At 54.2% G+C, this 113058-nt stretch carries 114 protein-coding genes, 4 tRNA genes, 2 pseudogenes and 1 riboswitch (2 of these 121 cut by a window edge); of the genes and pseudogenes, 54 read left to right on the plus strand and 66 right to left on the minus strand.

The window, feature by feature from the left end; translation table 11 throughout:
• Positions 1-2494: the 3' portion of an aminopeptidase N gene (gene pepN / locus O1724_RS08340; protein ID WP_022650731.1), read on the plus strand. Its footprint begins 119 nt before the window's first position; 2494 of the gene's 2613 nt are visible here — the last part of the coding sequence; the start codon falls outside the window, past its left edge; the stop codon is at positions 2492-2494.
• A gap of 103 nt (positions 2495-2597) precedes the next feature.
• Here the strand turns inward: pepN and ssuB are convergent, their stop codons facing one another.
• From ssuB to ssuE, 5 genes are read right to left on the minus strand one after another with little or no spacing between them, the layout of a single operon-like run.
• Positions 2598-3368, minus strand: coding sequence for an aliphatic sulfonates ABC transporter ATP-binding protein (ssuB, locus tag O1724_RS08345; RefSeq protein ID WP_003858186.1), 771 nt, complete (start codon positions 3366-3368; stop codon positions 2598-2600).
• Positions 3365-4156, minus strand: a complete 792-nt coding sequence (gene ssuC, locus O1724_RS08350) for an aliphatic sulfonate ABC transporter permease SsuC (RefSeq protein ID WP_003858185.1) — start codon at positions 4154-4156, stop codon at positions 3365-3367. Before ssuC ends, ssuB begins: the two co-directional genes overlap by 4 nt.
• Positions 4157-4165: 9 nt before the next feature.
• A complete protein-coding gene (ssuD, locus tag O1724_RS08355; protein ID WP_017384817.1) occupies positions 4166-5311 on the minus strand; it encodes an FMNH2-dependent alkanesulfonate monooxygenase in 1146 nt (381 codons plus the stop codon).
• Positions 5308-6270 (minus strand): sulfonate ABC transporter substrate-binding protein, encoded by a 963-nt coding sequence (locus O1724_RS08360; RefSeq protein ID WP_023315761.1) that lies wholly within the window; start codon positions 6268-6270, stop codon positions 5308-5310. Before O1724_RS08360 ends, ssuD begins: the two co-directional genes overlap by 4 nt.
• On the minus strand, positions 6263-6838 hold the full coding sequence (gene ssuE, locus O1724_RS08365; protein WP_003858180.1) for an NADPH-dependent FMN reductase: 576 nt from the start codon (positions 6836-6838) through the stop codon (positions 6263-6265). Before ssuE ends, O1724_RS08360 begins: the two co-directional genes overlap by 8 nt.
• A 248-nt stretch (positions 6839-7086) precedes the next feature.
• Between ssuE and pyrD the strand changes: the two genes are divergently transcribed.
• Both pyrD and zapC read left to right on the plus strand, forming a co-directional pair.
• The gene (pyrD, locus tag O1724_RS08370) at positions 7087-8097 is read left to right on the plus strand and encodes a quinone-dependent dihydroorotate dehydrogenase (protein WP_015570907.1); all 1011 of its coding nucleotides are present in this window, start codon (positions 7087-7089) and stop codon (positions 8095-8097) included.
• 166 nt (positions 8098-8263) lie between these two features.
• Positions 8264-8806 carry a cell division protein ZapC gene (zapC, locus tag O1724_RS08375; RefSeq protein WP_022650736.1) on the plus strand — a complete coding sequence of 181 codons (543 nt, stop codon included), beginning with the start codon at positions 8264-8266 and terminating at the stop codon, positions 8804-8806.
• On the opposite strand, the gene O1724_RS08380 is transcribed toward zapC, so the two are convergent.
• Positions 8803-9912: a YcbX family protein gene (locus tag O1724_RS08380; protein ID WP_126296708.1), complete on the minus strand. Its 1110-nt coding sequence runs from the start codon at positions 9910-9912 to the stop codon at positions 8803-8805. The two genes, zapC and O1724_RS08380, sit on opposite strands and share 4 nt — an antisense overlap.
• A 98-nt stretch (positions 9913-10010) precedes the next feature.
• Here O1724_RS08380 and rlmKL point away from each other — a divergent pair, with 98 nt between their 5' ends.
• The 6 genes from rlmKL to rmf all read left to right on the plus strand — a co-directional run bounded on the left by rlmKL (position 10011) and on the right by rmf (position 17936).
• Entirely contained in the window at positions 10011-12119 is a 2109-nt protein-coding gene (gene rlmKL / locus O1724_RS08385; RefSeq protein WP_003858171.1) for a bifunctional 23S rRNA (guanine(2069)-N(7))-methyltransferase RlmK/23S rRNA (guanine(2445)-N(2))-methyltransferase RlmL, read from the plus strand.
• Between the two features lie 12 nt (positions 12120-12131).
• The gene (locus O1724_RS08390) at positions 12132-14039 is read left to right on the plus strand and encodes an ABC transporter ATP-binding protein (protein ID WP_214595492.1); all 1908 of its coding nucleotides are present in this window, start codon (positions 12132-12134) and stop codon (positions 14037-14039) included.
• 13 nt (positions 14040-14052) lie between these two features.
• Positions 14053-15306 carry a membrane integrity-associated transporter subunit PqiA gene (pqiA, locus tag O1724_RS08395; RefSeq protein ID WP_017693685.1) on the plus strand — a complete coding sequence of 418 codons (1254 nt, stop codon included), beginning with the start codon at positions 14053-14055 and terminating at the stop codon, positions 15304-15306.
• Positions 15307-15310: 4 nt separating this feature from the next.
• Positions 15311-16951: an intermembrane transport protein PqiB gene (gene pqiB / locus O1724_RS08400; RefSeq protein WP_003858166.1), complete on the plus strand. Its 1641-nt coding sequence runs from the start codon at positions 15311-15313 to the stop codon at positions 16949-16951.
• Complete coding sequence (pqiC, locus tag O1724_RS08405; RefSeq protein WP_017384809.1) at positions 16948-17514, plus strand: membrane integrity-associated transporter subunit PqiC; 567 nt, start codon at positions 16948-16950, stop codon at positions 17512-17514. The genes pqiB and pqiC overlap by 4 nt, the downstream gene beginning before the upstream one ends.
• A gap of 254 nt (positions 17515-17768) precedes the next feature.
• A complete protein-coding gene (gene rmf, locus O1724_RS08410) occupies positions 17769-17936 on the plus strand; it encodes a ribosome modulation factor (protein WP_003858162.1) in 168 nt (55 codons plus the stop codon).
• Between the two features lie 71 nt (positions 17937-18007).
• On the opposite strand, the gene fabA is transcribed toward rmf, so the two are convergent.
• Together fabA and O1724_RS08420 are read right to left on the minus strand one after the other, a co-directional pair.
• On the minus strand, positions 18008-18526 hold the full coding sequence (gene fabA / locus O1724_RS08415; protein WP_000227926.1) for a bifunctional 3-hydroxydecanoyl-ACP dehydratase/trans-2-decenoyl-ACP isomerase: 519 nt from the start codon (positions 18524-18526) through the stop codon (positions 18008-18010).
• Positions 18527-18594: 68 nt separating this feature from the next.
• The gene (locus tag O1724_RS08420) at positions 18595-20355 is read right to left on the minus strand and encodes an AAA family ATPase (RefSeq protein WP_032608967.1); all 1761 of its coding nucleotides are present in this window, start codon (positions 20353-20355) and stop codon (positions 18595-18597) included.
• Positions 20356-20541: 186 nt separating this feature from the next.
• Between O1724_RS08420 and matP the strand changes: the two genes are divergently transcribed.
• Positions 20542-20994: a macrodomain Ter protein MatP gene (gene matP / locus O1724_RS08425; RefSeq protein WP_003858158.1), complete on the plus strand. Its 453-nt coding sequence runs from the start codon at positions 20542-20544 to the stop codon at positions 20992-20994.
• Positions 20995-21059: 65 nt separating this feature from the next.
• Here matP and ompA read toward each other — a convergent pair whose 3' ends face one another.
• Positions 21060-22112 (minus strand): porin OmpA, encoded by a 1053-nt coding sequence (gene ompA / locus O1724_RS08430; RefSeq protein WP_017694761.1) that lies wholly within the window; start codon positions 22110-22112, stop codon positions 21060-21062.
• Between the two features lie 356 nt (positions 22113-22468).
• Entirely contained in the window at positions 22469-22978 is a 510-nt protein-coding gene (gene sulA, locus O1724_RS08435) for an SOS-induced cell division inhibitor SulA (RefSeq protein WP_126296706.1), read from the minus strand.
• 217 nt (positions 22979-23195) lie between these two features.
• Between sulA and O1724_RS08440 the strand changes: the two genes are divergently transcribed.
• Positions 23196-23822, plus strand: a complete 627-nt coding sequence (locus O1724_RS08440; RefSeq protein WP_023315767.1) for a TfoX/Sxy family DNA transformation protein — start codon at positions 23196-23198, stop codon at positions 23820-23822.
• Here the strand turns inward: O1724_RS08440 and yccS are convergent.
• Positions 23779-25941, minus strand: coding sequence for a YccS family putative transporter (gene yccS, locus O1724_RS08445; RefSeq protein WP_003858151.1), 2163 nt, complete (start codon positions 25939-25941; stop codon positions 23779-23781). The two genes, O1724_RS08440 and yccS, sit on opposite strands and share 44 nt — an antisense overlap.
• Before the next feature lie 18 nt (positions 25942-25959).
• Positions 25960-26406, minus strand: coding sequence for a YccF domain-containing protein (locus O1724_RS08450; protein WP_003858149.1), 447 nt, complete (start codon positions 26404-26406; stop codon positions 25960-25962).
• A 122-nt stretch (positions 26407-26528) separates the two neighbouring features.
• On the opposite strand from O1724_RS08450, the gene helD reads away from it, so the two are divergent.
• On the plus strand, positions 26529-28583 hold the full coding sequence (helD, locus tag O1724_RS08455) for a DNA helicase IV (protein WP_126296705.1): 2055 nt from the start codon (positions 26529-26531) through the stop codon (positions 28581-28583).
• Positions 28584-28636: 53 nt separating this feature from the next.
• On the opposite strand, the gene mgsA is transcribed toward helD, so the two are convergent.
• Positions 28637-29095 carry a methylglyoxal synthase gene (gene mgsA / locus O1724_RS08460; RefSeq protein WP_003858146.1) on the minus strand — a complete coding sequence of 153 codons (459 nt, stop codon included), beginning with the start codon at positions 29093-29095 and terminating at the stop codon, positions 28637-28639.
• Positions 29096-29175: 80 nt separating this feature from the next.
• Positions 29176-29838, minus strand: a complete 663-nt coding sequence (gene csgI, locus O1724_RS08465; protein ID WP_126296704.1) for a curli synthesis inhibitor — start codon at positions 29836-29838, stop codon at positions 29176-29178.
• 171 nt (positions 29839-30009) lie between these two features.
• Here csgI and O1724_RS08470 point away from each other — a divergent pair, with 171 nt between their 5' ends.
• Positions 30010-30423 (plus strand): CoA-binding protein, encoded by a 414-nt coding sequence (locus tag O1724_RS08470; protein ID WP_003858138.1) that lies wholly within the window; start codon positions 30010-30012, stop codon positions 30421-30423.
• A gap of 32 nt (positions 30424-30455) precedes the next feature.
• On the opposite strand, the gene hspQ is transcribed toward O1724_RS08470, so the two are convergent.
• Complete coding sequence (gene hspQ / locus O1724_RS08475) at positions 30456-30773, minus strand: heat shock protein HspQ (protein ID WP_003858136.1); 318 nt, start codon at positions 30771-30773, stop codon at positions 30456-30458.
• A gap of 60 nt (positions 30774-30833) precedes the next feature.
• Positions 30834-32024 (minus strand): 23S rRNA (cytosine(1962)-C(5))-methyltransferase RlmI, encoded by a 1191-nt coding sequence (gene rlmI / locus O1724_RS08480; protein WP_126296703.1) that lies wholly within the window; start codon positions 32022-32024, stop codon positions 30834-30836.
• Between the two features lie 93 nt (positions 32025-32117).
• Between rlmI and yccX the strand changes: the two genes are divergently transcribed.
• Complete coding sequence (gene yccX / locus O1724_RS08485) at positions 32118-32399, plus strand: acylphosphatase (protein ID WP_017693676.1); 282 nt, start codon at positions 32118-32120, stop codon at positions 32397-32399.
• On the opposite strand, the gene tusE is transcribed toward yccX, so the two are convergent.
• Positions 32396-32725, minus strand: coding sequence for a sulfurtransferase TusE (tusE, locus tag O1724_RS08490; RefSeq protein WP_032610197.1), 330 nt, complete (start codon positions 32723-32725; stop codon positions 32396-32398). The two genes, yccX and tusE, sit on opposite strands and share 4 nt — an antisense overlap.
• 88 nt (positions 32726-32813) lie before the next feature.
• The gene (gene yccA / locus O1724_RS08495) at positions 32814-33473 is read right to left on the minus strand and encodes an FtsH protease modulator YccA (RefSeq protein ID WP_003858127.1); all 660 of its coding nucleotides are present in this window, start codon (positions 33471-33473) and stop codon (positions 32814-32816) included.
• A 270-nt stretch (positions 33474-33743) separates the two neighbouring features.
• Here yccA and O1724_RS08500 point away from each other — a divergent pair, with 270 nt between their 5' ends.
• Positions 33744-35372 carry an ABC transporter substrate-binding protein gene (locus O1724_RS08500; RefSeq protein WP_023324418.1) on the plus strand — a complete coding sequence of 543 codons (1629 nt, stop codon included), beginning with the start codon at positions 33744-33746 and terminating at the stop codon, positions 35370-35372.
• Between the two features lie 144 nt (positions 35373-35516).
• Positions 35517-35604 (plus strand) — tRNA-Ser (locus O1724_RS08505).
• A gap of 60 nt (positions 35605-35664) precedes the next feature.
• On the opposite strand, the gene O1724_RS08510 is transcribed toward O1724_RS08505, so the two are convergent.
• From O1724_RS08510 to O1724_RS08520, 3 genes are read right to left on the minus strand one after another with little or no spacing between them, the layout of a single operon-like run.
• Positions 35665-36426 carry an ABC transporter ATP-binding protein gene (locus O1724_RS08510; RefSeq protein WP_045324465.1) on the minus strand — a complete coding sequence of 254 codons (762 nt, stop codon included), beginning with the start codon at positions 36424-36426 and terminating at the stop codon, positions 35665-35667.
• Positions 36423-37454: a FecCD family ABC transporter permease gene (locus O1724_RS08515; RefSeq protein WP_032608974.1), complete on the minus strand. Its 1032-nt coding sequence runs from the start codon at positions 37452-37454 to the stop codon at positions 36423-36425. The genes O1724_RS08510 and O1724_RS08515 overlap by 4 nt, the downstream gene beginning before the upstream one ends.
• Positions 37451-38458 (minus strand): ABC transporter substrate-binding protein, encoded by a 1008-nt coding sequence (locus tag O1724_RS08520; RefSeq protein WP_022650752.1) that lies wholly within the window; start codon positions 38456-38458, stop codon positions 37451-37453. The genes O1724_RS08515 and O1724_RS08520 overlap by 4 nt, the downstream gene beginning before the upstream one ends.
• Before the next feature lie 173 nt (positions 38459-38631).
• Here O1724_RS08520 and O1724_RS08525 point away from each other — a divergent pair, with 173 nt between their 5' ends.
• On the plus strand, positions 38632-40245 hold the full coding sequence (locus O1724_RS08525; protein WP_003858118.1) for a mechanosensitive ion channel family protein: 1614 nt from the start codon (positions 38632-38634) through the stop codon (positions 40243-40245).
• A gap of 40 nt (positions 40246-40285) precedes the next feature.
• Here O1724_RS08525 and O1724_RS08530 read toward each other — a convergent pair whose 3' ends face one another.
• A complete protein-coding gene (locus O1724_RS08530; RefSeq protein WP_003858117.1) occupies positions 40286-40804 on the minus strand; it encodes a LuxR C-terminal-related transcriptional regulator in 519 nt (172 codons plus the stop codon).
• A 254-nt stretch (positions 40805-41058) separates the two neighbouring features.
• Here O1724_RS08530 and O1724_RS08535 point away from each other — a divergent pair.
• A tRNA-Ser gene (locus O1724_RS08535) sits at positions 41059-41146 on the plus strand.
• A gap of 42 nt (positions 41147-41188) precedes the next feature.
• On the opposite strand, the gene O1724_RS08540 is transcribed toward O1724_RS08535, so the two are convergent.
• Entirely contained in the window at positions 41189-42190 is a 1002-nt protein-coding gene (locus tag O1724_RS08540) for a magnesium transporter (protein ID WP_003858115.1), read from the minus strand.
• Positions 42191-42250: 60 nt separating this feature from the next.
• Positions 42251-42420, minus strand: a riboswitch (M-box (ykoK) riboswitch).
• A 158-nt stretch (positions 42421-42578) separates the two neighbouring features.
• Here O1724_RS08540 and O1724_RS08545 point away from each other — a divergent pair.
• Positions 42579-43079: a DedA family protein gene (locus O1724_RS08545; RefSeq protein ID WP_003858113.1), complete on the plus strand. Its 501-nt coding sequence runs from the start codon at positions 42579-42581 to the stop codon at positions 43077-43079.
• Positions 43080-43171: 92 nt separating this feature from the next.
• Positions 43172-44413 carry a bifunctional glucose-1-phosphatase/inositol phosphatase gene (agp, locus tag O1724_RS08550; RefSeq protein ID WP_058663368.1) on the plus strand — a complete coding sequence of 414 codons (1242 nt, stop codon included), beginning with the start codon at positions 43172-43174 and terminating at the stop codon, positions 44411-44413.
• A 32-nt stretch (positions 44414-44445) separates the two neighbouring features.
• Here agp and O1724_RS08555 read toward each other — a convergent pair whose 3' ends face one another.
• Together O1724_RS08555 and wrbA are read right to left on the minus strand one after the other, a co-directional pair.
• On the minus strand, positions 44446-44673 hold the full coding sequence (locus O1724_RS08555; RefSeq protein WP_006809324.1) for a YccJ family protein: 228 nt from the start codon (positions 44671-44673) through the stop codon (positions 44446-44448).
• An 18-nt stretch (positions 44674-44691) separates the two neighbouring features.
• On the minus strand, positions 44692-45288 hold the full coding sequence (gene wrbA, locus O1724_RS08560; protein ID WP_006809323.1) for an NAD(P)H:quinone oxidoreductase: 597 nt from the start codon (positions 45286-45288) through the stop codon (positions 44692-44694).
• 391 nt (positions 45289-45679) lie between these two features.
• Here wrbA and O1724_RS08565 point away from each other — a divergent pair, with 391 nt between their 5' ends.
• Positions 45680-45850: a con-10 family general stress protein gene (locus O1724_RS08565; protein ID WP_001273664.1), complete on the plus strand. Its 171-nt coding sequence runs from the start codon at positions 45680-45682 to the stop codon at positions 45848-45850.
• Positions 45851-45966: 116 nt separating this feature from the next.
• Positions 45967-46887 (plus strand): DMT family transporter, encoded by a 921-nt coding sequence (locus O1724_RS08570; protein WP_023315780.1) that lies wholly within the window; start codon positions 45967-45969, stop codon positions 46885-46887.
• A 110-nt stretch (positions 46888-46997) separates the two neighbouring features.
• Here O1724_RS08570 and rutG read toward each other — a convergent pair whose 3' ends face one another.
• From rutG to O1724_RS08610, 8 genes are all read right to left on the minus strand, one after another.
• Complete coding sequence (rutG, locus tag O1724_RS08575; RefSeq protein ID WP_058659644.1) at positions 46998-48320, minus strand: pyrimidine utilization transport protein G; 1323 nt, start codon at positions 48318-48320, stop codon at positions 46998-47000.
• Between the two features lie 21 nt (positions 48321-48341).
• Positions 48342-48836 (minus strand): NADH-dependent FMN reductase RutF, encoded by a 495-nt coding sequence (rutF, locus tag O1724_RS08580; RefSeq protein ID WP_063401667.1) that lies wholly within the window; start codon positions 48834-48836, stop codon positions 48342-48344.
• A 9-nt stretch (positions 48837-48845) separates the two neighbouring features.
• Positions 48846-49436, minus strand: a complete 591-nt coding sequence (locus O1724_RS08585; RefSeq protein WP_060580007.1) for a malonic semialdehyde reductase — start codon at positions 49434-49436, stop codon at positions 48846-48848.
• 9 nt (positions 49437-49445) lie between these two features.
• Positions 49446-50246, minus strand: coding sequence for a pyrimidine utilization protein D (gene rutD, locus O1724_RS08590; RefSeq protein WP_126296702.1), 801 nt, complete (start codon positions 50244-50246; stop codon positions 49446-49448).
• A 7-nt stretch (positions 50247-50253) separates the two neighbouring features.
• Positions 50254-50640, minus strand: a complete 387-nt coding sequence (gene rutC / locus O1724_RS08595; protein WP_003858097.1) for a pyrimidine utilization protein C — start codon at positions 50638-50640, stop codon at positions 50254-50256.
• An 11-nt stretch (positions 50641-50651) separates the two neighbouring features.
• Positions 50652-51341, minus strand: coding sequence for a pyrimidine utilization protein B (gene rutB / locus O1724_RS08600; RefSeq protein ID WP_003858095.1), 690 nt, complete (start codon positions 51339-51341; stop codon positions 50652-50654).
• Positions 51341-52432, minus strand: coding sequence for a pyrimidine utilization protein A (gene rutA, locus O1724_RS08605; protein WP_063401665.1), 1092 nt, complete (start codon positions 52430-52432; stop codon positions 51341-51343). The genes rutB and rutA overlap by 1 nt, the downstream gene beginning before the upstream one ends.
• Positions 52433-52871: 439 nt before the next feature.
• Complete coding sequence (locus O1724_RS08610) at positions 52872-53255, minus strand: hypothetical protein (RefSeq protein ID WP_230683309.1); 384 nt, start codon at positions 53253-53255, stop codon at positions 52872-52874.
• A gap of 620 nt (positions 53256-53875) precedes the next feature.
• Between O1724_RS08610 and O1724_RS08615 the strand changes: the two genes are divergently transcribed.
• Positions 53876-54616, plus strand: a complete 741-nt coding sequence (locus tag O1724_RS08615) for a hypothetical protein (protein WP_126296701.1) — start codon at positions 53876-53878, stop codon at positions 54614-54616.
• A gap of 951 nt (positions 54617-55567) precedes the next feature.
• Here O1724_RS08615 and O1724_RS08620 read toward each other — a convergent pair.
• Together O1724_RS08620 and O1724_RS08625 are read right to left on the minus strand one after the other, a co-directional pair.
• Entirely contained in the window at positions 55568-55741 is a 174-nt protein-coding gene (locus O1724_RS08620; protein WP_214595493.1) for a VOC family protein, read from the minus strand.
• Between the two features lie 429 nt (positions 55742-56170).
• Positions 56171-56506, minus strand: a complete 336-nt coding sequence (locus tag O1724_RS08625; protein ID WP_308464224.1) for a GNAT family N-acetyltransferase — start codon at positions 56504-56506, stop codon at positions 56171-56173.
• A gap of 352 nt (positions 56507-56858) precedes the next feature.
• Between O1724_RS08625 and rutR the strand changes: the two genes are divergently transcribed.
• The gene (rutR, locus tag O1724_RS08630) at positions 56859-57497 is read left to right on the plus strand and encodes an HTH-type transcriptional regulator RutR (protein WP_015570865.1); all 639 of its coding nucleotides are present in this window, start codon (positions 56859-56861) and stop codon (positions 57495-57497) included.
• On the opposite strand, the gene O1724_RS08635 is transcribed toward rutR, so the two are convergent.
• Positions 57494-57889 (minus strand): lysozyme inhibitor LprI family protein, encoded by a 396-nt coding sequence (locus O1724_RS08635; RefSeq protein WP_100154691.1) that lies wholly within the window; start codon positions 57887-57889, stop codon positions 57494-57496. The genes rutR and O1724_RS08635 overlap by 4 nt on opposite strands.
• 51 nt (positions 57890-57940) lie before the next feature.
• Positions 57941-61903, minus strand: coding sequence for a trifunctional transcriptional regulator/proline dehydrogenase/L-glutamate gamma-semialdehyde dehydrogenase (gene putA, locus O1724_RS08640; RefSeq protein ID WP_479983958.1), 3963 nt, complete (start codon positions 61901-61903; stop codon positions 57941-57943).
• A 422-nt stretch (positions 61904-62325) separates the two neighbouring features.
• Between putA and putP the strand changes: the two genes are divergently transcribed.
• On the plus strand, positions 62326-63834 hold the full coding sequence (gene putP / locus O1724_RS08645) for a sodium/proline symporter PutP (protein WP_003858085.1): 1509 nt from the start codon (positions 62326-62328) through the stop codon (positions 63832-63834).
• Between the two features lie 71 nt (positions 63835-63905).
• Positions 63906-64325, plus strand: coding sequence for a DUF3574 domain-containing protein (locus tag O1724_RS08650; protein ID WP_023315789.1), 420 nt, complete (start codon positions 63906-63908; stop codon positions 64323-64325).
• Between the two features lie 82 nt (positions 64326-64407).
• Here the strand turns inward: O1724_RS08650 and O1724_RS08655 are convergent, their stop codons facing one another.
• Positions 64408-65592: a NupC/NupG family nucleoside CNT transporter gene (locus O1724_RS08655; RefSeq protein WP_023315790.1), complete on the minus strand. Its 1185-nt coding sequence runs from the start codon at positions 65590-65592 to the stop codon at positions 64408-64410.
• A 251-nt stretch (positions 65593-65843) separates the two neighbouring features.
• On the opposite strand from O1724_RS08655, the gene efeU reads away from it, so the two are divergent.
• The 4 genes from efeU to phoH all read left to right on the plus strand — a co-directional run bounded on the left by efeU (position 65844) and on the right by phoH (position 70420).
• Positions 65844-66677, plus strand: coding sequence for an iron uptake transporter permease EfeU (gene efeU / locus O1724_RS08660; RefSeq protein WP_003858080.1), 834 nt, complete (start codon positions 65844-65846; stop codon positions 66675-66677).
• Between the two features lie 40 nt (positions 66678-66717).
• The gene (gene efeO, locus O1724_RS08665; protein WP_032608984.1) at positions 66718-67845 is read left to right on the plus strand and encodes an iron uptake system protein EfeO; all 1128 of its coding nucleotides are present in this window, start codon (positions 66718-66720) and stop codon (positions 67843-67845) included.
• A gap of 3 nt (positions 67846-67848) precedes the next feature.
• A complete protein-coding gene (gene efeB, locus O1724_RS08670; RefSeq protein ID WP_003858074.1) occupies positions 67849-69132 on the plus strand; it encodes an iron uptake transporter deferrochelatase/peroxidase subunit in 1284 nt (427 codons plus the stop codon).
• A gap of 499 nt (positions 69133-69631) precedes the next feature.
• On the plus strand, positions 69632-70420 hold the full coding sequence (gene phoH, locus O1724_RS08675; protein WP_045336708.1) for a phosphate starvation-inducible protein PhoH: 789 nt from the start codon (positions 69632-69634) through the stop codon (positions 70418-70420).
• Between the two features lie 294 nt (positions 70421-70714).
• On the opposite strand, the gene O1724_RS08680 is transcribed toward phoH, so the two are convergent.
• From O1724_RS08680 to O1724_RS08690, 3 genes are all read right to left on the minus strand, one after another.
• Positions 70715-70802: transfer RNA gene (locus O1724_RS08680), tRNA-Ser, on the minus strand.
• 137 nt (positions 70803-70939) lie between these two features.
• On the minus strand, positions 70940-71617 hold the full coding sequence (locus O1724_RS08685) for an isochorismatase family protein (protein WP_003858068.1): 678 nt from the start codon (positions 71615-71617) through the stop codon (positions 70940-70942).
• 20 nt (positions 71618-71637) lie between these two features.
• Positions 71638-72498: a pirin family protein gene (locus O1724_RS08690; RefSeq protein ID WP_003858066.1), complete on the minus strand. Its 861-nt coding sequence runs from the start codon at positions 72496-72498 to the stop codon at positions 71638-71640.
• 109 nt (positions 72499-72607) lie between these two features.
• On the opposite strand from O1724_RS08690, the gene O1724_RS08695 reads away from it, so the two are divergent.
• Complete coding sequence (locus tag O1724_RS08695; RefSeq protein WP_015570854.1) at positions 72608-73513, plus strand: LysR family transcriptional regulator; 906 nt, start codon at positions 72608-72610, stop codon at positions 73511-73513.
• 120 nt (positions 73514-73633) lie between these two features.
• Here the strand turns inward: O1724_RS08695 and O1724_RS08700 are convergent.
• A tRNA-Ser gene (locus O1724_RS08700) sits at positions 73634-73721 on the minus strand.
• A gap of 229 nt (positions 73722-73950) precedes the next feature.
• Between O1724_RS08700 and ghrA the strand changes: the two genes are divergently transcribed.
• Together ghrA and O1724_RS08710 are read left to right on the plus strand one after the other, a co-directional pair.
• Complete coding sequence (gene ghrA / locus O1724_RS08705) at positions 73951-74889, plus strand: glyoxylate/hydroxypyruvate reductase GhrA (protein WP_126296699.1); 939 nt, start codon at positions 73951-73953, stop codon at positions 74887-74889.
• Between the two features lie 84 nt (positions 74890-74973).
• Positions 74974-75384 (plus strand): annotated as a pseudogene (locus O1724_RS08710) (PHP domain-containing protein); the annotation flags it as partial.
• Positions 75385-75455: 71 nt separating this feature from the next.
• Here O1724_RS08710 and O1724_RS08715 read toward each other — a convergent pair.
• The 3 genes from O1724_RS08715 to O1724_RS08725 all read right to left on the minus strand — a co-directional run bounded on the left by O1724_RS08715 (position 75456) and on the right by O1724_RS08725 (position 77128).
• Positions 75456-75647, minus strand: a complete 192-nt coding sequence (locus tag O1724_RS08715) for a hypothetical protein (protein WP_105645446.1) — start codon at positions 75645-75647, stop codon at positions 75456-75458.
• 77 nt (positions 75648-75724) lie between these two features.
• Positions 75725-76744 carry a major capsid protein gene (locus O1724_RS08720; protein WP_479983959.1) on the minus strand — a complete coding sequence of 340 codons (1020 nt, stop codon included), beginning with the start codon at positions 76742-76744 and terminating at the stop codon, positions 75725-75727.
• Positions 76745-76756: 12 nt separating this feature from the next.
• Complete coding sequence (locus tag O1724_RS08725) at positions 76757-77128, minus strand: hypothetical protein (protein ID WP_105645450.1); 372 nt, start codon at positions 77126-77128, stop codon at positions 76757-76759.
• Positions 77129-79210: 2082 nt separating this feature from the next.
• On the opposite strand from O1724_RS08725, the gene O1724_RS08730 reads away from it, so the two are divergent.
• The 7 genes from O1724_RS08730 to O1724_RS08760 all read left to right on the plus strand — a co-directional run bounded on the left by O1724_RS08730 (position 79211) and on the right by O1724_RS08760 (position 84069).
• Positions 79211-79639: a hypothetical protein gene (locus tag O1724_RS08730; protein ID WP_105645503.1), complete on the plus strand. Its 429-nt coding sequence runs from the start codon at positions 79211-79213 to the stop codon at positions 79637-79639.
• Between the two features lie 29 nt (positions 79640-79668).
• Positions 79669-79920, plus strand: a complete 252-nt coding sequence (locus O1724_RS08735; protein WP_479983960.1) for a hypothetical protein — start codon at positions 79669-79671, stop codon at positions 79918-79920.
• Positions 79917-80105, plus strand: a complete 189-nt coding sequence (locus O1724_RS08740) for a hypothetical protein (protein WP_007666096.1) — start codon at positions 79917-79919, stop codon at positions 80103-80105. The genes O1724_RS08735 and O1724_RS08740 overlap by 4 nt, the downstream gene beginning before the upstream one ends.
• Positions 80083-80748: a helix-turn-helix domain-containing protein gene (locus O1724_RS08745; RefSeq protein WP_479983961.1), complete on the plus strand. Its 666-nt coding sequence runs from the start codon at positions 80083-80085 to the stop codon at positions 80746-80748. Before O1724_RS08740 ends, O1724_RS08745 begins: the two co-directional genes overlap by 23 nt.
• 76 nt (positions 80749-80824) lie before the next feature.
• Positions 80825-81391 (plus strand): hypothetical protein, encoded by a 567-nt coding sequence (locus tag O1724_RS08750; RefSeq protein ID WP_076737834.1) that lies wholly within the window; start codon positions 80825-80827, stop codon positions 81389-81391.
• A gap of 171 nt (positions 81392-81562) precedes the next feature.
• On the plus strand, positions 81563-81937 hold the full coding sequence (locus O1724_RS08755; RefSeq protein ID WP_085036095.1) for a hypothetical protein: 375 nt from the start codon (positions 81563-81565) through the stop codon (positions 81935-81937).
• Complete coding sequence (locus tag O1724_RS08760) at positions 81937-84069, plus strand: tape measure protein (protein ID WP_479983962.1); 2133 nt, start codon at positions 81937-81939, stop codon at positions 84067-84069. Before O1724_RS08755 ends, O1724_RS08760 begins: the two co-directional genes overlap by 1 nt.
• 184 nt (positions 84070-84253) lie before the next feature.
• Here O1724_RS08760 and O1724_RS08765 read toward each other — a convergent pair whose 3' ends face one another.
• Together O1724_RS08765 and O1724_RS08770 are read right to left on the minus strand one after the other, a co-directional pair.
• Entirely contained in the window at positions 84254-84532 is a 279-nt protein-coding gene (locus tag O1724_RS08765; RefSeq protein ID WP_341272288.1) for a hypothetical protein, read from the minus strand.
• Complete coding sequence (locus O1724_RS08770) at positions 84529-85095, minus strand: tyrosine-type recombinase/integrase (RefSeq protein WP_126523699.1); 567 nt, start codon at positions 85093-85095, stop codon at positions 84529-84531. Before O1724_RS08770 ends, O1724_RS08765 begins: the two co-directional genes overlap by 4 nt.
• A 935-nt stretch (positions 85096-86030) precedes the next feature.
• Here O1724_RS08770 and O1724_RS08775 point away from each other — a divergent pair.
• Positions 86031-86207, plus strand: coding sequence for a hypothetical protein (locus tag O1724_RS08775; protein ID WP_180277885.1), 177 nt, complete (start codon positions 86031-86033; stop codon positions 86205-86207).
• Between the two features lie 93 nt (positions 86208-86300).
• On the opposite strand, the gene O1724_RS08780 is transcribed toward O1724_RS08775, so the two are convergent.
• The gene (locus O1724_RS08780) at positions 86301-86825 is read right to left on the minus strand and encodes an HNH endonuclease family protein (protein ID WP_479983963.1); all 525 of its coding nucleotides are present in this window, start codon (positions 86823-86825) and stop codon (positions 86301-86303) included.
• Between the two features lie 424 nt (positions 86826-87249).
• On the minus strand, positions 87250-89001 hold the full coding sequence (locus O1724_RS08785) for a recombinase family protein (RefSeq protein ID WP_479983964.1): 1752 nt from the start codon (positions 88999-89001) through the stop codon (positions 87250-87252).
• Between the two features lie 64 nt (positions 89002-89065).
• On the opposite strand from O1724_RS08785, the pseudogene O1724_RS08790 reads away from it, so the two are divergent.
• The 3 genes and pseudogenes from O1724_RS08790 to O1724_RS08800 form a co-directional block, all read left to right on the plus strand.
• A pseudogene (locus O1724_RS08790) lies at positions 89066-89407 on the plus strand (phosphatase); the annotation flags it as partial.
• 19 nt (positions 89408-89426) lie between these two features.
• Positions 89427-89981, plus strand: a complete 555-nt coding sequence (locus O1724_RS08795; RefSeq protein ID WP_126296698.1) for a TorD/DmsD family molecular chaperone — start codon at positions 89427-89429, stop codon at positions 89979-89981.
• Positions 89982-90077: 96 nt separating this feature from the next.
• On the plus strand, positions 90078-90560 hold the full coding sequence (locus tag O1724_RS08800) for a DUF1097 domain-containing protein (protein WP_126296697.1): 483 nt from the start codon (positions 90078-90080) through the stop codon (positions 90558-90560).
• A gap of 43 nt (positions 90561-90603) precedes the next feature.
• On the opposite strand, the gene csgG is transcribed toward O1724_RS08800, so the two are convergent.
• Genes csgG through csgD form a run of 4 tightly spaced genes read right to left on the minus strand, consistent with a single transcriptional unit; the run spans position 90604 to position 92951 of the window.
• Positions 90604-91437, minus strand: coding sequence for a curli production assembly/transport protein CsgG (csgG, locus tag O1724_RS08805; RefSeq protein ID WP_003858055.1), 834 nt, complete (start codon positions 91435-91437; stop codon positions 90604-90606).
• 26 nt (positions 91438-91463) lie between these two features.
• Positions 91464-91880, minus strand: a complete 417-nt coding sequence (csgF, locus tag O1724_RS08810; RefSeq protein WP_003858054.1) for a curli production assembly/transport protein CsgF — start codon at positions 91878-91880, stop codon at positions 91464-91466.
• A gap of 26 nt (positions 91881-91906) precedes the next feature.
• A complete protein-coding gene (gene csgE / locus O1724_RS08815; RefSeq protein ID WP_126296696.1) occupies positions 91907-92296 on the minus strand; it encodes a curli production assembly/transport protein CsgE in 390 nt (129 codons plus the stop codon).
• A 4-nt stretch (positions 92297-92300) separates the two neighbouring features.
• Positions 92301-92951 (minus strand): biofilm master transcriptional regulator CsgD, encoded by a 651-nt coding sequence (gene csgD / locus O1724_RS08820; protein ID WP_003858049.1) that lies wholly within the window; start codon positions 92949-92951, stop codon positions 92301-92303.
• 743 nt (positions 92952-93694) lie between these two features.
• On the opposite strand from csgD, the gene csgB reads away from it, so the two are divergent.
• From csgB to ymdB, 5 genes are all read left to right on the plus strand, one after another.
• Positions 93695-94150 (plus strand): curli minor subunit CsgB, encoded by a 456-nt coding sequence (gene csgB / locus O1724_RS08825; RefSeq protein ID WP_023315797.1) that lies wholly within the window; start codon positions 93695-93697, stop codon positions 94148-94150.
• A gap of 39 nt (positions 94151-94189) precedes the next feature.
• Complete coding sequence (gene csgA / locus O1724_RS08830; RefSeq protein WP_003858043.1) at positions 94190-94645, plus strand: curli major subunit CsgA; 456 nt, start codon at positions 94190-94192, stop codon at positions 94643-94645.
• Between the two features lie 56 nt (positions 94646-94701).
• A complete protein-coding gene (gene csgC, locus O1724_RS08835; protein WP_463726393.1) occupies positions 94702-95034 on the plus strand; it encodes a curli assembly chaperone CsgC in 333 nt (110 codons plus the stop codon).
• A 153-nt stretch (positions 95035-95187) separates the two neighbouring features.
• A complete protein-coding gene (locus O1724_RS08840; RefSeq protein ID WP_003858038.1) occupies positions 95188-95508 on the plus strand; it encodes a type 1 fimbrial protein in 321 nt (106 codons plus the stop codon).
• Positions 95509-95588: 80 nt separating this feature from the next.
• On the plus strand, positions 95589-96125 hold the full coding sequence (ymdB, locus tag O1724_RS08845; protein WP_022650775.1) for an O-acetyl-ADP-ribose deacetylase: 537 nt from the start codon (positions 95589-95591) through the stop codon (positions 96123-96125).
• A 41-nt stretch (positions 96126-96166) separates the two neighbouring features.
• On the opposite strand, the gene mdoC is transcribed toward ymdB, so the two are convergent.
• Complete coding sequence (mdoC, locus tag O1724_RS08850) at positions 96167-97306, minus strand: glucans biosynthesis protein MdoC (protein ID WP_126296695.1); 1140 nt, start codon at positions 97304-97306, stop codon at positions 96167-96169.
• A gap of 255 nt (positions 97307-97561) precedes the next feature.
• Between mdoC and mdoG the strand changes: the two genes are divergently transcribed.
• The 3 genes from mdoG (at position 97562) to O1724_RS08865 (ending at position 101948) form a co-directional block, all read left to right on the plus strand.
• Positions 97562-99115, plus strand: a complete 1554-nt coding sequence (mdoG, locus tag O1724_RS08855) for a glucans biosynthesis protein MdoG (RefSeq protein WP_015570847.1) — start codon at positions 97562-97564, stop codon at positions 99113-99115.
• Positions 99108-101636: a glucans biosynthesis glucosyltransferase MdoH gene (gene mdoH, locus O1724_RS08860; RefSeq protein WP_015570846.1), complete on the plus strand. Its 2529-nt coding sequence runs from the start codon at positions 99108-99110 to the stop codon at positions 101634-101636. The genes mdoG and mdoH overlap by 8 nt, the downstream gene beginning before the upstream one ends.
• Positions 101637-101720: 84 nt before the next feature.
• Entirely contained in the window at positions 101721-101948 is a 228-nt protein-coding gene (locus O1724_RS08865) for a YceK/YidQ family lipoprotein (protein ID WP_003858030.1), read from the plus strand.
• Between the two features lie 7 nt (positions 101949-101955).
• On the opposite strand, the gene O1724_RS08870 is transcribed toward O1724_RS08865, so the two are convergent.
• From O1724_RS08870 to O1724_RS08880, 3 genes are all read right to left on the minus strand, one after another.
• A complete protein-coding gene (locus tag O1724_RS08870) occupies positions 101956-102330 on the minus strand; it encodes a MysB family protein (RefSeq protein WP_003858026.1) in 375 nt (124 codons plus the stop codon).
• A gap of 79 nt (positions 102331-102409) precedes the next feature.
• Entirely contained in the window at positions 102410-103645 is a 1236-nt protein-coding gene (gene mdtG, locus O1724_RS08875; protein ID WP_479983965.1) for a multidrug efflux MFS transporter MdtG, read from the minus strand.
• Between the two features lie 141 nt (positions 103646-103786).
• Positions 103787-104713 carry a Kdo(2)-lipid IV(A) acyltransferase gene (locus O1724_RS08880; protein WP_003858019.1) on the minus strand — a complete coding sequence of 309 codons (927 nt, stop codon included), beginning with the start codon at positions 104711-104713 and terminating at the stop codon, positions 103787-103789.
• 218 nt (positions 104714-104931) lie between these two features.
• Between O1724_RS08880 and trhO the strand changes: the two genes are divergently transcribed.
• Positions 104932-105981 (plus strand): oxygen-dependent tRNA uridine(34) hydroxylase TrhO, encoded by a 1050-nt coding sequence (trhO, locus tag O1724_RS08885; RefSeq protein ID WP_003858018.1) that lies wholly within the window; start codon positions 104932-104934, stop codon positions 105979-105981.
• A gap of 38 nt (positions 105982-106019) precedes the next feature.
• Here trhO and O1724_RS08890 read toward each other — a convergent pair whose 3' ends face one another.
• From O1724_RS08890 to mdtH, 9 genes are all read right to left on the minus strand, one after another.
• Positions 106020-106598 (minus strand): YceI family protein, encoded by a 579-nt coding sequence (locus tag O1724_RS08890; RefSeq protein WP_022650779.1) that lies wholly within the window; start codon positions 106596-106598, stop codon positions 106020-106022.
• A 1-nt stretch (position 106599) separates the two neighbouring features.
• Entirely contained in the window at positions 106600-107166 is a 567-nt protein-coding gene (locus tag O1724_RS08895; protein WP_479983966.1) for a cytochrome b, read from the minus strand.
• 227 nt (positions 107167-107393) lie between these two features.
• Complete coding sequence (locus O1724_RS08900; RefSeq protein WP_003858014.1) at positions 107394-107507, minus strand: YceO family protein; 114 nt, start codon at positions 107505-107507, stop codon at positions 107394-107396.
• Between the two features lie 50 nt (positions 107508-107557).
• Complete coding sequence (gene solA / locus O1724_RS08905) at positions 107558-108676, minus strand: N-methyl-L-tryptophan oxidase (protein WP_063944690.1); 1119 nt, start codon at positions 108674-108676, stop codon at positions 107558-107560.
• Between the two features lie 112 nt (positions 108677-108788).
• Positions 108789-109043 (minus strand): biofilm formation regulator BssS, encoded by a 255-nt coding sequence (bssS, locus tag O1724_RS08910; RefSeq protein WP_003858012.1) that lies wholly within the window; start codon positions 109041-109043, stop codon positions 108789-108791.
• Between the two features lie 273 nt (positions 109044-109316).
• Entirely contained in the window at positions 109317-109562 is a 246-nt protein-coding gene (dinI, locus tag O1724_RS08915; RefSeq protein ID WP_003858011.1) for a DNA damage-inducible protein I, read from the minus strand.
• Positions 109563-109636: 74 nt separating this feature from the next.
• Positions 109637-110683: a dihydroorotase gene (gene pyrC, locus O1724_RS08920; RefSeq protein WP_126296693.1), complete on the minus strand. Its 1047-nt coding sequence runs from the start codon at positions 110681-110683 to the stop codon at positions 109637-109639.
• 128 nt (positions 110684-110811) lie between these two features.
• The gene (locus O1724_RS08925; protein ID WP_003858009.1) at positions 110812-111372 is read right to left on the minus strand and encodes a lipoprotein; all 561 of its coding nucleotides are present in this window, start codon (positions 111370-111372) and stop codon (positions 110812-110814) included.
• Positions 111373-111470: 98 nt separating this feature from the next.
• On the minus strand, positions 111471-112679 hold the full coding sequence (mdtH, locus tag O1724_RS08930; RefSeq protein WP_003858008.1) for a multidrug efflux MFS transporter MdtH: 1209 nt from the start codon (positions 112677-112679) through the stop codon (positions 111471-111473).
• Positions 112680-112915: 236 nt separating this feature from the next.
• Between mdtH and rimJ the strand changes: the two genes are divergently transcribed.
• Positions 112916-113058: the 5' end (the start) of a ribosomal protein S5-alanine N-acetyltransferase gene (rimJ, locus tag O1724_RS08935; protein WP_003858007.1), read on the plus strand. 442 nt of this gene lie beyond the right edge of the window; the window shows 143 of its 585 coding nt (coding positions 1-143); the start codon lies at positions 112916-112918; the stop codon falls past the right edge of the window.

Genomic DNA, 113058 nt, shown 5'->3' on the forward strand with positions numbered 1-113058 from the left:
CCAGGTGACGCGCCAGAGCGCGACAGCCGTGCCGCTGCGTCTGGATGGTGAAGACCTTACGCTGGTTTCCCTGCATATTAACGATGAAGCCTGGTCAGACTATAAAGAAGAAGGCAACCAGCTGGTCATCGACAACCTGCCGGAACGCTTTACCCTGCGCATCGTGAATGAAATTAGCCCTGCCGCCAATACCGCGCTGGAAGGGCTTTACCAGTCAGGCGTAGCCCTGTGTACCCAGTGTGAAGCCGAAGGTTTCCGCCACATTACCTGGTATCTTGATCGCCCGGACGTCCTGGCGCGCTTTACCACCAAAATTATTGCCGACAAAACGCTGTACCCGTACCTGCTCTCCAACGGCAACCGGATTGGCGAGGGGGAAATGGAGAATGGCCGTCACTGGGTACAGTGGCAGGATCCGTTCCCGAAACCCTGCTATCTGTTTGCGCTGGTGGCGGGAGATTTCGATGTTCTCCGCGACACCTTTAAAACGCGCTCTGGCCGTGAAGTCGCGCTGGAGCTGTTCGTGGATCGTGGCAACCTTGACCGCGCACCGTGGGCAATGACCTCTCTCATCAACTCCATGAAGTGGGATGAAACGCGCTTTGGTCTCGAATATGACCTCGACATCTATATGATTGTTGCTGTCGATTTCTTCAACATGGGCGCGATGGAGAATAAAGGTCTTAACATCTTTAACTCCAAATACGTGCTGGCGCGTACCGATACCGCCACGGATAAAGATTACCTCGATATCGAACGCGTTATCGGCCACGAATATTTTCACAACTGGACCGGGAACCGCGTCACCTGTCGCGACTGGTTCCAGCTGAGCCTGAAAGAGGGCTTAACCGTCTTCCGCGATCAGGAGTTCAGCTCCGATCTGGGATCGCGGGCGGTGAACCGCATCAACAACGTGCGCACTATGCGTGGTCTGCAATTTGCAGAAGATGCCAGCCCAATGGCCCACCCGATCCGCCCGGATAAAGTCATTGAGATGAATAACTTCTACACCCTGACGGTGTATGAAAAAGGCGCTGAAATTATCCGCATGATCCACACCCTGCTGGGCGAAGAGAATTTCCAGAAAGGGATGCAGCTTTACTTCGAGCGTCACGACGGCAGTGCGGCCACCTGCGACGATTTTGTTCAGGCGATGGAAGACGCCTCTAACGTGGATCTGTCTCATTTCCGCCGCTGGTACAGCCAGGCCGGTACGCCGATTGTGACGGTCAAAGACGACTACAACCCGGAAACCGAGCAGTACACGCTGACCATCAGCCAGCGCACACCGCCAACGGCGGAGCAGGAAGAGAAACATCCGCTGCACATTCCGTTCAGCGTTGAGCTGTACGACAACGAAGGCAATGTGATCCCGTTACAGAAGGGCGGTCACCCGGTGCATAACGTGCTGAACGTGACCCAGGCAGAGCAGACCTTTATCTTCGATAACGTCTATTTCCAGCCCGTTCCTGCCCTGCTGTGCGAATTCTCTGCGCCGGTGAAACTCGAATATAAGTGGAGCGATCAGCAGCTGACGTTCCTGATGCGTCACGCGCGCAACGATTTCTCGCGCTGGGATGCGGCACAAAGCCTGCTGGCGACCTACATCAAGCTGAACGTCAACCGTTACCAGCAGGGCCAGCCGTTGACGCTGCCGGTTCATGTGGCAGACGCGTTCCGTGCCATCCTGCTGGATGAGAACATTGACCCGGCGCTGGCGGCTGAAATTTTAACGCTGCCGTCTGCGACTGAAATCGCCGAGCTGTTTGACATCATTGATCCGATTGCCATCGTCGCCGTGCGTGAAGCGCTGACCCGCACGCTGGCGACCGAACTGGCAGATGAGTTCCTCGCCATTTACAACGCCAACAAGCTGGACGCGTATCGGGTGGAACACGCGGATATCGGTAAACGTTCCCTGCGCAATACCTGCCTGCGCTATCTGGCGTTTGGTGAGGCAGAGCTGGCGAACACGCTGGTCAGCAAGCAGTACCACGAAGCCGATAACATGACGGATGCGCTGGCCGCGCTGGCTGCAAGCGTTGCCGCCGAGCTGCCGTGCCGCGATGCGCTGATGCAGGAGTACGACGACAAGTGGTATCAGGATGGTCTGGTGATGGACAAGTGGTTCATCCTTCAGGCCACCAGTCCGGCAGCCGATGTACTCAGCAAAGTACGTAGCCTGCTGAAGCACCGTTCGTTCACCATGAGCAACCCGAACCGCGTCCGCTCTCTGATTGGTGCCTTCGCCAGCAGCAACCCAGCCGCGTTCCATGCCGAAGACGGCAGCGGTTATCAGTTCATGGTTGAAATGCTGACCGAGCTGAACAGCCGTAACCCGCAGGTGGCGTCTCGTCTGATTGAGCCGCTGATCCGCCTGAAACGTTACGATGCGCAGCGTCAGGCGAAAATGCGCGCCGCGCTTGAGCAGCTGAAAGGGCTGGAAAATCTGTCTGGCGATCTGTACGAGAAGATTGCTAAGGCCTTAGCGTAATAAAAAATTGCCCGGTGGGCAGGTAAAAGCAAAACGGCAACCTCGGTTGCCGTTTTTTAGTTTTTTCTCCCTCTCCCTGTGGGAGAGGGCCGGGGTGCGGGCATCAGGCATTAGCTTTAATCAACACCCGTTCACTTACCCCACGCTTCATCACCCGATCCAGCACTTCGGCTTCCAGCTCCCCCAGTCGGGCCGATCCCACGCGGCGAGGACGCGGAATATCTACCGTCAGATCCAGACCAATTTTACCTTCTTCTATTAACAGCACCCTGTCTGCCATTGCCACGGCTTCACTGACATCATGCGTCACCAGCAGCACCGTAAAGCCGTGCGTCTGCCATAGGGTTTCAATCAGATCCTGCATTTCGATCCGCGTCAGGGCATCAAGCGCGCCGAGCGGTTCATCAAGCAGCAGCAGGCCGGGACGATGAATCAGCGCGCGTGCCAGCGCTACGCGCTGCTTTTGTCCACCCGACAGGGCCGCAGGCCACTCTCCCGCGCGATTCTCCAGCCCTACCGCAGCGAGTGCCTGCCGGGCGTCCTCCCGCCAGATGCCCTTCAGGCCCAGCCCGACGTTATCCATCACCGTTTTCCACGGCAGCAGACGCGCATCCTGAAACATCATGCGCGTATCATCCTGAATCGTGGCCAGCGGCGTAGTGCCTGCCAGAATGTCACCGCTGTTTGGCGCTTCCAGCCCGGCTAAAAGACGCAGCAGGGTACTCTTGCCGCCACCGCTGCGGCCGACAACGGCAACAAACTGTCCGGCAGGAATATGCAGATCCAGTGCATTCAGAATGGTGTTGTCGCCGTAGCGTTTGGTCACGCCGTTCAGCAGTAACGGTGTTCCCTGGTTCAGTCGTGCAGTATTCATGCTTTCGCCTCCTGAGCGGTGTAGGCCGGGTTCCAGCGCAGCCAGCTACGTTCCAGCCACTGGGCGCTGACGTCCGCAAGTTTGCCGAGCAGGGCATAAAGGATAATGGCAACCACCACCACGTCCGTTTGCAGGAACTCGCGGGCGTTCATCGCCAGATAACCAATGCCGGAGTTAGCCGAAATGGTTTCCGCCACGATCAGGGTTAGCCACATCAGGCCGAGCGCAAAACGCACCCCAACCATAATGGAGGGCAGGGCGCCCGGCAGGATCACATGGGTAAACAGGGCAAAACCTGACAGGCCATAGCTGCGGGCCATCTCAACCAGACCGCGATCGATATTGCGGATCCCATGCCAGGTATTGATATAAATCGGGAATAACGTTCCCAGCGCCACGAGGAAAATTTTGGCGCTCTCATCAATGCCAAACCACAAAATAACCAGTGGGATAAGCGCCAGATGCGGCACGTTACGCAGCATCTGAACGGAGGTATCCAGCAGCCGCTCACCCCAGCGGGACAGGCCGCTGATCAGCCCCAGCGTCAGGCCGATGCTTCCGCCAATCGAAAAGCCGATTACCGCGCGCCAGGAGCTGATGGCAAGATGTTGCCACAGCTCACCGCTGGCGCTGAGCGACCAGAACGCTTCCACAACGCCCTCCGGAGAGGGCAAAATGCGGCTCGACAGCCAGCCAGTTGAAGACGCCAGTTGCCAGACGAGGACAATGCCGACGGGCAGAAACCACGGCGCGGCGCGCAGTAGCCATTTTTGTGCGGTTGCAGACATGGTGGCTCCTTAGCTTTGCGCGACTTTTCTCGGGATAAACGCGTTCGCCACGGCTTCGCCCTGTAACTGAAGCTGGCGTGGCTGCGGAATTTCCGGGATAGCGACATCCAGGTGCGGAAACAGCAGTTCACCCACCTTGTACGCCTCCTCCAGATGCGGGTAGCCAGACAGGATAAAGCTGTCGATCCCCAGCGCCGCGTATTCATTAATGCGTGCCGCTACGGTTGGACCGTCGCCGACCAGCGCCGTGCCGGCGCCGCCGCGCACCAGACCCACCCCGGCCCACAGGTTCGGGCTGATCTCAAGATTTTCACGCTTGCCGTTGTGCAGGGAGGCCATCCGGTGCTGGCCCACGGAGTCGGTTTTGGCAAACGCCGCCTGTGCTTTGGCGATAGTGTCGTCGTCCAGATGAGCGATCAGACGGTCGGCGGCTTGCCAGGCCTCGTCGTTGGTTTCGCGGACGATCACGTGCAGGCGAATACCAAAGCGTACCGTACGGCCATGTTCTGCGGCTTTAGCGCGTACCTGAGCAATTTTCTCTTTCACCAGCTCCGGTGGTTCGCCCCAGGTCAGATAGAGATCGACCTGCTCGGCCGCCAGCTCCTGCGCCACGTCCGACGATCCGCCAAAATAGAGGGGAGGGCGCGGCTGCTGTACCGGCGGGAAGTAGAGCTGCGCATCGCGAACGTGGATATGTTTCCCTTCGAAGGTGACGGTTTCCCCTTCCAGCAGACGTCGCCAGACGCGGGTGAACTCTGCGGAGGCTTCATAGCGTTCGGTATGATCGAGGAAAACGCCATCCCCCGCCAGCTCCTGCGGATCGCTGCCCGTCACAAGGTTGAACAGCGCACGGCCGTTGGAAAGCCTGTCCAGCGTTGCCGCCTGACGCGCCGCGACGGTGGGCGACACCACGCTCGGGCGCAAGGCTACCAGGAATTTCAGGCGCTGGGTGACGGGGATCATTGACGCGGCAACCAGCCACGCATCCTCACATGAACGGCCCGTCGGGATCAGCACCCCGGTAAAACCGATGCGGTCTGCCGCCTGGGCGATCTGCTGTAGGTAGCCGTGATCGACCGGGCGGGCGCCTTCTTCTGTGCCAAGATAGTGTCCATCACCGTGGGTGGGTAAAAACCAGAAAAGATTCAGACTCATGATTTTTTTCCTTCAATGCCAGCGGGTTGCCAGATGCGTTCGCGAATATTCACCTGCTTTGGAACCAGGCGGTTTTGATAAAAGAGGTCTGCCGTTTGCTGCTGGAGAGCGGCAACGTGGGCGTCAACCGGCGCTATGGTGGTGGGAGGACGGTGGTCAAGATAGGTGGCGATCACCGGTTCAGGCAGGCCCATGGTTTTTGCCAGCAGCGTGATGCTCTGCTGACGCTGGCTTTGGGTCAGCGCATCGGCCTGAGAGAAGGTATCCAGCACCTGCTGAATAAAGGCGCCATTTTTCTCAGCGTAAGGACGTGCCGCCAGGTAGAACGAACCGGTCTGCTTCAGGGTGGTGCCGTCTTTCAGCACCCGCACACCGCCCTGCAACAGTGCGGCGGAGTAGTACGGATCCCAGATAGCCCAGGCATCAACATTTTTTTGCTGAAACGCCGCGCGCGCATCGGCAGGCGTCAGGTAAACGGGCTGGATATCGGTGAATTTTAGGCCGGCCTCCTGCAACGCGCGCAGCAGCAGGTTGTGCGAGCTTGAACCTTTCTGGAAAGCAACCTTATGGCCTTTGAGGTCGGCGACGCTTTTGATCTCGCTGTTTTCGGGCACCAAAATAACCTCTGCCTTCGGCTTGGCGGGCTCAACGCCAACGTAAACCAGATCCGCCCCGGCAGCCTGCGCAAAGATCGGCGGGATATCGCCGGTGCTGCCTAAATCAATACTCCCGACGTTCAGCGCCTCCAGCATCTGTGGTCCGGCAGGGAACTCGACCCATGAGAATTTGGTCTCCGGGAAACGCTTCTCCAGCAACGCATGGCTTTTCGCCAGCACCATGCTGACGCTGCCTTTCTGATAACCGATACGCAGGCTCTCCGGCGCTTTCACCGTCGCCTGAGCCAGCGACGCCACTGCCAGCAGACCTGCCAGCCCGATACGGGTAACTGTTTTAAACATGCGCCACTCCTTGTGATTGATGAAATGCCGCCGCGTGGCGATCCCGACGGTTCAGGGCGTGCCAGAAGGTTTCAAGCGCGCTGTCGAGGCGGGTTTGCAGATTCGGCGTGAAATGCGGTTTATGCTGGTAGTCGATTACCTGTGAGTCGTCAGCGAAGACGCCATGCAGGATCTCCTGTGCTTTCAGCGCGTTCAGAACCGGCTTGAGGGCATAATCCACCGCCAGTAAATGGGCTACCGTACCGCCTGTGGCCAGCGGCAGGACGACCTTACCGTCCAGCGCACGTTCGGGCAGCAGATCGAGGAGCGTTTTCAGTGCGCCGGAAAAAGAAGCTTTATAAATCGGTGTCGCGACGACCAGCCCGTCAGCACTCTTAAGTTGTTCGATCAGGGTTTTCAGCGCCGGGCTGTCGAAACGGGCGTAGAGCAGATCTTCAGGCGCGAAATTGTGCAAATTCCAGTGACACACTTCGACATCCAGAGCATTAAGCTTTTCGCGAGCGTATTCCAGCAGTGCGCTGGAGCGAGAGGGGAAGCGGGGGCTTCCGGCCAGGGTAATGACGCGCATGGTTGCTCCTTATAACTAATTGTTTGCTTTTATCTAACATTCATAACAATTTTCAGGAGTGTGACATTGCGTGGTTATTCCACTAAATGATTTATCCTCAGGATGAATGCAGAAAAATGCATAAGAAGCGAACCGATAAGTAAACGATTGCGTTTTACGTGGCTTTTTTGCCACAGGTCAATTCCCTTTCCGGGCGGGATCGCACATAATCCCCTCCCGGTTTGCACACCGGGAATCCAGGAGAGTTCATGTACTACCCCTTCGTTCGTAAAGCCCTTTTCCAGCTCGATCCTGAGCGCGCTCATGAATTTACATTTCAGCAGTTACGCCGTATTACAGGAACGCCTCTGGCCGCGCTGGTGCGTCAAAACGTGCCGGAAAAACCAGTTCAGTGCATGGGCCTGACTTTCAAAAATCCACTGGGCCTGGCGGCCGGTCTGGACAAAAATGGCGAATGCATTGATGCACTCGGTGCGATGGGCTTTGGCTCGATCGAAATCGGGACGGTAACGCCGCGTCCGCAGCCGGGAAATGACAAGCCACGTCTGTTTCGCCTGGTTGAAGCCGAAGGGCTGATCAACCGCATGGGCTTTAATAACCTTGGCGTCGATCATCTGGTTGAGAACGTTAAGAAAGCCCATTTTGATGGCGTGCTGGGTATAAATATTGGCAAAAATAAAGACACGCCGGTCGAGCAGGGTAAAGATGACTATCTGATTTGTATGGAAAAAGTCTATGCCTATGCCGGTTATATTGCGGTGAATATTTCCTCGCCTAACACCCCAGGGCTGCGTTCATTACAATATGGCGAAGCGCTCGACGATCTTCTTAGCGCCATTAAAAATAAACAAACGGCGCTACAGGCGATCCACCATAAATATGTTCCGGTCGCGGTTAAGATCGCCCCGGATCTTTCGGCAGAAGAATTGATCCAGGTTGCCGACAGTTTAGTTCGCCATAATATTGATGGTGTGATTGCGACCAATACGACACTCGATCGCTCTCTCGTTCAGGGAATGAAAAACTGTGACGAAGCGGGTGGATTAAGTGGCCGTCCGGTACAATTAAAAAGCACCGAAATTATTCGCGCACTCTCCGCGGAATTAAAAGGCCAGCTGCCGATTATTGGCGTGGGTGGCATTGACTCCGTCATCGCTGCACGTGAGAAGATGGCGGCAGGCGCATCGCTGGTGCAAATTTATTCCGGCTTTATTTTTAAAGGGCCGCCGCTGATTAAAGAAATCGTCACGCATATCTAATCTTTTCTCTTAATCAGACAACCAGGGCTTTATTTCCAGCCCTGGTTGTTTTATATTCCGTCATTGTTGCTTATTTAGACATTATAGTCTTTTATTACTAGTGTTATAAGCGAAGCGGCAAACAGGACATTTTTAGTACAGGACGTTTAGGGGACGGGAGAGAAACATGCGAATTAAACCTGACGATAACTGGCGCTGGTATTTTTGTGAAGAGCATGACCGTATGATGCTCGACTTAGCCAATGGCATGTTGTTTCGCTCTCGTTTTGCGCGCCGAATGTTAACCCCAGACGCGTTTGCTCCCTCAGGCTTTTGCGTTGACGATGCTGCACTCTATTTCTCTTTCGAAGAAAAATGCCGCGAGTTCGATCTCTCCAAAGAACAGCGCGCTGAACTGGTATTAAATGCACTGGTGGCGATCCGTTTCCTGAAACCGCAAATGCCGAAAAGCTGGCATTTCCTTGCGCACGGCATGAGCTGGACCCCGGCTATCGGCGATGCGGCGAGCGTCAATCTGAGCGATACCGAAGAGGAGGTGAATTTGCTGGTGGTTGAACCCGGTGAAAACGCTGCGCTCTGTTTGCTGGCCCAACCCGGCGTGACCATTGCCGGGCGAGTTATGCAGTTAGGTGATGCCATCAAAGTGATGAACGACAGGCTGAAGCCACAGCTGCGCGTTGATTCCTTCAGCCTCGAACAGGCGGTTTAAGCTTCCAGCTGTACGGATGTTTTCGGGACACAGCTACAGCACAGGATCGTGCCGTCACCGCCAATCGCAGATTTCTTCAGGGCACTCACTTCACCATCGACCAGTTTAATGCGACAGCATCCGCAAATCCCCGCGCGACAGGAATACGGTACGCGGATACCCGCCTGTTCCAGTTGTTCCAGTAGCACCTGCTGATTGTTACCACGGATAACTTTGCCTTCCCAGTGAATATCCACCGCGGAAGCGACGTTGGTTACCACGTCAACCATCTCTTCTTCCTGACCTGCGCCGTACACCCTGGCAGGCCCGCGGGTAAGGATCTCGATCTCGTCGCCCACGCGGATCACACCGCTGGAGCGGGGGATCAGGTTCTGGCCAAAGTCGACATCACCTTTATCCTGCGCGGTGCGAAATGACTGCAAGGTTTTTAGCGGTTCACCGGAAGGATGCTTCTGGCCTTTCTCCGGGCTAATGGTGGTGAGAATACAGCGGCTGCACGGTTTCACCACGTCAAAAATAACGCTGCCGATGCGGATGACTTTCCAGGTATCTTCATCCCAGGCCTCCGCTCCGGTCACCACCAGATTCGGGCGAAACTGCTCCATCTGCACGCTGGCTTTGCAACGTTTTTGTAAATCTCGCAGCGAGGCCTCGCTGGTCAGCAGAAAGGGAAAACCATCCGCGAAGGAGAGGGGAACCGCATCGTGGCGCTTCACGCGACGGGTCAGCGCAGGCCCAACCCAGCGCAGCTGAACGTCACGGGAGAAAAAGCCGCTGAGCCACTGGTTAATGTTATCCGGCGCGATACGCGCGGTAAAATGATTGCCCCACACTTCCGTTGGCGCATCAAGCGGCGCAAAATCAGCAAAGCGGATCACGACGCTTGAATCGTCTGGCGCGGTCAAATGCAGCCCGTCATGAAGCGGGGAAGGCGTAAAGCGAACCATCTGCGGGAACTGACGTGCGGTGATAAACGTACCGTCAGGCTCGGTGACCATAAAAATACGATCGAAGGCGAATCCGCTCATATCGGCCAGCGCGTGAGTCACGCCGATACCGCGCATCGATTTCACCGGATGAATAAAAAGCCTGGATAACGTCGCCACTACACACTCCCGCTAAAGAAAATAAGCCTTCAACTTTATGACATACACGCCATATTAGCTATAATGCGCGACAATTTTCTATGAGTAAAAGTGACGATATGAATTCTCTGTTTGCCAGTACGGCCCGTGGGCTGGAAGAGCTGTTAAAAACTGAACTGGAAGCCCTGGGCGCGAAAGAGTGCCGGGTGGTTCAGGGTGGTGTCCATTTTGAGGGCGACACGCGGCTTATTTACCAGAGCCTGATGTGGAGCCGTCTGGCGTCGCGCATCATGCTGCCGATGAAAGAGTGCAAGGTCTACAGCGATCTTGATCTCTACACCGGCGTACAGATGATCGACTGGACAGAGATCTTCACCCCGGACGCCACCTTTGCGGTGCATTTCAACGGCGTCAACGATGAGATCCGCAACAGCCAGTACGGTGCCCTGCGCGTTAAGGATGCCATTGTGGACTGCTTCACGCGTCGTAATAAAGAACGTCCGAACGTTGACCGTGAAAACCCGGATCTGCGTATCAACGTCTGGCTGAACGGCGATACGGCCAGTATTTCCCTTGATCTGAGCGGCGCAGGCCTGCATCTGCGCGGTTATCGCGATCGCACCGGGATGGCGCCGATCAAAGAAACGCTGGCTGCCGCTATCGTGATGCGCTCCGGATGGCAGCCAGGTACGCCGCTGCTCGATCCGATGTGCGGTTCCGGTACGCTGCTGATTGAAGCCGCGATGCTGGCCACCGACCGTGCGCCAGGGCTGCACCGCGGCCACTGGGGCTTCAAAGGCTGGGCACAGCACGATGAGGCCATCTGGAAAGAGGTCAAAGACGATGCGCAGACCCGCGCCCGTAAAGGGCTGGCGGAATACACCTCTCACTTTTACGGTTCGGACAGCGATGCACGGGTGATTGAACGTGCGCGCAGCAACGCCCGTCGTGCCGGTATCGGCGAGCTGGTCACCTTCGAGGTGAAAGACGTGGCGAACCTGACCAACCCGTTGCCAAAAGGCCCGTACGGTACGGTGATCAGCAACCCGCCGTATGGTGAGCGTCTGGACAGCGAGCCGGCGCTGATTGCACTGCACAGCCTGCTGGGCCGCAACATGAAAGCGCATTTCGGCGGCTGGAACCTCTCCCTGTTTAGCGCCTCGCCGGAGCTGCTGAGCTGCCTGCAATTGCGTGCCGATCGCCAGTTCAAGGCGAAAAACGGCCCGCTGGACTGCGTGCAGAAAAACTACCATCTGGCAGAGATAGCGGCGGATAGCAAACCGTCAGGCGTGGCGGAAGATTACGCCAACCGCCTGCGCAAAAACCTGAAGAAATTTGAGAAGTGGGCAAAGCAGGAAGGCATCGAATGTTATCGCCTGTACGACGCTGACCTGCCGGAATACAACGTGGCGGTTGACCGCTATGCGGACTGGGTAGTGGTTCAGGAATACGCCCCGCCGAAAACTATCGATGCGCAAAAAGCGCGTCAGCGTATGCTGGATGTGATTGCGGCCACCATCGCCGTACTCGGCATTTCGCCAAACAAGCTGGTGCTGAAAACCCGTGAGCGTCAGAAAGGCAAAAACCAGTATCAGAAGATGGGCGAGAAGGGTGACTTCATCGAAGTGGGCGAATATAACGCGCGCCTGTGGGTTAACCTGACCGACTACCTTGATACCGGTCTGTTCCTCGACCACCGTATCGCCCGCCGCATGCTGGGCCAGATGAGCAAGGGCAAAGACTTCCTGAACCTGTTCTCCTATACCGGCAGCGCCAGCGTTCATGCGGGGCTTGGCGGCGCGCGTAGCACCACCACGGTAGATATGTCACGAACTTATCTGGAGTGGGCAGAGCGCAACCTGCGTCTTAACGGCTTAACCGGTCGTCAGCATCGCCTGTTACAGGCCGACGTGCTGGGCTGGCTGCGCGATACCGACGAGCAGTTTGACCTGATCTTTATCGATCCGCCGACCTTCTCTAACTCCAAGCGTATGGAGGATAGCTTTGACGTTCAACGCGATCACCTGCGCCTGATGACCGACCTGAAGCGCCTGCTGCGTAAAGGCGGCACCATTATGTTCTCGAACAACAAGCGCGGATTCCGCATGGATCACGACGGCCTGGCCGAACTGGGACTGAAAGCACAAGAAATCAGCCAAAAAACGCTGTCTCAGGACTTTGCCCGTAACCGTCAAATCCACAACTGCTGGCTGATTTCCGCGGTCTGAAAGGAAAAATAAATGTCTTTAATTAGTATGCACGGCGCGTGGCTCTCTTTCAGCGACTCACCGCTTCTCGATAATGCAGAGCTGCATATCGAAGATAACGAGCGCGTCTGTCTGGTGGGCCGTAACGGCGCAGGTAAATCGACGCTGATGAAAATCCTCAACCGTGAGCAGGGGCTGGATGACGGCCGTATTGTTTACGAGCAGGATCTGATCGTCTCTCGTCTGCAACAGGATCCGCCGCGTAACGTCACCGGCAGCGTTTACGATTTTGTGGCCGAAGGGATTTCAGAGCAGGCGGAATACCTCAAGCGTTACCACGAGATTTCGCATCTGGTGATGACGGACCCGAGCGACAAGAATCTCAACGAGCTGGCAAAAGTGCAGGAGATGCTCGATCACCACGGTCTGTGGCAGCTGGAAAACCGCATTAATGAAGTGCTGGCCCAGCTTGGCCTGGAAGCGGATATGGAGCTGTCGGCGCTCTCCGGCGGCTGGCTGCGTAAAGCGGCGCTGGGCCGTGCCCTGGTGAGCGGGCCTAAGGTGCTGCTGCTGGACGAACCGACGAACCACCTGGATATCGAAGCGATTGACTGGCTGGAAGGGTTCCTGAAAACCTTTAACGGCACCATTATCTTCATCTCCCACGACCGTTCGTTCATTCGCAATATGGCCACGCGCATTGTCGACCTCGACCGCGGCAAGCTGGTGACTTACCCGGGCGATTACGATACCTATCTACTGGAGAAAGAAGAGAACCTGCGCGTCGAAGAGCTGCAAAACGCCGAGTTCGACCGCAAGCTGGCACAGGAAGAGGTCTGGATCCGTCAGGGCATCAAAGCCCGTCGTACCCGTAACGAAGGCCGCGTTCGCGCCCTGAAGGCGATGCGCCGCGAACGTAGCGAACGCCGTGAAGTCATGGGGAGCGCCAAAATGCAGGTTGAAGAGGCGTCCCGCTCGGGCAAGATTGTCTTCGAAATGGAGAACGTGAATTATTCGGTTGACGGCAAAGTGCTGGTAAACGATTTCTCCGCTCAGGTTCAGCGCGGCGACAAAATTGCGCTGATCGGCCCGAACGGGTGCGGTAAAACCACGCTGCTGAAACTGATGCTCGGCCAGCTCCAGGCCGACAGCGGTCGTATCCACTGCGGTACCAAACTGGAAGTGGCGTACTTCGACCAGCACCGCGCAGAGCTGGATCCAGACCGTACGGTGATGGATAACCTCGCTGAGGGCAAACAGGAGGTCATGGTTAACGGCAAGCCGCGTCACGTGCTGGGCTACCTTCAGGACTTCCTGTTCCACCCGAAACGCGCCATGACGCCGGTGCGCGCGCTGTCCGGCGGTGAGCGTAACCGTCTTTTGCTGGCGCGTTTGTTCCTGAAACCCAGTAACTTATTGATTCTCGATGAACCGACTAACGATCTGGATGTCGAAACGCTGGAACTGCTGGAAGAGTTGATTGATGGTTATCAGGGAACCGTGATGCTGGTCAGCCACGATCGTCAGTTTGTCGATAACACCGTGACCGAGTGCTGGATCTTCGAAGGCGAAGGACGCATCGGGCAATATGTAGGCGGCTATCATGACGCGCGTGGACAGCAATCGCAGTCGCTGGCGCAAAAACAGGCGAAGACCAAAAATGTCGCTGAACCTGTTGTTGCGAAAGCAGAAACTGTCAAAAAGTCTCCTGCTAAAATGAGTTATAACTTGCAGCGCGAGCTGGAGGGGCTGCCGCAGCGTCTGGAAGAGCTGGAAGCTGCACTGGAAGCACTGCAAATCCAGGTCGCTGATGCGTCATTCTTTACGCAGCCTTACGACTATACTCAGAAAGTATTGGCTGAACTCTCCCAGGCTGAACAGGCGCTGGAAGAGGCATTTGAGCGCTGGGAGTACCTTGAGTCTCTGAAAAACGGCGCATAAACAGGGATAATCTATGTGTGACCAGCACCATGCCGATCGGCATATATTATGCTCGCAATGCGATATGCTCGTGGCGTTGCCAGAGCTTGGTCACGGACATAAAGCTGCCTGCCCGCGCTGCGGCGCTACGCTGACGACCGAGTGGGACGCGCCAAGGCAGCGTCCTACGGCTTATGCGCTGGCAGCCTTATTCATGTTACTGCTCTCCAATCTCTTCCCTTTCATCTATATGAAAGTAGGTGGGATGACCAGCCAGGTAGATTTACTGGAAATTCCTGGCGTGATGTTCTCGGAAGATTACGCCAGCCTTGGCACCTTCTTTCTTCTGTTCGTGCAGATCGTCCCGGCTTTTTGCCTGGTCGTCATTCTGCTGCTGGTCAACCGCGTCAGGATGCCCACTGTCCTTAAAATCAAACTCGCGCGGATCCTTTTCCAGCTGAAAAGCTGGGGGATGGCGGAAATTTTTCTCGCGGGTATCCTGGTCAGCTTCGTGAAGCTGATGGCCTACGGCGATGTGGGGATTGGCAGCAGCTTTATTCCGTGGTGTCTGTATTGCGTGCTGCAACTGCGCGCGTTCCAGTGCGTGGACCGACGCTGGGCCTGGGACGATATTGCCCCGGCGCCGACGCTCTCGCAGACGGTAAAGGTGGGCGTACCGGGTATCCGTCAGGGGCTTCGCTCCTGCTCGTGCTGCACCGCCGTGCTGCCCGCGGATGTCGAGGTGTGTCCGCGCTGTGAAACAAAAGGTCACGTCCGGCGCAAAAATAGCCTGCAATGGACCATGGCGCTGCTGGTGACCTCTGTCATGCTCTATCTGCCCGCCAATATCTTGCCGATCATGATCACCGATTTGCTCGGCGACAGAATGCCCTCGACCATACTGGCCGGGGTGATTTTGCTGTGGAGCGAGGGATCTTACCCTGTAGCAGGCGTCATATTCCTCGCCAGTATTATGGTTCCGACCTTAAAGATGATTGCCATTGCCTGGCTTTGCTGGGATGCAAAAGGGCACGGTAAGCGAGACAGCGAGCGCATGCATCTGATTTATGAGGTCGTGGAATTTGTTGGCCGCTGGTCGATGATTGACGTGTTCGTGATTGCGGTTCTCTCAGCGCTGGTGCGTATGGGTGGGCTGATGAGTATTTATCCCGCTATGGGAGCGCTGATGTTTGCGTTGGTCGTCATTATGACCATGTTTGCGGCCATGACCTTCGACCCTCGTTTATCGTGGGATCGTGAGCCCGATTCAAGCCATGAGGAAGAGTAAGAGCATGGAAAATAAGAGTGGAGAGGCTAAAGTGCAGAAGGTCAGAAACTGGTCGCCGGTGTGGATTTTCCCCATCGTGACCGCGCTGATCGGTGCATGGATCCTGTTTTATCATTACAGCCATCAGGGACCGGAAGTCACGCTAATTACCACCAATGCAGAGGGGATTGAGGGCGGAAAAACCACCATCAAGAGCCGCAGCGTGGATGTGGGTGTCGTGGAAAGCGCGACCCTGACGGATGATTTAACCCATGTTGAAATCAAGGCCCGCCTGAATGCTGGCATGGAAAAACTGCTCCATGAAGATTCTGTTTTTTGGGTAGTGAAACCGCAGGTTGGGAGAGAAGGGATCAGCGGCTTAGGGACGCTATTGTCCGGGGCTTATATTGAACTCCAGCCCGGCAACAAAGGCGCCCAGCCAGCAAACTATCAGCTGCTGGATTCACCGCCGCTTGCGCCACCGGATGCAAAAGGGATCCGCGTTATTCTGGACAGTAAAAAAGCGGGCCAGCTCTCGCCGGGCGATCCGGTGCTGTTCCGTGGGTATCGCGTCGGTTCGGTTGAAACAAGCACCTTCGATCCGCAAAAACGGACCATCAGCTATCAGCTATTTATCAACGCGCCTAATGACCGCCTGGTGACCAGCAACGTTCGCTTCTGGAAAGACAGCGGGATCGCGGTAGATCTCACCTCTGCGGGGATGCGCGTTGAGATGGGTTCACTCACCACGCTGTTTGGTGGGGGCGTCAGTTTTGACGTGCCGGAAGGTATAGATCTGGGACAACCGGTGGCGGAAAAAACCGCCTTCAGACTGTTTGACGATCAAAAAAGCATTCAGGATGCGCTCTATACCGATCACATCGACTATCTTATGTTCTTTAAGGACTCTGTACGCGGCTTGCAGCCAGGAGCGCCAGTTGAGTTCCGCGGTATTCGTCTGGGAACAGTGGGACAAGTGCCTTACTTTGTTCCGGGACTGAAGCAGATGCTTGATGATGATTATCGTATTCCGGTGCTGATCCGCATTGAGCCTGAGCGTTTGATTAATCAGATAGGCGAGGACCAGGATATTGGGGAGCATATCAGCGACCTGCTGAATCGCGGGCTGCGCGGCTCGCTGAAAACCGGCAACCTGGTCACAGGGGCGTTGTATGTCGATATGGACTTCTATCCAAAAGCGCCACCAATGACGGGTATCCGTGAATTTGGTGGCTACAAAATCATTCCTACGGTCAGCAGTGGCCTGGCGCAGATCCAACAGCGTCTGATGGAAACGCTGGATAAGATCAACAATCTGCCGCTGAATCCAATGCTTGAGGCTGCGACGGGATCACTGCATCAGAGCCAGGCAACGATGCAACGTCTGCAAACCACCCTGGATAATATCAACAAGATCACGGCCAACCAGTCCATGCAGCAGCTGCCGCAGGATATGCAGAAAACGTTGCGCGAACTGAATCGTAGTATGCAGGGCTTCCAGCCGGGCTCAGCGGCCTACAACAAGATGGTGGCGGATATGCAACGTCTTGATCAGGTTTTACGCGAGCTACAGCCCGTTCTGAAAACGCTCAATGAAAAGAGCAACGCACTGGTGTTTGAAGCGAAAGACAAAAAGGATCCTGAGCCTAAGAGGGCGAAACAATGAAAAAATGGCTAATCATCGCAGGCGCACTGGTATTAACGGCCTGTAGCTCTGGAAGCGATAACAAAAGCTACTACCAGCTGCCGTTAAGCGCCCAGTCCGGTGCGCAGAGCAGCACCTCGCAGGGCAGCCGTCTGCTGTGGGTTGAACAGGTTGCCGTGCCAGATTACCTGGCGGGCAACGGGGTGGTCTACCAGACCAGCGATGTGCAGTACGTAATCGCCAACAATAACCTGTGGGCCAGCCCGCTGGATCAGCAGCTACGCAATACGCTGGTGGCGAATCTGAGCAGCCAGCTCCCCGGTTGGGTCGTTGCCTCGCAGCCTCTGGGAAGCGATCAGGACACTCTGAATGTTAACGTGACGGGATTCCATGGCCGCTATGATGGTGCCGTTGTTATCAGCGGGGAGTGGCTGCTGAATCACCAGGGTCAGCTGATTAAGCGTCCTTTTCATCTTGAACTCAAGCAGCAGAAAGATGGCTATGACGAAATGGTGAAAGTACTTGCGCAGGGATGGGCACAGGAGTCGGCTGCTATCGCAAGAGAGATTTCCCGCCTGCCATAAGTAAAATTCATCGACGAAAGCCGCACTCAGCTTCTTGCTGATTGCGGCTTTTTTTTCGTTTTGCGTTCAGGTTGTTACTTGTCCCGCGTCACATTTTTTGTACAAACGATCTTCCATGTAGCTCACAAATATGACACCCGTATGAATTTTGAACGTTGACGCTGACGTCGATTCGGGGTATTCGTTAACTGTGCTTGCACATATTGCAACCACTGTTTTCTTTCCACCAGACAAAAGAATGAGGGAAACGAGGCATGAAGAGACAGAAACGAGATCGCCTGGAAAGGGCTCATCAACGTGGTTATCAGGCTGGCATCGCCGGACGTTCAAAAGAAATGTGTCCCTATCAGGCCCTGAATCAAAGGTCCCAATGGCTAGGGGGCTGGCGAGAAGCCATCGGAGACAGGGCAGTACTTGCTTGATACCGTCTCTTTAAAAAGAAACCTCCGCAATGCGGAGGTTTCGCCTTTCTGTAAGGGGCTAAAAGCCGTTATCAGAAAGCGGAGGTATCCTGGAACAGACCCACTTTCAGGTCGTTCGCGGTATAGATCAGGCGACCATCTACCAGCACTTCACCGTCCGCCAGGCCCATAATCAGGCGGCGGTTAACGATGCGTTTGAAATGGATACGGTAGGTGACTTTCTTCGCGGTAGGCAGAACCTGACCGGTGAATTTCACTTCGCCTACGCCCAGCGCACGGCCTTTGCCTTCACCGCCAAGCCAGCCCAGATAGAAGCCAACCAGCTGCCACATGGCATCGAGGCCCAGGCAGCCAGGCATTACCGGATCGCCAATAAAGTGGCAACCGAAGAACCACAGGTCCGGGTTGATATCGAGTTCTGCTTCTACGTAACCCTTATCAAAGTTGCCGCCGGTTTCGGTCATTTTCACGACACGGTCCATCATCAGCATATTTGGGGCTGGTAACTGCGGGCCTTTCGCGCCAAACAGTTCACCGCGACCAGAGGCAAGAAGGTCTTCTTTAGTATAGGATTCGCGTTTATCTACCATGTTCTCAGTAAGCCTTATTTTAGTGAAGGACGCAGGATAGCTAACACGTGTACGCTGAACAAGTCCGATCAGTTCGCACTAAACCAACTTAACCAGCGTAACGGCCACGGATAACGATGACGAGCATCCTGCTGTGTCGCCTGAGCTATACGTTCCTGAATGGTCTGCATCAGGGTTGTCTGGCCTTCGCCGTCCCAGACCAGGTTTGTCAGTAAGGGTAGTGCATCCTCAACCCCTTCGATGGCCCAGACGGTGAATTGTTCCTGCTCTACCGCATCCAGAATCGCCTGGCTCAGGCTCAAATGGCGAGCGTTAGGTGCCGGAATAATCACGCCCTGTTTGCCGTTTAAACCGCGCTGCTGGCAGATTGCGAAGAAGCCTTCGATTTTCTCATTCAGTCCGCCCACCGGTTGGGCACGGCCAAACTGATCCACGGACCCGGTAATCGCAATATTCTGGTTAATCGGCACGTCTGCAAGCGCGCTGATCACGGCACACAGCTCCGCCATTGAGGCGCTGTCGCCGTCGACTTCACTGTAGGACTGCTCAAAGGTCAACGAGGCAGAGAAGGGGATCTGCTGCTCGAGCTGAAGTTCAGACATCAGGAACGCCTGCATGATCATCATGCCTTTGGCATGAATGTTTCCGCCCAGTTCGGCCTTGCGTTCGATATCGGTAAATTCGCCGTCACCAATGTGTACGACACAGCTGATACGGGAAGGCTCACCAAAGGCGCGCGGGTGTCCGGGGAACTCGATGACGGACAAGGCGTTGATTTGCCCGATACGTTCGCCTTCGGTCTCCACCAGAATCTGTTCCAGCAGAATTTCATCCTGCATACGGTCAGCAAGATAACCTTCACGCCATTCACGCTGGGCCAGCATCTGGCTAAGCTGCTCACCGGTAAACGGACCGTTACCGCTGATAACCCCCACTTCACGCAGCTGTTTACCGATCCAGAGCGGGCAGAGCGGCAGGGTTTCCTGATCGCCAGTGTAGCGTACGGCCTCGCGGATTAAGCCCGGCCACGCATCCTCGGCAGGCGAGGGCAGTGCGAAACGTTCCGCCACGGCCATAACCCACTGACACCACTGCGCCATGTCATCGGCATCGGCGATCTGAATATTGTCTTCAAATTCGCTATAGACAGCCTGCTCCGCGAGTTCTGGCTCCATTTCCTGGAAATCAGCCAGAGATTCACGGTCGCCCGTCAGCACGACGGTCAGCGACAGCGGCATAGACGGAATGGATACAGGCAGCGGACGCGAATCGTCGTAGCCTACCCAGTCAAAACGTTGCTGCGTCACCACCGTTTTCAGGCGCATCCACAGCAGAGGCTGAGCAAGCAGGGTGCGAAGGGAAATGAGCAACACGCCGCCATTCGCGCGGTGTACCAGCCCCGGTTGCAGTGACACATCGCCATTGAACTGACGAAGGCAGCCGAACAGCTGTTCTGCTTCCACCCAGTTGGCGGTGATCACCTCGCCTTTTGCAGCGAACTGTCCGTCTGCCTGCGTGGCAGGTTCGTACGTCACGTCACGTCCGGCAATATGATACTGGCCACCAAAAACGGCATTCGTTTTTGGCTGCAACTGGCGCATGGCATCACCGAGAAGCGTCAGATACTCGGCTTCTTCCGGGGCTTTGAGCAGCATGAAAGGAGATGTAGCCCATGGGGATGACATCTGCTCCAGCGCGTAATGCAAACGCGGTTGTGTATCGCTAAGTATGAATTCGTGTTCTTTTGTGAGGTCTGGCTGTGCAAACAGCTCCTGATAGCTCTCGGTATCCGGAACCAGGTCACGCCATGCAAGTTTCGTAATGGTCAAAGTTGATGTTTTTTAGTCAGAAGTAAAACCGTGGAGTATACCGTAAGCGGCGCACTCTGCCCAATCAGGATTCGGGTTTTCGTCATGCGGATCGCCTGCGGAGTTTCACAGGATATGATTTCTTTTCAGCAGATTGCCAAAAAACTGATATTCTGAACAGAGTTACACGGTAACACTGAGATCGCAATGAAATATCAACAACTGGAAAACCTCGAAAGCGGCTGGAAATGGAAGTACCTGGTCAAAAAGCACCGTGAAGGGGAGCTGATCACCTGCTACATCGAAGCCAGCGCGGCGCAAGAAGCTGTGGATATGTTGCTGACCCTCGAAAACGAACCGGTACTGGTCAACGGCTGGATTGAGAAACACATTAATCCGGCCCTGTTAAACCGGATGAAGCAAACTATCCGTGCTCGTCGTAAACGGCATTTCAATGCCGAGCATCAGCACACCCGTAAGAAATCCATCGACCTGGAGTTTATGGTCTGGCAGCGTCTGGCCGGGCTTGCGCAACGGCGCGGGAAAACCCTGTCGGAAACGGTGGTGCAGCTGATTGAAGATGCCGAGCACAAAGAGAAGTATGCCAGCCAGATGTCGACGCTGAAGAACGATCTACAGGCACTGTTAGGTAAAAAATAAGCGTTTTGCTTTTCTTCAGATAATAAAAAACCCCGCATGGCGGGGTTTTTTTATAAGACGATAACTTATGCCGCAGGCTGAGTTACAACGTCTTTGATACCTTTAACTTCGATCTCTACGCGACGATCTGGTGCCAGGCAGTCGATCAGTGCAGCGCGTGGTTTCACGTTGTCACAGGTAGAACCGGTAACTGGGTTAGATTCGCCCATACCACGTGGGGAGATCTTGTTAGCTGGGATACCTTTAGATACCAGGTAATCAACTACAGACTGAGCACGTTTCTCAGACAGACCCTGGTTGTAAGCGTCAGAACCGATACGGTCGGTGAAGCCCAGAACCACTACAGAACCGTCTTTAGGATCCAGGTTGCTCAGCTGGGTGTACAGCTGATCCAGTGCCTGCTGACCTTCTGGTTTCAGGGTAGCTTTGTTGAAGTTGAACAGAACGTCAGACTTCAGAGTGAAGTGCTTGGTCTGTACTTCTGGCGCTGGAGCCGGAGCTGGAGCTACGACTGGCGCATCTTCCTGCTGACCGAAACGGTAAGAAACACCAACGCTCAGCATGCCGTTGTCTGGACGAACGCCAACGGTAGCACCGTCACCAATGTTGTTAACCCACTGGTATTCCAGACGGGTAGCGATGTCACGGGTCATTGCCCACTCAACGCCACCAGCGAATACTGGGGAAACACCCGTGTCGTGGTCGTCACCAGCGATGCTGTTGCTGGAGTCTGCACGCCATACCATGCCGCCCAGACGGGTGTACACGTCCAGATCGTCAGTTACTGGGTAACCCAGTTTAGCGGTCAGCTGTACGCCTTGAGCTTTGAAAGCGCCATTTACGTTGTCGCCTTTGTAAGGCATACGACCTAACCAGTCGTAACCCATTTCAAAGCCAACATACGGGTTAACCTGATAGCCACCGAACGCACCTGCACCCAGCTGGCTCTCGTGAGTAGGGCCATCGTTGTTCAGGCTGCTGTTGTACCAACCGGTGTCATGGAACTGAGACCAGCCCAGTTTACCACCTGCATACCAGGTATTATCTTTCGGAGCGGCCTGCGCTACGGTAGCGAAGCCAGCCAGTGCCACTGCAATCGCGATAGCTGTCTTTTTCATTTTTTGCGCCTCGTTATCATCCAAAATTTGCCATGAATATCTCCATCGGAGGAATCACGGTTAAATCCTTCACCGGGGGGCGTGGTCAAATATAAACCTACCGATATCTTCGGCTTAGGCCGAGCACCCCTGGCGATGTAAAGTCTACAACGTAGCTGAAAACTTACAAGTGTGAAGTCCGTCAGGCATATGAAAAAAAAAGTTCCGTATACCTAATATTTAACAATTTTTGAACGAATTTTGTGCAGTAAAATTAACGAGAACCGCGTCAGACAAGCCTTGCCGCAGTTTTGGCGCGTTGAACTTTTTTTGCATACTGCGGTCGAAAAAAATTCCAGGAAAACTCTTAAAATGACTCAATGGTACACATTTGAGTGAATTTTTAGCCCGGGATGTTGTCCTCTGCGATAGGAATCTCCACGAACTGGCCGCATGATGAAACCCATCGCGTTACCTTCTTCAGCCGCTTCAGTCAGACGCAAATGTTCCTCTTGCGACAGATCCTCAGGCAACCACCCAATCACGACGCTATAGTTCCCGGTACGTAATGCCCGGACCATCGACTCGACCGTATCGCAAGGGGAGAGTTGATTAATCTGCATCACCTTCGCTAACGGCAGCCCAGCCGACTGAACCCATTCGCGACTTAATTTTTGCTGTGGCGTCAGCCAGAGCTGCCAGCGAGACTGTTGCCCGAGCTGCTGCAAAAGCGGCAGGAGTAAGAGTTGTGTCAACAGCGGCTGGTCTTCACGGTAAACCACTTCACTGATAAGCCCTGTCGATTCACGCCCGATAGTATTCTGCGCAGCATTGCCTGCGGCAGAAGTAGAAGGTGTTAAGTGATTTGCATAGCCTGAAGTGTACATAATCATTCCAGCCCTGTAGTTACTGTATAGATATACAGTAACCCCTGTATGCATAAAGATCAACCTCATTTTCGGAAAGCGACTCGCAAATTTCATCCATTCCTGGTGAACATGAAAAAATCATCTTGCCCAACGGCAATAAGTTGCCTATTTTCCTGCTAACGGATCCGTTAGTAAGAAATATCGTGGTTACTGTATGATTTTTAATGGAATTATCATGAAAAAGATATCTTATGAGCGGATTTATCAATCTCAAGAATACCTCTCTCCGCTGGGCGAAATTCATCATCGCGCCCTGTTTGGCGGTTATACCCTGGCCGTGGATGAAGCGGTGTTCGCGATGGTGTCTGACGGCGAGCTGTACCTTCGCGCCTGTGAGCAAAGTGCAAAATACTGTGTAAAAAACGCTTCCTCTTTTCTGACCCTGATGAAACGAGGACGCCCAGTGCTGCTTAATTACTACCGTGTGGACGAAGGTCTGTGGCAAAACAGGGAAAAACTGCTTCAGCTCTCCTCGTTTGCGCTCGATGCCGCCAGGAAAGAGCGCTACCAGCGCCATCAGCGTAACCGGCTTAAAGATCTGCCGAACCTGACCTTTCAGATTGAGGTCCTGCTTATGGAGGCGGGCATTACCAATGAAGAGACGCTACGACAGTTGGGGGCGAAGACGAGCTGGCTGAAAATGCGCTCTAAGAATAAAGCGCTGAGTATCCGGGTATTGTTCGCGCTTGAAGGCGCGATTGAAGGGTTACATGAAGCGGCACTCCCGGCGGATATTCGCCGGGAGCTTACGGAGTGGTTTAATGCGCTGCCTGAGTCGCAGGGCCATCATTCCGCCAGGTAGCGATCTGCTGTCGCAGCCGACAAATTTCCGGCAGCAAAGCGATAAGCAGGCCAATTTGCTGAAGGACCAGTGGAGCTTTGTTGTCGGTGCCTGGATCAAGGTGTGCGATACGTTGCACCAGTTCATCCAGTGCCTGGTGAACCCGTGGCTCATCCGCAGGTTGATGATGAAGCGCATCATCAACGTAGCAAACGGCGTCGTCCAGCAGCGCCAGGATGTCCGGATTCGTCAGTTTCTCTCGGTGGGCGCCAAGGGTAGAGATATAGCTGGTGAACGTGTGGTTCAGACACAGCAGGCGGAAGGCTGTCTCACGGATTTCTGCCGTAGCGCGCGGCTCAGTTGACATATTCGAGACAACGGAAGCCAGCTCTGCGTCAGTGTTATGCGCATCGCGACGGGCAATCCGATAGGCCAGACGGTTATCGCGACCCTGATGGTATTGCTCAAGAATAGCATCCAGGTAGCGGCAGTTGGCGTTCATTGCTCTGTCGGACACGCGCGGTAAATTTCGGAAACGCCAGTCAGGCCAGATAAAACTCACCGCCGCCCAGGCGATGGCGCAGCCGATTAGCGTGTCAATCACACGGGGGAGGGCCACCTCAAAGCCTTCACCCAGCAGATTGAAGCAGAGCAGCACCAGCAGCGTGATGAACATCGTGGCGTGGGCATACTGCACATTGCGGAAAGCGAAGAACAGTACACCGGTAATCACAATCAGGATCAGTTGCCCTTCTACGGATGGCACAAAGTAGAGCACCGGCAGCCCGATGGCGACCCCGACTAATGTCCCGACAATACGCAGCGCGAGCCGATGGCGGGTAGCGTTATAGTTCGGCTGGCAGACAAACAGGCTGGTCAACAGGATCCAGTAGCCGTGGTGCAATCCTGTTATCTGGATAAACGCGTAGCCGACGCACAGTACCAGCGACATCCTTACCGCATGGCGAAAGAGGGCGGATTCCGGCGTAAAATGACGGCTCAGGCGCAGCCACATATCGCTGAAACCGTTGAGACTGTCGTCGGCAAGCTGGTTGTCAGCGTCATTGCCCGGCATCGCCATCGCCTGTTCAGACTCAATGGTGGCGAGCTGAGCATCAATGGCTCTCAGGTTGTTGAGCAGGAATCCCAGGGCTTTGAACTGTTCCGGTGATGTCCCACTGGCCTGAACGCGATCGAGCGCTGCATCCAGGTGGCTGAATGCGCGTTCAAAGCGCGGATCGTGCTGATAGGGCGTGCGCAGCAGTATTGAGCGCGCAAGTTGCTGGCAGGCCTGAGACTGCATCGACAGCAGGCGCTGGAAACGGAACATCACGTCGCTATAGCGGAATTTCTCGCGCAGGTCAGCGTACTGCACATGCGAGGAGCTGGCGCGCTCGTGAATATCCTGGGCGACAAAATAGTAGTGCAGTGTGCGCCGTGTACCGCGCTGACCGCGATCGCCGCGCAGACGGGTGAGCAGAGACGCTTTGGTCTGATTCAGCGTGGCGACCAGCTGGCCATTTGCCAGCGCCAGATCGTACAGGGGCGCCTGACTGTCCTCTTCAATATCCGGATCAAACAGCCGGGATTTCAGCTCCAGATAGTGGGCCAGCTGTTCGTAACTGCGGGCAATGTTGTCCTGTAAGGCACGAACCGGAAAAATAAGATGCCCGGTTAAGGTCAGCAGGTTATACCAGATAGCGCCCAACAGCAGCAGGACCGGTTGCTGATACCACTGCTCGTAAAGAGAGACGCCCAGCATGGTGTAAATGGCAATCAGCAGGGCGCCAAACGCGATAGTGGCGTAGCGTTGCCCGAGGCCGCCGAGCAAAATGAAGCCGCTGGTGGACACCGTCAGCCCTAAGGCAAACAGCCAGGGCCACGGGAAAAGCAGCTCAACGGAGGCGGAAGCAATAAAGAAGCAGACCAGCGTGATGACCAGATTACGCAAACGACCGGCCAGGCGGTCGTCGAGATCCGCCAGCGCACCGGCCACCACCCCAAGCGTGAGGGGGATGGTGAGCTTCACATCATTCAGCCACCACGGCAGAGCGACGGTGCCGCAGAGGGCGATAAAAATCCTGACGTTATACAGCCAGTTACTGTTCCATGTATAGCGACGAAGCAGGGGGCTTAGCATGAGAGCGGCCAGTCCTTATTACTGAAAACGACGACGGGCATTGGCTTCACGCGCGGCTTGCGCGACTTCGACCGGGACAACTCGGCGTCCTACCGGCCACAGGGCGATGGTGGCAATTTTGAAATTAGCGATGCCAACCGGAATGCCAATAATCGTAATGCACTGGGCGATGCCGGCGAAAATATGCATCAGACACAGCCACCAGCCAAAGAAGATCAGCCATAAAATATTCAGCAGCGTGCCGCCGGTATTCATCAGGGCATTTTTTCTTTCCGGCTCCAGCTCATCCACGTGCACGGCTTCATTTCCATAAGGAACGAGGGACAGTTTGGTGATTTCCCAGCAGGAGCGCGTCAGCGGAAGGGTGAAGATGAGCACAATGCTCACCAGGGTGGCAAAAAGCCAGGAAAGGGTGGTGGCAAAACCGCCAAGGACAAAATTCAACACATTCAGAACGGTACGCATAAACCCTCATTTCCTTCGATATGATTAACGCCCGGTGATTGTAACGTTTTTTTGGGCTGGAGCACCTTAAAACTGGCAGTTAAACTGTCTGACAAATTATGACCTCGTGGATCCGGCAGGATATGGAACTGAAAGCAACTTCAATGGGCAAACGCCTGGCGCAGCACCCTTACGACAAGGTTGTCCTTCTCAATGCGGGAGTGAAAGTCTCCGGGGAACGCCACGAATATCTTATTCCGTTTAATCAGCTACTGGCCATTCATTGTAAACGAGGGCTGGTATGGGGGGAGCTGGAGTTCGTCTTGCCGGCAGACAAAGTGGTGCGACTCCACGGGACCGAGTGGGCGGAAACCCAACGCTTCCACTACCATCTGAACACGCGCTGGCAACAGTGGAGCCAGGAGATGAGCGTGATAGCCGCACAGGTGCTGCAACAGGTGCTGGACGATATCGCGCTAAGCAATACGCAGCAGAAGTGGCTGACGCGCCAGCAAACCGCCGGGCTTCAGCAAAAAATTGCCCAGGCGCTGACGGCATTGCCTTTACCGGTGGCGCGGCTTGAGGAATTTGATAACTGCCGCGACGCGTGGCGGAAGTGTCAGGCCTGGCTGAACGATATCGAGAAAAGACGTCTGGCGCATAACCAGGCCTGGACTGAGGCGATGCTTACGCAATATGCCGATTTTTTCAGTACGGTGGAATCATCGCCTCTCAATCCTGCCCAGGCGCGCGCCGTGGTGAATGGCGAGCAGTCTCTTTTAGTGCTGGCAGGCGCCGGGAGCGGCAAAACGTCGGTGCTGGTGGCACGCGCGGGCTGGCTTCTGACAACGGGCGAGGCGGTTGCCGACCAGATTTTGCTGCTGGCCTTTGGTCGCAAGGCGGCGCAGGAGATGGATGAGCGCATTCAGGCGCGTTTGCATACCGAGGATATCTCGGCGCGCACGTTCCACTCCCTCGCTTTACACATCATTCAACAGGGCAGCAAAAAAGTCCCTGTTGTCAGCAAGCTGGAGAACGACGCTCAGGCTCGCCAGACGCTGTTTATCAAGGCATGGCGTCAGCAGTGCAGTGAAAAAAAGGCGCAGGCGAAAGGCTGGCGTCAGTGGCTTGAAGAGGAACTCAACTGGGAGGTGCCGGAGGGCAGCTTCTGGCAGGATGAAAAGCTGGCGCGCCGGCTGGGCTCTCGTCTCGACCGGTGGGTAAGCCTGATGCGCATGCACGGCGGCTCTCAGACGGAGATGATAGAAAGCGCACCGGAAGCGATCCGCGCCGTGTTTTCTAAGCGGGTTAAGCTGATGGCGCCGATGCTGAAAGCGTGGAAAACCGCGCTGAAAGACGAAAACGCGGTCGATTTTTCGGGGCTGATCCATCAGGCCATTATCATTCTGGAGAAAGGGCGCTTCGTCAGCCCGTGGAAACACATTCTGGTGGATGAGTTTCAGGACATCTCGCCGCAGCGCGCTGCGCTGCTTTCGGCGCTGCGGGAGCAGAATAAACACACGTCGCTGTTTGCCGTGGGCGATGACTGGCAGGCTATCTACCGTTTCAGCGGGGCGCAACTTTCTCTCACGACGGCCTTCCACCACTATTTTGGGGAAGGCGATCGCAGCGATCTGGACACCACCTACCGCTTCAACTCGCGGATTGGCGAAATAGCCAACCGTTTTATTCAGCAGAACCCGCATCAGCTGTCGAAACCGCTTAACAGCCTGAGGTCTGGGGATAAAAAGGCCGTCACGCTGCTGGCGGACGATCAGCTGGAACCGCTGCTGGATAAACTGAGCGGCTATGCGAAACCGGATGAACGAATTCTGGTGCTGGCGCGTTACCACCACCTCAAGCCGACGGCGCTGGAAAAAGCGGCGACGCGCTGGCCAAAACTACAGCTCGATTTCATGACCATTCATGCCAGTAAAGGGCAGCAGGCCGACTACGTGATTGTGGTGGGGCTAAAAGAGGGGAGCGACGGTTTCCCGGCGCCGGCGCGGGAATCCGTGATGGAAGAGGCGTTATTACCTGTTCCGGAAGATTTTCCGGATGCAGAGGAGCGGCGTTTACTGTACGTGGCGATAACCCGCGCGCGCCATCGCGTGTGGCTCTTGTTCAACAAAGAGGAGCCGTCGGTGTTTGTCGATATTTTGAAGAGTATTGACGTGCCGGTGACGAGAAAGCCGTAACGCGCCGGGCAAATTCTGTAGGCCCGGTAAGCGCAGCGCCACCGGGCAAAAAACTACTTCAGTCTCTCCGCAAGATAACGCTGATAATCCGGGATCAAAATCTCCACCGGATCGTTAAACTGCGGCGATTCAATGATGAAATCTGCCGTTGAAAGATTGGTGGCTACCGGAATGTTCCACACCGTAGCCAGACGCAGCAGCGCTTTAACGTCCGGATCATGCGGAACCGCGTTCAGCGGATCCCAGAAGAAAATCAGAACGTCAATTTTACCTTCTGAAATCTGAGCGCCTACCTGCTGGTCACCCCCCATCGGGCCGCTCAGCATGGCATTCACTTCCAGACCAGTTTCGCGGTGGATCAGGTTGCCGGTTGTTCCCGTAGCAGAAAGGGCATGATGCTGTAAAAGAGGCTGATGGCGACGAACCCAGTTAAGCAGCATTTGTTTACAGTGATCGTGCGCAACCAGAGCAATGTGCTTGCGCGCCGGAAGTGTGCGTGTTGTCAGTTCCATAATCTTATCCGTGAGGTTACCTCGCTACACGATGACGGGAACTGACTGATGCTGCAAGAGAAAGGACAAAAAAATGTGGCTTACGACGAAGGTTGCTGTTTCGCCCATTGCAGAAAACGGGCGCGCGTGTCCGGATCGGCATTCTGGAACCAGAACTTGAGACGTTGCTCAGTAAGGGTCTGCGACTGAGGGGGGAGTATATCCAGCTCCGATACACCCGAAAGCAGGGCACTGTCATCCGCCATCATGGTGGCGAACTGGGGCAGCGAGGCGCGCCTGCTGGCCCTGTTGTAGGTCTCGGTGTCCGCTTCATAGTCAGTTCCCTTTGGCCTTTTTGTCAGCGCCAGAATATCCAGCTTTACCGGGATGGGCATGGAATCCCCGTCCACCAGTTCAATGCGCGGCGAGGCATCAAATGCCAGTGACTCCTTTTCTGTCTCAAGGCGCGGGAGACGAAAATTGACCTGGCTGATACGCTGGGTATTAAAGCTGACCACCAGCGGAGGCGAAATGTACACCTGCTGTTCGTTGTCGGCGAAGCGAATGGTCTTTTCCACCCGAAAAACCAGCTGATGCGGGCCGTTATCCAGCTCGATGCTGTCTGCGCCCCGTAGCAGGGAGCTGGAGACTTTTTTCCCGTCCAGCACCAGCAGGTCAATGTCGGTTGTGAGTCTGAGAGTAGTTGCGAAAACACAAACCGGCATGATTAACGCAACCACAGCCCAGGCAATGCCGGTTTTCATAGCAGACTCCTGTAGACAAAATACCCGGTAAGAATGTATCAAAATTTTTCGATAAACACGTTTACTAACATATAGACATATTCTGCCGTTTTGCCCTCATACTTCTGTATGGGATGCGTGGTTGAGATGTTCGCTTTGACGTACACTTTGAAAAAAACCAGGAGGAACAGCATGAAAGAGAACGACATTGTCGAGATTCTGACGACCACGCGCACTATCGCGCTGGTCGGCGCGAGCGATAAACCGGATCGCCCAAGCTATCGGGTCATGAAATACCTTCTGGACCAGGGATATCACGTGATCCCGGTCTCGCCGAAGGTGGCGGGGAAAACGCTGCTGGGTCAGCAGGGTTATGCGACGCTCGCGGACGTGCCGGAAAAGGTGGATATGGTGGACGTTTTTCGTAATTCAGAAGCGGCCTGGGGCGTGGCGCAGGAAGCGATCGCCATTGGCGCGAAAACGCTGTGGATGCAACTGGGCGTGATTAATGAGCAGGCGGCCGTGCTGGCACGCGATGCCGGGCTGAAAGTGGTGATGGATCGCTGTCCGGCAATCGATATTCCCCGTCTGGGGCTGGCAAAATAAAAAAAGCCCGTTTGACGGGCTTTTTTACACCTTTAGTTACGCAGTCTTGGTGCCTGTAACTGTTTGCGGATGGTCTGAGCAAGCTCGTCCATAGTGGGTTGTTCCGGATGCTCATCCTGTAGTTCACCACTCAGCTGCGCTTCGGCAAGATAGGTATGGACAGGCTGACCATCGTCGCCCTCCATAACCACATGATACCAGGGCGCGGCGCGAAGCTCTGCGTCAACGGCCAGATCGTCTGCTGACGGTTCATCAAGGGAATACTCCGGGTCGATATCCACGACCACACCCAAATATCCGAGCAAGGTGTGGCGGACCTGCTGGCCGATACCGAATTTGCTGGCAATCATAGTCACCTCCCGGGAAACATTACATACACACTATGTGCGGGCAATATTTCTCTTTTCAAGTTACATGACGCGACAGGCAAACCCTTTCAGATACAGCCCTTCCGGGTAGGTAGCGATCACCGGGTGATCGGCGGCCTGACGGAACTGCTCTATAAATTGTACATCACGACCCGCATCTATTGCGGCATCGGCGATGATTTTTTGGAATAAATCTGTCGTCATCAGGCCAGAGCAGGAGAACGTCAGCAGTACGCCGCCCGGGTTCAGCAGCTGGATCGCCAGCATGTTAATGTCTTTATAGCCACGGCAAGCGCCCATCAGCTGGCTTTTATTTTCTACAAACTTAGGTGGGTCCATCACGATAACGTCAAATTTCTCGCCCTGGTCGCGGTATTTACGCAGCAGTTTGAACACGTCGTCGCGCACAAACTCCGCTTTGCTCAGATCCAGCTTGTTCAGCTCAACGTTCTGTTTCGCCACGTCCAGCGCTTCCTGTGAGGTGTCGACGCTCACAACCTGGGCACAGCCGCCCATCAGGGCAGAGACCGCAAAGCCGCCGGTATAAGAGAAGCAGTTCAGCACGCGCCTATCGGCAACGTACTGGCGCGTTGCCAGACGGCTGTCACGCTGGTCGAGGTAATAACCGGTCTTATGGCCGCCCTGGATATCCACCAGCAGCTTCATGCCATGCTCTTCAATAGGCAGCAGGGCAGGCGGCAGTTCGCCGGTGACCGGGCCTTGCGTCAGCTCCATGCCCTCTTTTTTACGTACCGCCACGTCGCTGCGGTCGTAAATGGCACATTCCGGGAACAGGGTTTGCAGGGCGCTAATCAGCGCGGCACGCTGGTATTCCGCCCCGGCGCTCAGCAGCTGCAACACCAGGAAATTGCCGAAGCGGTCAATGGTCACGCCCGGCAGCCCGTCGGACTCTCCGGCAATCAGACGATAGCTGTCCAGCCCGTCACGCTTTGCCAGCCACTCACGCCACTGCTTCGCCTGTTGCAGACGACGGACAAAGAAGTCGATATCGATGGCTTCTTCTTTATCGAACGTCCAGACGCGCGCGCGGATCTGAGATGCAGGCGAGTATGCGCCGCGTGCTAACCATTTCCCCTGATGGTCAACAATATCGATGGTTTCACCGAGGCTGGCTTTACCTTCCATGCGGGCAACCGCGCCGGAAAAGACCCAGGGATGACGGCGCAGTAATGACTTCTCGCGCCCTTTGGCTAACACTAAACGTACACTCATAATTTGCTATTCTGTCGATTCCAATGAAATGGCCGCCATTTTCCCGACTTCAGTGAGGAAATGCAACGCGCCAGTCGGATAAGGAGAAGGATGATGTCAAATGTTTGCACCATTGCCTGGGTCCATGGCCTTGTACAGGGCGTCGGATTCCGCTACAGCACCCAGCGCGAAGCCCTTCAGCTCGGGCTGACGGGGTATGCGCGTAACATGGATGATGGCAGCGTGGAGGTTGTGGCCTGCGGTGAGGCGGATCGGGTTGAGAAGCTGGTGGCGTGGCTGAAAGCGGGCGGGCCGCGCAGCGCGCGGGTTGATAAGGTGCTAACGGAACCGCATCAACCCGACCGGGAATACGCTGACTTCAGTATTCGCTATTAAATGCATTTTACCGGCTTTGGCAGGCCGGCGATTTTTGTCGCCTGTTTAGCCGGGCCTTTCGGAAACAGGCGATACAGATAACGGCTGTTGCCTTTCTCTTCGCCAAATTTATTCGCCATGGCTTTGACCAGCATGCGGATAGCTGGCGACGTGTTGAATTCAAGGTAAAATTCTCGCACGAAGCGCACCACTTCCCAGTGTTCCGGGGAGAGGGTAATTCCTTCGTTATCCGCAATTTTCTCCGCCAGCGCTTCGCTCCACTGGCTGCTCTCTTTCAGATAACCGTCGTTATCGGTTTCGATCTCTTTGCCTTCAAAACTCAACATATTCATTCACGCGTTAGTCAAAAACCGCCTCAGTCTACCAAAAAAACAAAGCCCCGCATAAGCGGGGCCCTGTTCACAGCACGGTGAGTTAATCGCGGCTGGCGAAGCCCAGGATGCTCAGCAGGCTGACAAAAATGTTGTACAGCGACACATACAGGCTCACGGTGGCGCGGATATAGTTCGTCTCACCGCCGTGAATGATGTTGCTGGTTTCATACAGGATTGCGCCGGATGAAATCAGGATAAACACCGCGCTGATTGCCAGATGCAGCGCAGGCAATTGCAGGAAGATGTTCGCCAGCATACCGACCAGTACAATCACGATACCCGCCATCAGCATACCGCCAAGGAAGGACATGTCCTTACGGGTGGTCAGCACGTAGGCCGAGCAGCAGAAGAACACCAGCGCGGTACCGCCCAGCGCCATACCAATCACGTCGCCCATTCCGGCAGACAGATAGGCATTCAGGATTGGCCCCAGAATGTAGCCCAGGAAGCCGGTAAAGGCGAACGCGGAGAGAATCCCCACCGGTTTATCCGCGGTTTTGTAGGTCAGGAACATCAGACCGTACATACCCACCAGCGTCAGGATCAGGCCTGGAGAAGGCAGCATCAGTACGGTGCTGGCCGTTGCGGTGATCGCCGAAAACGCCAGCGTCAGGCTGAGCATGAAATAGGTATTGCGCAGCACCTTATGGGTGCTGAGTAGCGATGTGCGGTCGCGTGAAGAAGTAATTATACGATCCATGAGTCACTCTCTTATGACAGATGTAATTAGCGCAAAGAATAGGAAACGGCGCGGCAGACGCAAAGTGGTTTTACCCATCTTTACTCAGCCCCTTAGGGATTATGCTGGTTTTTTATTCTGGCAAAGCCTTTGTACTCAGAATGAAGTGCGGTTTGTAGGGCGTATTCAGATCAACCTCTTATAGGTCACTGAAAAATATTGCGTTATTTCCCTAAGGCCGCTAAGAGTTATTTCCGGATCGTCATAAAAACAGACAATAAGGCGAAGGAAATGAAACCACAAACACGCACGCACTTTACACTCTCTTTGTTAACCGCAGGGATCCTGTGCGCCAGCACGGCAACCTGGGCGGCTAAGGTGCCGGCAGGAACCCAGCTGGCAGATAAGCAGGAACTGGTCAGGAACAACGGCAGTGAACCCGCCTCGCTCGACCCGCATAAAGTCGAAAGCGATGTCGAATTCAATATTATCAGCGATTTATTCGACGGGCTGGTCAGCGTCTCTCCGGCAGGTGAAATCCAGCCGCGCCTGGCGGAGAAATGGGAAAATAAAGACAACACCGTCTGGACGTTCCATCTGCGCCCGGGCATTACCTGGAGCGATGGAACCCCCATCACCGCGGAAGATATTGTCTGGAGCTGGCAGCGGCTGGTCGACCCGAAAACCGCCTCTCCGTATGCCAGCTATCCCGGTAGTATGCGTATCGTCAACGGCACTGATATCGCAGAAGGCAAAAAAGCGCCCGAGTCGCTGGGGGTGAAAGCCATCAATGACACCACGCTGGAAGTGACGCTCACGCAACCTAACGCCGCTTTCCTGGCGATGCTGGCTCACCCGTCTCTGGTGCCAATTGATAAAGTCCTGGTAGGCCGTTTCGGTGATAAGTGGACCAAACCGGAGCACTTCGTCAGCAGCGGGGCCTATAAACTGTCACAGTGGGTGGTTAACGAACGCATTGTGGCGGTGCGTAACCCGAAATATTGGGATAACGAACATACCGTCATTAACAAGGTGACCTATCTGCCCATTTCCTCTGAAGCTGCTGACGTTAACCGCTACAAAGCGGGCGAAATCGACATTGTCTACACGGTGCCGATCAACCAGTTTGCTCAGCTGAAGAAAACGCTGGGGAGCGAGCTGGATGTATCGCCGCAGCTTGCCACCTATTATTACGAATTCAACACCACCCGGCCGCCGTTCAACGACGCCCGCGTGCGCAAGGCGCTGAACCTGGCGCTGGATAAAGACATTATCGCCGATAAAGTATTAGGGCAGGGTCAGCGCCCGGCATGGCTCATCAGCCAGCCGGATATTGGCGGCGTCAAGCTCCAGAACCCGGATTACGCCAGCTGGCCGATGGATAAACGCATTGCCGAGGCGAAAAAGCTGCTGGCCGAAGCCGGATTTAACGACAGCCATCCGCTCAGCTTTAATCTCCTCTATAACACCTCGGAATCGCACCAGCGTATTGCCATTGCCGCCAGCTCAATGTGGAAGAAGAACCTCGGCGTGGAGGCGAAGCTGCAAAATCAGGAGTGGAAAACCATGCTTGATACCATGCACACCCATAATTTTGACGCGGTACGCTACGCCTGGATTGCCGATTACGACGATGCGGCAACCTTCCTGAACAACTTCCGTACCGGGGACAGCCAAAACACCACTCAGTACAGCAATCCGGACTACGATCGGGCACTGGTGAACGCGGCGAAATCGAAAACGGCAGAGGAGCGCGGTAAATTCTACCAGCAGGCAGAAGATCTGCTGGGACGCGATGTCCCGGCGATCCCTGTTTATCATTACGTGCGCACGCACCTGGTGAAACCGTGGGTAGGGGGCTTCACGCCAGACAAGCTCGGGTACTACTACACCAAAGATATGTACATCAAAAAGCACTAACGATCCGCGGTGGATATTATGCTGTCAAAACGGCCAATCTGTCGTCTATTCAACCGATTAAACGCAATTTGGCTATTTTTAAAGCGAACGAATGCGCGCACTCTTTACAGCGCGCGGTGAGGTGTTTATAGTTCGCCTCACTTAGGAAGCGTGGCCGAGCGGTTGAAGGCACCGGTCTTGAAAACCGGCGACCCGAAAGGGTTCTAGAGTTCGAATCTCTACGCTTCCGCCAAATTCGAAACCCCTGCGATAGCAATATCGCAGGGGTTTTTGCTTTTGCGCCAGTCTTCCGTCATGCCACCATGTTGTAGCTTATCGTGATCCCGGCGTCGGCCTTGCAGACCTGAGCTTTTACGCACCAGGTGTCCTCGATGTTTACCGGCGTCAGAACCGCTTCGGGCGCGCCCGTGGCGGCGATCTGCCCGGCCTTCAGGAGGATCAGACGCTGGCAATAATTGGCTGCAAGATTGAGATCGTGCAGTGCAACCACCACCGTAAGCGGCAGCTGTGAAACGAGCCGCATCAGCTCCAGCTGGTGCTGAATGTCCAGGTGGTTTGTCGGTTCATCGAGCAACAGCACCTGCGGCTGCTGGGCCAGCGCGCGGGCTATCTGGCTTCGCTGGCGCTCTCCGCCAGACAAAGAGTGCCATCGCCGCTGGCGTAAGCGGCATAACTGCATCAGGCCAATCGCCTGCTCAACCGCAGCCTCATCGTCGCGCGAGGTTCTCTGGAATGTTTTCCGGTAGGGCGTACGCCCCAGTCTGACAATGTCCTCAACGGTCAGTTCTCCGTCGACCTCAGCATGTTGCGGGACAAACGCCATGTGCTGCGCGCGTTTTTTCAGCGGCATCATGCCGAGCGTTGTGCCATTAAGCGCCACGCGTTCGCTGAGTCGTGGAAACAGCCCGGCGAGACAGCGCAGCAGCGTCGACTTGCCCGAGCCGTTTGGCCCTAACAGGCCGATAATCTGCCCGGATGGCAGGTCGAGATCGATATTCTTAAGCACCGTCTGCGCTTGTCGGGTTACGGTTAACCCGGCCACAGTAATATTCATGGATGCTCCTTTCGGTTTTGATAAAGCAACGCCACAAAGACGGGGGCGCCCACCAGCGCAGTCACCACCCCGATGGGGAGAACCTGGTGCACAATCAGCGTGCGTGAGACGATATCGGCGAGGATCATAAAGTGGGCGCCGATAAGAAACGTCAGCGGGATCGAGCGACGATGGCCCGGCCCGCATAGCATGCGCGTCACATGGGGAATGACCAGCCCGACAAACCCCACTGCGCCGGTGGCGCTCACCAGCGTTGCGGTAACAATGGCACAGGTCAGCAATAAGACAATACGCACGGCGGTAACCGGGATCCCCAGCGTGGTGGAGACCTCATCCCCGAAGGTGAAGGTGTCCAGCGCCCGTGAAAAGAGCAATACCACCAGTAAACCCGCCAGCGTAACGGCCAGCGCCAGCAGCGCGTCAGGCCAGCGCACGCCGCTCAGACTTCCCAGCAGCCAGAACATGACGCTACGGGACTGCTCGGCATTGGCGGACGTGCTGACGACGTACGCGGTCATGGCGTTGAAGAGCTGGGTGCCCGCAATGCCAGCCAGCAAAATGCGCGACGGGCTTTCACTCATCCCGTTTGTTATCACCATGATGAGCGCAAAGGCGGCGCACGAGCCGACAAACGCACCGCTGCTCACGCCAATCACGCTTCCCCCCATGCCGAGAAGCATCACGCAGACGGCCCCCAGCGAGGCGCCCGCGGAAATCCCCAGCAGATAAGGCTCAGCCAGAGGGTTACGCAGGATCGACTGTAACACCAACCCGCACAACGCCAGGCCGCCGCCGTTGCACGCGGCCATTACTGCCCGGCTCATGCGATATTGCCAGACGATACCTTCCTCCGTTTGCGGCAACGCATAAGAGGTCAAACCCAGTCCGTTGAGGATCGCTTTCCCGGTACTGGCATACGACACCGGCATATCCCCGATACTGGCGGCAAAGACCAGCATCAGCGGCAGCGCCATGGCACCTGCTGCCAGTAAACCCTGCTGGCGGCGGTCAAAAGCGAAATGACTCATTGTTCATCCTGGAAAGAAGCCAGCCGATCGCTGATAAGCTCAACCGCATCGACGTTACGCAATGAAGGGTTTAACGACATCGCTGGCACCACGATGATGTGGTTGTTCCTGACCGCAGGCATGTTCTTTGTCACCGGGTCACTGCGCAAGAACGCTTTTTTTACCTCAACCTCATCGGCAGGATAGAGCCTGCGCGACATCCCGGCGATAACAATCACGTCCGGCTGCGATCGGGCAATATGTTCCCACGTTACAGCGGGCCATTCGTCGTGAGAGTCAATAATGTTCTTCAACCCCAGCGTGCGGCTAATCCAGCCAGGCGCGCCGTAATTCCCCGCCACCCAGGGATCGCCATTCAGACGGCTGCTGGAGAACCAGAATACGACGCTAAGTTGTTTCGCGGAGGCGCGCGCCTGGGCCTTTTTAATACGCTCCGCCAGCGCACGATTGAGCTGCTCACCTCGCGCGGAAACATCAAAAATCGTCGCCAGATCTGTCACTTCCCGCGTAATTTCCGCCAGTGAAAACGGCGCGCTACGTGCTCCGTCTGCGTTTGAGGTTTCCGTTACCGTTTTATCCGTGCAGTCGGCAGGGGAGATCCACGTATTAATCCCCAGCGACGCAAACTGTTCACGGGTTCCCACTTCTCCCTGCGGACCAATGTGCCAGTGATACTGCGCGAGAACGAGTTCAGGTTTCTGCCCTACCACGGCCTCAAAGGAGGGGGAATTATCCGCAAGCCGGGGGAGGTTTTTCCCGGCATCCTCCAGCGTGGGTGGCAGCGTGCCGAACCAGACTGACGTCGCGGCGATGGTTTTCTCCAGCCCCAGTGCGAGCAGTAATTCTGTTTCATGCTGACCCACGGTCACGACGCGCTGAGGAGCCTGCGTAAAGGTCTGCTTTACGCCGCAATTTTCAATCGTGAGAGGCCAGGTGGTTGCGGCGAAAGCGGCAGGTGCCATGGAGAGCAGTGAAGCCAGAAATAACCCTTTTTTAAGTAACATAGAACGCTATCCGAAATTATTATGTTATAACATAATACATATATTGCGATTGAGAGCAACACGCTCACCGTCGCTTGTTGCAGAAACGAAAGGCTGGACTATTCTCAACATACCCACCTGGCATTCGCGGGTTGCCTGAAAAATAACAAGATTTCTGACCTGGGGGAGTGAGGATGAAAAAGATCCTGCTCGCGTTTGCGTTCTGTTTTGCCGCCCTGAGCGCCTTCTCATCGTATGCCGCAGAGCCCCGCCAGGCGCCTACGGAGCAGGAGCGCGCCCGAACGGTCTATATCTTCCATCAGCCCATCGTCATGCTACAGGCGAAATTTGGCCTGACCACGCCGGAAGAGCGCGTTTTACGCATCCGCAACACCCTGCGCAATTTTACCGAGGCGGATGTGCGTGAGCCGCTCAGCATCGTCCCCGTGACCCGCTATAACCAGCAGGGACGGCTGATAGTGATGAACGGTAAACCTGTGATGCTGCTGACGGAAGGGGATTTGGACGAAGGGGACGATCTTACCCTCGATCAGGCCGCACAGCGCGTGCTGGCGCGCATGGAAGCGCAGAGGATGGCGCTGCGCGATCAATACGATTCCGGCTGGCTGGCGCTGTCGACGGTAAAAGCTGCCGCTGGCCTGCTGGCGCTGTTGCTGCTCTGCTACGGCGCGTGGCGATCCTGGCGCTGGTTCCGGCGCGTCTACCGTCGGCGTATTGTGGAGAATCGCAGCCGGGTGCCGCAAAGCTGGCGGCGGTACATTGGCGCCATTGAGATTCGGCTTTACGCCTTGCTGATGTTCCTGCTGGGGTTGATCGGCTTTTACGTCTGGCTGAGCTGGGCATTCAGTCTGTTTCCGTGGACGCGGGTGTGGGGCACGTCGCTGGGAGACTGGACGCTTCGCGTGGTGCAGCAAATCGCCCTGGCGATTGTCTCGGCCTTGCCGGGGCTGACGATTGTTCTGATCATTTTCCTCATTACCGCTTTTATTCTGAAGCTTCTTAAGATGGTGCTGAATCAGGTGGAGGCTGGTCGTCTGCAACTTCCCGGCGTACATCCGGAAACCGTGGGGGCTACCCGTAAGCTCATTTCCGTTGCCGTCTGGCTATTTGCTCTCTCCGCCGCCTGGCCGTTTCTTCCCGGTGCAAACTCGCTGGCGTTTAAAGGTATTAGCGTCTTCTTTGGACTGATGTTAACGCTGGGCTCGGCAGGGGTAATGAACCATGCCATGAGCGGTCTGGTCCTGATTTACTCCCGCGCGCTGCGCAAAGGCGATGTCATTCGGGTAGCGGATAACGAAGGCAAGGTCAGTGAAATTGGCATGCTGGCGACCAAAATTATTACCCGGGAAAATTATGTCGTTACCGTGCCCAACGCGGTGGTGGTGAGCGGTAAGATCACCAATCTGAGCGCGCTACAGCCCGATGGCAGCCTCAATCTGACGGTCAGCGTCACTATCGGTTATGACACCCCATGGCGTCAGGTGCATGCCATGCTGGAGCTGGCCGCGAAACGGGCAAAAGGGATTGACCTTTCCGAGCCGCCGCTGGTGCGCCAGTTAGGGTTAATGGACTGGTATATCGCTTACGAATTGCAGGTCCGCCTGCTGCCCGATCAGTCCCTCGCGGTTGCCCGCAATGAACTGCATAGCCAGATACAGGATGTGTTTAACGAATTTAACGTGCAGATCATGTCCCCGAATTTTGTTATGCAGCCAGAGGGCAGCGTGATGGTTGTCAAAGAGAACTGGTATACCGCGCCAGCCAAACCCCCTCAGGGCGAAACGTGACGGCCCGGTTTTTCCGTGGCAAGGCAAAATGTTACAGCTTTTAATCGACGATCGCCGATTTTACACGGGTCATCGCCAGAATGTTTTTTGAGCGCATATTTAATTTCTCGAGGATCCTCACGCGGTAGGTGCTGGTCGTTTTTTGTGACAATTGCAGCTTTTTCGCGATCTCATGGTTTTCCAAATGAAACAGCTTCAGCACGTCATATTCGCGTCGCGTAAAGGAGTGTGTTCTGAGCGCCCGGTAAAAGCGCATCAGCTGCTGAAAAGGGTGAGCAGTAAAATGCATCGACGAATAGATAATATTATCGATTCTCACTGCGCGGTTGGCTTCTATCTCATGCATCAGGACAATGTAATCACGCTTAACTTTTTTGACCTGCCGAATGGTTTTATTGCGTAACTTATCCTGTTCAATCGCAATGATAAAATCCATCGCCTGATCGACCCCATCAAGATCGTGAATATCCGCGTCATCGCGAATCAAATGGGTTGATGTCAGGGAGCTTGATACACCATGGCAAAGGTAATAGTTATCACTGATAAATAAAAAATTCATAATCGTCGTTAAACAAAGTCATGGCTAATCTCTTATCGTAGTGATCCACGGTTAATGGGTGTTGTGCGAAAAAGAGTCTAAATGACCACCCGCGAATCTAATAAACGTTATGAATGTAAAAATAAATGTTTACATTTTAACCAGTCGATGACGAAGAAATCAGCGGGACGGAAGGGGAGGACGGAAGACGTGTAATGTTATGCAAATTCGTGCTTTACATCATGCTCAGAGATGTTTATAGTGCGCCTCACTTTGGAAGCGTGGCCGAGCGGTTGAAGGCACCGGTCTTGAAAACCGGCGACCCGAAAGGGTTCTAGAGTTCGAATCTCTACGCTTCCGCCAAATTCGAAAACCCTGCGATAGCAATATCGCAGGGTTTTTTCGTTATTCCAGCCCCAGCGTATACTGCGCAATTTTGAAGTAGATAATCAGCCCGGTGCCGTCGATTAGCGTGGCGATAAACGGTGCGGAGACCACCGCTGGGTCGATTTTGCAGCGTTTCAGTACCATCGGGATCACCGACGAGACGATGGCGCTCCACAGCGTAATGCAGACCAGCGTCAGGCTGACGATGAGCGTGATTTCCATCCCAATGCCCATCATCCAGGCGCGAACGCAACCCGCCAGACCCAGCGTGGCGGCAATCATTAACGAGGTGCTCATCTCTTTGCGCAGCACGCGACCCACATCGCGAAGGTGGACTTCACCCAGCGCCATGGCGCGCACCAGCGTCGAGGTGATCTGCGTCCCGCTGTTTCCGCCGGTGCCAATCAGCAGCGGAATAAAGAACGCCAGCGCAATGGCGGATTCCAGCGCCTCTTCAAAATGCTGGATCACCGAGCTGGTATACGCTTCCGCGACAAACAGCAGCAGCAGCCAGACGGAGCGTTTCTTCCACAGGCTGAAGGCGCTGGTTTCCAGATAGGGCTTCTCCAGCGGCAGCGTCGCCCCCTGAAGCTGGGCATCTTCAGTAACGTCATCTTCCAGCAGATGGGCGATTTCACGCTCGGTAAGGCAGCCCACCAGCTTGCCGTGGGTCACCACCGGCACTACATCCGCACCCGCATGCGCCAGCAGCCCGGCGACATCCGCCCGCTCATCTTCCGGTTTGAGCTGAATAAAATCCGATATCATCAACCCCTTAACGGGCTGCACGGTGTCGGTGGCCTGCAACAATTTGCGTACGGCGATCAAACCCGCGAGGCGACCGTTATCTTCGATAAAAATATGCGACGGAATATCATCATCTTTTAATTTTTCAAAGAACTGCTCGCGTGCCAGAGCCACGCATAATGAAATATCAATAACGATAAAATCGGTATTCATATATTGCGCGATGGCGCTGTCATTGAAAGCCAGGTTTTGGTTGTGAATAGCGTAAGACATAGTAAATTCCCTTTGAATAATAAAATCTCTCAGGGGCGAGCAAGACAGGGCATGTCGGAAAGGAGATCCCCACGTCCTGGGTTCAGCACTGTACACCGTATCCCGCAAGGGAAGTTATACTGACAAAGCCTTGATTCGACAGTGCCTGTTTTACCCTGTGCCGGTTCTCTCGAACCCACCAGAGCGATAACGTTTATTTGTACAGGAGCCTCGCCATAACGAGATCGTTGTAAAACGAGAGGGATAATACGCTTATTTAAAACTGCTGCTGAGGAATTTTAATAATGTTGAAGAACGGTTTAAATGAATAGTATTAAACGCATGTTGAGGTTTTATTTAACTGTTTTCTTTTTAAATGGAGAATTCATTTGTTACCGGAGAGAGTAAAATGGCATGGCTGGACACGCTGCTGGATCATTTTGCGCATTATCCGACGCATCTGTTCGCGCTGCTCGTTGTTATGGCGTTGAGTAAATCGACGGTGCTGGTCTCCTCGGTGCTGCCGCCCGCATCGGTCATGCTGATGGCGGGGATCGCCGTCAGCCAGTCGAGTCTGCATCCCGGAATGACGTGGCTGGCGGTGGTGATGGGCGCTACGGCAGGTTCGGTGCTGAATTACCATATCGGCCAGCTGATGGGGCATACCCGGCTGGTGTCACGCCTCACCGCAAAACATGCCGATAAGATTCTGCGGGTACAGCATCAGCTGCAAAAGAACGGCGTAGTCGCGCTGTTCACGTCGCGTTTCCTGGCGGTGCTGCGTTATATCGTGCCGCTGGCGGCCGGCATGCTCAGGATGAGCGCGATGAAGGTTTACGTCGTTAGCCTGCTGTCAGCCTGCGCATGGGCGGCGCTGTATGTCGGCATCGTCACCGGCATCAGCATCTGAACGTATTCATCAGTTTGAGAAATGCTTCCCGAAAAAACGGTCACCAGTCTGTCACACTCAGCGTAACGATAAAAACGCATGAGGAAAAAGGGATGAGAAAAGCACTACTCGCTGTCGCCGTGGCAGGAACGCTTTCAGTGACGTTTGGGGCGCAGGCACAGGACACGCCGGATGGCTATCAGCTGGAACAGGTGCTCATCATGAGCCGCCACAACCTGCGCGCGCCGCTTGCCAATAACGGCAGCGTGCTGGAGCAGTCCACGCCGAAGCAGTGGCCGGAGTGGGACGTCCCGGGTGGACAGCTCACCACCAAAGGTGGCGTACTGGAAGTGTATATGGGTCACTATATGCGCGAGTGGCTGGCAGAGCAGGGGATGGTGAAGACGGGTGAATGCCCGCCAGCGGATACCGTCTATGCCTACGCCAACAGCCTCCAGCGCACCGTGGCGACCGCGCAGTTCTTTATCACCGGCGCGTTCCCCGGGTGCGATGTTCCTGTGCATCATCAGGAAAAAATGGGCACCATGGACCCCACCTTCAATCCGGTCATTACCGATAACTCCCCTGAGTTTCGCGAGAAAGCGCTGAAAGCGATGGAGACGGAACGGCAGAAAATGCATCTGGATGAAAGCTACAAACTGCTGGAACAGCTGACAAACTACAGCGAATCGCCGTCCTGCAAGGAGAAAAAAGTCTGCTCCCTGACGGAGGCGAAAGATACCTTCAGCGCCGATTATGAAAAAGAGCCGGGCGTCTCCGGGCCGCTGAAGGTGGGTAACTCGCTGGTGGATGCGTTCACGCTACAGTATTACGAAGGCTTCCCGACAGACCAGGTGGCCTGGGGGGAAATCAAAACCGATCAGCAGTGGCGCGTGCTGTCGAAGCTGAAAAACGGCTATCAGGACTCGCTGTTTACGTCGAAGGAGGTAGCGCAGAACGTGGCTAAACCGCTGGTGAAGTACATTGATAAAGCGCTGGTGACCGACCAGGCAAAAGCGCCAAAAATCACCCTGCTGGTAGGGCACGACTCTAACATCGCCTCGCTGCTGACCGCGCTGGACTTCAGGCCTTATCAGCTGCACGACCAGCAGGAAAGAACCCCGATTGGCGGTAAAATTGTCTTCCAGCGCTGGCATGATAAAAACACTAACCAGGAGCTGATGAAAATTGAGTATGTTTACCAGAGTTCAGATCAGCTGCGTAACGCCAGCGTACTGTCGCTGCAATCCCCTGCGCAGCGCGTGACGCTGGAGCTGAAGGGCTGTCCGGTGGATGGCAACGGCTTCTGTCCTGTCGATAAATTCAATGCGGTGATGGATAACGCGGCGAAATAGAAAATACCCCCCCGCGTGGGCGGGGGGAACGTTCAGACGTTTTTACGTTCGATGGTTTGCTCGCCCCAGAACAGCGAGTCTTTGTCGGTTTTTTCGAAGGCGCGAACCAGCACTTCATCGTTGCCTTCTTCCCAAATCTGCTCAGCCAGCTTTTCGTCATAATTGGCGACTTCAAAGATGGCTTCGGCAATCTCCGGAGAGGTATTGCGTAAACTTGCCCATTCGCCCACGTGGTGAGCTTTGGATTCTTGAGTTGGCATACTTGTCCTCCTGTTAGGTTAGCCGTTCAGTTTTTTGGCAAGACCCGCGACGTATTCACCCTGATAGCGGGCGATTGAAAGTTCTTCATTGCTTGGCTGACGTGAACCATCCCCACCGGCAATCGTTGTTGCGCCATAGGGCGTACCACCACGGACCTGGGAGACATCAAACAGTTCCTGCGCGCCGTAGCCAATCGGCACAATGACCATCCCATGATGCGCAAGCGTTGTCCAGGTGGAAGTGATCGTCTGCTCCTGGCCGCCGCCCGTGCCGGTAGAGCTGAACACGCTGGCCAGCTTGCCGTATAACGCGCCGGAGGCCCAGAGCCCGCCCGTCTGGTCGAGGAAGGTGCGCATCTGGCCGGACATATTGCCGAAGCGGGTCGGGGTGCCGAAGATAATGGCATCATAGTCCGCGAGCTCCTGCGGGGTGGCGACCGGGGCGTTTTGTGTTTTCCCCCCGGCTTTGGCGAAGGCTTCCGCCTGCATGGTTTCCGGTACGCGTTTAACCACGACCTCAACGCCGTCTACTCTGTTTGCGCCTTCTGCTACTGCGTGAGCCATGGTTTCAATGTGTCCATACATGGAATAATAGAGCACCAGAACTTTTGCCATTTTGCATCACTCCTCGTTGGTTTTTCTTACAGCGGATCGCTGCGTTCCTTTAAAGATATGACATCACAGCCAGACTGCAAAAATGAACGGCATTTCTTTGATATATAACAATATCTTTTCGTTACGTGCTTTGTAGCAAAATGAAACAACTTTCGCGGCGCGGATTTTTCAAAATATAAGAATGGCTTATGAATGACTTCCTCAATATTTCATACGAAAGGCTGAGATCATGTTGCAGAATATTACCTCTCGCTTGCCGGATAGCCGCATTACACTAAGCTTAGTTTCACGCGGCACAGATAAAGGCACTGTCCTTGAGCCGCGAGGTGAAAGAATCCTCTTTTACTGAATGCAATATGATGTCTAATGTTTCACACTCTGGAGGTTAGAGATGGCAAACCATCGTGGTGGTTCAGGTAATTTCGCTGAAGACCGTGAAAGAGCATCAGAAGCAGGTCGTAAAGGTGGCCAGTCTAGCGGGGGCAACTTTAAAAACGACCCTCAGCGCGCATCAGAGGCTGGTAAAAAAGGGGGTAAAAATAGCCACGGCAGCAACAAGTAGTACGCCGGGTTAACTCTCTGCCGCCGGGTTTCCCGGCGGTTTTTTTATGTCTGCTACATTGAACTGTCATCAAAGGCATCGCACACTACAGGATTGATTCTTCGTGCTGGTGTCCCATGTCCGTTTCCCGTTTTACCTTCTCCATTAAGCCTCAGGAAGCCATCCTGATTTTGATCACCATGTTCTGGGGCGGAACCTTTCTTGCCGTTCAGTACGCGGTCACGATGAGCGATCCGTTTTTCTTTGTAGGGCTGCGTTTTGCAACCGCTGCGGTTGCCGTGGCGCTTATTTCACTGAAAACCCTGCGCGGATTGACCCTGAGAGAGCTTAAAGCGGGTGTCGCCATTGGCGTGGCGATTGCCATGGGTTACAGCCTGCAAACGTGGGGGCTCCAGTCTATCTCCAGCAGTAAATCCGCCTTCATCACCGCCATGTACGTACCGCTGGTGCCGCTGTTGCAGTGGCTGTGCCTCGGCAGAATGCCGGGCCTGATGTCGTGCATTGGCATCGTGCTGGCGTTCATCGGCCTTATTTTATTAGCCGGGCCGGAAAATAATCTGCTGGCGCTGGGGCCGGGGGAGATCATCACTCTGGTGGGGGCCGTCGCCATTGCGGCAGAAATTATTCTGATTAGCGCCTGGGCAGGAAAAGTGGACGTCAAGCGGGTGACGGTGGTGCAGCTTGCCACCGCGTCGCTGGTGGCGTTCGCGACGATGGTGCCGGCAGGGGAGTCCGTCCCGCCGATGTCTACCGGGCTTATCGTCGTGGCGCTGGGGCTGGGTATTTTTAGCGCCATTATCCAGGTTACCATGAACTGGGCGCAGCGCAGCGTATCCCCGACACGGGCGACGGTCATTTACACCGGTGAACCGGTGTGGGCGGGTATTTTCGGGCGACTCGCCGGGGAGCGTCTGCCGCTGCTGGCGCTGGTGGGCGCGGCATTTATTATCGCCGGGGTGCTGGTGAGCGAGTTGAAGTTAAAAAAACGACGTAAGGCGACTGCCGGATTGAGCGCTGAACAAAGGGCAGATAGCTAACAACGCGCACCCTGTCCGTTTAGCCCGGCGGCGCTTCGCTTGCTCGGGCCTACTTGCCAATTGTAGGCCGGGTAAGCGTAGCGTCACCCGGCAAGAATGCGGCACGTATTTCAGGTGGAAGGGGTGATGGCTTTTCCTTGAGGTACATCCCTTTTCCGGCGGCTCAGCAGGGCGTTGAGCAGGATCGCGCCGAAGGTCGCCGTGCCAATCCCGCCCACCGTAAACCCGCCCAGCGTCAGGGCGAAATCACCCGCCCCCAGCACCAGCGTTACCGCCACCATGATCAGGTTACCGTTCTGGCTCAGATCAACATGATTCTGCACCCAGATACGTGCCCCCGCGACGGCAATAAGACCAAATACCACAATCGAGGCGCCGCCAATCACGGGTGCCGGGATGGTGTGGATCAATGCGCCGAATTTTGGGGAAAAGCCGAGCAGCATCGCCATCACCGCCGCCGCCACGAAGACCAGCGTCGAGTAGACTTTGGTCACTGCCATCACGCCGATGTTTTCCGCGTAGGTCGTCACGCCGCTGCCGCCGACCGAGCCGGAGAGCATGGTCGCCAGACCGTCTCCCACAAACGCCCGTCCCATATACGGGTCCATATTGCGGCCGGTCATTCCCGCTACGGCTTTCAAATGGCCCAGGTTTTCAGCCACCAGAATCACCGCGACAGGCGCGATGAGCATCATCGCCTGAACGTTAAAGGTGGGCGAGGTTATGTGCGGCATGCCGAACCAGGCGGCCTGATGAATCAGTGTGAAATCAACCGGTTTGCCGAGGCCGAACACGTTCGCCAGCAGCGCGTAGACCAGACAGGCCGCAATCAGCCCGACCAGGATCAGCAGCCGCTGGATCATGCCGCGCGTAAAGACCGCCACCACGCCGATGCACAGCACCGTAATCACCGCCATCCAGCTTTCAAACGGTGAGCCGGAAACGCTCTTCACCGCAATCGGCGCGAGGTTCAGGCCTATCGCCATCACCACCGCCCCGGTGACGACGGGGGGCATCATCCGCTCGATCCAGCGCGTGCCGACTTTCATCACCACCAGACCGGTCAGGGTATAGACCAGCCCACAGGCGATAATGCCGCCGAGGGCCACGCTCAGGTTGGGGTTAATACCCTGACCGTTAAACCCGGTCGCTGCAATGACCACCCCAACGAAGGCGGCGCTGGAGCCCAGATAGCTGGGCACACGCCCGCCGGTGACAAAAAAGAACAGCAGGGTACCCATACCCGACATCAAAATGGCGAGGTTAGGATCCAGCCCCATCAGCATGGGCATCAGCACCGTCGCACCAAACATCGCGACCGCATGCTGCACGCCCATCACCATGGTCTGCCCGAGCGGGAGCCTTTCATCCGGCGCGACCACGCCTTCTTCTGTGGAGGTCGATTTCAACTGCCAGTGGGGAAGTCCGAACATGATCTGTCTCCTGAATGCGGATTAACAGGCGGGTCGCATAAGTGCGTGATAGCCGCGGTCGAACCACACCAGCCCTTGCGGCGCCGGGTGGCGGATAATCGATACAATGTCGCAAAACAGAATGTCGTGGGTGCCGACGCTCACCACCTGGCTGATGCGGCAGTCGAATGAGGCCAGGGCCGCCTCCAGACGCGGGCAGCCCGTCTCCCCCGTCTGCCAGCGGGCAGCGGCAAAGCGGTCCGCCATCGGCGTTTTCCCGCCAAACAGGTTGGATAAAGGCTCCTGTCCGGCACTCAGCGTGTTAACGCACAGGGTGCGGTTCTCGCTGAAAATCGGCCAGACCGACGCGCCGCGGTTGAGGCACACCAGCAGAGTGGGCGGGGTATCGGTTACGCTGCATACCGCGCTTGCGGTAAAGCCCGCCATTCCCGCCGGGCCGTCGGTGGTGATGATATTGACCGCCGCACCGACGCAGGCCATGGCATCACGGAACGTTTGTTGATCGGGTGTCGTCATGATGGCTCCTTACGCCAGCCCGCAGGCATCGTCAAAGGCCAGACGCGGCAGGCGTCCGTACAGTTTGGTCGTATCGCCGTAGCCGATGTTGATCAGCAGATTGCTTTTAAGCAGCGTGCCCGTGAAAAAGGCCGCGTCCACTTTTTCCCGGTCAAAACCGGACATCGGCCCGGTGTCGAGCCCGAGCGCGCGGCAGGCGAAAATCAGGAACGCGGCCTGCATTGAGCTGTTGCGAAAGGCGGTTTCTTCCGCCAGCGCGGGGCTTGCGGTAAACCAGCTTCTGGCATCGCCGTGCGGGAACAGTACAGGCAGGCGCTCATAAAACTCGCTGTCCCAGGCGACAATCGCCGTGACCGGGGCAGTGAGCGTTTTCTCAAGGTTGCCGCTGGAGAGCGCCGGGCGCAGCTTTTCTTTTCCTTCCGGGCTTCGCACAAACACAATGCGCGCCGGGGAGCAGTTGGCGGACGTCGGCCCCCATTTCATCAGGTCATAAATCTCGTGCAGCGTCTCGTCACTGACCGGTATATCCAGCCAGCCGTTATGGGTACGTGCGCCGGTAAACAGCGTTTCCAGCGCGGCGGGCGTGATGGCTTCGCTCATTCAAACTCCTTACAAAGCGGATTCTGGGCTGTGCAGCAGGCTGGCAAGCCCGTTCAGCAGCAGAGTGTTAAAGATGTCCGGCGCGGTCACGTTGCAGGCATGCCCGCCCTGGCGCATGACCGTTTTGCGGGCGTGCGGGAGTGCGGCGTGCAGTTCATCAGAACAGACGGACGGCACCAGCAGATCGTCGGTGGAACAGATAATCTGCACGGGGCAGCGAACGCGTGCAGCGTGGCGGCTGAAATCGGCCTGCTTCAGGGCATGCAGCCTGCGCAGCAGATTGGCTTTGCCCTGAAAATGGGCCAGCGCCAGCGCGTGCTCGGCCTCCAGCCGCGGGGCGCGGGCGGCCATCCAGTCTGCCGGGTAGAGGAACAACGGCTGTGCCTCTACCCACGCCTGCGCGCCGCCCGAATGCAGCAGACGTTCGCGAACGTCAAAACAGCGTCGGGTATGGGCATTGAGCGTCAGCCAGCCGTTGACGCAGACCAGCGCGGTAAGGGCGTCGGGCTTATCGATGGCCAGCCGCAGGCCCACCAGCGCCCCCAGCGCGTGGCCGACCACGCAGTAACGGGCGATCCCGGCCCCGGCTAACGCCAGTGCGAGCTCGTCGGCCATGTGTGCGAGGGTGTAGTCTTCCGGCAGGGTATCCGGGTTATTCCCCGTGCCCCGCTGGTCGTAGCACACCACCTGATACTCCTGCCCCAGCACGGCGAGATGAGGCAGCCAGTAGCTCCCGCTGCCGCCGAGCCCGGCAATCAGTACCACCACGGGCGCGCCCGCAAAGGGGGGCGGGGAAATGGACAGTTTCATGGTGGCCTCACTTCGCGATGTGCGCAACGGTGGCAATTTCAACCAGCGCTTCGGGCTTTACCAGCCCGCACTGGATGCAAAACCGCGCCGGTTTATCGCCGGGGAAAAACTCCGCGTAGATTTCGTTAATCGCGGCGTAGTTTTTCCAGTCGGTGATAAAGATGCTGTTGAAGGTCACGTCCTCCATCGTACCACCCGCCGTTTCGATCACGGTTTTGATCGTCTCCAGCACGTGGCGGGTTTGCCCCTTTGGGTCGTTGATAAACACCACGTTGTTGTCTTTATCAAACGGCAGCGTGCCCGAGACATACACCACGCCGTCGGCGAGGGTGCCGGGAACGAAGGGGGCAATCGGAGTGCTGGTGCCCGGCGGAATAATCACGGATTTCGGCATAGCGGTTCTCCTCAGGCGATACGGGCGAGCGGGGGATCCAGCGCGTCGCAGAAATCATTGACGTTACTGACCCAGCCAAAAAAGGTTTCGATATTGAACAGGGCGGCTTTCTGGGCAAAATCCGGCCCGGCCTGATGGGTAGCGTCTTCCAGCACCACGCCAAAATACTCGAGGAAAAAGCCGTCGCGCAGGGTCGACTCCACGCAGACGTTGGTGGCAATGCCCGTAAAGACCAGATGACGAATGCCCCGGCTGCGCAGCAGGCTGTCGAGCGGGGTATTGAAAAAGCCGCTGTAGCGCGGTTTCGGCAGTACGATATCGCTGGCTTCCGGTACCAGCTCATCCACCAGTTGATAATCCCAGCCGCCTTTCGCCAGCAGCGTGCCCTGGAGTTCTGGCCGTTGGCGCATGGTTTTCAGGGCGTTGGATTTGTGAAAGTTGGGGGAGCCGGGACCACCAGCTTCGACGTACTGGTCGTCCCAGCCGTTCTGGAACCAGACGATGAGCATGCCCGCAGCGCGCGCAGCGTGCACGGCGGTTTTAATGTTCTCGATCACCGGCTGCGTGGTGGAGACGTCAAACCCGGCCAGATCCAGATACCCGCCTTTACTGGCATAGGCGTTTTGCATATCCACCACGATCAGCGCGCTGCGCTGCGCGTCAAAGGTAATGGCTTCCGGGCGAGCGTTGAGGGTCGTCATTACGCCACCTCCTTCGTCACGGCAGGGATGTGGGCGCGGCACTGCATCAGCGGCTGAATGCGCTCGCCGAAGGTTTCCACGCCGGTGAGAAAATCATCGAAGGTCAGCAGCACGCCTTCGGCGCCGGGCACGGCAGCCACTTCGTCGAGCATTCTGGCGACGCTGGCATACGAGCCAACCAGGGTGCCCATGTTGATATTGACGGCAGACGTCGGGTCGGCCATCTGGCGAACGTTGGTGTCCGCGCCGGAGCGGGTATCCTTCTGGCTCTGCTCGGTCAGCCAGCTCAGCGCTTCGTCATCCGCGCCGTCCTTGTATCGTTCCCATTTGGCGCGCGCGGCGTCATCGGTTTCGTCGGCAATCACCATAAACAGCACGTAGGAGCCCACGTCGCGCCCGGTTTTGTCGGCGGCCGCTTTCATGCGTGCCGCAGTGGGCGCGAAGGCGGCAGGGGTGTTAACGCCTTTACCGAAGCAGAAGTTGAAGTCGGCGTATTTCGAGGAAAATTCCATTCCCGCGTCGCTCTGCCCGGCGCAGATAACCTTCATCGGCCCCGACGGCTGCGGGCTGACGCGGCAGTCGTTCATGGTGAAGAAATCGCCTTTGAAATCGCTTTTGCCGGTGCCCCACAGATCGCGCAGCACCTGCACATATTCAGTCAGGTAGTCGTAGCGACGGGAGAAGTAATCGTCCCCCGGCCAGATCCCCATCTGCTCGTACTCCGGCTTTTGCCAGCCGGTGACCAGGTTAACGCCAAAGCGCCCGCCGGAGATGGAGTCGATGGTGGAGGCCATCCGCGCCACGATCGCCGGGGGCAGGGTAAGGGTGGCGGCGGTGGCGTAGATCTGGATCCGCGAGGTGACCGCCGCCAGGCCCGCCATCAGGGTAAAGGACTCCAGGTTGTGGTCCCAGAATTCGGTCTTACCGCCGAAACCGCGCAGCTTGATCATCGAGAGCGCAAAGTCGAAATGGTAATGCTCCGCTTTCTGCACGATGGCTTTATTCAGCTCAAAGGTCGGCATGTATTGCGGGGCAGTGGTCGAGATAAGCCAGCCGTTGTTGCCGATCGGTACAAATACGCCAATTTTCATCACGAACCTCTCTTCATCTCTGTGTGGGTGAAAGTCAGACGTGGCGCTGCATCCTGCATATCCTGTTCAGCCTCGTGAAAAGGGTTTTGCAAAGGGGATGCCAGTTTTTAAAAGGGCTTTATTGTTAATGTGTTAACGCAAGGTTGGTGAATAGAGTGCAAATAAAGTGGACTAAATGGTCAAAATAGATGCACGCAAACAGGCAACGGTGCGCGATGGCGGTGCAGGGGCGGTAAGGGATTGGGGAGCGGGTCGTCCGCATTGAGCAAAAAGCAAAAGTTAGTAATCGCTCTCGTTGCTGATGAGGGCCGCACCCGTGGCAGGATAAAAGGTGTTGTTATTCAATCTATCCAGGGTACAGATTCTCCAACATAAGTGTGTGTGTGCAGCAGCGGCAAGTCACCTTAACATCCTTTATCGTGATTAAAGTATTTACCTCTTACAGAATTCCATTCTCATCAACAAACAGACCCGGATAAAAACTGCTTTCGCCAATGCAGAATAAATCCCTTCGCTGATGCTCATGTAGCGCGACCAACCAGAATACAGGCTCGGTGGTATCAAGACGTCCACATACTTCGCTGAATATTTCATTCCACGATTTGCCAATCTTTTTGATCAGAAAATAAAACAATGGTGTGTAGTCTCGGCCATGCTTCTGTCCGCCATGTATTGACTCGCGCTTGGCCAGTAGTTCATCCCCGACTCTTTTACGATTACGTTCCCAGCAATATTCAGAACCTGGATTATTAGAATGGTGCCGCGTAGTCGTGTTGACGCTGCAATACAGTTTACGAGGCTTATTCTGTTTATGAGTACGCATAATCCGATCCTGTGCATCCTTTATTCTATGAGTTAGTAACTCCTGCCGGAGCTAGATTTAATAGTTGGAGGCTGCATAAAAAATTGCCGTGTTTAAAGGTAATTTCATTTTGCTGAAATACCCTCCCATTGACAACAACTAAAAGCCCGCTGCTGGCTGTGAATTCAACGGTTCGGAGCAATCACCAGCTTGGACGTTCAGGTTGTTCTGTCCAATTTCAGGTAATGGGAAATTCACCATGTAAATATATTTCACAAATCCATGTATCATGTGTATGAATTGTTTTCATGACCTGTTTCTTCTATAATTTGTGCCAGGACATAAACATCAAACATAATTTAGGTCGCAAAGATATGTATAAATGCCTCAGGTTGCCTTTTGACAAAGTAAAAATCGACAGAATGTGTGATGAGAAAGGTAACAATGCCTCATACGTAAGAATCACCTACAATGAGTTCTACTATTATTTAAGTTACTACGATCTGAGACCAGTCACACCAAATTTTAATTCCATTGAATGCATTCCCAAAAACAGCGATCTTTATATCATTGTATATAAAATATCACCTAATAGCTATAGGATATGCTGGCTAGGAGATTGCGATTGCATCGAGTTCAGAATGATGGACACTGAAAGAAATCGTGGTAAATCTGCATCTTTAGCTGTATTGCTTGGTCTGATTTTATGTACACTTTCTATAGGTGCGTATTACTCATCTAGCACTGATATATTTGTATGTTATGTCCCATTTTTATTACTAAGTTTGTTTGGTTTTATCCTGACACTCCTTAATTTTTGTCATACATACTCAGATGAATTCATTCAATTTCGAGATTTGATGCGAAAAAACCTTATGCAAGAAAAAGATTTATTTACCTCTGTTACAAACTTATCAAAAAGTTGCCAGCATAAACAAGATTATGAGCTAAACCTAAGATTACCTAAGGAACTCAACCGAAGAATAGTTTCAATAGACACTGTATACCGGGAGAGAAGAAAAGTAACTGTATACGAGCCCAATACTGGTTCAGATTTGTCTTATAGTACAAGTTACACAAAATGCATGGTGAATATGGTTTGTGATGGAGAAAAATTCACATTTGAGTATAAGGAGGCTTCAGGTGATCCAGCTCCATTTATTGCAAAGGGCGATAAAGCCAAACTATATTGGTATGGACCGGAACACGAAGTAATTCCTAGTGATCGCGAAGATATTACCTATGGAACACGACTTATTTGTTTACATAATATAACAACGGATAACTTTTATGAAAGTCGCATGTGTAATGAACCGGGTAATGTTTTCAAACTATCGCAGAAGGGAGGACGGGATATTTATAACCACTACTCGCAATGTTGATTAAAAAATCATCTATCATGCGATCCCACTAGATGCACTCCCAATAAGAGCTGGATGCAGCCATCGAGCCGCACCAGCCGTCTTTTCTTCACTCTTTTAATTCTCCGCAATCACTTGGACATACAGCATTTTATATCCACTGGGACTGATAACATATCAGTTCAAAAATATCCTATATAAAACAACTGCAACTAAACAAATAAATGCTGCTAGTGAGATTTTTCCAAGACCGGACTCGTATTTTAAAACCATAAAAACCATAAAAACCATAAAAACCAAAAGAAGAAAAGCCAGAGCAGGCAGTCTCCATACCACAAAAAACACCGTTAATTTTGGCATCATTGATTATACATCACTGATCCTTTCATTGTAATATCTGCTTCCTCGGGATGCTCAGACTGTTCTGTCTATATCCGCCAGGGCATGGGAGGCATTTAACGACGAAACTCCCGCAGCGTTAGCGAGGACAAAAAATGAGCTGCGACTTCAGCCATAATAATCCCCCATACTGCAAAACTGGGTTTTCTACCGTGGTGCTTCGTGGGCCAATTTTCTGGGATTCAGACCCGGAACGCGCCATTTCAGCAATATTTCAGACCAGTTTTGTTGTAATCTAAAGCAGTCAGCACTCGATCTTCCAGGATAAGTATCGCCTGTGTCCTTTTCCGTGTCACCCTGACAAACAGGAAGTTCCGTCCATTTATGTAAAATAACAGCCGATACACCTTCAGAAATCACGGTAGTTGACCGGCTGCTATGAGCAGAGGAACGGAAATACAGGAAATGATGTAAGCGCTTTTCATGATACAGAGAAAGTAATTATGCCAAACGCATTAATTGACCAACGCTTTTACTGAACTGATACCACCCGTCAGACGATCCTGCCTGAATATTTGCGCAGGATCGTCTATCAGCATTGGGGAAGTATATTAGCGACTATCGCGTCTCGTGTTAAACCGCCTCTATATTGTACCCATCAGGATCAAGGATGAACGCGGCGTAATATCCAGGGTGATAATGGGGCCTGTAACCCGGCGCACCATTATCTTTTCCACCTGCCTGGAGGGCGACATGGTGGAATGCCTCAACATCCTCTTTGTTTTTTGCATTGAAGGCAAGATGCATTCGGGGTGTGGAGGGAGTTCCCTGTGTTAACCAGAACGCACCGCTAGGATCTTGCCCTTCATCGAGTTGGGCGGGACCAAAACCTACCGCCTTGCCCGGAAATTCAAGCCGGATAACATGACCAAGACTGGCAAGAACATTTGTGTAACATTACTTACTGTCTTCAAGATTTATGACGTTGAATCCGGTGTAGTCAATCATTTTTTACTCTCGTCAGCAAAGAAGAATAACAGTAAAACATTAAACCATCGGGTGAGGTTGGATTTGGTATAAGAATTGGTGATTGCGTCTGTTCTTTACCTGTGTGAAACGATCTCTCCCAGAGCTGGTATGTTTGTTCTCTATTGATTCTCGCGCTGATATTTGTAAGGTCCACTCCTGACACGATGCAGCCAGCACCGAAGGTCCGCTGTGAGCGAAAATCGGACGTTATATACACATCCCCATTATCTTGAGTATGCTCCGCTGTGACTCTGTTTCGAAAACGATGTCGCTGATGTATTGCATTCCCTGCTTTTTATAGAATCTATGAGCATGTTCGTTTTGCTCGAGAACCTCCAACCATAAAAATTTTTTTCCATCACTTCGGGCAAGATCTATGAATTTTTTAAACATTAATTGACCGTAATGCTGATTCGTTTTAGTTGGGGCAAGGTAGAGTTTGTCAAGAAGAACACCACTAATGTCTGTATTAGGGATAGTCGCTTGCCATGTCAGCTTCGCAAAACTAATCGGCTGATCTATTTCCGCTATATACCAGCTTATGTTTTGTCATTAATATTCTGCTCAATAACAGGAAGAGAATATTCACATTCCAAATAATTATACAATCCTGATTCTGACTGCCACATATGCTTAAAGTGCGCTGGATAGATGCGATAGCCAAGCTCTTTTAGTAATACTGAATCGGCTAATGTTGCTTGTCGTATGACTAAAGGCATGGGAAAAGCCCTTACTTAACGAGAAAAAAGTGATATCAAATTTGTAATATAAGTGGGCTGTTAAGTCTACCTGTCCGTACATTTTCCTTTTTGATTCGGTGCAGCCCCGCTCCCCAAAATGTCGAGAGAAAGCAGGGCATTTGCTATGCTATGGCAAACCAATAAGGAGAGCGAAAATGACACAAGGCGCAGTGAAAACACCAGGTAAACGTTCGCAGGCGGTGAGCGCCAAGAAACAGGCGATCCTCAGCGCTGCGCTGGAGACATTTTCGCAGTTTGGTATTCACGGTACGCGCCTTGAGCAGGTGGCGGAGCAGGCCGGGGTGTCCAAGACCAATCTGCTCTACTACTACCCTTCGAAAGAGGCGCTGTATGTGGCGGTGATGCAGCAGATCCTGGATATCTGGCTCGCACCACTTAAAGCATTTCGCGAAGAGCTGGCCCCGCTGGTGGCGATAGAGGAGTACATACGCCTGAAGCTGGAGGTATCGCGTGATTACCCGCAGGCATCAAGGCTGTTCTGCCTGGAGATGTTGCAGGGCGCGCCGCTGTTGCAGGCGGAGCTGACGGGAGATCTAAAGCAGCTGGTGGACGATAAATCGGCCATTATTGCCGGATGGGTCGCCAGCGGAAAACTGGCGCCCGTCGATCCGCATCATCTGATCTTCATGATTTGGGCCTCAACCCAGCACTACGCTGACTTCGCGGCCCAGGTCGAGGCGGTGACCGGTAAAACGCTCCAGGACGAGGCGTTTTTCCAGAGTACGCTGGATAACGTGCAGCGGATGATTATCGAAGGGATCCGTGTGCGCTAATCAGCCGGTTGGAAAGGGCAGCTTAAATTGCCCTCTTCACACTGCATCAACGAGGCCAGAAAGGCTTCGCGCTCCGCTGTTTTCTCGGTCAGGCACTGGTTGATAATCATCGGCTGAATAGTGCCACCTTCGGTTCCTGAACCCATCAATTTACAGTCTGCGTCACGCAGGGCGATCCACGCCTGCTGCGCCTTTTTCAGCAGGTCGCGCTGAGTGGCTGCCGCGCGTTTGATGGCGGCCTGGTACGTCTGGTTGAGCTTTTTATCCGCAGCCTGGTACTGCTCTGCCGCACAGGCACTGAGTTCTGTCTGGGTGGTCGCTTTGTCGCACTCGTCGGCCAGCGCGCTGACGCTGAGCAGCAGTGCTGCGCCTGCGATAAGATATCGTTTCATACACTCCCCAATAAAATAAGGCTCCGTCTCCGGAGCCTTATTAGCACAGCGTTAGCCGATTGTCATCAGGCTGGCGTTACCCCCTGCCGCCGCGGTGTTGACGCTGAGCGAGCGCTCAACGTACAGACGCTCCAGCAGCAGGTTGGTTTCCCCGCGCGCAAAGCCCTGCACGGAAACGATGGCACCGCTGCGGGCCGCCACCTGCTCACATAGTTCGCGCAGCTGGTCGGAATCACCGTGGTAGATCACCGCGTCAAAGGGCTGGGTCAGCAGGGCATCGGCCTTCGCAAAGCGAATGCGGGCCGAGACCGCTTTTGGCAGCTGTTTGGCGAGGTCGCGATGCAGCGCATCTTCCGGCCACAGCACCTCACAGCCCGTTGCCGTCGCGGCAGCCAGCTGCACCAGCGCGTCCTGCTCGTTATCCGCCACGCACAGCACGCGCTCGCGCGGCATCAGCGTCCATGTGTTGCGCTCACCGGTTGGACCCGGCAGCAGACGCTGTGTTCCCGCCTGCGCCAGCTCGCCGTACTGTTGTGCAATCGCATGCAGCTCGGGACGATTTTCTGCCCACTTAATCAGCGCGTCCAGCGGCTGGGTTAGCACGGTTTTCACCTGCGCATCCACCGGATATTCCGCGTCATGACGCGCCAGCGTCACGCCCAGCGCATTTTCCGGGCGGTTTGCCAGCAGACGGTACAGGTAGAGCGGGCCGCCCGCTTTCGGACCGGTGCCGGAGAGGCCTTCACCGCCGAACGGCTGCACGCCCACGACCGCGCCAACCATGTTGCGGTTAACGTACAGGTTGCCAACTTTAGCATTGCCGGTCACCTGGGCAATGGTTTCGTCGATACGGGTATGCACGCCAAGCGTCAGGCCGTAACCCGAGGCGTTGATCTGATCGATCAGCTCGTTGAGGTTGTTACGGTTGTAGCGCACCACGTGCAGTACCGGGCCGAAGACCTCTTTTTTCAGCTCGTCGAAGCTTGCCAGCTCAATCAGCGTTGGCGGCACGAAGGTGCCGGTCTGCCACTCGCGGGCATCTTCGCTGTTCTCGCGCACCGCCTGGAACACCGGACGGCCTTTGGCACGCATGGTCTGAATGTGGTTTTCAATGTTGGCTTTGGCTTCCGCGTCGATCACCGGCCCGATGTCGGTAGTGAGACGGCCCGGGTTGCCCATGCGGCATTCCGCCATCGCACCGCGCAGCATCTTCAGCGTGTGGTCAGCCACGTCATCCTGTAAGCACAGTACGCGCAGGGCGGAACAGCGTTGGCCCGCGCTGTCGAAGGCAGAGGCCAGCACGTCAACGACGACCTGCTCGGTGAGTGCGGAGGAGTCCACGATCATGGCGTTCATGCCGCCGGTTTCAGCGATCAGCGGGGTAGGACGGCCCTGCGCATCCAGACGGGTGGCGATGTTGCGTTGTAGCAGGGAGGCCACTTCGGTAGAACCGGTAAACATCACGCCGCGTACGCGGTTATCGGAGGTCAGTTTGGCCCCGACCGTTTCACCGCGCCCTGGCAGCAGCTGCACCACGCCCGCCGGTACGCCCGCTTCCAGCAGAATGTTAATGCCCTGGGCGGCAATCAGCGGGGTCTGCTCTGCCGGTTTCGCCAGCACGCTGTTGCCTGCGGCCAGCGCCGCGGCAATCTGGCCGGTGAAGATCGCCAGCGGGAAGTTCCACGGGCTGATACACACCACCGGGCCGAGCGGACGGTGGGTTTCGTTGTCGAAATCATCGCGCACCTGACCGGCGTAGTAGTGCAGGAAGTCGACCGCCTCGCGCACTTCGGCGATGGCGTTGCTGAAGGTTTTACCCGCTTCACGCACCAGAATGCCGATAAGCTGCTGCATCTGATCTTCCATCAGCACCGCCGCGCGTTCCAGAATGGCGGCGCGCTCCTGTGGCGGCGTGGCGAACCAGATTGGCGCGTTATTCACCGCGCTCTCCAGGGCCTGCTCCACTTCCGCTTCCGTGGCTTCGCGCACGTAGCCGACGATATCCTTCGGCTCTGCCGGGTTGATCACCGGCTGCATTTCACCGTCCTCAACGGACTGCTCAAGGATCGGCCTGGCCTGCCACTTCTGCAATGCGCTGTTAAGCAGGGCAGAAGAGAGCGACGCCAGACGGTGTTCGTTGGCGAGATCCAGACCCGCCGAGTTGACGCGACCTGCACCATACAGCTCGCGCGGCAGGGCAATCTTCGGATGCGGCAGACCAATCTGGCCTTCCTGCGCCGCCATCTTCTCAACGGCCTGTACCGGGTCGGCCACCAGTTCGTCCAGCGGCAGGGTGGTATCGGCGATGCGGTTAACGAAGGAGGTGTTCGCCCCGTTCTCCAGCAGACGACGCACCAGGTAGGCCAGCAGAGTTTCGTGAGTACCTACCGGGGCATAAATACGGCACGGACGGTTCAGCTTGCCGTCGGCCACTTTACCGGTCACCTGCTCGTACAGCGGTTCGCCCATGCCGTGCAGACACTGGAACTCGTACTGGCCCGGATAGTAGTTCTGACCCGCCAGGCTGTAGATCGCCGCCAGGGTGTGGGCGTTGTGGGTGGCGAACTGCGGATAAATCAGGTTCGGCACGCCGAGCAGTTTTTTCGCGCAGGCGAGGTAGGAGACGTCGGTGTAGACCTTGCGGGTATAGACCGGATAGCCTTCCAGACCTTCCATCTGGGCGCGTTTGATTTCGCTGTCCCAGTAGGCGCCCTTCACCAGACGGATCATCAGGCGGCGACGGCTGCGGCTGGCCAGGTCAATCAGGTAGTCAATGACGAACGGGCAGCGTTTCTGGTAGGCCTGGATAACGAAACCAATCCCGTTCCAGCCCGCCAGCTCCGGCTCGAAGCACAGTTTTTCCAGCAGATCGAGGGAGATCTCCAGACGGTCCGCCTCTTCGGCGTCGATGTTAATGCCGATATCATACTGGCGCGCCAGCAGGGTCAGGGACTTCAGGCGCGGGTAGAGTTCTTCCATCACCCGGTCGTACTGCGCACGGCTGTAGCGCGGGTGCAGGGCGGAGAGCTTAATGGAGATGCCCGGGCCTTCATAAATACCGCGACCGTTGGACGCTTTACCGATGGCGTGGATCGCCTGCTGGTAAGAGACCATGTAGGCCTGCGCGTCGGCGGCGGTCAGCGCCGCTTCGCCCAGCATGTCGTAGGAGTAGCGGAAACCTTTATCTTCCAGCTTACGCGCGTTTGCCAGCGCTTCGGCAATGGTTTCCCCGGTGACGAACTGCTCGCCCATCAGGCGCATCGCCATGTCCACGCCCTTGCGGATCAGCGGCTCGCCGCTCTTGCCGATGATGCGGTTCAGAGAGCGCGACAGGTTGGCTTCGTTATGGGTGGAGACCAGCTTGCCGGTAAACAGCAGGCCCCAGGTGGCGGCGTTAACGAACAGGGACGGACTGCGGCCAATGTGGGAGTGCCAGTTGCCGTTGCTGATTTTGTCGCGGATCAGGGCATCGCGGGTGGCTTTATCCGGAATACGCAGCAGCGCTTCCGCCAGACACATCAGCGCCACGCCTTCCTGCGAGGAGAGGGAGAACTCCTGCAACAGACCCTGCACCATACCGGCGCGTCCGCTGGCGGTTTTCTGGTTACGCAGCTTGTCGGCGAGCTGATACGCCAGGCTGTGCGCCTGAGCGGCAACGGCTTCCGGCAGGCGCGCCTGCTCCAGCAGCATCGGCACGGCGTCGGTTTCGGCACGGCGGTAGGCGCCGGTAATGGCGGCGCGGCTGACGGACTGCGGCAGGATCTGCTCGGCAAATTCGAGGAACGGCTGGTGGTTCTCCTCAACGGCCGTCGCGGCTTCTTCGCTTTCGTTCGCTGCGCCCGCCAGCAGGGCAGGCAGCTCCGGCAGACCTTCTTCACTCTCCAGTCTTTCCAGATAGTTAAAAATCGCCTGCTTGATTAACCAGTGCGGTGTGCGGTCGATGCGGGTCGCAGCGGTTTTAATCCGTTCGCGGGTAGCGTCATCCAGCTTAACCCCCATGGTGGTCATCCCCATGCCAAAACTCCTGTTGTTCTGTAATAGCGTTCTGTTGATAGCGTGAAATATCCACCATGTTGCAACTTTGTGCAACCGTGTTAAATGTGACCTGGTCTGCAAGCTGGAAAATGAATGGATTGTTAACGATTAGTTAGCTGTGAAAAAGAACGTGCGGCCGTTTCTGAGCCCAGTTTTTATGCGGTGCTTAACACTTTTTAAAGGTGCAACCCGTAAAAGCGTGAGCGAGTGCAACCTATAGGAAAGACGTATAAAACCAGTGATGAAATTCATGTAAATGCAGTGTTAAATCGTTTGTCAGTGGGATGCGTATACGGCAGGATAGCGCGCCCAACGGAAACACATACACACATCACTACGTTCCGGTGATGACATAACAAGGCAACCCGGACGGTTGTCGCTCGACATTTTGGAGAATTTGAATGGCTATTAGCACACCGATGCTGGTGACATTTCTCGTTTATATTTTTGGCATGATCCTGATAGGGTTTTTGGCATGGCGTTCCACTAAAAACTTTGACGACTACATCCTCGGCGGGCGCAGCTTAGGCCCGATGGTCACCGCACTCTCTGCGGGCGCTTCCGACATGAGCGGCTGGCTGCTGATGGGGCTGCCGGGCGCGATTTTCATCTCCGGTATCTCCGAAAGCTGGATCGCCATCGGCCTGACCGTTGGCGCATGGATCAACTGGAAGCTGGTAGCAGGCCGTCTGCGTGTGCATACCGAAGCCAACAACAACGCCCTGACGCTGCCGGATTACTTCACCGGACGCTTTGAAGATAACAGCCGTATCCTGCGCATTATCTCTGCGGTGGTGATCCTGCTGTTCTTCACCATCTACTGTGCTTCCGGCATCGTGGCGGGCGCGCGTCTGTTCGAAAGTACCTTCGGCATGAGCTATGAAACCGCCCTGTGGGCCGGTGCGGCCGCGACCATCCTCTATACCTTCGTGGGCGGATTCCTGGCGGTAAGCTGGACCGACACCGTGCAGGCGAGCCTGATGATTTTCGCCCTGATCCTGACCCCGGTGATTGTCATTTTCACCGTCGGCGGCTTTGGCGAATCGCTGGAAGTGATCAAGCAGAAGAGCATTGAAAACGTCGATATGCTGAAAGGGCTGAACTTTGTCGCCATCGTCTCCCTGATGGGCTGGGGCCTGGGCTACTTCGGTCAGCCGCACATTCTGGCGCGCTTTATGGCGGCGGATTCTCACCATACCATCGTTCACGCGCGTCGCATCAGCATGACGTGGATGATCCTGTGTCTGGCGGGCGCGTGCGCGGTTGGCTTCTTCGGCATTGCGTACTTTAACAACAACCCGGCGCAGGCGGGCGCGGTGAACCAGAACGCCGAGCGCGTGTTCATCGAACTGGCGCAGATTCTGTTTAACCCTTGGATTGCCGGTATTCTGCTCTCCGCGATCCTGGCTGCGGTGATGTCCACCCTGAGCTGTCAGCTGCTGGTGTGCTCCAGCGCCATCACCGAAGACCTCTACAAAGCGTTCCTGCGTAAGGGCGCGAGCCAGAAAGAGCTGGTGTGGGTAGGGCGTTTTATGGTGCTGCTGGTTGCGCTGGTGGCGATTGCGCTGGCAGCAAACCCGGAAAACCGCGTGCTGGGGCTGGTGAGCTACGCGTGGGCGGGCTTCGGTGCCGCGTTTGGGCCGGTAGTCCTGTTCTCCGTCATGTGGTCACGCATGACCCGCAACGGCGCGCTGGCGGGGATGATTATTGGTGCGGTTACCGTTATCGTCTGGAAACAGTTCGCCTGGCTGGGCCTGTACGAAATCATTCCTGGCTTCATCTTCGGCAGCATCGGTATCGTGGTCTTCAGCCTGCTGGGTAAAGCACCGTCTGCCTCCATGCAGAAACGCTTTGCGGAAGCCGACGCGCACTACCACACTGCGCCGCCGACTAAGCTTCAGGCTGAGTAATCTCCCCTCACCCTAACCCTCTCCCCGGTGGGGAGAGGGGATAGTCCTTTCACCTATGTGAGTCTTCATCAATGAGAATTAAAACAGGGTTAATGGTGGCAGCATTCGTGATGCTGGCGGGCTGTAACGCACCCGCGCAGCACGTGCCGGTGGAAACCTGCAAAGCGGATAACCAGATGCAGCAGACCACGCTCTATTTTGGCTTGAATCGCCCGGCAGGGGCGCAGATTACCGGCAGCGAGTGGCAGCAGTTTGTTGACCAGGACGTGACGCCGCGTTTTCGCGATGGCTTAACGGTGTTTGATGCCCGTGGTCAGTGGCTGGGTAACGACGGCAAGGTGGCGCGCGAGCCGAGCAAGGCGCTGATGCTGATCCACGGGAAAGATGCGCAGAGTGAGAAGAATATTGAAGCGTTGCGCGGGATCTATAAGTCACGCTTCGCGCAGGAGTCGGTGATGCGGGTTGACCAGCCGGTGTGCGTGCAGTTTTAATGAAAAACGGCGGGAAATCCCGCCGTTGTAGTATCGTAGGCCCGTGCAAGCGAAGCGCCGCCGGGCATTAACCGCACAAAACTTACAACACCAACCCCGCAAAGCTCGCCGAAAGCAGGCTCACCAGCGTCGCGCCGTACACCAGACGCAAACCAAACCGCGACACCACGTTGCCCTGCTGCTCGTTCAGACCTTTTATTGCCCCCGCCACAATGCCAATGGAAGCAAAGTTAGCGAACGACACCAGGAACACGGACAAAATACCCAGCCCGCGAGGTGACATTTGATGGGCAATTTTTTGCAGCTCGATCATCGCCACAAATTCATTCGCCACCAGTTTAGTTGCCATAATGCTCCCCGCGTTTAAGGCATCGCTCAACGGAATACCAATAAGCCACGCCAGCGGATAAAACACATAACCCAGAATCTGCTGGAAGCTCATGCCAAATATGCTGGAGAAGAGGGCGTTAACGGCGCTAATAAGGGCGATAAAACCAATCAGCATCGCCAGAATAATCATTGCCACCTTAAAACCGGCCAGAATATACTCGCCCAGCATTTCAAAGAAGCTCTGGGATTCGTGCAGTTTTTCCAGCTTGATATCCGGCTCCGCTTCCGGGCGGGTCGGGTTAATGACCGAAAGAATAATAAAGGTGCTGAACATGTTCAGGATCAGCGCCGCGACGACAAATTTGGCGTCGAGCATGGTCATATAGGCCCCGACAATCGACAGCGACACCGTCGACATAGCCGTGGCAGCCATCGTAAACAGACGACGTGAGGAGAGATCCCCGAGTACGCCCTTGTAGGCAATAAAGTTTTCCGACTGACCGAGGATCAGCGAGCTCACCGCGTTGAAGGATTCCAGCTTGCCCATGCCGTTCAGTTTTGACAGCAGCGTCCCGATCACCCGAATAAAGATCGGCAGAATGCGCCAGTGCTGAAGAATACCGATCAACGCTGAGATAAAAATAATGGGGCAGAGCACGCCAAGGAAAATAAACGCCAGCCCTTTTTCACCCATCCCGCCAAAGACAAAATTCGTCCCTTCGGCAGCGAATTTAAGCAGCGACTCAAAGAAACCGGAGACGTATTTAATAATAAACAGACCGCTTTCTGCATGCAGGAAAAAGAACGCCAGCGCAATTTCAATCACGATCAGCTGTAAAACGAAACGAATACGAACTTTTCGGCGGTCGAAACTCACCAGCCAGGCAAGCGCAAGAATAATCACCAGCGCCAGCAGGAAATGGACAATTTTAAACATGGTTTATTTTCAGTTGGTTTTCGAGGTGGACATTTAGCCACAGCCCCGGTTAACCGTAAATGGGCATTTTCGTTATACCTTATAAACGCAACGGTTACTCAGGCAATTATTACTCCGCAATGCGTTTACATCTGGTCATCAAAACGCAACACATTTCGCTTGTTTTTCTTGTTGCCGTAATGATAATCACTATCACAAGAATTTACCTTTCTTTGCATCAGTTGACCGCGATAAACATTTAAGGTGTCGGCATGTTTGTTCCTTTTCTCATTATGTTACGTGAAGGCCTTGAAGCGGCCCTGATTGTTAGCCTTATCGCCAGTTATCTGAAGCGTACCCAGCGCGGACGCTGGATTGGCGTGATGTGGGTTGGCGTTTTCCTTGCCGCGGCGCTCTGCCTGGGGCTGGGTATTCTTATCAACGAAACCACCGGTGAATTTCCGCAGAAAGAGCAGGAGCTGTTTGAAGGCATTGTTGCCGTAATAGCGGTGGTGATCCTCACCTGGATGGTGTTCTGGATGCGCAAAGTTTCCCGTAACGTGAAGGTACAGCTTGAGCAGGCGGTGGATAACGCTCTGCAAAAAGGCAACCACCACGGCTGGGCGCTGATCATGATGGTCTTTTTCGCCGTGGCGCGTGAAGGCCTGGAGTCCGTGTTCTTCCTGCTCGCGGCTTTTCAGCAGGACGTGGGCATCTGGCCGCCGCTGGGCGCGATGCTCGGGCTGGCCACGGCGGTTGTGCTTGGCTTCCTGCTCTACTGGGGCGGCATTCGTCTTAACCTGGGCGCGTTCTTCAAGTGGACCAGCCTGTTTATTCTGCTGGTGGCCGCGGGACTGGCGGCAGGGGCGATCCGCGCCTTCCACGAAGCGGGCCTGTGGAACCACTTCCAGGACGTGGCGTTCGATCTCAGCAACGTCCTGTCGACCCATTCACTGACCGGTACCCTGCTCGAAGGGATCTTCGGCTACCAGGAAACGCCGAGCGTCAGCGAAGTGGCGATGTACTTTATCTATCTGGTTCCGGCGCTGATCCTGTTCGCTATGCCGCCACGTACCGGCTCGCAGACGTCGCGCGTTGCGCCGTAAGTGCTGTTTTAGTTACAACATACTTTTAAAGGGAAGAGTCATGGCCATTCAGTTCCGTCGTAGTGCGTTATGCGCAGGCATCGCCGCGCTGTTCGTGTCTGCCTTCGCCGCTCAGGCAGCAGATATTCCGCAGGTCAAAGTCACCGTCAACGATAAACAGTGTGAGCCGATGACCATCACGGTTAACAGCGGTAAAACCCAGTTTATTATTCAGAACCACAGCCAGAAGGCGCTGGAGTGGGAAATCCTGAAAGGCGTGATGGTGGTGGAAGAGCGCGAGAATATCGCGCCGGGCTTCAGCCAGAAGATGACCGCAAATCTTCAGCCCGGGGAATATGACATGACCTGCGGCCTGCTGACTAACCCGAAAGGTAAGCTGATCGTCAAAGGCGCAGCGACGGCGGACGCGGCCAAAGGCACGGCGCTGCTGAGTCTCGGCGACGCTATTACCGCCTATAAAGCCTACGTCACCAAAGAGACGGCGGACCTGGTGGCAGGCACCAAAGCCTTTACCGACGCGGTGAAAGCGGGCGATATCGAAAAAGCGAAATCCCTGTATGCGCCTACACGTCAGCACTACGAGCGCATCGAGCCGATTGCCGAGCTGTTCTCTGACCTCGATGGCAGCATTGACGCCCGTGAAGACGACTACGAGCAGAAGGCCGCCGATCCGAAATTCACCGGCTTCCACCGTCTGGAAAAAGCCCTGTTTGGCGATAACTCCACCAGGGGGATGGAGAAATACGCCGAGCAGCTCAACAGCGACGTGCTGGAGCTGCAAAAACGCATCAGCGAGCTGGCATTCCCACCGTCGAAAGTGGTGGGTGGCGCAGCGGGTCTGATTGAAGAAGTAGCCGCCAGCAAAATCAGCGGTGAAGAAGATCGTTACAGCCACACCGACCTGTGGGACTTCCAGGCAAACGTCGACGGCGCACAGAAAATTGTCGATCTGCTGCGGCCACAGTTGCAAAAAGAGAACGGCGAACTGCTGGCGAAAGTGGATGCCAATTTTAAGAAAGTTGACGCTATCCTGGCGAAATACCGCACCAAAGACGGGTTCGAAACCTATGACAAGCTGACCGATGCTGATCGTAACGCGCTGAAAGGCCCGATTACGACGCTGGCGGAAGATCTCTCCCTGCTGCGTGGCGTATTGGGTCTGGATTAAGCGATGAACGAGCATGACGAGTACGACGTGGCGGAACCTTCCCGACGTCGGTTGTTAAAAGGGGTAGGGGCGCTGGGCGGCGCGTTTGCCCTGGCGGGCGGCTGTCCGGTGGCGCATGCGGCAAAACCGCAAAGCGCCCCCGGCACGCTCTCCCCGGACGCGCGTATGGAAACGCAGCCGTTTTATGGTGAGCACCAGGCGGGGATCCTGACGCCGCAGCAGGCCTCGATGATGCTGGTGGCTTTCGATTCGCTGGCGAGTGATAAGGCCGACCTTGAGCGTCTGTTCAGGCTATTAACCACGCGCATTGCCTTCCTCACCGCCGGAGGTCCGGCACCGGAAACACCGAATCCGCGCCTGCCGCCGATGGATTCCGGGATCCTCGGGGCGTTTATCGCTCCCGATAATCTGACCATCACCGTGTCGGTGGGGGAATCACTATTTGATGATCGCTACGGTCTGGCGAAGCAGAAGCCGAAAGCGCTGCAAAAAATGACGCGATTCCCGAATGATTCTCTCGACGCGGCGCTGTGCCACGGCGATCTGCTGTTGCAGATCTGCGCTAATACCCAGGATACGGTGATCCACGCCCTGCGCGATATTATCAAGCACACCCCGGATCTGCTGAGCGTGCGCTGGAAGCGGGAAGGTTTTATCTCTGACCACGCCGCGCGCAGTAAAGGGAAAGAGACGCCGGTCAACCTGCTGGGCTTCAAAGACGGTACCGCCAACCCGGACAGCAGCAATACCGCGTTGATGAACAAGGTGGTCTGGGTTACGGCGGATCAGGGCGAACCGGCCTGGGCGGTGGGCGGCAGCTATCAGGCGGTGCGTATCATTCAGTTTCACGTGGAGTTCTGGGACCGCACGCCGCTGAAAGAGCAGCAGACTATCTTCGGCCGCGATAAGCAAACCGGCGCACCGCTCGGCATGAAGCTCGAGCACGATGAACCCGACTACGCCCGCGATCCGAACGGGGATGTCATCGCGCTGGACAGCCATATTCGCCTCGCCAATCCTCGCACCAAAGAGACGCAATCCAGCCTGATGATGCGCAGGGGTTACAGCTACTCGCTGGGGGTGACCAACTCCGGGCAGCTTGATATGGGACTGCTGTTTGTCTGCTATCAGCACGATCTGGAGAAGGGATTCCTCACCGTGCAGAAGCGGCTCAACGGCGAAGCGCTGGAAGAGTACATTAAGCCCATCGGCGGCGGCTATTTCTTTGCCCTGCCCGGCGCGCGTGACGCGAACGCCTGGCTCGCTCAGGGTCTCATAGAAGCCTGATAATCGTCCCTGCGACAGTTCGCGGGGACATTATTTTTTTCCCGGACTATCTTATTGTTATATTTCTGTAATATTTCTATATAAGACTGATTTTCCATGTAGGGCAGTCCGAAAAGTTGCATTCAGGTAAAATAAATGTTGCATTTATGATAATTCCTGATGTACTTAAGAGAAGACAGCGGTAGTTCCCGGCAGTGATGTTAACTCACTATGGAGATCGCGAATGGTTGCGTCCTGTACTGGACAAGGTAAACACATCAACCGCAGTACCCGGCGCGGAGGCTCAGACTCCGGCAGCGATTTCTTCACCACCAAATTCTCTCCTTCACCTCAACAACCTTTTTCTACCGACGTGCATAACGGTGCGCGTAGCCGTTGTATATCGTCATCCGGTAATGCAAGCAATGGCTTACAAGGAAGCCAACCCTCTGATGTTCGTGCGCATAATCGTGCCGATGCTGGCGCGTGTGATGAATACCAACAACTCAAGGTGCTATCCATGGGAAGACAGAAAGCAGTGATCAAAGCTCGTCGCGAAGCAAAACGTGTGCTGAGACGGGATTCACGTAGTCATAAACAGCGTGAAGAAGAATCGGTCACCTCGCTTGTGCAGATGAGCGGCGTAGAATCCATTGGCATGGCGCGGGACAGCCGCGATGCATCGCCAATTGTGGCGCGAAATGAAGCTCAGGCGCACTACCTGAATGCTATCGAGAGTAAACAGCTCATCTTTGCAACCGGGGAAGCCGGATGCGGGAAAACCTGGATCAGCGCCGCCAAAGCGGCGGAGGCGCTGATTCATAAGGACGTGGAAAGGATCATCGTTACCCGTCCGGTACTGCAAGCGGATGAAGATCTGGGCTTCCTGCCCGGCGATATTTCCGAGAAGTTTGCCCCGTACTTCAGGCCCGTCTATGACGTGCTAGTGAAGCGGTTGGGCGCTTCCTTTATGCAGTACTGCCTGCGACCAGAGATTGGCAAGGTGGAAATCGCGCCGTTCGCCTATATGCGCGGACGTACATTTGAAAATGCGGTCGTTATTCTTGACGAGGCTCAGAACGTGACCGCTGCGCAAATGAAGATGTTTTTAACGCGCCTCGGGGAGAACGTGACGGTGATCGTCAACGGCGATATTACCCAGTGTGACCTGCCGTCGGGCGTGAAGTCCGGCCTGAGCGATGCCATGTTACGTTTTGAGGAAGATGAGATGATAGGGGTGGTCCGCTTCACAAAAGAGGACTGCGTCCGATCGGCGCTCTGCCAGCGCACGCTACAAGCGTATTATTGAATATGCTGTTGTGTTCAAGGCCCGGGAAACCGGGCTTTGTTTTTTGTGCATTTTATCCCCTCTTCCCTGGGGAGAGGGTTAGGGGGAGGGGCTCAGGCCGCACCGAACTGCATATAGCACCGGGGGGGATTGACTCGCTGCGCTCGCCCTGCGGGCAGCCTGTTCGCTTCGCTCTCAGTCTGTCCAACTGGCTGCGCCAGTTGTCGAACCCCGGTCGGGGGTTCTCATTCCCCCCAAAGGCGTACAACATGCGAAAAAAAAGCCCGCATTTTCATGCGAGCTCTTCTTCAAATATGGCGGTGAGGGGGGGATTCGAACCCCCGATACGTTGCCGTATACACACTTTCCAGGCGTGCTCCTTCAGCCACTCGGACACCTCACCATATTGTTTTGCTGCCTGACCGCTTGGGGGGCAACGGGGCGCTACTATAGGGAGTTGCGCTAAAACGGTCAAGCAGATTTTCAGCATTCGTGCTTGTTCGGTTAAGCCTTAATCAGCTTATGTCGTAGCGCGCAGGGTTAACGCTGCGAATCGAGCACTTCGCTATTTTTCACCACGTCCTGCGCTTTGCTGTAGCTTTCGATCAGCAGCTGGTAGGCAGGGAAGATGTGTGTGTACACCTCTGCCCATTCACCCGCATCTTCACGGTTCCACGTGCGCTGAATTTCGGAAGCAACAGCAGCCGTGTCCATCGGCACCACGCCTGCCTGCACCACGCGCGCCAGGGTGATCTCCTGCGCCATTTTGCTGTAGGTGCCGGAGGCATCAATCACCGCAAACACTTTATATCCGTCCGCCACCGCGCTGATGGACGGGAAGGCCATGCAGACGCTGGTGATCGTCCCCGCGATAATCAGCGTTTTGCGCCCGGTGGCTTTCACCGCCGCCACGAACTCCGGGTTATCCCAGGCGTTGATCTCACCCTTGCGTGCGACATACTGTGCGTGCGGCGCGTTGGCGTGGATCTCCGGGATAAGCGGGCCGTTCGGTCCCTGTGGAACCGACGCCGTGGTGATCACCGGGATCTTCGCCAGCGAGGCGATTTTTGCCAGCGCTGCTGCACGGGCGCGCAGCTCAGGCATTGGCATGTCTCCAACGGTCTGGAACAGCCCGCTCTGGTGATCGATAAGCAGCATAACGGCATCGTTTACGTCAATAACGGGACGTGCACCGTTGAAGTTTGCAGGGGTAGACATAATGCGCTCCTTTATTACGTTTAGATTTGGCCAAAGCGGCCGGAGTTAAAATCGCGAATAGCCTCGGCGATTTCGGTTTTACTGTTCATCACAAACGGGCCATAGCCCACGATGGGTTCATTCAGCGGCTCCCCGGCCATCAGCAGCACTTTGGCATCGCTGCTGGCTTCGAGATGCAGTTTGTCACCGCTCTGGCTCAGCACGACCAGTTGCGCCTCACCGGCAGGCGTGGTGCCGTTCACCGTCACGCTGCCTTCAACGACAACCAGCGCCGTGCTCCAGCCTTCGGGCTGATTAAGCGTCAGGTGGCTACCCTGATGCAGCGCGAGATCCCACACGTTCAGCGGTGAGAAGGTATGCGCCGGGCCGGTTACCTCTCCAAAGCGGCCAGCAATCACGCGCAATGTTCCGCTGTTATCCGGCAGGGTGACCACCGGGATATCCGCCTGAGTGATGCTCTGGTAGCCAGGCGTCGCCATTTTGTCTTTGGCGGGCAGGTTGACCCACAGCTGCATCATTTTCAGTTCACCGCCTTTCTGCGAAAACGCGCTGGAGTGGAACTCCTCGTGCAAAATGCCTGCGCCCGCCGTCATCCACTGCACGTCACCTGGACCAATAACGCCGCCTCTGCCGGTTGAATCACGGTGCTCCACTTCGCCTGAGTAGACGATGGTTACCGTTTCAAAACCGCGATGAGGATGCTCGCCCACGCCGCGTTTCGCGCCATCCGCAGGGAAGGTATGCGGTCCGGCGTAGTCCAGCAGCAGGAACGGGCTCAGGGGCTCGCCATGCGTCTGATAAGAAAACATCGAACGAACCGGAAAACCGTCACCGACCCAGTGCGGACGAGGTGCGGTATACACGCCTGTTACGTTTTTCATGATTAACTCCTGATGTCCTGTTGATGGAATTAGCTTATATTCAGGGTTAATATCCCGGTAGATAGCAAAAATGACATTCACTGTTCCTTAAATGGAACAATGGAGGCGTATGCAGGACCTCAATGATTTCGTATGGTTTGTGAAGGTGGTGGAGCATGGCGGCTTTGCAGCGGCGGGTCGGGCGCTCGATCAGCCTAAGTCGAAACTGAGCCGTCGGATTGCGCAGCTGGAGGAACGCCTGGGTGTTCGGTTGATACAACGTACCACGCGGCAGTTTGCGGTGACGGAGGTGGGGCAGACATTCTATCAGCACTGTAAAGCTATGCTGGTGGAGGCTGAAGCTGCGGAGGAGGCGGTGGCTGCTTTACAGGCTGAGCCGCGCGGTATGGTCAGGCTCACCTGTCCTGTCACCTTGCTGCACGTTCACGTGGGGCCCATGCTGGCGCGGTTTATGGCGCGCTATCCAGGGATCAACCTCCAGCTCGAAGCCACCAACCGCCGGGTCGATCTGGTGGCGGAGGGGGTGGATGTGGCGATCCGCGTTCGTCCGCGCCCGTTTGATGACAGCGATCTGGTATTAAGGGTGCTGGCGGACAGGGGGCACTGTCTGGTTGCCGGGCCGGCACTGATTGAACGGATGGGCAACCCGGCGATGCCCTCTGAACTCAGCGAGTGGCCGGGGTTAAGTATGGGGGCGGGCAAGCACCTGCATAAGTGGGAATTGAGCGGGCCGGAGGGCGCAAAGGCAGAAATTCACTTCACGCCGCGCCTGGTGACTACCGACATGCTGGCGCTGCGGGAGGCGGCGATGGCGGGCGTGGGCGTGGTACAGCTGCCCATTTTGATGGTGAAGGATCAGCTGGCTTCAGGTGAACTTGTTCGGGTGCTGAATGCCTGGGAACCCAGACGGGAAGTGATCCACGCGGTGTATCCATCCCGGCGCGGCCTGCTGCCATCGGTCAGGACGCTGGTGGATTTTCTCACCGAAGAGTATGCAAAGATGGTTGAAGACTAGCTTTTTGTAGGTCGGGTAAGCGTAGCGCCACCCGACATAAAGAACGCAGGGAGCGAATCTCCTTACGGAGAATATAAAAGAAAAAAGCCCGTACTTTCGTACGAGCTCTTGTCTTGAATATGGCGGTGAGGGGGGGATTCGAACCCCCGATACGTTGCCGTATACACACTTTCCAGGCGTGCTCCTTCAGCCACTCGGACACCTCACCATATTGTCATCCCGTTGTTGTCGGGACGGGCGCTAATGTAAGGAAAAGCCGTACTGCCGTCAACCCACTTTTTCAGTAATTTAGCGTGTTTAGACAAACTTCAGGCAACCTGATTCCTAAATGTGCGAAATGCGCCTCTTTTATCAGCAACGCGGTTTAGCAATAAATTTGTTATGCTGGCAAGCCAGTTGAAAATGAAAATAAAACAGCGCAATAAAAGGCAATGACTATGGATATTATCTTCTTTCACCCCACTTTTGATACGGCTTACTGGATTAACGCGCTCACGGCGGCACTGCCTGGCGCACGCGTTCGCGAATGGAAACAGGGCGATAATGAACATGCCGACTACGCGCTGGTCTGGCATCCCCCGGTCGAAATGCTTCAGGGACGCCGTTTGAAGGCGGTATTTGCTCTTGGTGCGGGGGTGGATTCCATTCTCAGTAAGCTGAAGGCACACCCTGAAATGCTGCCGGAAGATATTCCCCTGTTTCGTCTGGAAGATACCGGTATGGGGCAGCAGATGCAGGAATATGCCGTGAGCCAGGTGCTGCACTGGTTCCGCCGTTTCGACGATTATCAGGCGTTTAAACAGCAATCCCACTGGGAACCGCTTCCGGATTATCAGCGTGAAGATTTCACCATCGGCATCCTCGGCGCGGGTGTACTGGGTTCGAAAGTCGCCGAAGCGCTCGCACCGTGGGGTTTCCCACTGCGCTGCTGGAGCCGGAGCCGTAAGGAGTATCCGGGCGTCGAGAGCTTTGCCGGAACGGACGAACTCCCGGCGTTCCTGAAAGGGACTCGCGTCCTCATTAACCTGCTGCCGAATACGGCGGAAACGGTCGGCATTATCAATGGCACGCTCCTCAACCAGTTGGCAGAAGACAGCTACTTAATGAACCTGGCGCGCGGGGTACACGTTGTGGAAGACGATCTGCTGAAAGCGCTGGATAGCGGCAAACTGAAAGGCGCAATGCTGGATGTGTATAGCCGCGAACCGCTGCCAAAAGATAGCCCGCTCTGGGCACATCCGCGCGTGGCGATGACGCCCCATATTGCGGCCGTGACGCGACCGGCGGAGGCCGTGGCGTACATCTCGCATACCATCAGCGAAATTGAGAAGGGCAACGCGGTGACCGGACAGGTCGACAGACAGCGAGGCTACTGAGAGAAACCCGGCGTTCGCCGGGTTTTTGCTAATATTCGCCGCTGATAACTGCTATCCTTTGGAAAAACCGCAGAGGAGAGAAAGATGTATCCCGTTGACCTGCATATGCACACCGTCGCCAGTACCCACGCTTACAGTAACCTCCATGATTATATCGCTCAGGCGAAGCTGAAAGGCATCAAACTGTTTGCGATAACCGATCACGGTCCGGATATGGCGGATGCGCCGCACTACTGGCATTTTGTGAATATGCGTATCTGGCCACGCCTGGTGGACGGTATTGGGATACTGCGCGGCATCGAAGCGAACATCAAAAATACCGACGGTGAAATTGACTGCACCGGCCCGATGCTGACCTCTTTAGATCTGATCCTCGCTGGCTTCCATGAGCCGGTCTTTGCGCCCCAGGATAAAGAGACCAACACCGCAGCGATGATTGCCACTATTGCCAGCGGCAACGTGCACATTATCAGCTACCCGGGAAACCCAAAATATTTTTAGATTCCAATCCCCAGAAACGACAAAAGGCCGACCCGTTAAGGCCAGCCTCTTTAAAATTCAATATGTTACTTACCTTTTAGGCGCTGTTTAGCGATCATAACGTTAAGCGCGTATTCAAAACCGTGTTGTGACTCCAAACGGCTAAACGTCACGTTACACAGGCCCAACTCTCTACACAGTGCTTTACGGTTTACGACTTCCGCCGCGCCAGATACATAGACTTGACCAGCGCCGGGGATATTGATTGAAACTTTCATGTGTTACCTCAGTGTAAAAGTAAAAATGAATATAACCGGAAGGGATAACCCCCAGCCGGAGCCGGGGGCAATCTGCATTACTTCAGCTTGACGTTCAGCGTGTAGTTCGGGCGCAGGTTCAGAGGAATGAAGCTCGCCTCCTGGTGAATGGTTACCATGTTGTAACGGTCAACCATCACTTTTTGGTAGTAAGGGCTGATCACACCTTTAGCGGCAATATCCTGATTACGGGATGCTGGGCCATGTACCAGTTTGAACGGGTTACGATCTGCTGTATTGAACTTAGGAACGAACAGGCCGGAACCTTCTTCGATTTCGTAGCGGTCATCGTCCGCCAGAATGAAAGTAATGTTGCCAATGTTGAAGGAGTCATAACCCGCAGTGTTAACCGGGATCAGAGCGCCTTTTGCAGCTTCCGCCACTTTGTTGGTGATCAGGCTGGTTACTTCCGGGTGGCTCGCCAGTGCGTCATACAGATCCGGGGAGCAGAAGACAAAGAAGCGATCCAGATAAGAGCGGCTCGCGCCGTACTCTTTAACCAACATGCGGCGAATCTTCGCGAGCTGTGCATACACGTTAGCGCTTGCTGATCCGTCGAGGTCGAAACTCAGCGGATCGGCACCCATCGCCGTTCGAAAGTCGATATCACCGTCGTCAGTTTTAGCCGCTTTGGCGGACTGTTTGAACAGGGCGCGGGCCAGTGTGCTTTCAACTGTTTCCAGGTGATAGTTACGCATACGGATAGCTTTAGCAGCGATCACTTCGGTGATAGCCATAGCCTGATCCGGATTAGCCGGGCTTACCAGACCTTGCCAGTCAGCAGTTTTTACATCCGCCTCAGTGGCGTAGTGTGGGATCTCCTGGTTACGCAACAGGGTTTTATCGGTCTTGATAGCGTTCACCTCCGATCCGTACCTAGCTACCTGCTCCAGTTCACTAACCTGAGTTTCCACAATATCCACAATCTGGGCGTTTGGGGTGGTTGAGTTAACATCGGAGAAGATACCCAGATCAGAGATCAGGTAATTACCTGCTGGTTGATCTTTGATCGCCGCTACAGTGTCCAGCTTTTCAAACTGTTTAAAATCAATAGCCATTGTGTGATTTCCTTATGCTTTGAAGTAATCGGCGTTGATAGCCAGGCGAACGTCACCGGAAGCTGTCAGGGCGGTCAGTGCGGCTTTTTTGCTCGCGGCGTCTTTGGCACGGAGGAAGTGATCGGTGATCACAACGTGGCGATCCACAATAACCAGGGTCTTATTCTGTCCATCGGCGGACATTGAGGAAAGGTTAATGATCGGCTTGCCAGCGTCAGCGGCGGCGGAGTCATACAGGGCAAAGGTTTTGCTGTCCAGAATATCCCCACAATAGACATCAGCCGGGAGGCTTGGGGCGGTGACTTCGGTACGGTCAAACAGGCTGGAGGCGTAATTCACGATTACGTCGCCTTGCGTTACCGGGTAGCGCTCGGAAGTTTTCATAAAGGTTTTCCTTATGGAGGGTTTTAGACGTGGAGAGAGTCCACAGGGTGATCCGGCATTGCACCGGATATAAGGACCGCCAGAGAGGGCAATCCGAATTGTTGGAAGATGGGAGGCCGTGGGCTGAATAGAAGAGGGCGGCATCCGCGCCGCCCTTTCTAATCTGGCTCTCTCTCACCCTCGCAGGGTGGGGGGAGGTGTAAACCTCTTTTTTGTGGTCACTCACCCGCCAGCGTCACGGGAGCAACCGCCAGCCGATGGGCAAATAACCACAAAAAAGAACCCGGTAGGAGAGACCGGGAGAAGGCAATGTAACTTACTGTCTGATCACTTGTTTTCCTGTGTAGCCTCAGAGCCTTACATGATTTGCTTTCATGGTTCAGCAAAGAAGCCACAGAGGAAAACGGACGCCTGAAATACGCCCGGAAACCATCGACGCAAATCAACAGTTTATCGTTGCAACCGGGGAACCACCCCCGGCCCAACTGTGGACCCCGTGGAGGGCCAATACAATCGAAGGAGACCGCTTGTATTCTGAAGAGCCGCAGTCTAAGAGACTTTTAGCGACGCTTTAGGATAGGGCCTGTGGAGCAAGCCCTATGATTAGAGGCATTTTGAATCGTAGGAGTGTCATCAACTGGCGGAACTTGAGGAGAGGACCGCACACAAAGCATTCTGGCAAGTGGAGTTGAAAGAACGCTTTGGGTGAGGGCCGGGGCGGGGGAGAAGTCCGCCCGGCTCACTCAGTACAGACCCACAGGGGCTGGCTAAAGCACACGTTAATGAAAGTTCTGTACAGGTGCGGGGTGGTAAGCTGCAAAACGGCGATTTCGACATACTCACCACATCCCACACCATGTATATTAGTTTAACACGAATGATTATCATTTGCAATAAAAATTAATTGCATTGTGTTGATTGGTGTGTTAAGTGAGATTGTGGGTAGATCTGGCGGCTGGTACGGAGAAGCGACACAGGAGAGAGGCGGGAGCATCCCACAGGGGCCACAGGAGAGCCTCCACGGGGTTTTAATGGGGTAAGATGATAAATGACCTTGCTACAGTGGCGGACGCGCTGGAGAGCCTTACAGGAGGTTGTAGAGGATAGAGGGATTATTGATTGATAATTGAGCAGGTAAGGCTGGAATTAATTTTTATTGACATACTATAAAGATCATGTTATTTGCGTGTGCATACGCACTCACGCCCGCGCCTTCGCGCACACCCACACGTCTTTTAAATAAAAGATTTTTATTATAATCGTTCAATCGGACTTTGACAAGTCCTCTTTCACTCTTAAATAAAAGATCTTTTATATAATATATATCGTTCAATAATTAATCGCTTAGGCTCTTAATTATTTCACTCATATATTATTAACCTTAAAACCTTCTCGGCCTGATCGGCCTTACCAGGTTTTAGGCCGTGGGCCTGTTCCCACAATGTGGAGTCTCGCCTGTGTGGCTCACTCCAGACAGGGACCCCGGAAATATTTTCCGGGCAGGGGGGTGTATGATTTCTTTACAGGGGTGTCTGTTTTTGAGACAGGGGGGTGTATGATTTCTTTACACAATAATACTAATCATAAGACTAACCCATAACACTAACCCCAGGGGCCAGGTCAAGATCTTTAAGGGAGTGTTAGAGATTGATTAATGGTTAAGTGATTTGCCTCTTTGGACAGGCTACGCCCAACGGGTTAGCCTCCTTTTGGGCAATGCAGAACAGAAAGCGCAACGCGCCTTTCTTTTCTGCCTTTGGGATAGTGACCTCTGGGCGGCGGGGTGGGGTCCCCGGCCCGGTACAGCGTACAGAACCACAACCCACGGGAACCCACCTAAACGCGCCGCTGTGGCGCTCTCTCCTACGTAGACAAGGAAACACCCTATAAACGCCCTCCGGCGCTCTGAGAGCTTTACAGGGGCTTTCTGTGCCTATAGCACAATAAATAACTGATCGCAAGATAAAACAATAAAGTTATTGCGAATCATTGTCAAATAGTGTAAAATAGATATTGTGATGAGGCGGTTAACCAGATATGAAAATCCCCATCATACTATAGCCCACCTAACAGGAGATTGCAATGAGTATTTACCTTGATGTTGAAAAAATGGTTGATCGTGTCGATCAGCGTGATTTGACCCGTAAGACCCTGACAGAAACCCGCAGCCGGATGAAAGCCGCCGGACGTATGAGAGAAGTAGAAGCGATTACGCAGGCCCTTGAATTGACCAAATCCAGCGCCTCCGGCGTTATGCGCCAGTCTCAGCGCCTCGCAGGGAAAATCACAGAGATGGACGCAGAGAAGGCATTAGAGCTTAAAGCAACTGTTGCGCTGTTCGCTTCCAAGTCTACGGATCTGCAAGCAAGTGTTGTCCTTGCATTCCAAAGTCTGTTCCAGGCTAAGGGCGTCCCGATGGAATATGACGAGGTAATGGCCTACATCATGTTGAATGCGGCGGATCAGTTTGAGCGTATCACCGGAGAGCTTCCCGTCGTAATCGTACATTAATTTTTAACTTACTTTTTGGAGAGGAAACAATGAGCAAATATCAGCCTTATGTTGATTTGAGTGATTCCCCTGTGTTGTCAGCGTATGCACAGCAGACGATCAACCAGTTGGACCCAACCCTGTACGATGACATTTACGAAATGTTGAAGCAGGTTAGCCCCTCCAAGTTGGTGACGATTGGCAACCCGGGAATTGTCGCCCCTGCGCACTGGTGGGGTGATTGGTTCGGCCTCAACATCACCGCTGAAGACATTGCAGAATTAAAGGAGATTTGCCTGTGAGTAAAAACAAAGAGTTGGGGATCAGCTTCGATCCCTATGTGATGGAGCAGCTTTTCGCGTTGGCCTCCACCCGTGAACATGGCAGCGTTCACACCATTGTTAAGAAAGCCGTTAGCCAGTACCTGAAAACCGTTAATTCCACCTCTGTTAAGGATTCCCAAAATGACAGCAGCCGCAGTAAATAAATCTGGTTTTGTAATGTTGGAAAATGACCTCCTGAATATTGAGAAGGTCGCCGGGAAAACTTTCACCGGGAACATGAAAATCACCTACAGCCTGATCCAAGGCTTTGAGAAGAACGGGCAGATCGCCTATTTCTCACAAGACACCCTGAAGCGTCAATTAGGCGTTACCCGTCAGACCGTTATCAAGTTGCTAAAAGATATGGTGGAAATGGGCCTGATTAACAAAACCGAGCAGGTGAACGGCGGGACGCTGAATTACACAGTTAACCCGATCACCCCGGAAATGGTGGGAACCCCTGAAGCCGCCAAACCTGAAGTAACCAAACCAACCGCAGCACCCCAACCCGTGGAGACCGTAGAGAATGCAGGAACTAACCAGCCTGGAATTGTTAAGTGTGGATCTGACAGCGTACATAAAAGCCGCCCGGCGTCGCCTGGAGCTTCTCCTGTGGACCGCAGCGGGGGCGCTGTTCGTCCCGCTCCTGTCCCTGTGCCAGTAGAGCAGGGGGCCGCAAACGATGATTTACGCAACCCTGTTATTAATTATGTGGCTGGCTCTAATGTGATGATGGTCAACGGCTTGCCTGTTGAATATCTGGAGCCAGAAGAAAGCGCCATTGATCAGTTTGGTGATGCTTTCTAAAAATCTGCAATTGATTTCCCACTAATAACACTCTACACCAAACCCCCGCGCTTTACAACCCTCTGGAGACTCTCGCATGAATGAATTTATTACAACCAAATTCAAAGCCTTATCCTCTGAGGAAGAGGCCGCAGTAAACGCACTGGCTGAGAAATTGGCAGCAAACAAGCCCCGCCGGATTATGGATGAGAGCCACTTAACCCCGGATCAAATCCTGAAGATCAAGCGGGCCTGTGTACAGGGCCACAGCGCTAAAGCCATCCAAGCGGCGTTTAATGTGTCACTGGCTTACGTCCTGAAAGTAAAGCGCAACCACAACCCGCAGAAGTATCAAAAAACCCCGCTAACTTTGGCTGAAAAAGGCGTTATGGCTAAACAGATGGAAGCCGACGGCCTGAGCCTCTCCAAAATGGCGGAACTTCTGGGGATTAACAGTAAGATGGTCTCACTACTTCTTACCCAACCTTCACCCCGTTACCTGGTGGAGCAAATGCTCCCGTATGACCAAGTTTTGCAGAATCTACGCAGCGCCCGCTATGTGGAAAACCCTGTATACAAAGAGGGGACGAATAAGCGCCGTGTGCGTCTAATCGTTTCTGAAGCACGTCAGCAGACCCGCCAGGCAATCATTAAATCCCGGTAATTATGTCCAACCCAACGGAATGGGACCTAAAGGATTACTTAGGTTCCAAACTGGTTAAGCGTCAGACAAGATTCTCTAACTTTCTCGCCTTACTCCTCTACATCCCCTTTAAGCCCGCCTCTCTCTTCCTGTGGGGTGTGGTACTCACTTTCATTATAAGGACCCTCTCACATGGAAGCATTTAAGCACCTCCTCAATCAGTTGGAAATTCAGAAGGCAGAACAGCGCCAGCGGGAAGCCCAAGAGGCAACCAAACAGAACGAACTCCGCAAGGCACAGGCCGATCTGTCACTGGATGAGGCTATCGCTCTGTACTCCACCCAGTTGGAAGCCTCCACCAATGCCGCAGACAGCGCCCAAAAGGGCCGCGCCATTAAGAGCCGGGGAATTGCTCTGTGTCACAAGGATCAGGGATTCAGCGCCAACGGTCGCCCGGTCTCTCTCCTGACCAAATCCGCAGACCTGCCAGCAGGTCACCGCCGGGTAATCATCAACAAGGCAGCAGGGCGCACCCTGAAGGCCACCAAACTGGAAGGGGCTGAATAATGAGCGGTAACGTGATTCTGACGAAAACCGTAAATAGAGCGGTTTTTACTGTAGATTCAGCAAGTTACAGAAATACGGTTGACCGTATCAAACAGGTGGGGAAAGAGTGGGACAAAGTGGCGTCCAAGATGAAACCGCTACGCCTCAAGTTTGAGGAAAACGCCTACACCAAGATCCGCCGGAAACAGCAGGACGCCGCCGCAAAAGCAGCACTGGCAGAAGCCAAAGCCAAAGCGGCAGCAGACGCCAAAGCAGCCAAAGCACAGATCGCAGCGGAGCGTAAGATCCAGACAATCCGCGCTAAAGCTATCCGCTTCAGCACTTCAGCCGCTAACGCCAACGTGACCCCGGCCCAACGTGCTGGACACCTCCAGGAGTTTGGACAGCTTACGCGCCAGTATCACGCCGGGGCTATGGCATTGCAGGAATATAACGCCCGTGTGTCAAAACTTCAGCAAACCATGCGCCAACAAGGCCGGGTAGGCATGAGGGGAGCCACAATTCCAGTAACCGCCAAAGTTAACAAACTGGATACCTCCATGATCGAGGGTGCAGGCGGGGCGATCACCATTGCCGCAACTGTGGCGCTCTCCGGCAAGATCATGACCACCGGACAGGATTTTGAATCCGCGCTTTCGGGTCTGACAGCGATCACCGGTTCCACAGATGCAGCCGCTAAAGAGTTTGATTATCTGCGTGATCAATCCAACCGTTTGGGCCTTGACCTCCTCAAGACAAGCAAGGATTACACTCAATTTGCCGCCGCTGTTGGGGACAAACTCCCTAAAGACCAGATGCGATCCATCTTTGAGGGTGCCAGTGAATGGGGCCTTGTAACTGGTGCAGACTCCGAATCCCAATCACGCGCTTTGAAAAGTTTGAACCAGATGATGTCTAAAGGCACGGTAATGAGTGAAGAACTCAAAGGCCAATTGTCTGAAGCTCTCCCGGGCGCTGTGGGTCTGTTCGTTAAGGCTCTCAACCAGATGAAAGGGACAACCAACCTTACAGAAAAGGATCTGTTTGACCTGATGCAACAAGGGAAGCTGTTCTCTAAGGACATCCTACCGGAAGTGGCTAAACAGATGAAAGCCGCAGCCCGTAACGGCGGCGCTCTGGATAAGGCTATGAAGTCCAACCGGGCAAGCTGGCAGCGCCTGCAAACCAGTATGCAGAACGCTATGAATATCTTCTTTACTTCTGGCTTTGGTAACTCACTAACCAGCGCTTTCGACGCTATCAGCGCCGCTGTTAACGGCTCTGGTGGGGCCTTTGAGATGTTCGGGCATATCGCCGGGAAAATCGTTGAGGGTGCCACAGATGCGTTTACAGAGTTGCACGACACTGTGATCCTAACCTTCCGCATTATTGAGTATTACGCCGCCAAAATGGGGATCAGTGGTGAGCAGCTTAAATCCTGGGGAGAAATGGCAGCATACGCCGCCGGGGTGGCTCTGTTCGCTGGCTCTATCTGGAAGTTGGGCGGGGCCTTTAAATGGTTGTTGACCATGCTCAACCCGCTAACCAAATTGCTGGGGGTGATGAAAGGGATCGCCGCTATTGGTGGCATTGAAGCCGCTACAACTGGCGGATCTGGTGGGGAAGGTAAAGACAAGCCAAACAAACCGGGCCGGGGTCCGAAAGTTGGTAAGGCCGGGGGCCTTGCGGCTCTCTCTGGCGGTCCTGTTGGCTGGGGCATTGCGATCGGTTCGGTAGGTGGGGATTATGCCTGGGATAAAGTCATGGACGCTAACGACGCCATGTATGGACAGGACACCACCGCCGGGGGCAATCTGAAGAAAGATAGCCCGCTGGGTAAACTGTGGGATTTCCTCCACAGTCCATCCCTTCCGACTAATCCAGACTTTGCCAAACCAGCAGAGAAAACAGGGTGGGTTAGCTCTTACTCTAATCCGGGTTATGTACCCCCTACGCCGACGATTACAGCGCCACAGCTTAAAGTTGATATGGCAGGTAATCCACTGATGACGCCGCCAGCGTGGCTAAACCAGCCGCTAAATGTGAACGTCAATGTGAAAGTGCAAGATGGACAGGTCCGTGATCTGGTCCGCTCTGAAGTTGAGACCAATAACCAGCACGCTTTCAATATGCTGATGCAGGGCGGACAGTAACCGCCCATACAATAAAGGCTCCCCTGGTGGGAGCCTTTTCTTTTTGGTACTCTGCTATAGCTTACTTACTTGTGAGCATTGGCGCGGGCTGTATCTTGCCGGATCTCCTGCGCCTCTCTTTCTCTTTCCTGTGTCATTCTGATCCCTCTTGTGGCTTTAGCCATGAAACTTTGTTTCACCGAAATCATTCGGCATCTTCTGTGTCAAACGTTTTGCTGTATGGGCAATTCTGGGACCGGGTAACCGTGGTAAACGTGTAAATACTGTTGGAGTAAATACAGACCCGCTTACCGTCCGCTGTGGTCTCCTCCTGTGGGTCACTCATGGTAATACGGCCCGAATACATCGCCTTTGCTTTAGCCTCATCGGCGGAAAAGGTCCCCATCATTACCACCGCCAGCAATATGACCATGTTTTGGCGACGTGCTTTGCGGGCAGAATTACGGACAGCCTGACTTTTCATAACAGATCCTCTATTGAATATTTATCACTAAAATCATCTACTTTGCGTTGTGTGGCCCCAATGTAATGGAGCGTACTGGATAACGATTTGTGCCCTAATGCTTTACTAATTACGGCTATATCCTCCCCGTTGTCATAACCAATCGTTGGTTTACTCTTCCTCATGCTGTGGGTCGAAAGATTCAGCCCCAGCTTTTCCCCGGCGTAGCTAATTTCCTCATGCAATTTGGAGCGGCTCACAGGCTTTCCCTTGCTCCTGTGGCTGTCCAACTGTAAGAGGTACACATGATCAGGGTTCGCCTCTCTCCGGGCCGCTATGATGCGTTTAGCGGTATCGGTGAGCCTCACCCGGATAGATTCACCCGTTTTCTGTTGGGACAGGACAAGGTGATCGCCTTTGATGTCGTCATAACGGATAGAGCGCAGATCCGACACCCTCAGCATTAACTCATAACCCAATAACCAGGCGTCACGGTACAGCGTCAGCCCCTTGCCCTGTTTGAGTAACTCTGTTGCTACCGCTTTCACTTCCTGAACTGATTTACAGCCTTCTACGAAATTCATTCTGTACCCTCCAGATCCTAACTGTGATCAATTCTTGATCAAAAACATGCACTTGTAAACGACAAAAATGATTAATTTTAAGATGTGTCTTTTTAGTGAATTAAATCGGGTTTAATCGCGTTTAATGGCAGAGTAATGACCCAGCAGGGGAGGTAATGGCCTGTTTAAGTGGGTAAATGATGGTTACTTAATGTACTATTACCACAAAGCGGGTAAGGTGATTTGACCCCCCCAGCGCCTTTAAGTTACTGTATTTGTGGGAAATTAATTAATGTTTCGTTATGGTGTTGCCTGGCAAATTTTCAATTTACCCTCAAGAAAAAATCCCCAGCTTTTTTATTCCCACATGAGAATCAATATCATTTGTAAACGATAGTCTTTCTCATTACCAACCGGGGCGAAAGCCTTCGCCCCTCAGAGGGCCTCTGTAGACCCGCTTTCTGTATGCGCCTGTGGCGCTACCACTCTTAACCCTGTGGGTTTGTATTGCTTGCCACAAAATAACGCGCCACAGGCGCACAGGGGAGGCGGACGCCTCCAGGGTGGCCCGGCGGGGCCACTGGTCCACAGGGTAAAAGGACAGAATACAATACTGTTGTTTTTAAGTGTTTGATTTGTATAGAGGGCCTGAAGAGTCGGATCGGTATGGGTCTGTAATGTCAAGAAGTGTAAAGAGTGGGTGGGTGGATGAATGATCAGTGTTGACAGGTGCAGATATTTGTGAAACATAATCACGGCCCCCTGGGGGGTCGGTTCGCCATGCCTGGCTGCTATATCCAAACACTAAGATATTTTCCCACACAAGATAGGGCGCTGGGGGAGGCGGACTTGTACCACCCCCAGGAAATGGGGATCAGTTAAGTTATTGATTTTGATCGATTTTAGATCAATCATCCGTTGCCGGGATTACCCCCACCCAGACGGATGGCATATAAATGAATAACGATAAGTCTACCCACCCTAAACGCTTTCCCTATGGCGGGCGTATGGTTACCGCTTACCCTACATACATCATTATTGACGGTATCAAGATCAGCCGCTCCCGCCTGTCATTTGCCTTTCAGTTGGAGTTAGCGAAAGCGCTACGGCTCCATGAGGAAAAGAGCCAATAAAAAACCCCGCACAGAGGCGGGGTTAGTATTACTTGCGCTTGCGGCGTTTGGCCCGGCGCTTCTGTTCGGCGATGTACGCACCCACCAGACTGATCACAGCTTGCCGCCCATAGTCAGATCGATACCGTCACGCTCCTTAAACAGCCAGAAGGTTAGAGAGTCCAGATCGCGGCCTGTCTTACTCACTCGCTTACCGCTCACCATGAAAGAGGCGTGGTAATACCCTCGGCTGTCCTGTGTGATCCCACGGGGCAGGGTGGACACTCCACGGGGTCCACTGGCAGCAGCGGCGCGGGCCGCTCTACGGCGTTCTGTGGCTTCCTCTTTGGTAATCAGTTCTGTGTTACCGATCCGCCCGTCTGCCGGGTCCTGAAGGGCCACAGTGTAACCGTCTGGAATGTCCCCATTGTGGAGAATCCAGGAGACAACCCCGGCCCGTGGTCGGTCGCCGTTAGGCAGCGGGATGACAGCCGCGCCACCCTTCAGGCTTCCCACTGGTTTGGGGCCTGTGGTCTTAAAGTTGCGGACGATAGCAAACGGGGCGCTTTCGTCGTACTCGTAGCCCCATGCGATCAGGTTGTCACGGGTCAGGGTGTTAATAGTTGCTTTCATAGCCATGTTGGGCGCTCCTTGCTGAATTAGTGAAGAGTAGAAGAGGATTTGATCTGGACGTCTGCATGTACAACGCGATCAGAGTCAGACCAGGAGAATAGATTCCCGTACACCGGGCGATAACCTGTCTTAGGGTTAACCGTTTGGACAGTAACGGACGGCGGCGCGGTACGGTGTGACAGTTTGGAAGGTGCAGTAAACATAAGCGGATCTCCTGAAAGTGGTTAGGGTTCAGGAGTTAGGGCGGTGGGTGGCTCTGTGGCCTGTTTGGTAATCTCTAACTCATACTGTATATTTTAACAGTGGTTGTTGCAATTTGCAATACACACTTTTCATTACAATGCAATAAAAATTAATTAGGTTATTTTATGTACAAAAAAGGCCCCATGAAAGGGGCCTATATATATGATTTTACAGGTTAATTAAAATTTCAGCGTTTTCCAAAGAAGTGAGAGCCGGGCACAGCCGGGAAGCCCGCCAGAATCTTAGAGATTGCTTTGTGGTATTCCTGTTCGGCGTCCTGTATCACGCCGATCAGCCGTTGAGCCTCCTCGTTATCCTCTGTCCCGTTGATCTGAATATCCCCGTTTACCACCTCCAGCGTGTATCCCTTCTTACCCTCTGCTGTAAGCGTCCCTGTGTACACGTAAGCCGTTTTATCCTGTAATTCATAAGACAGGGTTAGCGCTTTGTCGGGGCCTTTGGAGAGCGTCACAGAGCGCACAACAGCCCGGACCACTTCCCGGACCTTTAGCCGCCTTTCGTCTGTGGTATCTTCCAACAGATCCGGGGTCAATAGCTCGTAGAAGTCAACCATACTTTCAATTTGGTGATCCTTTCCATCCTGTAGGGCCTGGCGCTGGGTGAGGCGCTCCAGTTCAACCAGTACGCCGGATTTTGTATGCTCCAATGCCTGAAGAGAGGCAACCAACGCCGGGATATTGCCGCCCATTGTAATGGCGCTCGTTATGTTGCTGATCTGGCTCTCTATCCCGTTCAGTTCTCCCCGTTTGGCCTCTATGGCCTGTGTGAGGTCCTCCCGCTTGCCTTGCTTACCCATCATTAGATCCATATAGCCCCGGATAAGTGGGGCAAGGAGGCAACGCTCCACCAATTGACCGGAGACAGACCACACACGACAGGAGGAGGTTTTATTCTTCCCGGTCTCACACACATATCTGATCCGCCCCTCTTTGGAAAAGAAGCTCATAGAGCCGCCACAGTGTCCACAGCGGAGGAGACCCAGACCAGAAAGGAGGGTGATTGTTTGGCGAACCTCTCCAACCTTGTGGCGGTTGCTACAGGCCACATCCTGAAGCCGTGCAAAGTCTGTTTGGCTGCATACTGCCGGATAGTAATTAGAAAGCCTGTGCGTAACGCCGTCGATGGTGATCACCTTCTCACCGTACAGCGCCCGGTTGCTCCTCATTGCCTTGAGGTTAGCCACAGCCCAACATTCTGATCGCTTCTTGCCCTTGCCACGGTTCCCCCTCGGCGGTGGGTATAAATCAGGGTTATCAGTGAGATAAGAGGCCACACGGAAACAGCCCCAACCCTCTAACATTAGCTCTACTGCCTTCTGTGCGGCTTTCCAGTGGACCGGGTGGGGCTTTACCGCCTCATATGTTCCCATGCTGGCATCAATCCACCACGGGGCCGATCCGGCGCTTTTAATGTTCACTGGTAGCCCGGCGCGGTGGCGGTCTATCAGTTTGAGGGCGGTCTCATGCGCTCGCTTCTGTTTGGTGAGTGATTCCTCATTGGCCCGGGAGAATAGAAACAGGGACATCATGAGATCGGTCACATTATTTTTTACGCTGTCCTGGGAGTAAACTTTCCCATCCATCCCCGTGACTATGGTTAGCCCCAGCGATAACAGCCCCGTGAACAGGTTAAGCGCCGTCATAACGTCCTGGCGCGTCAGTCGGTCCAGGTTTTCCACATACAAGTAAGAATCGTTTGGGATTGCCCCAGCCTTAACAGCCTCAATAAAGCCCGCTAAAGCCCCCTGTGTGGTATTCTTACCCCTGAAGGCGCTGATCCCAGCGTCCAGGATTTGGACATACTCCAGACCGTGAAGAGAGGCGAACGCCTTCGCCTTGTCTGTCTGCCTGTCTAATGATGTGTTGCCGGATTGCTTATCTGTGGACCAACGGACATATGAATAGAGCCTTGTCGCCATTATTTTTCCTCGTTACTTCTTGCTGTGAGGGGATAGTATCATGATTGGCATCTATTTGAAGTTGGGGAATCCGAAATACCCGATTGATATTCAGGCCGTGGCGCAGGCGGCAGCGAAGCACCGCGTGGCGCTGGAGATTAACAACTCCTCCTTTGTTCACTCGCGTAAGGGCAGTGAAGCCAACTGCCGCGAAGTGGCGGCGGCCGTGCGTGACGCGGGCGGCATGGTGGCGCTGGGCTCTGATTCACACACGGCCTTCACGCTGGGGGATTTCAGCGAGTGCCTGAAAATATTGCGGGACGTGAATTTCCCGGAAGAACAGATCCTGAACGTCACGCCGCGTCGTATGCTCGACTTCCTTGAGTCGCGCGGCATGGCGCCGATTGATGAATTTGCCGATCTTTAATTAATAACGGAATAAAAACATGAATGAGTTTTCCATCCTTTGCCGCGTGCTGGGCACCTTATATTACCGCCAGCCGCAGGATCCGCTGCTGGTTCCGCTGTTTACCCTGATTCGTGAAGGTAAACTGGCGCAGAGCTGGCCGCTGGAACAGGATGAATTGCTGGAACGCTTGCAAAAAAGCTGCGATATGCAGCAGATTTCAACGGATTACAACGCGCTGTTTGTGGGGGAAGAGTGTCGCGTGTCGCCGTATCGTTCTGCCTGGCAGGAAGGTGCGACCGAAGCGGAGGTTCGGGCGTTTCTTTCAGAACGCGGCATGCCGCTGACGGATATGCCTGCCGATCATATCGGTACCCTGCTGCTGTCGGCCTCCTGGATTGAAGATAATGCAGGTGATGATGAGAACGAGGCGATTGAAACCCTGTTCGAAACGTATCTGCTGCCGTGGGTTGGCACCTTCCTGGGTAAAGTGGAAGCCCACGCCACCTCGCCATTCTGGAGAACGCTGGCTCCGCTGACGCGTGACGCTATCGCTGCTATGTGGGACGAGCTGGAAGAAGAGAACGAAGAGTGACTTGAATCACAAAAATCCTGCAACGATACATTTCAACTTGCACGTAATGTGCTTCTGATCTCATTTATATGGTGCGCATCTGCTAAGATGCGCACCATGAACATATTACTTTATATTGCAATCACGACTGGCATCCTCTCCGGCCTTTGGGGTTGGGTGGCTGTCTCTCTCGGCTTGTTGAGCTGGGCTGGTTTTCTTGGCTGCACGGCCTATTTCGCCTGCCCGCAGGGTGGTCTCAAAGGGCTCTTTATTTCAGGCTGCACGTTACTGAGTGGCGTGGTCTGGGCGCTGGTCATTATGAAAGGCAGCGCGCTGGCGCCGCATGTGGAAATCCTGGGGTACGCCATGACCGGCATTGTGGCCTTCCTGATGTGCGTTCAGGCAAAACATCTGCTGTTGTCCTTTGTGCCCGGCACGTTCATGGGTGCCTGCGCGACCTTTGCAGGGCAGGGGGACTGGAAGCTGGTGGTCCCTTCGCTCATGCTGGGGTTACTGTTTGGCTACGCCATGAAGAACAGCGGCCTTTGGCTTGCGGCCCGACGCGAGAAGAGCCAGAGCGTTCCTGCGGTAAGTAAATAAAAAAAGGCGAGACGGAATTCTCGCCTTTTTTATGCGCCGCTGATTATGACTCTGGCGGCACCGACATCTCACGATATTTCACCAGCACCGCATTACTCACGTCACTTTTATTCTGAAGATCCCACAAGCCGCGATCGATACCGTCATTAATGAGGAAAATCACGCCGGTTTCGATGGCCGACATCAGACACAGCATGACCGGCTCGTTAGAGGTATAGCCAATTTCACCCTCCAGCAGACGCTGGTAATCGATAAAGCGGAATACCCCGGCCTGCACTTCATAAGAGAGAATCGTTTTGCTGGTGGTCACCGAGGATAATATCTCACCCGTGCTCACGTTAACCACGCGCAGGTTGACGGCAATCTGGTCCAGCTGATACTGCGTGTCGGCCCCGATGCCAAAGTAACGCGCACCCGCGCCACCCGATTTCACGTTACTTTCGTAGCCGATAATCGAGCCTTCCACCATGATATTGGCTGCGGTGAGAGACTGTAGCGGCATGCGGTTATTGACGCCAACGGTACCATTCTCCTGCGCGGCACGAATGATTTTTCGTTCGTTAAGCAGGTTTTGCAGCCCCTGACGTTCCAGCGGGATAAACCAGCGAGAATCTTTCAGGGCGGTAACCAGCATCGCGGTGGCGCTCTGCGGTACGGCTGTCGAGAAGTTACTGGCCGGATACGGTTTGAACTGACCCGTCTCATCCTGAATGTTATACACCGAGACGAATATCTTTCCGGTTGGGACCGGCAGATGCGTCAGATCCCGATAGCTCTGGGCACGAGGCATCAGGGTGGGTTTAGCGGCTTCTTTTGGCGGGGCAGTTAAACAACCGCTTAATAAGCACACTGCAACTAAAATAAAAAAGCGCTGCATAATAATTGTCCTTATTTCGGGGTTGTTTAGAAATCAGTTGAACTGGTCTGCAAACCGGAAACCTGGATTGTCGACGTTTTACCGGTTTTTCGGTCTGTCACATTTAACTGAAGCTGCCCGTCTTTATTGGCAATATCGACGATAAAGTCGTTAGTGACCATCCGGCCGGGTTTTCCGGTATTAATGTTAGTTAATAAGCCACCTAGTATTTGCGACTGGATGGCCTGAGTAAAATTATCCAGGGCTGACGGGGTCTCGATACCGAAATCATCGTCATAGCTGGGGTCTTTATAGGAGTTTTGAGCCTGAGCCTGGTTAAGCATAAAGGCTCCGTTATTCGGGTTGCCGCCAAAATTAGGGTTGCGGAACTGGAATGTCATATTTCCGGCCCAGCTCAACGGCGCAATGAGCATTAACGAAATCACTGTGTGTGCGAGACGCATTACAGCCTCCGAAATTGGTATCGTTGTTAGAACTCATCTTTTGCTAAATCGCCTGTGCTCAAAAGGGCTTTGTCTAACTGTAGGCGGTTAATAGCTTCTTCTGTTTGTGCCAGCGCGAAAGCGACGTTCTGATCGAAGTCTCTTTTCGTTGGGAATAAAAAAGTCTGGTAAATAACGTCCTGATTAGCGGTTATTGTGATCCAGCTTCCCCACCGCGCACTGGGCCGTTCGTTGATGGTTAAGTTACCCGGATAATCGCTTTCCCACTTATCGCTGAAGGCACGATAAAAATCGTGTCCGACAGAGGTGACGGTGTGGTCGGTTAACAGTCCGGGAACTTCTACCTCAACAGCCTGAAGGTTTCCGGCAGCAAGCATAATGCCTGCGGCGGCAATCCGACTTAAGGTGCGTTTCATGCTATTAACGCCTGAGGTTATCGTTTGCCCACGACACCGCCTGCGTGCGATTTTTAACAGCTATCTTTTTGAAAAGATTATAAAGATGCGTCTTAACCGTATTTTCGCTGATAAATAACGAACGGGCGATTTCAATATTTGAAGCACCAATACGCAGTTTGTTCAGGATCTCTTTCTCACGGTGCGTCAGAAGGGCCGATTCCGAACTGTTATAGCGATAATTTCCGGAGTGGGTAATGAGGTAGCTGGCCAGTTTCTGCGAGAAATAACACTCCCCCCGCAATATGCCCTGCAAACCCTCCACGACACGGTTTTCTTCTTCAGTGACGTAAAACACGCCGTTAATATGCGGCCAGCTCTCAATTTCGCGGAAAGGATACTCATCAGGCGTATTTAATAACAATACGCGGATATTATTGTTTTTCCTGCTTAAATTATCTTGCCAGTAATGAATGAGTTTTTTATCCGCTTCCATCATATCGAGAAGAATGATGCTGCCAGAAGCGATATCATCAAAAGAACGTTGAATATTATGCAGTTTCCCGTTAAGAGACAGGCATTGCTTTAAATGCTGCAATAACGCTGTCGCTTGTAAGGAAGGTTTTGTGATCAACAATAATGTATGACCGGGTAAGCTATGGACTTCATTAAACATGATGAAACCCCACGTTATTTATGACACCCGGCAGTTGCCCTCGTATTATTGAAAAGGGCACCAGAGGTACTGACAGGTGTGGCACTGCTGTGTGTAGTTAAAAAACCTTCCTCCAAAGGAGGCGGTAAAATTAAAAACAAATAACGTACTGCTGTTTTCAATCTAGCTATTGCAAACTTTAAAGCAAGTGTTAATCGTGTAACAGGATGTAAAATTCGATATTAATTTGTGTATATTTCAGGGCTAATAGATTTTAAGATAAGGGGAAAGTTGTACATGTGTATAAACGTGCACAGATTTTAAAAACCATAAAGTATATTATAATGGGTTGAATTATTTGGCTTTGTATTATTCTAAGCCAGCCGGTAAAAAGTATGATCTCTGCTAAAAACATAAGACTTCCCTAAGCCAGAATTTTTTCTTAAGAAAACTTGCTTCGTGTCACGCGCGTGGCAAAGGGCATTGTCTTTTTTGTCAGAAGAAGCCGGTGCAGGTTGGACAGTCTGTCTCGCTGTTGTACAAGCGCAGGAAGACATTTTTGGTTTCTGCTTTAGGCGTGTATCCCGTCGTTTCAGGCGAGATTTACGACTTTGAGGTGAAGGAGAATATAAAAATAAGGCGCACGGGTGAGATATTAAACATGTTTCGGCAGACATACTCTTTTCCGTAACGCGGCGTTAACAAAACGAATCGCGTTAACGGAGCAAGAAATACTTTTTTATAGCCAGGTCCAGGGTGACAGCATGAAAAACAAAACGTTGTTTATGATGTTTACATTACTGGGTGCGCCTGGGTTTGTAATCGCAGGTGATTCAGATTTAGCCAGTTCTGAATATAATTTTGCGATAAATGAATTAAGTAAAGCTTCATACAATCAGGCAGCCATTATTGGTCAACAGGGTTCAGGAAATAATTCTGATGTACGCCAGGGCGGTTCTAAATTGCTGTCCGTTATTTCTCAGGAGGGCGGGAATAACCGCGCGAATGTTGATCAGTCAGGGACGTATAACCTTGCTTATATCGATCAGACCGGCAACGGCAACGATGCGAGTATTAAGCAGGGCGCTTTTGGCAACACCGCCATGATTATCCAGAAAGGCTCGGGTAACAGGGCGAATATAACGCAGTATGGTACGCAGAAAACAGCAGTTGTAGTACAGAGACAGTCGCAAATGGCTATTCGCGTTATTCAACGTTAGCGATGTGTGACGCCTTAATCAATCCGATGGGGGTTTACCATGAAACTTTTCAAAGTGGCAGTTATTGCAGCAATCGTAGTTTCTGGCAGTGCTTTCGCAGGTGCGGTACCACAATTTGGCGGCGGCCACGGTGGTGGCTGGGGTGGCGGCAATAACGGCCCTGACTCAACCCTGAGCATTTACCAGTACGGCGGCGGTAACTCCGCGCTTGCTTTGCAGACGGACGCCCGAGATTCTGAATTGACCATTACCCAGCATGGTGGTGGTAACGGCGCAGATGTTGGCCAGGGCTCTGATGACAGTTCTATCGATCTGCTGCAAAAAGGCTTTGGTAACAGCGCCACCATCGACCAGTGGAATAGCAAAGACTCTGTTATCAACGTGAAACAGTTCGGCGGCGGCAACGGCGCGGCGGTAGACCAGACAGCGTCCGGCTCAACGGTGACTGTGCACCAGGTTGGCTTTGGCAACAACGCGACCGCACACCAGTACTGATTCATTTCTGTACCAAAAAACAGGGCATGCGCCCTGTTTTTTTTCGGGAGGATCTCATGAGCACCTTCATTCTCCTTGCCGCGCTTGCCAGCCAGATAACGTTCAGCACCTCACAGCAGGCAAATATGGCAACCATTATTCCTCAGGTCACGCTGGCAGACGCCTGCGAATGTCAGGTTGAGGTGTTATCTGTCCGACAGGGGCAGGGGGGACAAAGTACATCGCGGCAGAAAAATACTCTTTTTATACCCGCTAATCAGCCGATTGATTTAACGCGAATCAGTTTAAATATTCGCTCAGGGGATGCGGTAAAAATAATCGTCACCGTTTCCGATGGAAAATCGCTTCATTTATCACAGCAGTGGAACGCACCGGTAAGTGCGCTTTAATAATTCATGAAATCAATGATTTAATAAAGTGGCGGCGCTGCACAGGTAAGCTATGCTGATATCAAGAACCCAGTCATCGGGTTGCTTAAATTGATACTTCATAACGGAGCGTTTTTACCCCTCAAGGACGAATTTCATTGAGGAGTACAAATAATGTTCAAATCCGCAGCGTGTATTATTTCTGGTCTGGGACTGATCCTGTCCTCTTTTTTTTCTCCGGCTTATTCAGCAACTATAGAAAATGGTGGGGTGATTCATTTTCGTGGCGCGGTGGTCGCTGACCCGTGCGAAGTCACGCCCCGGCATCAGCAGTTTGCGATCTCCTGTCCGGAAAATAACCGTATGAAAACGCATACCATCAGTTATGACGAGGCGCTCCGGGGCCATCATCCTCATTCAGCTCTGGCCGCTGTCAGCATGAAATACCTGAATGAACAGAAAACGCTTGCGGTCGTTCAGGTGGATTACCGCTAACCGACGTTTTTTTCGCGGCAGTTTTTCTCCTTCTCCCTCTGCGATACACTGATGAAAAAGGCGGGTTGCAGAGGGTGTTTATGAGACCGCAAATCGACGTTATTCATGGCGATATCACGACGGTGCACGTTGACGTGATCGTCAACGCAGCCAATTCCTCCCTGATGGGTGGTGGCGGGGTGGACGGTGCCATTCACCGGGCCGCAGGCCCTCAACTCCTTGAAGCATGCAAAACCGTGCGTCAGCAGCAGGGAGAGTGCCCGCCGGGGCATGCTGTTATTACGCTTGCGGGCGATCTCCCGGCCAAAGCGGTGATCCATACCGTTGGACCCGTCTGGCACGGTGGCGACCGCCATGAGGCTGAGATTCTGGAGCAGGCGTATCGTAACTGCCTGCGGCTTGCGGCGGATAACGGGTATAAGACCATGGCGTTCCCCGCCATTAGCACCGGGGTGTTCGGTTATCCAAAGGAAGCGGCAGCTACGATCGCCGTGAATACCGTTTATCACTACCTTTCCCTCAAACCCATGCCGGAAAAAGTCATTTTTGTCTGTTTCGATGAGCACACCGCCGACCTGTATCAGCGGATCTTGACCGCGCGCAGCCAGGCATTTTGATGTCTGAAGTGCAAAAACGGCGCCCTGGAGGCGCCGTTTTGTTATCCCGCTTTAACCTGAGGTTTGCCTGAGAACAGGAAACGCAAAAGCGGGATCCGCAGGTGGATTTCATACAACACGATGGCAATGCCAACCACAAAGACCAGGCCGGTGAAGAAGCCCAGCGCATTCGAGGCGATATGCGGCGTAATGTACGCCCCGAAAAACAGCGTCAGCGGATGGTGAACCAGGTAGATAAACAGCGAAGCATTAACGAAATAGGTGACGCGACTGGATTTAAAATTCAGCAGACGATGGCCAAGGGCGAACACCACGTTCACCATCCACAGGCCCATCAGCATCGTTATCACGCTCTCTGTCTCATACATCCACGCGTCCCCGCTGCCATAGCGCTGATTGAGAAGATAGGCGGCAAAGGCCAGCGCAGCACCCACCGCACACCAGGGGGAGGGGGTGGTAAACAGCGCTTTAAGCCGGGGATGAATAAATGCCAGCGCCCCAATCAGGAAGAAGGGAATGTAGAACAGGGTCTGCATTACCACGAAATTAAACAGCCCATCGCTCAGAATGGGAGGGTAGACAATGAGCAGGGTACGCCTGACGACGGCATACGCGACCCCCAGCGCAAGAAACAGCAGCGACAGCTTGCCCAGGGTGATGTTGGCGAAGAAGGTCGAGGATGCGGTGCTCGCGCGCTGACGCAGCTGGCTGAAGATCAGCAAACTCACCGTGGTTAGCACCACCAGTACCAGCAGGAACCAGAGGTGGGAAATAAGCTCCCAGACCAGGGTGTTGTATTTCTCATAGAAGGAGAGATTCGGCCAGTTTTCCGCCTTGCCTTTAACATGCTGCAACATGATGAACTGCGGCAGCGTCAGCAGCGGAATGGCCGTCAACATCGGTATGCCCACGCGCTCCACGCGCACTTTCCACCATCGCTTGAGGGGATAGCGCAAGAAGAGCATGTAAGAGAAATAACCGGAAATAACAAAAAACACCTGCATGCGGAAGGCATGGATAAAATCATTAAACAGCGTCAGCCACCAGGAGGGCATCTGGCTGTTCACGTGCCAGGTGTGGCTGGAATAGATCAGTGAAATATGAAAAGGGATCCCCAATAGCATGAGCCATGCGCGGATCGAGTCGAGGAAATATTCACGTTGTACAGGGGTTGTGCTCATATAACTTTGCGCATTCTCAGACTTTTCGCCTTATCCCTAAGGCTCATAATGGTTACATTCGGAGCCAACCCTACACCAAGACCGACACCCTGTCTCCAGGATAAGCACGCAAAGTGAAAAGCGGGTTCTTTCATTTGCTTAATCCATGAGCCAGCGAGCTGAACAAAGCAGTGATAATGTTGTCGGATTGCCTGAGTTTCCATTAAAATGGATCGGATCGATATAAGCACACAAAGGGGGAAGTGCTTACTTATTATGAAACATAAACCACAAATGATGAAAATGCGTTGGTTGGGTGTAGCAGTGCTGTTGTCACTGTATACCTCATCTGCACTGGCCTTTAATATCGATGATGTCGCAAAACAGGCAAAATCGATGGCGGGCAAGAGCTACGAAGCGCCAAAAAGTAACCTGCCCTCCGTTTTCCGCGACATGAAATACGCGGACTATCAGCAGATCCAGTTCAATCACGATAAAGCGTACTGGAACAATATTAAAACCCCGTTCAAGCTTGAATTTTACCACCAGGGTATGTACTTCGACACGCCAGTTGCCATCAATGAAGTGACGGCGACCGCGGTACGCAAAATCAAGTACAGCCCGGATTACTTCAATTTTGGCGATGTGCAACACGATAAAGACACGGTGAAAGACCTCGGCTTCGCAGGCTTCAAGGTGCTTTATCCGATTAACAGCAAAGATAAAAACGATGAAATCGTCAGCATGCTTGGCGCCAGCTACTTCCGCGTGATTGGCGCGGGGCAGGTGTACGGGCTTTCTGCGCGCGGTCTGGCAATTGATACCGCGCTGCCATCAGGTGAAGAATTTCCACGTTTTCGCGAGTTCTGGATCGAACGTCCAAAACCAACCGACAAACGTCTGACAATTTATGCGCTGCTGGACTCCCCTCGTGCGACCGGCGCTTATCGCTTCGTGATCATGCCAGGGCGTGACACGGTGGTTGACGTGCAGTCTAAAGTTTACCTGCGCGATAAAGTGGGCAAACTGGGCGTTGCACCGCTGACCAGTATGTTCCTGTTTGGGCCGAACCAGCCATCTCCGGCGACCAATTTCCGTCCTGAACTGCATGATTCCAATGGCCTCTCCATCCATGCCGGTAACGGCGAGTGGATCTGGCGTCCGCTGAACAACCCGAAACACCTCGCGGTCAGCAGCTTTGCGATGGAAAACCCGCAGGGCTTTGGTCTGCTGCAACGTGGCCGTCAGTTCTCCCGCTTTGAAGATCTGGATGACCGCTACGATCTGCGCCCAAGCGCCTGGGTTACGCCGAAAGGCGACTGGGGTAAAGGTAAGGTTGAGCTGGTTGAAATTCCAACCAACGATGAAACCAACGATAACATCGTGGCGTACTGGACACCGGATCAGCTGCCTGAAGCCGGTAAAGAGATGAACTTCAAGTATGCGATTACCTTCAGCCGTGACGAAGACAAGCTGCACGCACCGGATAACGCGTATGTGATGCAGACGCGTCGTTCAACGGGTGACGTGAAGCAGTCCAACCTGATTCGTCAGCCGGATGGCACGCTGGCATTTATCGTGGACTTCACCGGGCAGGATATGAAAAAACTGGCGCCGGATACTGCCGTGACGGCACAGGCCAGCATTGGCGATAACGGTGAAATCGTTGAAAACGCCGTGCGGTACAACCCGGTCACCAAAGGGTGGCGTTTGACCCTGCGCGTGAAGGTGAAGGATCCGAAACAGACCACTGAAATGCGCGCCGCGCTGGTCAGTAACGATAAGCCGCTGAGTGAAACCTGGAGCTATCAGCTACCTGCCAATGAATAATACATCTGAATATATTGATGCCATGCCGCTGACGGACATTGAAAAAGCGGCGCTCCCTGCGAGCGACATCCGCGCGGTTCACACCGCGCTGGATGGTGAACATCGTCATTTTTCCCGTGATGATGATACGCCGCTGGGGTCAGTGAAGGCACGTCTGGAGCAGGCATGGCCGGACTCGCTGGCAGAAGGGCAGTTAATCAAGGATGACGAAGGGCGTGACCAGCTACAGGCGATGCCGAAGGCCACGCGTTCCTCCATGTTCCCCGATCCGTGGCGCACCAACCCGGTGGGCCGCTTCTGGGATCGTCTGCGTGGGCGTGACGTGACACCGCGCTATCTGTCACGTCTGACCAAAGAACAGCAGGCCTCCGAGCAGAAATGGCGTACCGTAGGAACGATTCGTCGTTACATTCTGCTGCTGCTGACGCTGGCGCAGACGGTTGTCGCCACCTGGTACATGAAAACCATTCTGCCGTACCAGGGCTGGGCGTTGATTAACCCTGCTGACATGATTGGCCAGGATATCTGGGTCTCCTTCATGCAGCTGCTGCCGTATATTTTACAGAGCGGCATTCTTCTGCTGTTCGCCGTGCTGTTCTGTTGGGTCTCCGCCGGGTTCTGGACGGCGCTGATGGGCTTCCTGCAACTGCTGATGGGGCGTGACAAATACAGCATTTCCGCGTCGACGGTCGGGGATGAACCCCTCAATCCTGAGCACCGTACCGCGCTGATCATGCCTATCTGTAACGAAGACGTTGACCGCGTATTCGCCGGACTGCGTGCCACCTGGGAGTCCGTGAAGGCGACCGGTAACGCGGCGCATTTCGACGTCTATATCCTGAGCGACAGCTACAACCCGGATATTTGCGTGGCAGAGCAAAAAGCCTGGATGGAGCTGATTGCCGAGGTGCAGGGGGAAGGGCAGATCTTCTACCGCCGTCGTCGTCGTCGTGTTAAGCGTAAGAGCGGGAACATTGATGACTTCTGTCGTCGCTGGGGTAACCAGTACAGCTACATGGTGGTTCTGGATGCGGACTCCGTGATGAGCGGCGACTGCCTGAGCGGGCTGGTCCGTCTGATGGAAGCCAACCCGAACGCGGGTATTATTCAGTCCTCGCCAAAAGCGTCAGGTATGGACACGCTGTATGCGCGCTGCCAGCAGTTTGCGACCCGCGTCTACGGGCCGCTGTTTACTGCCGGTCTGCACTTCTGGCAGCTGGGTGAATCTCACTACTGGGGCCACAACGCCATTATCCGCGTGAAGCCATTCATCGAGCACTGTGCCCTGGCGCCGCTGCCGGGTGAAGGGTCGTTTGCCGGGTCCATTCTGTCGCATGACTTTGTGGAAGCTGCTCTGATGCGTCGTGCAGGGTGGGGCGTCTGGATTGCCTACGATCTGCCTGGCTCGTATGAAGAGCTGCCGCCGAACCTGCTGGATGAGCTCAAACGCGACCGCCGCTGGTGTCACGGTAACCTGATGAACTTCCGCCTGTTCCTGGTGAAAGGGATGCACCCTGTTCACCGTGCGGTGTTCCTGACGGGCGTTATGTCCTATCTGTCTGCGCCGCTGTGGTTTATGTTCCTGGCACTCTCGACCGCGTTGCAGGTTGTGCATGCTCTGACGGAGCCGCAATACTTCCTGCAACCGCGCCAGCTGTTCCCGGTGTGGCCGCAGTGGCGTCCGGAGCTGGCGATTGCGCTGTTCGCGTCGACCATGGTGCTGCTGTTCCTGCCTAAGCTGCTCAGTATCATTCTGATCTGGTGCAAAGGTTCGAAGGAGTACGGTGGTTTCTGCCGCGTGACCCTTTCACTGCTGCTGGAAGTGCTGTTCTCGGTCCTGCTGGCGCCGGTGCGTATGCTGTTCCATACGGTGTTTGTGGTGAGCGCGTTCCTGGGATGGGAAGTGGTGTGGAATTCACCGCAGCGTGACGATGACTCTACGCCGTGGAGTGAGGCCTTTATGCGCCACGGCTCTCAGCTGCTGCTGGGCCTGGTGTGGGCCGTTGGTATGGCCTGGCTGGATCTGCGTTTCCTGTTCTGGCTGGCGCCAATCGTCTTCTCGCTGATCCTGTCGCCGTTTGTGTCGGTGATCTCCAGCCGTTCCACGGTGGGCCTGCGTACCAAACGCTGGAAGCTGTTCCTGATCCCGGAAGAGTATTCTCCGCCGCAGGTGCTGGTGGATACCGATACCTATCTGGAGCAGAACCGCAAACGCACGCTGGATGATGGCTTTATGCACGCCGTGTTTAACCCGTCATTCAACGCGCTGGCAACCGCGATGGCGACGGCGCGTCACCGCGCCAGCCAGGTGCTGGAGATCGCCCGCGATCGCCACGTTGAGCAGGCGCTGAACGAGACGCCAGAAAAGCTTAACCGCGACCGTCGTCTGGTGCTGTTGAGCGATCCGGTGACGATGGCACGGCTTCACTACCGCGTGTGGTCCGCGCCGGAGAGATACTCTTCGTGGGTGAACTACTATAAGGACGTTAAGCTGAATCCGCTGGCACTGAAGGCGAAGTAAGTTGTTAAGTAGGGCGGGTAAGCGAAGCGCCACCCGCCAAATGAAATACCGGCTTAATCGCCGGTATTTTTTTAGAGGTCAGACATGAAAGTAATCATTGTCGTCATGATGGCATGCCTGCTCAGCGGCTGCGGCAGCATTATCAGCCGCACCATCCCCGGGCAGGGCCACGGGAATCAATACTACCCCGGCGTACAGTGGGACGTTCGCGATTCCGCATGGCGCTATCTCACCGTGCTCGATCTGCCGTTTTCGCTGATTTTCGACACGCTGCTGCTGCCCATTGATGCCAGTCACGGCCCTTACGAGTAACGGGAGCTCATCGCTCGTCCCATTCGTCCGCTGCGGCCTGACCCTCTTCGGTATCCAGCGGCGGTTCGAGCTGAAACTCGCCTTCGTCCCATTCGTGCAGCGTATTTTCTTCCAGCCACTCCTGACGTAACTCAATTTCGTCATAGTCGCCGTCGAATACCGCCTGTGCACCTTCACCACTCAGTATCGGCAGACATTCACCATCTTCACCTTCATCAGCAAAGAATTCGGCCTGCCACATAATATCGCCGTCCTGTAGGACGTATTTTTGGATATTGAGTTGTTGCACGTCAGCATCTTCTTCCTCAATGCCGGGATTATCAGCGAGGAACTCTTCGCGAGCGGCATCAATTGCTTCTTCCAGCGTGGCGTACATGGTCATTGGTGTCTCCCTGTTTTTCGTGAAGGTATTCAGGGAAAGAATAGCTGATTATGTGATTTTGCAAGTATGAATGCGAAAATTAGCCGTCACGATGTTGTCTTATTCGCCCCGGGCGTAGCGCCCGGGATAAGCTGAGCCACGAATAAACGGCGTTGAACAGCACGACGCCTGCCGTCACGATAAAGACCGCCCGGAAACCGAAACTGGCTGAAATCCCCGCACCGACCAGCGGCCCGGTGACGTTACCCAGATCGCGAAACGACTGGTTATAGCTGAAAATACGACCAGCTATCTGGTTGGTGGAATTATAGACCAGCAGCGTCTGCACGGCCGGGAGCAGTGCGCCATCGGCAGCCCCCAGCAGGAAGCGCAGGATGCCGAGCTGCCAGGGAGACTGCACCATCGCCATGGGGATCAGCAGCAGGACGGAGACGATCAGGGCGCAGATCAGGATCTTTTCCGGGCCGATACGGTCTCCCAGCTTGCCGAGCCGCGGCGCGCTCAGTAGCGCCGCCACACCGGGAACAGAGGCGATCAGGCCGCTGATAAAGGCGATATTGCTGACGTTTCCCGCCAGATCGCGGACATAGAGCGTCAGAATAGGCGCGATTGAACCGGTGGCCACTTGGATAATCATGGTGGTCACAAACAGACTCAGCACCAGCTTTGGGTTTTTCAGCGAGGCCAGTACATCCCGGGCGTGCAGCATCTCTTTTTTAGCTACCGGCGCGAAATTCTCCCGGATACAGATAAGCGTCACCAGGAAGCAGAGGAACAGCACGCTGGCGGTAATGAAGAATACCGGCCGCAGTCCGTAGTGGTCGGCCAGCAGCCCGCCCGCCAGCGGGCCCAGCAGTGCGCCACTTACGCCGCCAGTAGAGAGCGTGCCCAACGCCCAGCCGCTTTTCTGGCGCGGGATTTGGGTGGCGATCAGGGCGTTGGCGTTAGGGATAAATCCCCCGAGCAGACCCAGGAGTGCGCGTAATATCAGGAACTGCCAGACGTTCTGCGCCATCCCCATCAGCGGCATAATGATCGCCATGCCGAGCGCGGAGCGCAGCAGCATAATTTTGCGGCCTTTGCGATCCGCCAGCCCACCCCAGAAAGGCGACGCAATGGCGGAGAACAGGAACGTAATGCTGAACACCAGGCCGGACCACATATTCAGGGCGCTATGTCCGGTGACGCCGAGCTGTTCAACGTAGAGGGGCAGGAAAGGCATCACCAGGCTAAAGGCGGCGCCAGTAAGAAAACAACCCAGCCACGCAACCGTCAGGTTACGTTTCCAGTTTATGGGAGCATCTGTGGGGGACATAACTATCCGCATAATGAGGTGCAGGGCACCGTGACCAGTGAGGTAATAAGCCTGCTAATTATGCGCCCGGGGTATGATTGCCGCAATGACGGGGAGCTTTTAAAGCTAAAACAACATGCGGCCCGGATGGCCGCATGCAGATTAATAACGTGAAGGGACGCCCTGAGGCCGGGTTTTAAAGCGGCGATGCAGCCACATGTACTGCTCCGGGGCGAGCATAATGCATTTCTCGACAACGCCGTTCATCCAGCGGGCGGTGGTTTCCGCATCAATCAGCGGTGGCGCGAGCTCCGGCTCCAGCATGATGAGCTGATAGCCTGAACCGTCTGGTTTACGGCGCGGTACAAACGGCACGATAGCCGCTTTGGACATTCGCGCCAGCATCCAGGTCCCGGTGGTCGTCGCTGCATCTTCCACCGCAAAGAACGGAACAAACACGCTGGATTGCGGGCCATAGTCATGATCCGGGGCGTACCAGACCACTTCACCTGATTTCAGGGCGCGGATCATCCCTTTCAGGTCTTTTCGGTCGATCATGCTTTTATTGGAGCGCATACGTCCGTTGGTCTGGATCAAATCGATCACCGGATTATCGTTAGGACGATAAACGCCAATACCGGGCGCCTGCATGCCGAACATGCGTGCGCCAATTTCGAGCGTCAGAAAATGAACGCCAATCAGCAGGACGCCAGTCTGGTTGGCCTGAAGAGTATGCACTGGCTCCATGCCGGTCCCGGCCACTTCCGTCCAGCGCGCCATGCGCTTATCCGACCAGAACCAGGCCATACCGGTCTCCATCAGCCCCATGCCGACAGATTCGAAGTTTTTAACCACCATGTCGTGGCGCTCAGATTCACTCATCTGAGGAAAGCAAAGCTCAAGGTTGCGATACGCGATCCTGGCGCGACGCTTCATAAACTGCTGAGCAATGCGACCCAGCCCTTTACCCATGCGGAAAATGACGGGATAAGGCAGCTGTACAATTAGCCACAACAAGCCAATGCCTGACCATGTTAACCAATAGCGGGGATGCAAAAGCGCGGCAGTAAATTTCGGTAACTGGGTCATGTCTGTCCTGTGTTCTAACGTCCTGAAAGGCTATTGTCTCATTTTTTAAGGCATAGCCAAAATGTCTGTCATCGAAACATGAAAGAATATGCAAATGTTAAGTCTGATTAATCAGATTGACTGAAATGTAGCGTAAATTGTGTGGATGTAAATTGTCTTTGTTTGCTATATCATGCCGACCGATTTTTATTTCTCAACGATTGCAGGACTTGTACACCATGCCAGTGTTACACAACCGCGTTTCGAATGAGATGTTGAAAGCGCGTATGTTGGCCGAAACCGAACCGCGCACAACGATCTCTTTCTATAAGTATTTCACCATCGACGATCCACAGGCGACCCGCGATGCGCTTTACCAGGCTTTCACCGCCCTGAACGTGTTTGGTCGCGTCTATCTGGCGCGTGAGGGGATTAACGCGCAGATCAGCGTGCCGGAAAGCAAGGTCAGCGCCTTCCGCGATCTCCTTTACGGGTTTGATCCGGCGCTTAACGGCTTACGCCTGAATATTGCGTTGGATGATGACGGTAAATCATTCTGGGTGCTGCGCATGAAGGTGCGCGAGCGTATTGTGGCGGATGGCATTGACGATCCGAGCTTCAATGCTGCTAATGTGGGGGAATACCTGAAGGCCGCTGAAGTGAACGCGATGCTCGACGATCCGGATGCGGTGTTCATCGATATGCGTAACCACTACGAATATGAAGTGGGGCACTTCGAAAATGCGATGGAAATTCCTGCCGACACCTTCCGCGAGCAACTGCCGAAAGCGGTTGAGATGATGCAGGAGCATAAAGACAAAAAGATCGTGATGTACTGTACCGGGGGGATCCGCTGTGAAAAAGCCAGCGCCTGGATGAAGCACAACGGGTTTAATAAAGTCTGGCACATTGAGGGTGGGATTATCGAGTATGCCCGCCGCGCCCGTGAGCAGGGTTTACCGGTGCGTTTTATCGGTAAGAACTTTGTGTTTGATGAGCGTATGGGCGAGCGAATTTCAGAGGACGTGATCGCGCACTGTCACCAGTGCGGAACACCGTGCGATACGCATACCAACTGCAAAAACGACGGGTGTCATCTGCTGTTTATTCAGTGCCCTGCATGCGCCGAGAAGTTTAATGGCTGCTGTAGCGAGCTGTGCAGCGAAGAGAGTATGTTGCCTGAAGAAGAGCAACGTCGTCGCCGTGCCGGACGCGAGAACGGGAATAAGATCTTTAATAAATCCCGGGGCCGACTGAATACCAAACTGGGTATTCCGGACCCGGAGTAAAACACTGCCCGGCGGCTCACAAGCCTGCCGGGCCTGTTTTATGACTTCTGCTGAACGCCTTCCACCGAAATAATCAGCTCTACATCCTGCGATGCCGGGCCTAAATCCGTGGTGATATTAAAATCTTTCAGATGAATTTTGCCTGCGGCTTCAAAGCCAGCACGTTTTCCGCCCCATGGATCGTCACCCTGTCCAATTAATTTGGCATCCAGTGTGACAGGTTTTGTTACGCCGTTCAGCGTGAGATTACCGGTAATAGCGAGTTTATCACCGTCTTTCTTCACCTCTGTCGACGCGAAAGTAGCTTGCGGGAATTTGCCCACGTTCAGGAATTCAGCGCTGCGCAGATGTTTATCACGCTCGGCGTGATTAGTGTCGACGCTGTTGGTATTAATGGTGACGTTCACTTTATCGGCAGCAGGGTTTTTCTCGTCGAAAGTAAATGTGCCATCGAAATCATTGAACGTGCCATATAACCAGCTGTAACCCAGATGCTGAATACGGAAATTGACGAAGGCATGCTGGCCCTCTTTATCAATTTTATAGTCGGCGGCCAGGGCCGAACCGGTAGTAAATAACAGCGAACCTAATGCGATACCCAACAGGCGTTTTTTCATTTTATGCTCCAGAGTCAACTGACGAACGGCCAAGCATGCGCTTCAGCGTATCGTCTTTATCAATAAAGTGGTGTTTCAGGGCCGCAAGGCCATGCAGGACAGACAGGATCACTACGCTCCATGCCAGCCACAAATGAACCACACCTGCGGTGTCAGCCTGTGAACCGGCGTCAGCCAGCGTGGCTGGGACATCAAAAAGCCCAAATACGCTGATCGGTTTGCCGCCTGCGGTCGAAATGAGATAGCCGCTGATCAAAATGGCGAACAGCAGGGCATAGAGTGCGATATGCGCGCCAACAGCGCTTATGCGGGTAAGTCGGCCATGGCTTTTGGGCGCAGGAGGGGGCGGAGAGATATGTCGCCAGATCACGCGAAAAACCAGACCCATCATCAGCAGAACCCCAATGCTTTTGTGCAATTCGGGGGCCTGATGATACCAACCGTCATAATAGCTTAATGTCACCATCCAGAGGCCGAGACCAAACATGGCATAGACGGCAATTGCAAATAGCCAGTGTAAACACATGGATATTATTCCGTAGCGACGGGACGAGTTACGCCATTGCATATGAATTTCCGTTCTCAAATGACTGAGCAATAAAAATGGACGGGTTAAATAAATAATGCAACTGAAAAAAATGAATAATGTATTTTATTTAATTTATTTCAGCGAATTTGAATGTGTTTCCGCAATGTATTTCAATCGCTTCGTTCAATAAATTTGAGGTGACGTTTTTTAAAAAAATATAAGTTAAATAAATTTAAAGGAGTGTCAATAAACGTCAGCGAGAACGTTCAGAAGAATACAATATAGATAACGTCAATGATCGCCAGTAGCGACCAAAGAACAATGTAGAGCATGAAATGCTCGCGGATGTTATTGATAAGGTAATTCACCAGTCTGCGCATCATGCCCCTCTCGCTAAACAGGCCCCGGTTACTCGGAGCCTGAAGAGGTATTATCGATCAAAGCGCGAGAGCGCGAAGGGCTTGAGATCAAACGAAGGCGCGATCCCCTGAGCAAACTGGGCGGCGATTTCACCTAACACAGAGGCAAATTTAAACCCGTGACCGCTGAGCCCGGTTACGAGCAGGGTGTTGTTGTGCCCCGGCAGGGTGTCGATGATAAAGTCTTCATCCGGGGTGTTGTCGTAGGTGCACGCTGCGCCGTAAAGCAACCCGCCTACGCCCGGCAGGATATTACGCAGGAACGTGAAGGCTTCGGAACCATCCTGCGGATAAGCGCCGTACGGTTTGCGTTCTTCCGCAGAGGAAATTACCTGCCCGCCGTTATGTTTGCCAATCTTGAGCGCGTCTTTTTCCGAGGGGAAACCGTAGAACTGGTCGCCATTAGGTAACTCGCCTGTAAACGCCGGGAATTTGTTCTGACTGCTGTAACGCCCGTCAGACTGGAACCAGGAGAAGACTTTGCGCACCGGCTGGATGGGCAGGTCCGGCAGCAGTTTCGTCACCCACGTTCCCGCACTCACCAGCAGACGCGTGGCGGTATAATCACCTTCAGACGTGGTGACGGTTGAACCCCCGGCATGGTGGGTGATGCCCGTGACCGGACAGTTAAACAACTGTGCGCAGCCCGCTTTGGCGGCGAGATCAATCCAGGTCTTAATGGCCGTTTCGCTGTGCAGTACGCCAGAGTTGGCTTCAAACAACCCAATGTAGTCTTCAGGGACAGAAATTTCCGGCCAGCGCGCCATGATGCCGTTCGCATCCAGACGCTCGACGTCCAGGCGGTAGGCTTTCGCGCTCTCCTCGACGGTCGCCAGAAACGTGGAGCTGGCTGGCCCCAGGTTAACGACCCCGGTGCGCTCAAAAATGCGTTCTTCGGTGAGGGCAGCCAACTCATCCCACAGCGTCTGAGCCCGAAGCACCAGCGGTACATAGCGCTCACCTTCGCCATAAGCGTGACGGATCAGACGGGTATCGCCGTGATGGCTTCCTTCAGAGTGGGGGGGACGATGGGCGTCAATCATCAGCACATTCAGACCCGCCTGCGTGGCGTAATAACCGGCGGCAGATCCTACGGAGCCGCTTCCGATAATGATCAAATCGTATTTCATAGGCTTCTCTTTACTAACGCTTTGTTAGCAGAGTAATTAACTATGTAGGCTTATACAAGAACGAAATAAATAAGGCACCGCGAGGGTGCCTGTTGAGTGAAGAGGCGTAAGATTAATGCCGTTTATACTCATTTTCCTGGTAGTCGCCAGATTCTATTTTTGCGATGCCTGCTTCCAAAATAGAGATAAACTGACGGGCGACGTCTGTTGTAAGCCACAGCGTCTGTCCAACTTCCGCTTCATCACGGTTTAGCTGATTTGGGGTCTGGTAGTGCAAACGCAGCATCAGCGCATCGTAGCTGTCTACGGTGCTGATATCCCAGCCAACAAGCGGATGGGTCTGGATCACTTCACTATTCTTTTCCATTATAACCCCCTTAATGCGTGTTAGAAGACAACGACTTTGAGGTTCAATGCATGTTTTTCTGAAAGCAATTTCAGTATATCAATTAATAAGGGTTCAGCAGGAAAAAATAAACGGGTAGCAACACATTTTTCTGCTTTTTAGGATTGTTCGAACAATAAAACGCCATCTTGTTCACGATTTTCTAAGAAGATGCTGAAATATTTTGAACTTTCAGGAGACGAAACGAAAAAAAGCCGGGGCGACCCGGCAAAAAACACAATGAGGGAGCAAATTTTAATCAGTGATGAACCAGTCGTCGGCGCTTTCCCATGTTTCCTGCAAAATTTCGCTGATGCGTTCTTTGTCTTCTTTCGCACCGCCGATGACGGAAAGATGGTTTGCTGTCGCATAACGTACCGTTACGGCGCCATCGTTTTCAGGAAAAGTGCTGTTAATACGTCGGGATAGTTCACCCGCCAGAGCGTCGAGTGCGCCAGCAGGCAGGACGGTGGATTTGGCAATGGTGACTTCAATACGCATAAATGCCCCCTGTGTAATATACTGTTTATTTATACAGTTATATTGTCGGTTTGACAACAGGGGGCGACAGTTTTTTAGCGTTTTACCGTCCAGTTTACGGTTTCACCGGCCAGGAAGGGGATCAGCGTATCGTCGGTGAGCGCAATCGACGCTTCAACCTGGCTTTCTTTGCGCTCCAGCTCAATGAACGTGTCATTGATCGGCAGACCGTAGAAACGCGGGCCGTTAAGGGAGCAGAAGGCTTCGAAATGGTCTAACGCATTCATCTCTTCAAACACGGTTGCGTAACTTGCCAGGGCGGTCGGGGCGTTAAAGCAGCCTGCACAGCCGCAACTCGCCTCTTTACGGTGACGGGCATGCGGGGCGGAATCTGTGCCGAGGAACGCGCGCGGGAAGCCGCTGGCGACCAGCTCACGTAGCGCCTGCTGGTGGATGTTGCGCTTGAGGATCGGCAGACAATACAGATGTGGGCGAACGCCGCCCACCAGCATGTGGTTACGGTTAAACATCAGGTGCTGCGGGGTGATGGTGGCGGCAATCAGCTCGTTTCCATCCCGGACATACTCTGCGGCATCTTTAGTCGTAATGTGTTCAAACACCACTTTCAGCCCCGGAAGACGCTGGCGCAGCGGCTCCATGACCGTTTCGATAAAACGTGCTTCGCGATCGAAAATATCAATGTCAGCGTGGGTCACTTCCCCGTGCACCAGCAGCGGCATGCCCAGTTTTTGCATACGCTCCAGAACGGGCATGATGGCGTCGATACTGGTCACCCCATGGCTGGAGTTGGTGGTGGCATTCGCCGGGTAGAGCTTCGCGGCGGTGAACACACCTTCGTTAAACCCGCGCTCAACCTCATTGGGATCCAGCGAGTCCGTCAGGTAGCAGGTCATCAACGGGGTAAAATCGTGCCCGGCCGGAACGGCGTCAAGGATACGCTGGCGATAGGCAATCGCGGCCTCGACGGTAGTGACTGGCGGAACCAGGTTAGGCATAACAATCGCACGGCCATAAATTTTGCTGGTATACGGCACGACGGTTTTCAGCATGTCGCCATCACGAAGATGGATATGCCAGTCGTCTGGGCGGCGGATTTTGAGAACCTGGGATTGTACAGTCATGGAAGCTCCGGCTTGAAAGAGATCAGTCATAAGATGGCTGTTTTTGCCGGACACAAATCATAAGCGGAAACGTTTTCGTTTGCACACTATTCCGTTAAAAAAAACGGGCGCCTGAGCGCCCGGAGTATTTAGTCGGTGAAAGGGATGATGATTTCACCCGGTTTCACCTCTATCCCTTTGGCATATTTTTTCGCCAGAGATTCACCTTTGCTTTTGTCTTCGCTCAGAACATAGGCAGGCTGTTGGTTAAAGTAGTTCTGCAACGACTGGTTGAGATACGGCATCAGCGTTTGCAGCACCGGTTTCATTTTATCCGGCGTCACAACCGCATCGACGATTTCCATCTCTTGCAGGAAAATTGCCCCTTTATCTTTATTAAAGACCGGCAGCGCCTTGAGCTTCAGCTTGATATCCGCTTTCTGATTGCCGAAGAGCGAGGTCATATCGAGGCTGGCATCGCCGGAAAGGGTGACTTTGTTAGGCTCCTCGCGACCAATCTGGCTGGCGAGATTCGTCAGGACGATATGCGCATCCGCAAGGCCGGGCACGCCGATATCTTTTGAAAAGTTATTATGTTTTTCCAGCGCCTGATTAATTTCCTGCTCACTGACGGTGTACTGCGTAAGCTGGTTACATCCCACCAGCAGACCACTGACAATTAACGCAGCGGCAATAACGATCTTTTTCATGGCGTTCCTCAACATAAAATCGGCGCATCTGTCCTGATACGCCAGTATGTCAGGGTGATCCTACAGAAACCAGCAGAAAAAACTGATAATGCAAGAGGTCAGGCGCCAGGCTCCAGCATCCCGCGGGTGCTGCGTTTATCACTGAACTGCCACCAGAGGGCAATCAGCGTCATAAAGCCGACCATGCCGAGCATGACCCACGGCAGCTCCGGCTGATGGAGCGCTTTTCCGGCATCAAACAGCCAGCCGCCACCGGTGTAACCCAGCGCGCCGCCAAGCGCCAGCCCGAGACGGCTGAAGCCCATGTAGCTGCCCCGGGCCCGGGCGTCGGCAAGTGACGCGCTCAGCGTTTCACGGGCTGGCTCGGCAATGATTGAGCCAATATAGAAGGTGCAGATCAGCATAAACAGTTGCTGAAGCGAACTTACCAGACCGATGGGCATCATGCTCAGCGTCATCAGCAACAGCCCGGCCATCAGACGGTGCTCAAGCCGGAAACGGCGCTCGCTCCAGCGGGCAATTGGATAGAGCAGAGTCAGTGAGAGGCAGGCCTCAATGGCATACATCCATTTCACCGCTGCCGGCGTGCCGGCAATATCGTTAACCATAATGGGCAGCATCAGCATGACCTGCACGGCGAGCATGTAGTAGCCGGTCAGGGTTAATACATAGGTGACGAAGCGTTTATCGCTCAACACACGGTCAAGCCCTTCCCGCACAGGCGCTTTCACCGTCGACAGCTTCCATGCGGGCAGAAACAGACCGTTAAACAGCGCGCAGAGAATAAACAACACCGCGCCGGTGGCGCAAACCAGGCGGAAATCGTATTGCAGCAGCCAGCTTCCCAGCAGGGCGCCCACCACCGCGCCAGCGCTGTCCTGCATCATCAAAATCGAGAAGAAGCGCCCCCGATGTTGCGGACGGATAAGCTTAACCACCAGCGCGGTACGCGGTGGGTCGAAAAGGGTGCCGCCAATCCCGGAAAGGAAACAGGAGAACCACAGCAGCCAGGGTTCATGAGCGATTGCCATGGTGGCGAATCCCGCCGCACGTAACAGCATGCCGGTGACGATCATCGGTTTCGCGCCGAAGCGGTCAGCTATTGCGCCGCCAAACACGCCCAGACCCTGTTGTACAAACTGGCGTAGACCCAGCGCGATCCCGACCATCAATGCCGCCCAGCCCATTTGATCGACAAAACGAATTGATATAAGCGGAAAAACGACAAAAAAGCCGAGCACGACCAGCATGTTATCGACGAGCAGGAAATATTTACCCAGGCTCCTGGCCTGTGATACGCGGGACATTTTCCCTCCAGGGAAAATAAAAGGTGAGCACGCTAACATTCTGCGGTGTCGCCGCGCTTTTTCCCATACCCGCTGGCGACAATATTTTTTTATCAAAAAGGTGCTTTGATAGAGAGTTCTCATCGAAAAATGTGAAAAGCGATCAAAATGGTATGTCACTGTTTTCACAGAAGGCGCAGGCACAGGTATAGTAAAGCTAACAGGCAGAGCAGAAGCGACGGGAAGGAGTGGTAACGATGTTTGGCTATCGCAGTAATGTGCCAAAAGTGCGTCTGACGACGGACAGGCTGGTCGTTCGTCTGGTGCATGAGCGTGATGCCTGGCGTCTGGCGGATTATTACGCCGAGAATCGCCAGTTTTTAAAACCCTGGGAACCCGT

This window comes from Enterobacter cloacae complex sp. HYC074_NIDB (genome assembly GCF_056673345.1).

Coding starts and splice junctions, on each gene's coding strand:
- ssuB (WP_003858186.1), bottom strand. CDS start 3,368: ATGAATACTGCACGACTGAACCAGGGAACACCGTTACTGCTGAACGGC.
- ssuC (WP_003858185.1), bottom strand. CDS start 4,156: ATGTCTGCAACCGCACAAAAATGGCTACTGCGCGCCGCGCCGTGGTTT.
- ssuD (WP_017384817.1), bottom strand. CDS start 5,311: ATGAGTCTGAATCTTTTCTGGTTTTTACCCACCCACGGTGATGGACAC.
- O1724_RS08360 (WP_023315761.1), bottom strand. CDS start 6,270: ATGTTTAAAACAGTTACCCGTATCGGGCTGGCAGGTCTGCTGGCAGTG.
- ssuE (WP_003858180.1), bottom strand. CDS start 6,838: ATGCGCGTCATTACCCTGGCCGGAAGCCCCCGCTTCCCCTCTCGCTCC.
- pyrD (WP_015570907.1), top strand. CDS start 7,087: ATGTACTACCCCTTCGTTCGTAAAGCCCTTTTCCAGCTCGATCCTGAG.
- zapC (WP_022650736.1), top strand. CDS start 8,264: ATGCGAATTAAACCTGACGATAACTGGCGCTGGTATTTTTGTGAAGAG.
- rlmKL (WP_003858171.1), top strand. CDS start 10,011: ATGAATTCTCTGTTTGCCAGTACGGCCCGTGGGCTGGAAGAGCTGTTA.
- O1724_RS08390 (WP_214595492.1), top strand. CDS start 12,132: ATGTCTTTAATTAGTATGCACGGCGCGTGGCTCTCTTTCAGCGACTCA.
- pqiA (WP_017693685.1), top strand. CDS start 14,053: ATGTGTGACCAGCACCATGCCGATCGGCATATATTATGCTCGCAATGC.
- pqiB (WP_003858166.1), top strand. CDS start 15,311: ATGGAAAATAAGAGTGGAGAGGCTAAAGTGCAGAAGGTCAGAAACTGG.
- pqiC (WP_017384809.1), top strand. CDS start 16,948: ATGAAAAAATGGCTAATCATCGCAGGCGCACTGGTATTAACGGCCTGT.
- rmf (WP_003858162.1), top strand. CDS start 17,769: ATGAAGAGACAGAAACGAGATCGCCTGGAAAGGGCTCATCAACGTGGT.
- fabA (WP_000227926.1), bottom strand. CDS start 18,526: ATGGTAGATAAACGCGAATCCTATACTAAAGAAGACCTTCTTGCCTCT.
- matP (WP_003858158.1), top strand. CDS start 20,542: ATGAAATATCAACAACTGGAAAACCTCGAAAGCGGCTGGAAATGGAAG.
- ompA (WP_017694761.1), bottom strand. CDS start 22,112: ATGAAAAAGACAGCTATCGCGATTGCAGTGGCACTGGCTGGCTTCGCT.
- sulA (WP_126296706.1), bottom strand. CDS start 22,978: ATGTACACTTCAGGCTATGCAAATCACTTAACACCTTCTACTTCTGCC.
- O1724_RS08440 (WP_023315767.1), top strand. CDS start 23,196: ATGAAAAAGATATCTTATGAGCGGATTTATCAATCTCAAGAATACCTC.
- yccS (WP_003858151.1), bottom strand. CDS start 25,941: ATGCTAAGCCCCCTGCTTCGTCGCTATACATGGAACAGTAACTGGCTG.
- O1724_RS08450 (WP_003858149.1), bottom strand. CDS start 26,406: ATGCGTACCGTTCTGAATGTGTTGAATTTTGTCCTTGGCGGTTTTGCC.
- helD (WP_126296705.1), top strand. CDS start 26,529: ATGGAACTGAAAGCAACTTCAATGGGCAAACGCCTGGCGCAGCACCCT.
- mgsA (WP_003858146.1), bottom strand. CDS start 29,095: ATGGAACTGACAACACGCACACTTCCGGCGCGCAAGCACATTGCTCTG.
- csgI (WP_126296704.1), bottom strand. CDS start 29,838: ATGAAAACCGGCATTGCCTGGGCTGTGGTTGCGTTAATCATGCCGGTT.
- O1724_RS08470 (WP_003858138.1), top strand. CDS start 30,010: ATGAAAGAGAACGACATTGTCGAGATTCTGACGACCACGCGCACTATC.
- hspQ (WP_003858136.1), bottom strand. CDS start 30,773: ATGATTGCCAGCAAATTCGGTATCGGCCAGCAGGTCCGCCACACCTTG.
- rlmI (WP_126296703.1), bottom strand. CDS start 32,024: ATGAGTGTACGTTTAGTGTTAGCCAAAGGGCGCGAGAAGTCATTACTG.
- yccX (WP_017693676.1), top strand. CDS start 32,118: ATGTCAAATGTTTGCACCATTGCCTGGGTCCATGGCCTTGTACAGGGC.
- tusE (WP_032610197.1), bottom strand. CDS start 32,725: ATGTTGAGTTTTGAAGGCAAAGAGATCGAAACCGATAACGACGGTTAT.
- yccA (WP_003858127.1), bottom strand. CDS start 33,473: ATGGATCGTATAATTACTTCTTCACGCGACCGCACATCGCTACTCAGC.
- O1724_RS08500 (WP_023324418.1), top strand. CDS start 33,744: ATGAAACCACAAACACGCACGCACTTTACACTCTCTTTGTTAACCGCA.
- O1724_RS08510 (WP_045324465.1), bottom strand. CDS start 36,426: ATGAATATTACTGTGGCCGGGTTAACCGTAACCCGACAAGCGCAGACG.
- O1724_RS08515 (WP_032608974.1), bottom strand. CDS start 37,454: ATGAGTCATTTCGCTTTTGACCGCCGCCAGCAGGGTTTACTGGCAGCA.
- O1724_RS08520 (WP_022650752.1), bottom strand. CDS start 38,458: ATGTTACTTAAAAAAGGGTTATTTCTGGCTTCACTGCTCTCCATGGCA.
- O1724_RS08525 (WP_003858118.1), top strand. CDS start 38,632: ATGAAAAAGATCCTGCTCGCGTTTGCGTTCTGTTTTGCCGCCCTGAGC.
- O1724_RS08530 (WP_003858117.1), bottom strand. CDS start 40,804: ATGAATTTTTTATTTATCAGTGATAACTATTACCTTTGCCATGGTGTA.
- O1724_RS08540 (WP_003858115.1), bottom strand. CDS start 42,190: ATGTCTTACGCTATTCACAACCAAAACCTGGCTTTCAATGACAGCGCC.
- O1724_RS08545 (WP_003858113.1), top strand. CDS start 42,579: ATGGCATGGCTGGACACGCTGCTGGATCATTTTGCGCATTATCCGACG.
- agp (WP_058663368.1), top strand. CDS start 43,172: ATGAGAAAAGCACTACTCGCTGTCGCCGTGGCAGGAACGCTTTCAGTG.
- O1724_RS08555 (WP_006809324.1), bottom strand. CDS start 44,673: ATGCCAACTCAAGAATCCAAAGCTCACCACGTGGGCGAATGGGCAAGT.
- wrbA (WP_006809323.1), bottom strand. CDS start 45,288: ATGGCAAAAGTTCTGGTGCTCTATTATTCCATGTATGGACACATTGAA.
- O1724_RS08565 (WP_001273664.1), top strand. CDS start 45,680: ATGGCAAACCATCGTGGTGGTTCAGGTAATTTCGCTGAAGACCGTGAA.
- O1724_RS08570 (WP_023315780.1), top strand. CDS start 45,967: ATGTCCGTTTCCCGTTTTACCTTCTCCATTAAGCCTCAGGAAGCCATC.
- rutG (WP_058659644.1), bottom strand. CDS start 48,320: ATGTTCGGACTTCCCCACTGGCAGTTGAAATCGACCTCCACAGAAGAA.
- rutF (WP_063401667.1), bottom strand. CDS start 48,836: ATGACGACACCCGATCAACAAACGTTCCGTGATGCCATGGCCTGCGTC.
- O1724_RS08585 (WP_060580007.1), bottom strand. CDS start 49,436: ATGAGCGAAGCCATCACGCCCGCCGCGCTGGAAACGCTGTTTACCGGC.
- rutD (WP_126296702.1), bottom strand. CDS start 50,246: ATGAAACTGTCCATTTCCCCGCCCCCCTTTGCGGGCGCGCCCGTGGTG.
- rutC (WP_003858097.1), bottom strand. CDS start 50,640: ATGCCGAAATCCGTGATTATTCCGCCGGGCACCAGCACTCCGATTGCC.
- rutB (WP_003858095.1), bottom strand. CDS start 51,341: ATGACGACCCTCAACGCTCGCCCGGAAGCCATTACCTTTGACGCGCAG.
- rutA (WP_063401665.1), bottom strand. CDS start 52,432: ATGAAAATTGGCGTATTTGTACCGATCGGCAACAACGGCTGGCTTATC.
- O1724_RS08610 (WP_230683309.1), bottom strand. CDS start 53,255: ATGCGTACTCATAAACAGAATAAGCCTCGTAAACTGTATTGCAGCGTC.
- O1724_RS08615 (WP_126296701.1), top strand. CDS start 53,876: ATGATGGACACTGAAAGAAATCGTGGTAAATCTGCATCTTTAGCTGTA.
- O1724_RS08620 (WP_214595493.1), bottom strand. CDS start 55,741: ATGCATCTTGCCTTCAATGCAAAAAACAAAGAGGATGTTGAGGCATTC.
- rutR (WP_015570865.1), top strand. CDS start 56,859: ATGACACAAGGCGCAGTGAAAACACCAGGTAAACGTTCGCAGGCGGTG.
- O1724_RS08635 (WP_100154691.1), bottom strand. CDS start 57,889: ATGAAACGATATCTTATCGCAGGCGCAGCACTGCTGCTCAGCGTCAGC.
- putA (WP_479983958.1), bottom strand. CDS start 61,903: ATGGGGATGACCACCATGGGGGTTAAGCTGGATGACGCTACCCGCGAA.
- putP (WP_003858085.1), top strand. CDS start 62,326: ATGGCTATTAGCACACCGATGCTGGTGACATTTCTCGTTTATATTTTT.
- O1724_RS08650 (WP_023315789.1), top strand. CDS start 63,906: ATGAGAATTAAAACAGGGTTAATGGTGGCAGCATTCGTGATGCTGGCG.
- O1724_RS08655 (WP_023315790.1), bottom strand. CDS start 65,592: ATGTTTAAAATTGTCCATTTCCTGCTGGCGCTGGTGATTATTCTTGCG.
- efeU (WP_003858080.1), top strand. CDS start 65,844: ATGTTTGTTCCTTTTCTCATTATGTTACGTGAAGGCCTTGAAGCGGCC.
- efeO (WP_032608984.1), top strand. CDS start 66,718: ATGGCCATTCAGTTCCGTCGTAGTGCGTTATGCGCAGGCATCGCCGCG.
- efeB (WP_003858074.1), top strand. CDS start 67,849: ATGAACGAGCATGACGAGTACGACGTGGCGGAACCTTCCCGACGTCGG.
- phoH (WP_045336708.1), top strand. CDS start 69,632: ATGGGAAGACAGAAAGCAGTGATCAAAGCTCGTCGCGAAGCAAAACGT.
- O1724_RS08685 (WP_003858068.1), bottom strand. CDS start 71,617: ATGTCTACCCCTGCAAACTTCAACGGTGCACGTCCCGTTATTGACGTA.
- O1724_RS08690 (WP_003858066.1), bottom strand. CDS start 72,498: ATGAAAAACGTAACAGGCGTGTATACCGCACCTCGTCCGCACTGGGTC.
- O1724_RS08695 (WP_015570854.1), top strand. CDS start 72,608: ATGCAGGACCTCAATGATTTCGTATGGTTTGTGAAGGTGGTGGAGCAT.
- ghrA (WP_126296699.1), top strand. CDS start 73,951: ATGGATATTATCTTCTTTCACCCCACTTTTGATACGGCTTACTGGATT.
- O1724_RS08715 (WP_105645446.1), bottom strand. CDS start 75,647: ATGAAAGTTTCAATCAATATCCCCGGCGCTGGTCAAGTCTATGTATCT.
- O1724_RS08720 (WP_479983959.1), bottom strand. CDS start 76,744: ATGGCTATTGATTTTAAACAGTTTGAAAAGCTGGACACTGTAGCGGCG.
- O1724_RS08725 (WP_105645450.1), bottom strand. CDS start 77,128: ATGAAAACTTCCGAGCGCTACCCGGTAACGCAAGGCGACGTAATCGTG.
- O1724_RS08730 (WP_105645503.1), top strand. CDS start 79,211: ATGAGTATTTACCTTGATGTTGAAAAAATGGTTGATCGTGTCGATCAG.
- O1724_RS08735 (WP_479983960.1), top strand. CDS start 79,669: ATGAGCAAATATCAGCCTTATGTTGATTTGAGTGATTCCCCTGTGTTG.
- O1724_RS08745 (WP_479983961.1), top strand. CDS start 80,083: ATGACAGCAGCCGCAGTAAATAAATCTGGTTTTGTAATGTTGGAAAAT.
- O1724_RS08750 (WP_076737834.1), top strand. CDS start 80,825: ATGAATGAATTTATTACAACCAAATTCAAAGCCTTATCCTCTGAGGAA.
- O1724_RS08755 (WP_085036095.1), top strand. CDS start 81,563: ATGGAAGCATTTAAGCACCTCCTCAATCAGTTGGAAATTCAGAAGGCA.
- O1724_RS08760 (WP_479983962.1), top strand. CDS start 81,937: ATGAGCGGTAACGTGATTCTGACGAAAACCGTAAATAGAGCGGTTTTT.
- O1724_RS08765 (WP_341272288.1), bottom strand. CDS start 84,532: ATGAAAAGTCAGGCTGTCCGTAATTCTGCCCGCAAAGCACGTCGCCAA.
- O1724_RS08770 (WP_126523699.1), bottom strand. CDS start 85,095: ATGAATTTCGTAGAAGGCTGTAAATCAGTTCAGGAAGTGAAAGCGGTA.
- O1724_RS08775 (WP_180277885.1), top strand. CDS start 86,031: ATGAATAACGATAAGTCTACCCACCCTAAACGCTTTCCCTATGGCGGG.
- O1724_RS08780 (WP_479983963.1), bottom strand. CDS start 86,825: ATGGCTATGAAAGCAACTATTAACACCCTGACCCGTGACAACCTGATC.
- O1724_RS08785 (WP_479983964.1), bottom strand. CDS start 89,001: ATGGCGACAAGGCTCTATTCATATGTCCGTTGGTCCACAGATAAGCAA.
- O1724_RS08795 (WP_126296698.1), top strand. CDS start 89,427: ATGAATGAGTTTTCCATCCTTTGCCGCGTGCTGGGCACCTTATATTAC.
- O1724_RS08800 (WP_126296697.1), top strand. CDS start 90,078: ATGAACATATTACTTTATATTGCAATCACGACTGGCATCCTCTCCGGC.
- csgG (WP_003858055.1), bottom strand. CDS start 91,437: ATGCAGCGCTTTTTTATTTTAGTTGCAGTGTGCTTATTAAGCGGTTGT.
- csgF (WP_003858054.1), bottom strand. CDS start 91,880: ATGCGTCTCGCACACACAGTGATTTCGTTAATGCTCATTGCGCCGTTG.
- csgE (WP_126296696.1), bottom strand. CDS start 92,296: ATGAAACGCACCTTAAGTCGGATTGCCGCCGCAGGCATTATGCTTGCT.
- csgD (WP_003858049.1), bottom strand. CDS start 92,951: ATGTTTAATGAAGTCCATAGCTTACCCGGTCATACATTATTGTTGATC.
- csgB (WP_023315797.1), top strand. CDS start 93,695: ATGAAAAACAAAACGTTGTTTATGATGTTTACATTACTGGGTGCGCCT.
- csgA (WP_003858043.1), top strand. CDS start 94,190: ATGAAACTTTTCAAAGTGGCAGTTATTGCAGCAATCGTAGTTTCTGGC.
- csgC (WP_463726393.1), top strand. CDS start 94,702: ATGAGCACCTTCATTCTCCTTGCCGCGCTTGCCAGCCAGATAACGTTC.
- O1724_RS08840 (WP_003858038.1), top strand. CDS start 95,188: ATGTTCAAATCCGCAGCGTGTATTATTTCTGGTCTGGGACTGATCCTG.
- ymdB (WP_022650775.1), top strand. CDS start 95,589: ATGAGACCGCAAATCGACGTTATTCATGGCGATATCACGACGGTGCAC.
- mdoC (WP_126296695.1), bottom strand. CDS start 97,306: ATGAGCACAACCCCTGTACAACGTGAATATTTCCTCGACTCGATCCGC.
- mdoG (WP_015570847.1), top strand. CDS start 97,562: ATGAAACATAAACCACAAATGATGAAAATGCGTTGGTTGGGTGTAGCA.
- mdoH (WP_015570846.1), top strand. CDS start 99,108: ATGAATAATACATCTGAATATATTGATGCCATGCCGCTGACGGACATT.
- O1724_RS08865 (WP_003858030.1), top strand. CDS start 101,721: ATGAAAGTAATCATTGTCGTCATGATGGCATGCCTGCTCAGCGGCTGC.
- O1724_RS08870 (WP_003858026.1), bottom strand. CDS start 102,330: ATGACCATGTACGCCACGCTGGAAGAAGCAATTGATGCCGCTCGCGAA.
- mdtG (WP_479983965.1), bottom strand. CDS start 103,645: ATGTCCCCCACAGATGCTCCCATAAACTGGAAACGTAACCTGACGGTT.
- O1724_RS08880 (WP_003858019.1), bottom strand. CDS start 104,713: ATGACCCAGTTACCGAAATTTACTGCCGCGCTTTTGCATCCCCGCTAT.
- trhO (WP_003858018.1), top strand. CDS start 104,932: ATGCCAGTGTTACACAACCGCGTTTCGAATGAGATGTTGAAAGCGCGT.
- O1724_RS08890 (WP_022650779.1), bottom strand. CDS start 106,598: ATGAAAAAACGCCTGTTGGGTATCGCATTAGGTTCGCTGTTATTTACT.
- O1724_RS08895 (WP_479983966.1), bottom strand. CDS start 107,166: ATGCAATGGCGTAACTCGTCCCGTCGCTACGGAATAATATCCATGTGT.
- O1724_RS08900 (WP_003858014.1), bottom strand. CDS start 107,507: ATGCGCAGACTGGTGAATTACCTTATCAATAACATCCGCGAGCATTTC.
- solA (WP_063944690.1), bottom strand. CDS start 108,676: ATGAAATACGATTTGATCATTATCGGAAGCGGCTCCGTAGGATCTGCC.
- bssS (WP_003858012.1), bottom strand. CDS start 109,043: ATGGAAAAGAATAGTGAAGTGATCCAGACCCATCCGCTTGTTGGCTGG.
- dinI (WP_003858011.1), bottom strand. CDS start 109,562: ATGCGTATTGAAGTCACCATTGCCAAATCCACCGTCCTGCCTGCTGGC.
- pyrC (WP_126296693.1), bottom strand. CDS start 110,683: ATGACTGTACAATCCCAGGTTCTCAAAATCCGCCGCCCAGACGACTGG.
- O1724_RS08925 (WP_003858009.1), bottom strand. CDS start 111,372: ATGAAAAAGATCGTTATTGCCGCTGCGTTAATTGTCAGTGGTCTGCTG.
- mdtH (WP_003858008.1), bottom strand. CDS start 112,679: ATGTCCCGCGTATCACAGGCCAGGAGCCTGGGTAAATATTTCCTGCTC.